This is a genomic window from Serratia sp. CC22-02, from assembly GCF_900182895.1.
GTDB lineage: Bacteria > Pseudomonadota > Gammaproteobacteria > Enterobacterales > Enterobacteriaceae > Serratia > Serratia nevei.
The window spans coordinates 1-114,619 of record NZ_FXUD01000008.1 but is presented as its reverse complement, the minus strand read 5'-3'; the positions used below and the strand labels follow the sequence as shown (position 1 = coordinate 114,619).

Below are 114,619 nucleotides of genomic sequence, written 5' to 3'. Positions count from 1 at the left end.
CGCCTGCTGATCCTCCGCCGGGGCGGTAAGATCGAAAGCGTCTGAAAAATTGCCGTACCCTTTGATCTCCCCCAGGATCGTCGCACCACGCGCTAAAGCCGCTTCCCGTTCCTCAAGGCATAACACGGCGGCCCCCTCCGCCAGGACGAAACCGTTGCGATCCCGGCTGAACGGGCAGCTGGCTTTGGTGATATCTTTCTGCTCCCGGCTCAACAAACGCAACGCATCCATATTCCAGATCGCACCGTTGCCGCTCAGCGATTCCGACGCGCCAGCCAGCATCATTGCGGCGCGGCCGCTGCGAATCACTTCAAACGCATCGCCAATCGCGATGCCGCCAGTCGCACAGGCCGCCGCCGGCGAGCCTTGATAACCCCGTAGCAGCCAATGCTGGCCGCATATGGCGGTCGCGATATTGGGCATCGCGTGAAAACAGCCAAACAACTGCCCCAATCCGGATTGCAGATAGTCCGCATTGTTTTGCATGATCTCATCCTGCCCTCCCCAGCCGCTGCCGATAATCGCCCCGCACTCCAACGACGAATAAAAGTGCGCAGGCCCCCTGTAAGAGGATGAAAACGCCATTTCGATCGCCTCTGCGGCGGCGGCAAGCGCCAACCTGGCGAATCTGGGTAGCCGGCGACTTACCCGCGCAGCAACGCCCTCCAGCGGCGGTTCAGACTCCAGCAAAGCAAAAAAGCGCGCGTGGATCCCTGCCGCCGATTTATCGTGATAGCGATAGGCCAGGCGGCTGGCCATGATAGCCTGCCAGTTTTGCTGCGCGTTGCCGCCCAGCGCGGTGACGGCACCGTAACCGGTGACCACCACTCGTCTTATTTTCTCCATGCTTATTCTCCTTGCCCCGATGCGAAAGCCTCGTTGCCGCCCAGCGCCAGCCAGAGCTGCATCGTGGCGTTCAGGTAGCGGTATTGCAGCGCCGACAGCGAATTTTCGCTGGTCAACACCGCCTCTTGCGCATCCAGCAGCGTTTGCAGCGCGACGGAACCGGCCTGATATTGATGCCGCGCCAACGCCACGGCTTGCCGGCTCATCGCCAGATGCCGCCGCTGGTTGCCGATTTGCCGCTGTGCTTCCAGGCGTTGTCGCATGGCGTTGTCCACATCGGCCAGCGCGCGGTAGACCGCATCGCGAAATTGAATCTCCGCCCGCTGCGCCTGCAACGCCGCTTTGTCACTGGACAAGCGCATCTTGCGCCATTCGATAAACGGCAGCGTCAACGTGGCCCCCAGCGAACGCGAAGGTTCACTGAACCACCGGCGGAAAAGCCCACTGCCGGCATCCAACCCGGCTTCCAGGCTCAGCGTCGGATAAAAACTCAACCTGGCCGCCTCGGCACCGGCCAGCGCCGCTCTCAGGCGGCGCTCTGCCGCCTGAACATCCGGCCTGCGTGCAATCACCGCCGCCGGCAGGCGCTGCGCGATAGCCACCTCTTCAAGCGGCAACGAACGCCGTTCGCTATAGCGCAGCAGCGGCGATCGCCCAAACAATAACGCCAGCGAGTTACGCGCGTCTTCCCGCTGCCGCTCCAGCTCATGCAGCTGATTCTCTCTCGCCAACAGGTTCTGTTCCGCCTGCAACAGCTCGAATCGGCCAACATCGCCCGCGGTGTGACGTGCCGCCACCAGCCGCAAAGTTTCACGCGCGATCGTCACCATCCGTTGCTGATGGATAACTTGCTGATTCAAATCGGCAATCTGCCAATACCCGCGCGCGGTAGCCCCTATCAAGGTCAACGCGGTATTGCGCCGGTCCAACGCCGAGGCGACGGCCTGCCATTCTGCCTGTTCGCGAATGCGCGCCAGCTTGCCCCATAAATCCAGTTCATAGCTCAGAGAAAGCCCTGCACGGTAGCTTTCCTGCGGCGTAGTCGTGCCCCGCAGCGCTCGGGTATTGCGGCCACTCAGGCTGGCGGCCAGATCCGGCGTCAAATTGCCCTGCGCTAATCCGGCCTCCAACATGGCCTCACGCCACTGCAATCCGGCCAGCGCCAGATCCTGATTCGCAATCAGCACGCCGTCGATCAGCGCCGACAGTTGCGGATCGTTGAAGTTTTCCCACCAGGCGATGCCCGCGCGCAGTGAACCGGAGCGCTCATCGACCACGCGCCACTGCGGCGGCAACGACGGTGGCGCCGTGGCGTCGATCGGCTGCCATCCGCAGGCGCTCAGCGACAGCATCACCAGCCCACAAACCCAAAGTCGGCTCATTCTCGCGCCAGCGCCTCCACCGGCTGCAGGCGCGCGGCGGTGCGGGCGGGAAAGAACCCGAACCCGACACCGATCAACGCCGAGAATCCGCAGGCCAGCAACAGCGGCGGCCAGGTAAAGATCATCGTCACCTGCGGCGCCAATCCGCTCAGAGCCCCTTTAACCAACGCGGCGCAGGCGATCCCCAACACGCCCCCCAGGCTGCAGATCACCACCGCCTCGATCAGAAACTGCCGCATAATGTCTCTCTCAGCAGCGCCCACCGCCAATCGAATGCCGATCTCATGGGTCCGTTCCGTCACCGAAACCAGCATGATGTTCATTACCCCCACACCGCCCACCAGCAGCGAGATGGCGGCAATCGCGGTAATCAGCAGCTGCATGGAGTCTGAGGCGCGCTGAATGGATTGCATCAGCTGATCGTCGGTCAGGGTGAAGAAATCCCGCCGCCCGTGTTCTACGATCAAACGCCGGGTCGCATCCCGCCCCGCCTCTTCCAGCGTCAGTTTTTCATTCACTCGCATCACAATGGATTCCAGCGGCATATCGCCGGCGATGCGGCCGGTGAGGGAGGTATAGGGCAGCCAGGCAAGCGGTTGAGAGCCGGCGTATTGAGCGCCGCGACGCTGCGCGACGCCAATCACCCGATAAGGCACGCCCGCTATCAGCAATACCGCGCCTACCGGGTCTAGCCGGGAAGAAAACAGCGCCTGCTTTAACAAGGGATCAATCACCGCTACCGGTGCACGCTCACTCAGATCCTGCGCGGTTAACAGGCCGCCGGAAAGCAGGCGAATGCCCTGCGTGCGGAAATACCCTTCGCCGACGCCCATCACGGCGAGTGGCACCTGTTTGCCTTCGCGAACGGCCAGCAGTTGGGTGCCGATCACCGGCGAGACGCTGTCGACGTAAGGCAGCGCCGCCAACAATGCAGCATCGCGCGCGCTCAGCGAACGCGCGAAATCAGGGCGCGATTTTTCCCACCCGAGGCCAGGGCGAATCTCCAACGTGCTGGTGCCAAGCTGGCTGATTTCCTTGAGAATATTACGCCGTGTGCCCTCCCCGATGGCGATGGCGGAGACCACCGCCGCAATGCCGATAATGATGCCGAGCATCGACAACACGGCCCGGACCCGATGCCCCAGCAATGCTCGCCAGGCCATACCGACAGCCTCTTTCAGCGCCACACCCGGTGCCATGCGCTTCAGGGGGGCTACCGGCGATAGCGGCCGTTCGAACGTAGCAGGCTGTCGGGAGGCCTCATGGCGACGATCCGCCACGATCTCGCCGTCGCCGATCTCAATGATCCGCCGTGCCTGCTCGGCGATCCGCCGATCGTGCGTCACGATAACGACGGTGTGCCCGACCGCGTTCAGCTCGTGCAAAATGGCCATCAACGCCTGACCGCTGGCGCTATCCAGCGCGCCGGTCGGTTCATCGGCCAAAATGATTTCCGCACCGTTCATCAGGGCACGGGCAATACTGACCCGCTGCTGTTGCCCACCGGAAAGCTGCGCCGGGCGATGACCGCCGCGCTGCGCCAACCCGAGCCGAGCCAACAAATACGCTGCCCGCTGGCGGCGCTCTGCGGCCGGCATGGCGGTATACAACGCCGGGATCGCCACATTCTCGCCGGCGGTCAGATAGGGCATCAGATGATAGCGCTGGAAGATAAAGCCGATATGCCGGCTGCGAAGCTGCGCCAGGCGATCGCCGTCGGCTTGCCCAATAGCCACCCCGTTGATGTACACATTGCCCTGAGAAGGCTTGTCCAGACAGCCGATGATGTTCATCAGCGTCGATTTTCCAGAACCGGAGGCGCCGACGATAGCGACCAATTCCCCCCGCTGAATGCTCAGGGATACGCGCTTGAGGACCGCAATTTTCTGCTCCCCGGCCTGAAACTCGCGCGAGACGTTTTCCAACGCAATAATGGGCTCGGCGTTAGCTGACATGGCCTTCCTCCGCATCAGGCTGCTGATCCAGCAGCACCCGTTCCCCTGCGCTCAGTCCTTCCAGCACTTCGGCATAGCGACGATCGCGGGTACCGATACGCACTCGGCGTACCACGGTCTGCTCGCCTTCCAACACCTTGACCTGGTAATCCCCTTCATCCAATGCCTCGCCCAGCGCAGCGATCGGCACCCGCACCACGCCCTGCGCGCGTTCGGTAATGATAAATACCTGCGCCGTCATCGAGGTGCGCAGTCGGCGTTCATCGTTGGCGACGGCAAACACGCCGTTGTAATACACCGCCGCCGTTTGCTGGCTTGAGTTCCTGCCCAGCGGGTCGGTTTCCAGCGCCTCCGCCGGCGCCTGCTGTATCGCACCCATGGCCCCCTCATATCGGCGGCTGGAATCGGCGGCGACGTAAAACCACAGCGGCTGCCCCGTCTTCACCTGCAAGATGTCATTTTCCGATATGCGGGTGTGCACCATCATGGTATCCACGTCTGCCATCACCAAAATGGTCGGCGCGCTTTGCGACGAGACGATGGTCTGCCCTTCCTGGGTGACAATGCCCAGCACCTCGCCGTCGATAGGGGCGGTAATACGGGTAAAAGCCAGATTGGCCCTGGCGGTTTCCTGCGCCACTTCGGCCTGGACGATCTGCGACTCGTTCACTTTCAACTGCGCCAGTTGCGCGTCGCGCTGCGCCTGCGCTTTTTCCAAATCGCTGGCCACGCCGGCGCGGTCGCGCGCCAGCGCCCTTTGCCGCGTCAGTTCCAGCTGGTACTGCTTCAGCTGCGCCTGGCTCGCCAGTTTCTGTGCCTGTGCGCTGCGTAATTCGGCCTGTGACTTGCGCAGCTCGTTAAGCTGCAGCGTCGGATCTATCTCGGCCAACAGCTGCCCCTGGGTCACCCTGTCCCCCTGTTTGACATACAGTTTTTTCAACTGCCCGTTGACCTGTGCGCCAACGTTCACCTGCCGGATCGGTTTTAGAATACCGGTCGCCAACACGCTTTTTTCGATGTCCCCGCGCTCGACGCGCGCCGTTTGCGGTGGTTGCATGTCAGGAGACCGATTCAGCAACGACAGCCCGCCAACCACCGCCACCAAAACGCCCAGCGCCAGCGCCACTCGCCGCCAGCGTCTCTTCCCGGACTCGTCACTCCACCGCAGCACAATCATTCATCCTGACGTCATGGGGGAATTCAGGCACCAACCGCCCCTGGGACATGCGCAAGACCCGATCGAACAACGGCAACAGCCGCGGATTATGGGTGACCGTCACCAGGGTTTTACGATTTTCACGGCAATGCGCTACCAGAGCCGACATCACCGTCGCCGCGGTCTTTTCATCCAGATTTGCCGTCGGCTCGTCCAGCACCAACACCGGGCAACGGCTGTACATGGCGCGCGCCAACAACAGACGCTGGCGTTGCCCCAGCGACAGCCCGGCATGGCTCTCCCGCACCAGGGCATTCACGCCCCCCGGCAGCTGCGCCACCGCGTCCGCCAACCCCAGGCTGCGCAGCGCCTGCTCCACCTGCCGTTGCTGGCCCGGCGCCGACGGCGCGAACAGCGTGATGTTCTGCAACACCGAGGCATTGAACAGAATGTCCTCCTGGCTTTGCAGGAAAAACAACCGCTGCGCGGCGGCGCTTGCCAGCACGCGCCCATCCAGCGCCAGCGCCCCCTGCTGCGGCGTCAGCAGACAGGCGAGCACCTTCAGCAACGTGCTTTTACCCGCGCCGGAACCGCCGCAAATGGCAATACACTCTCCCCGTTCCAGCGTCAGAGACAAATCGCGCAACACCGGTTGGCCGGCGTCGTAAGCGAAGGTCACCCCCCGATACGCCAGCTGCGCGTCAAAATGGCTCACGCTTTCGTCCTCAGACGGTGCCCGAACGGATACCGCAGGAAACAGGTCCCGCGCGCGTTCATCGATGACGTGCATCTGGTTTTTCTGCAAAACGGCGAAAAAGATCTTGCTGCTGTACGAGGTAAAGATTTCGCGCAGAAAGCTGTAGGCGAAGAATGCCCCCAGGCTGAGCTCGCCCTCCTTGAGCAGCGGCAACGCCAGCAGCATGAACAACACCATCTCCAGACTGCCGATCAGCTGGTAAATGCTGCCCTTTATCTGCTCATAGATCTTTTGCTGCTGCAGGCAGTTGAACAGCGAGCGGGCATGTTCGGCGAACCCTTCCTGCCGCTGGCCGGCCAGGCCGGCGGACTTGATGGTCGAAAACCCCTGGATGGTTTCCAGGATGAAGTCATTTTGCACCGCGCCTCGCACCTGCAGCTGCTGGGTGTAATGCCGATCGCGGTAGATGGCCCACACGCTGACCGCCCCCATCAGCAGCACGCCGACAACCGGCACCAGTGCCAGCATCGGGCTCAGATACCCCATCACCGCCAGCGCGATGGCCCCAATGATCCAGTCGGTGCGCAGGCCGTTATCCAGTTCGATTTTCTGGCCGGCGGCCATCTGCCAACTGGTGAAACGGCTGAAGATCTCGCCGGGGGCGCGTTTGCTGAAGAAATTGAGCGAGTTTTCCAGCAGGCGAGAAAAACCGGCGGCGCCGTGCAACAACACGAAATTTTTGATGAAGCGTTCGGTAAAGATGCGAGCAACCAGCGCCAACGCCGTGGACGCCACGAACGCCAATAGATAGTAGGCATAGGGGAACGCGACCTCGCCGGCCATGGCGAACACCTGATTGATCGCGCTGGCGACCATCATCGGCATGATGAACAGCGTCAGCGAGATAAAAAACGTCATCGCCGCCAGGCGATAAATGCCGGTGATGCCGGCGGTATCCTTCAGGCTTAAGCTGGCGAAAGCGCGCCGGCGGCCGCTGCGCGGGGCCGGTGCACCAGCCGGTATCTCATCGCGATCCAGCACCAACGCATAACCGCTGATTTCCGCTTTCAGGGCAGCGTACGGCAGCAGTTGCTGCCCCAATGCCGGATTCATTACGCATACGTACCCCCCCTGGCGATACGCCAGCAACACATAGTGGCCTGCGCCGTAATGCAAAATGGCCGGTAAAGGCAGCGCCGCCAGATCCTGATGCTCAAACGCCACCGGATAAGCCGGTAGCGCCAGCTCTCCCAAAATGGCGCACAGCGTCGCCAGCGAAGTGCCGTGCTGCGAAGCGGGATAACGCTCCCGCAGTTCCGTCAACGGTGCGCGAATGCCCTGAGTTTCCGCCAGCATGGCGATACAGGCCAGCCCGCACTCATTGATTTCGCTCTGCAAGACCGGCGTAGGAAGGATGTTTTCCATACGTAGTGATATTCCTGACTTATTCGTTGATGAAAAATAAAGAGTGCGAATGCCATAACAGCCAATCATCCGCATGCCGCCGGAGGGTTCGCTCGACGATCGCCGGCATGGCGCGGCCGACCCGGTCTGCAGCGACCGGCTCTTCGATGTGAATGCGGATGCCGCGATCGAAATAAAGCGAATAGAACACCACCTGAGCCCGTAGCGCCCGGGACAGCCGAACGAGGCCGCTGTGCAAATGCGCCGGCCGGCCGAACAGATGACAGGCCAGTTTGGCCGCAGCATCCTGATTGCTGTGCAGGGTGTAATCTGGCGTGATGTCCGGGAAGAGGATGATGTTGCGCCGATGTTCCGCCGCTTCCAGCATCGCCTGCGATAAGGTGCCGGCGATGTGCCGCGGATCGTCGTGAATCGAGCAATAGTCGAGCTGCTGCCGCCATTCGTCTTCCGATGCTCGCCGCGCAAACGCCTGCACATCGCCGGAAACGATCACCGTGGCTCGTCTGGGATAAACATTCGCACCGACCAGCGTCGCCAACACGTCGGAGACCGTATGCATCGGTGCCAGCAGCACCGGCACGCCCGCGCGATGCAGAGGTTCCACGACCCGATCGAGCTGCGCGGAACAGTGCGCCAAATGCTTCATCAGCGCCGCATTGCGAGCATAGACCGCCGCGAGATCCAGCCACTGCCGCCGCTGCATCAGCCAGGCGAAGTCCAGCTTGCCCTCCCCCAACAGGCTCTGGCGGTTCGCCAGCGCTACCGCATGCCGGTGGCGAAAGCGACGCTGCGGTCTGCTTCCCCTCAACCGCCGGCGCACTTCCAGCCACAGGCGATAATCCACGCGCCGCAGCACAGCACACGTCAGGCGGTTGCCCATCCCGGCCCCCGTTGCCGATAAGCGGGCCATCGCGTCCAGGCCGTTGCGCCAGGCCAAATACCCCCGAACCGCGAGCAGGCGCATCACGGGGCCAGCGGCTTATCGTGCTGCAGCAGCGACAGCAGCTGCCGGCTGAAAGCGGCAAACTCACGATCTTGCAGCGCCAGCCATTTGCGATTGACGATAAAACTGGGGGTCGCGTTGATCTGGTAATAACGGCTCACTGCCGTCATATACGCCAACAGCTCTTTGACCCGCTCTGACTCTCTGGCCTGCTGATAGGCGGCCTCATCGATACCGTTGGCCGTCAGCCAGGCGCTGAGCTGTTTGTCGTCCGCCAGGTTGAGGTTTTCTTTGATAATGGCGCGGTAAGCGGCGGGGCGATGCTGCGCTTCGATCCCCATGATCGTCAGCGTGGCGAACAGGGGCGCAAAGGCCGCCATGCCGGCTTGACTGTCGTCGCTGAGGTGCAAGCGCACCAATTTGGCCCCCGCCGGTAAACTTTTTTCCAGCTCGGCCACGCCGCTTTCGTTGACTTCACAATAGTGGCAGGCATAAGAGAAGACTTCGACAATAGTATTATCGTCTTGCAACGGGCTTTGCTCGATTTTTTCCGGGGCGATAAAGCTCAGGCTTTCTGCCTCCGGCGGTTGCATGACGTAATATTTAAAATAAAAGGCGGTCAGAAAAGAAGAGGAAAAAATAATGACAAGCGTGTAGCTAATGAAAAGCAAGGGACGTTTATACATAACGGACGCATCCTGCGCATATATTAATACTCACCCGGCAGGGTGAATACATGAAAAAGAGTTAATACCGTAAATAATGAGAACGTAAAGATGACTTTTCGCCCGGTATCAGGCGGGCCAGCGCGAACGCTGCCCGCCGACCCACCGCTAATCTAAATGCAGGGGATTAACCCGCCTCAGCTTGGCGTGGTTGGGTTAGACGGGCAGCTTGCTACCGGCGCCGGGTGATAAGTCTTTCTCACACCGCCAAACTTATCGGCACAGGTGGTGACCAGCTGGCAGGTGCGGTTATTGCCGCTGCCCACCCAGGCAAACTCCCTGGTACAAACAAAAGTACCGCCGACGATGTTTCCCGCTTCTGACAGATTGATTTTCTTCATTACAATATCCTTATATATATTAAAATATAAACACACTACCCATTACTCTGTCGGCAGACAGAGCAATTCTTCAATACATTTTAAAACCATCTAACTAATAACAATGAGAGCGCTTCGGGAAAAAGCATAGCCATCCCAAACGAGCAGATCAATACAATTATTTACACTGCAAGAGAAAGTTAATCGAATAAGTAAGCCGTGAACACAGGACTATTCCAATTTAAATTGGTCTAAAAACAAGAAAAGTAGATCAAAGCCTATTAAAGCAAGAAAAACATAAAAGGATATTTCTCAATAAAATGAAAAAACAAATAAGAAAAATTCAGATCTGACCAGTTGGCGACGACGTGCAACACGCTGAAAAGATTGCTTCCTGCCGCGCCGGATTTACACTGGGCAGCAGGACTCTCACTCTACAGGATGCCCATGCTCGCCACTCACGAATACGCCAACGACCTGATTCTGTTCGCCCTGATTGTCGACTGCGGCTCGTTCAGCAAGGCCGCAGAGAGCGCCGGCATCACCAGCTCGGTGATCAGTAAACGCATCGGGCGGCTGGAAAAATCGCTGGGTGCCCGGCTGTTATACCGCACCACCCGCAGCCTGACGCTGACCGAAAGCGGCCAGGCGCTCTACCAGCAGGCCAAAGAGATCGGCGCCAAAGTGCAGGAGGCGCTGTACGCCGTCAGCGAAAAGAGCGAAGAGTTGACCGGCACCATTCGCATGTCGGTGCCGACCATTTCCGGCGAGCTGCTGCTGAGCGAGAGCGTGGCGGAATTTTGCGCTCTGCACCCCAGCCTGAAGGTCGAGATGCGGCTGGAAAACCGCTTTGTCGATCTGGTGGAAGAAGGTATCGATCTGGCGATCCGCACCGGCACCATGCCGGATTCGAGCCTGATTGCCCGGCCGATCTTCGATTCCCGCTGGGTGATCGTCTGCTCGCCGGGGTACCTGGAAAGCCACCCGGAACCGCGTAGCGCCGAAGACCTGCTTGGCCACAACTGCCTGACCTACACCTACCAGGAGAGCGGCACCGCCAACTGGCTGATGAAACGACCGGGACGCAACGAAATCTACGAGCTGCAGGTTAACGGCAACCTGTCGGCCAACAATGCGCGAGCGATCCGCAAAGCGGTGATCGGCGGCCACGGTATCGCCATGGTGCCGCGCTGCATGGTGTATGAAGATTTGCAGGACGGCAAGCTGACCGAGATCTTGGCCGGCCACTGCGGCAAAGTATTGGGCATTTACGCCGTCTATCCTTACACCCGCAATCTGCCGTTAAAAACCCGTCTGCTGATCGAACATATCATCGGTTCCTACCAAAATATCAGCCATTATTTTTGAGTTCCCTGCTCTGATTATTTCCCCGCGGCCGCAAAAAGCCGCGGGGATTACCGCATTTTTGGACATAATCTATTGAACATTACCGCTTAATTAATGTGAACCCACGCATTTATCACACAAAATCGCTTCCTATCAAACTGATTTTAAAGCAGTTAATTTAACCCCTTCTGCCGGCCAGTTTCCCACCGCCGCCGCCGTTCGCCGATGTTAAAAAAATACCGCATGGCATCGTCACCAACGTTGTGATTAGAATGAAAATGTTGCGGTAATTAACCTTTCAGCTACATATCTCTGCCCATAAAAATAATAACCCTGAGGATCTTATGCCCCTGCTTTTCAGTATTGCGCCCATCGTCCTGCTGATTTGGATGATGACCAAAAGGAATGGCGTGCCCTCTTACCTCGCCCTGCCGCTGACGGCCGCCGTGGTGTATGCCGTACAGCTCCTGTGGTTCGATGCCTCGCTGCGGCTGCTGCATGCCAATATCATCACCGCGCTGGTGTCGACGCTGACGCCGATCACCATCATCGCCGGCGCCATCCTGCTCAACAAACTGATGCAGATAAGCGGCGCGGAAAACGTGGTGCGGCGCTGGCTGGAAACCATCAGCCCCAATCCCGTGGCCCAGCTGATGATTATCGGCTGGGCCTTCGCCTTTATGATTGAGGGCGCCAGCGGCTTTGGCACACCGGCCGCCATCGCCGCGCCGATTCTGGTCGGGCTGGGCTTCAACCCGCTGCGCGTCGCCCTGCTGACGCTGGTGATGAACTCGGTACCGGTCTCCTTCGGCGCCGTGGGCACCCCCACCTGGTTCGGCTTTGCCAACCTCGGTCTGTCGGACGCCAGCCTGCTGGAGATCGGCCGGCAGACCGCGCTGATCCACTTTGTCGCCGGCTTCGTCATTCCTCTGCTGGCGCTGCGCTTTATCGTTTCCTGGCAGGATATCCGCCGCAACCTGCCGTTTATCCTGCTCAGCGTGCTGAGTTGCACCGTGCCCTATCTGCTGCTGGCTCAGGTGAACTATGAATTCCCGGCGCTGGTCGGCGGCGCGATCGGCCTGGCGCTCTCGGTACTGTTGGCACGCTGCGGCATCGGCCTCACCCGCAGCGACAAATCGCAGAGCGCCGGGCAGGCGGTGCCGTTCTTACAGGTGGTCAAGGCCATGACCCCGACCCTGCTGCTGATTGCTATTCTGATAGTGACACGCGTCCACCAGCTGGGCCTTAAAGCGCTGCTCAACAACACCGCGCTGCTGTGGCAGGAAAACCTCGGCTGGCTCGGGGAACTGCGCATCAGCCGGGCGCTGATCGTCGAACTGCAGCAGGTGCTGGGTACCTCCGCCGCTGCCGGCTACAAAACGCTGTATGTCCCGGCGCTGATCCCGTTCCTGCTGGTGGTGCTGCTGTGTATTCCTCTGTTCCGCCTGAATGGCGACCAGGTGCGGCAAATGTTCAGCGAAACCGGCGGGCGCGTCGCACGGCCCTTTATCGCCCTGTTCGGCGCGCTGGTGATGGTCAACCTGATGATGCAGGGCGGCGACAACGCGCCGGTGATCCTGATCGGCAAAGCGTTGGCGGCGCTGACCGGCGAGAGCTGGCTGCTGTTCTCGTCGTTCCTCGGCGCGCTGGGCTCGTTCTTCTCCGGTTCCAATACCGTCTCGAACCTGACCTTCGGCGGCATTCAGCAGTCGATCGCCCGGAGCAGCGGCCTTGACGTCAATCTGACGCTGGCCTTGCAGTCCGTCGGCGGCGCCATGGGCAACATGGTGTGCCTGAACAACATTATCGCCGTCTGTTCGATCCTCGGGATCGGCAACGCCGAAGGCAAAATCATCAGAAAGACCGTGCTGCCGATGCTGGCGTACGGCGGGATTGCGGCCGGTATGGCAGCGATCCTCACGCTCTGACTGAACACTCGTTATCGCAAGCAAGACAAGAAGGTAAACACTATGATCATCTCCGCGTCAACCGACTACCGGGCCGCCGCCCAGGCCAAACTGCCACCGTTTCTCTTTCACTACATCGACGGCGGGGCCTACGCGGAGCATACGCTGAAGCGCAATACCGCAGATCTGGCCGATATTGCCTTGCGCCAGCGCGTGCTGCGCAATATGTCCGAACTCAGCCTGGAGACCACGCTGTTCGGCGAGCAGCTGGCGATGCCGGTGGCGCTGGGGCCGGTGGGGTTGACCGGCATGTACGCCCGTCGCGGCGAAGTGCAGGCCGCGCGCGCCGCGGCTAAAAAAGGCATTCCGTTCACGCTGTCCACCGTGTCGGTCTGCCCGATCGAAGAGGTGGCGCCGGCGATCGATCGGCCGATGTGGTTCCAGCTTTACGTGCTGAAAGATCGCGGCTTTATGCGCAATGCGCTGGAGCGCGCCAAGGCCGCCGGCGTGAAAACGCTGGTGTTTACCGTCGACATGCCGGTGCCGGGCGCCCGTTACCGCGACGCCCACTCAGGGATGAGCGGCCCTAACGCCGCGCTGCGCCGCGTGCTGCAGGCGTTTGCCCATCCGCAGTGGGCCTGGGATGTCGGCCTGCTCGGCAAGCCGCACGATCTGGGCAACGTCTCGGCCTACCGCGGCAAACCCACCAGCCTGGAAGACTACATCGGCTGGCTGGGCGCCAACTTCGATCCGTCGATTTCCTGGAAAGATCTGGAGTGGATCCGCGAATTCTGGGACGGCCCGATGATCATCAAAGGCATTCTGGATCCGGAGGACGCCAAAGACGCGGTGCGCTTCGGCGCCGACGGCATCATCGTCTCCAACCACGGCGGCCGCCAGCTGGACGGCGTGCTGTCGACCGCGCGCGCCATGCCGGCGATCGCCGACGCGGTGAAAGGCGACATCACCCTGCTGGCCGACTCCGGCATCCGCAGCGGTCTGGACGTGGTGCGCATGATCGCCCTGGGGGCCGACAGCGTGCTGCTGGGGCGCGCCTTCGTCTATGCGCTGGCGGCGGCCGGCGAAGCCGGGGTGGCTAACTTGCTGGATCTGATCGACAAGGAAATGCGCGTCGCCATGACGCTCACCGGCGCGAAAACCATCGCGGAGATCAACGCCGGATCGCTGGTCAGAAACGCCTGAATCAAAGCGGCTGCACGCCTTCTGGGTAGGCATTGTAGCTCATCTTGCTGATGAAGGCCCCGGCCGGTGACACCAACACCCGGCCGGCGGCGTCCAGCCCGAGGAAGGTACCGGTGCAGCGCCCGGAAATAAAGTCGAAGAAGAACACCGAGCACACCGGGATAATCTTTTCCCGGAAGGTGAACAGGAACATCTCGTCCTCAAACTTGTAGTAGGTGGCGTAGTCCATATCGCCGTGGCCGAATTGCTCGCCGCGCAGGTTTTGCCAGGCATAGCGCTCGGTATTGACGTAGAAGTGTTCGTAATAGTGGTTGGGGCTGTAGACATTCAGCGTACGATAGCCGATCAGCTCGCGGGTCAGATGCGGCGCGACGCCACTCGGCGTGACGCCGACAATCCGGCCGACGTGGAAGCTTTGCTTGAGGCGCGAGCCCTTTTCCACCGTCTGTTCCGGCAACAGCGTGCTGCGCACCAGCAGCGCCCGGCCGCTGTCACGATTGAGTACCAGCGTCAGGCACTCGTTGCCCGGTGACTGCAGCGGAATATTGAAGAAATAGCGTGCGGCGGAGGTTTGCACCTCTTCGTAAGCGTCCTCACCGCTCTCCCCTCCCCAGGCCCACAGCACCCGTTGCCGATCGGCACTGAAGCGCAGCGTGATTTCCCCGTCGTTGTCAAAGGCGATCTGCAGCGTTTTGCCCCGCCAGTCCTGGGTGCCCGGCAGGCGGTTAGTGTCGATACCGCGCGCGAAATCGTCGTAATTCTTCCAGTCCGGCTCGGCATTTTGATTCAGTACGGATTGTTCAGCTGACATCTTCGCTCTCCTTGATTTAATGGGATGAAAACCGCCTCAAACGTCGGCGACGCCCGCCGGTTTCACCGCTCTGCGGCTCACCACCGCGGGGGCGGTTTCATCGAGAAAACAACTCAGTACGCCGGCACACACGGCGCCGGCTGCCGCCAGCCACATCACGCTGACCAGCCCGTAGCGATCGGCGATCAGCCCGGCGATAAACGGCGCCAGACAGCCGCCAATCACCTCACCAATCCCCATCACCAGCCCCAACGCGGTCGCGATGCGGGCCGGCGACACCGTTTCCGACGGGATGGTGGCCATAAACAGCGTGAAGCAGCCAAGGCCGGTATAAGACAGGAACACCAGCACGCCCAGCAGCCACGGGTTATCGACGTAGCTCAGGAACAGCGGGCAGCACACCGCCAGCAGCGAAAAGAAGATCAGCGTCGGCTTGCGGCCGAGGCGATCGGAAATCGCCGGCACCGCCACGCCCCAGAACACCCAGGCGGCGCCGATGGCGCTCATGATGCCGCCCATCGTGCCTTCGCCGAAGCCGCGGTCGGTCACCAAAAAGTTGGGGGTGAAGGTAATGATGATCATGAACCAGGTGACGAACACGCAGGAGATCAGAATGCACAGCGCTACATTCTTGATTTTAAACAGCTCGCCGTAAGCGGCTTTGTTCGCCGCCTTGCCGGCCGCCGGCGCGGCGCTGAAAGCGGGATCCTTCTTGCCGTTCACATAGCGATAGATCAGCCACGCCAGAATGATGCCCGGCACGGCGGTCAGATGAAACGCCATGCTCCAGCCCCATTTCTGTGCCAGATAGATGATCAGCGGCGGCGCGATAATGCCGCCCAGCAGCCCCGGCGCCGCCCCCTGGATCAGCCCCATGTTGAAGCCACGGCGCTGCGGCTGCGATTTTTCCACCATCAGCGATTGCGCGATCGGCAGCACCGGCCCTTCGGCGATCCCCATCAGCGCGCGGAAGATCAATAACATGGCAAAGCCGCTGACCAGCCCCGACAGCGCGGAGAACAGCGAAAACACCAGGATCGACAGGATCAGCATCGGTTTACGGATATTGAAGCGATCGGCAATCGCCCCCAGCCCCGCCCCGGACAGCGCCCAGGTCAATGCCAGCACCGCCGACAGCGTGCCAAGATGCACGTTGCTCAGCTTCAAATCGGCGGCGATCATCGGAAACAGGAAAGAGATAGTCAGGCGATCGACGAACACGCAGCCGAACACGAAGAATAAAATAATCAGCAATCGGTTCTCTTCGCTCAATCGCGAGCGCTGCCCTGGCGAGTTATTCATAGCGTCATTGGTCCATAAGTTAACTTATGAATGGCGAGCGGCCATGGCATAAGTCGATTAAGCGCGCAGCCAAGAGAAACATTGGCCATCGGTCACGATAACAACTCATTAATATGTTAACGATATAAACTTATCTCAAGTAACGGGCATGTCAAACGGCCGTTGAAAACGACGACGGGGTGGCAAATCAGGTATTTTTCACAGAGCGCGAATGACATGAAAATAAACCAACATTATGTTTTTAATGATTTAAATAAAATTACCCGGCACTTTTTACTTTTATCGAAAAAGCCAAAACACCGTGATTTATAAACAGGTTAATAAATAAAACTTAACCTTACCTTATAAATTGACGCTATTTCCCTTTTCATCGGCCGCATTGCCCCACCCGCTTTATTATTTGAATCCGTTTGCTTTATCGCGGTTATGGCGCGAACGATTAACTCCATTGTGTTAATCAATAATCACGTCATGACATTATCAATGCTGAATAATAATAAAAGCGTAGGCCGTGACAGGAATCACAAACAGAACGCCCTTTAACGCCCTGTGAATGGGTTATTACCGGCGCGGCTAGCTTATGCCAACTCGATCCAACCCCGGATGAAAAAACGGCGGCATGATAAGCGGCAGGTAACCAGCAAGGAGATGAACATGACGACAGCACTGACAAAAGCCGGTTTCTGGCGCAAAACGGCCGACTCTTCATCGCTGCGTGAGCCACGCGTGCTGATTCGGGTCTACGTTGGCGAAGGCGAAATCGATCGCACCATCGCGTTTTACGAGCAGCTGCACGGCGTAACGGCGGACATGCGCTTCGATTTTCCCGAGCATCGGCTGGTACTGGCGGCGGTGGGGCCGTTTCTGATCCTGGAGGGGGCGGAAGAGCAGTTGCGCCCTTTCCGCAGCACCGTCGGCACGCTGCTGGTCGATGACATTTATCCCTATCACCAGCGGCTGCTGGCCGCCGGAGCAGAGATTTTCTTCGGCCCGGTGGAGGTGCCCACCGGCGCCTGTTTCAATGCGCGCCTGCCGGACGGCACGACTGTCGAGTACGTGCATCACCGGCCGCGCGCAGACGAATAAACCGCCTCAGGGCAGCACCGGCTTCATAGCGTAACGGCACAGATCCTTGCGCAGGCTGACCATGTACAGCACGATCACCGCCGAGAACGGCAGGCCGCACAGTACCACCGCGGTCTGCATCGCGCTGAAACTGCCGGCGTACAGCAACCCGGCGCACACCAGCGTGGTGACCGCCGCCCAGAACACCCGCAGCCAGGCCGGCGCGTCATCATGGGCGGAACCGCCCTGGCAGGAGAGGTTCGCTATCATCAGCGTGCCAGAATCGACCGGCGTCAGGAACAGCACGAAGCTTATCACCACCACAAAGCCGGCGGTCAGCTGGGTATAGGGCAAGTATTCGAACAGCTTGAACACCGCCATCGGCGGATCGCTTTGCGCCACCTGCCCCAGGATCGCCTGCCCGCCTTCCAGCACCAGGCTGATGGCGGTATTGCCGAAGATGGACAGCCACGCCAGCGTGAAGCCCAGCGGGATCAGCAGCACGCCGAAAATCAATTCGCGAATGGTGCGCCCTTTGGAAATGCGCGCGATGAACAGCCCGACGAACGGCGCCCACGCCACCCACCAGGCCCAGTAGAACAGCGTCCAGGCGCCCTGCCACTGGCGCGCCTTGCCGTACAGATACATATCGAAGCTGCGGCTGACCAGCGAGGTCAGATAATCGCCGAGGTTCTGCAACATGCCGTTCAGCAGATTCAGCGTCGGCCCGGCCAGAAACACGAACAGCAGCAGCAGGCACAGGAAGCCGACGTTGATGTTCGACAACATGGCGATGCCCTTCTCGACGCCGGTGACCGCCGCCAGCGTGGCCACCACCATCATCACCACGATCAGGGCCAGCAGCACGCCGGTGCTTTGCGGAATATCGAATAGATAAAACAGCCCCGAGTTCACCAGCAGCGCACCGATCCCCAGGTTGGTTACCATCGAGATCACCGTCACCAGAATGCCGAAACTGTCCACCAGATGACCGACGCCGCCGTGGATGCGTTCACCGAAGATCGGGTATAACGCAGAGCGCAGCGCCAGCGGCAGGCCGCGACAATAGGCGAAATAGGCCAGCGCGGTGGCGATCAGCGCATACAGCGCCCAGCCGTGCAGCCCCCAGTGCAAAAAGGTCAGCGCCATCGCCTGTCGCGCCGCCTGCACGGTGCCGCCGCTGCCTTCCGGTGGCGACAGGAAGTGATCCAGCGGTTCATAAGCTCCGTAGTACACCAGCGCAATGCCGATGCCCGACGAGAACAGCATCGCCACCCACGAGGGATAGCTGAACTGCGGCGGCTCGTCATCCTGGCTGAGGCGAATATGGCCGAAGCGCGACAGCGCCAGCCAGAAGACGAATGCCATACAGGCGACCATCAACAGCATGTAGTACCAACCGAACACGTCGGCGACCCAGCTTTGCGCGGCGTTCAGCCACAGTTTGCTGGCGGAGGGAAACAGCACGACCAGCGATCCCAGCAGCAGGATCACCGCCGCCGAGCCGAAAAATACCGGAGCATTCAATCTGACAGGTTCTTCGTCAAGCGATGGAGGAGTTTTTGTTGTCATTGGCAGGCTTCCATGTTGCGAAAGACAGACGATTTCAATGCAACCTTCAGTTAACATTTTATCGTCATTTATTTGACATTTTTGCAGCATATAGAGTATTGATTGACCGTTCAATCAATCAAATCCAAAGTGTGATTGGCCTATCAGTTGGGGAAAATATGTACCGCAGAGATATTCCGGAGCAGCGTAAGGAGCAGCTGATTAACGCCGCCTTCGAGACCATTAACGTCGTCGGGCTGGCCGGCGTCACCCTGTCTCAGGTGGCGAAAGAAGCCGGGCTGTCGACCGGCATCGTCAGCCACTATTTTGGCGATAAAGAGGGGTTGCTGAGCGCCACCATGCGCAAAATCCTGCGCGATCTGCGCGACGCAGTGGCCGAATGCCGCGCGCAGGCGGCGAGCGACAGCCAGTCACAGCTGTTCGCCATTATCCAGGGCAACTTCCATCCCAGCCAAACCAACGCCGTGTCCATGCGCGCCTGGCTCGACTTCTGGGCCGCCAGCATGCACCAGCCGGTGCTGCGCCGCCTGCAGCGCGCCAACGATCGGCGACTCTATTCCAACATTTGCTGCCAGTTCCGCCGCGAGCTGCCGCTGCGGCAGGCGCGTGATGCCGCGCGCGGGCTGGCGGCAATGATCGATGGGCTCTGGCTGCGCGGCAGCCTGGCCGGCGACGAGACAGACCTGAAGCAGGACTGCCGCATCGCCTGCGACTACGTGGCACAGCGGCTCAATGCCGCGCAGCCGCTGGGGTGAACGCCCTCGTCAGCGCGATTCCTGCTCTTCGCTGTACTGGGTTTGCCACATCGCGGCGTAGCGGCCGTTCGCGGCCAGCAGCGCCTCGTGCCCCCCGCGCTCGACGATCGCCCCCGCCTCCAGCACGATGATCTCATCGGCGTCCACCACGGTGGAGAGCCGGTGGGCGATCACCAGCGTGGTGTGGTTGCGGCTCACCTCGCGCAGGTGCCCCTGGATTTCGCGTTCGGTCTGGGTATCCAGCGCGCTGGTCGCCTCGTCGAACACCAGGATGGCCGGATTTTTCAGAATGGTGCGCGCGATCGCCACCCGCTGCTTTTCACCACCTGACAGCTTCAGCCCGCGCTCGCCCACCCGGGTGTCGTAACCGTCGGGCAGACCGACGATAAAATCATGGATATGCGCCAGCCGCGCCGCCCGCTCGATTTCTTCATCGCTGGAGCCGGTTTTGCCGTAGCCGATATTGTAGCGCAGCGTATCGTTGAACAGCACCGTATCCTGCGGCACGATGCCGATCGCCTGCCGCAGGCTGGCCTGGGTCAGTTGGCGAATGTCCTGGCCGTCGAGGGTAATGGCGCCGCTCTGCACGTCGTAGAAGCGAAACAGCAGGCGCGACAGCGTGGACTTGCCCGCGCCGGAGGCGCCGACCACCGCCACCGTGTGGCCCGCCGGAATGGTAAAACTCACCTGCTTGAGGATCGGCCGGCGCGTGTCGTAACCGAAGCTGACCGCATCGAACCGCACTTCGCCGCGATCGAGGCGCAGCGGCTGCGCATCCGGGCTATCGACGATTTCACGCTTTTCCTGCAGCAGATCGAACATGTTCTCCATGTCGATCAGCGCCTGGCGCACCTCGGAATAAATAAAGCCGAAGAAGTTCAGCGGCTGATACAGCTGCAGCAGGTAGGCGTTGACCAGCACGAAGTCGCCGACCGTCATCGTCCCCTGCGTAATGCCCTGCGCCGCCATGGCCATCATCACGATCAGTCCGATCGAAATAATGGAGGTTTGCCCCAGGTTGATCGCCGTAAAACTGAATTGGTTCTTGATGGCCGCGTATTCGTACAGCCGGCGCGACAGGTCGAAACGCTCGGCTTCGAATTCTTCATTGCCGAAGTACTTTACGGTCTCATAGTTCAGCAGGCTGTCGATGGATTTGCTGTTGGCGTCGGCGTTGGCCTTGTTGAGCTCGCGGCGAAAGCGGGTGCGCCAGCTGACCGCCAGTACGGTAAACAGGATGTAGCAGCCGACCGTCGTCAGGATCGCCAGCGCGAACCAGCCGTTCAGCATATGCCACATGATCGCCGTGACCAGCGAGAGCTCGAACAGGATCGGCACGATGGAGAACAACAAGCGCGACAGCACCGTGGACACCGCCTGGGTGCCGCGCTCGATGGACAACGACAGCCCGCCGGTCTGGCGCTCCAGATGGAAGCGCAGACTCAGCGCATGCAGCTGGCGAAACACCCGCACGCCCAGCAGGCGCGTGGCGTTCTGGCTGACGTGGATGAACATCACGTTGCGCAGTTCCTCAAACAGCGCGCCGCCCACCCGCGCCACGCCGTAGGCGACGATCAGCCCCAGCGGCACCGCCAGCATTTTCGCCGTCTCGCCGCTCAGCGCATCGACCATCGCTTTGTAGGCCAGCGGCACCAGCGTGGTGCTGACCTTGGCCGCCACCATGAACACGAAGGCCACCACCAGATACCCCCGCAGGCGCGGGTTGTCTTTCGGCCACAGGTAGGGCAGCAGGAATTTCAGCAAACGGGAACGATCCATCATGTAATATTCATCTTCTCGGTCGGGATCGCGGCACACGGCCGCGCGGGGGTTATGAGTTTGGCCTGGCCGGCGGCAAACGCCGCAGCCATCCCGTTGTCCTGCGGCGGCAACTCAGCATCATCCGTCAGGAGAAGCGGCGGCGGCTCGGGCAAAGTTCAGGCATGGAGGAGACAATCACATGACCCAGACGTATGCAAAGCGCTTTGCGCAGGTCTTTGACTATATCGATCGCCACCTGGACGAGGCGCTCACCGTCGAAAAACTGAGCGAAGTGGCCCACTTTTCGCGCTTTCACTTTCAACGCCAGTTTAGCGCGTATTGCGGCATCTCGGTGTGGCGTTATATCCAGTGGATGAGGCTCAAACGCGCCTCGTACCGCCTGGCGTATAACCCGCTGGAGCCGGTGATTGACATCGCGCTGGACGCCGGTTTTCAAAACCCGGAGTCCTTCAGCCGCGCCTTCAAACAGGCGTTCAGCCAAACGCCAAGCCAGTTTCGCAAACGGCCGGCCTGGATCGATTGGCAGCAGCGCTTTCCCGAGCCGAAACACAAAAGGAAACAACCCATGAAGGTAGACATTGTCGACTTCCCGGCCACGCCGGTGGCGATGATCGAACATCGCGGCCCGTCCGCGCTGGTCAACGAAACCGCCGCGCGCTTTATCGAATGGCGCAAAACCAGCGGCCTGTCGCCGGTCAGAAGCAGCCGTACTTTCGGCATCGCACCGCACGATCCGGCCACCACCGAAGCGCAGGACTTCCGCTTCTTCATTTGCGGCGAGGTTACTGCACCGATCCCCGAGGACAACGCCTTCGGCGTGGTGAACAGCACGCTGCCGGCCGGGCGCTGCGCGCTGCTGCGCCATCACGGCTCGCTGGATGGGCTCTCGGAAAGTGCCCATTATCTGTACCGCGAGTGGTTGCCGGCCAGCGGCGAGGAACTGCGCGATTTTCCGCTCTATTTCCACTACCACAACTTCGTGCACGAAGTGGCGGAATATGAACTGGTGACCGATCTTTACCTGCCGCTGAAGTAACTGACATCTGGCTCCGCAAGGAGCCAGATTGACGTTAACAGGACGGCGACGAACCTTGCGGCGGCAGATAGCGCTGCGGATCGAGCGCGGTCGCGCGGTAGCGGATCTGGAAGTGCAGGAACACCGAATCGGTGCCGGTGCTGCCCATGGTGCCGATCTTCTGCCCCGCCTTCACATCCTGGCCGTTGCGCACCAGCGTGGTGTCGTTGTGCGCATAGGCGGTAATAAAGTCTTCGCCGTGCTTAATCATGATCAGGTTGCCGTAGCCGCGCAGCTGGTTGCCGACGTACACCACTTTGCCCTTGGCGGAAGCGTAGATCGGCTGGCCGCGTTTGCCGGCGATGTCGATGCCCTTGTTGCCGCCATCTGAATTGGAGTAGGCCTGCACGATCCGGCCGCTGGTCGGCCAACGCCAACAGCGGGCAGCGCCCGGCGGCGGCGTTTGCTTGGCGATCGCGGCGGAAGAAGAAGAGGTTTTACGGCGCGTGGCGGCGGTTTTGGTCGGTGCGCTGCCGCTCAGCCGCAGTTTCTGCCCCACTTCCAGGCTATAGGGCGGGCGTATCTTGTTGATTCTGGCGAGATCGCTGACTTCGCTGTCGGTGATCCAGGCAATGTAGTACAGCGTATCGCCCCGTTTGACGGTGTAGGACTTGCCGGTGTAGCTGCCCTTCGGCAGTTTGTCGTAATCGCGGTTGTAGGTGTTTTTACCCGAACACCCGGCCAACAACAGCCCCAATGTCAGACACACCGCGATGCGGCGCCACCCAGCCCATTTGCTTCCTGTGCTCAAATCCAGTCCTCAGTCGTCGTTTCGGTTCTGATACGCGTCAGCCGCACAGTGTAACATTTGCGCCGGGTCAGTCAAAAACCCCCAGACGGTCTATGCTAAACAGGTAAGGATGACTGATTAATTACCCAACGACGAAATGGAGTACTGTCATGTTGAACCTCGACCGCAATAATCTGCCCCTCCTGAGCGAAGAACTGCTCAAAAAGCAACGCACCACCCTGCTGATCATCGCCTTCCTGCTGCTGGCGGGCGGGATACTGTGCCTGGTCAATCCTTTCGCCTCCGGCGCAGCGCTGAGCATCGTGGTCGGCATCCTGCTGCTGTTGAGCGGCGCCGGGCTGATTATCGCCATGATCGCTAACCGGGCACAGAATACCTGGCCGATGATCGGCGGCATTTTGCTGGGCGTGGCCTACCTGATTATCGGCTATGTGTTCATCACCAGTCCGCTGGCGGGCATTCTGGCACTGGCGGTGTACCTCGCCGTGCTGTTCGCGCTTGGCGGCATCGCTCGCCTGGCAGCGGGCTACATGCGCCGCGGGCTGCCGGGCAACTGGCTGCAGTTCGTTATCGGCGTGCTCGATTTGATCATCGCCTGGATGCTGATCGGCTCAGGCCCGGCGGCATCGGTCACGCTGGTGACGGCCATCGTCGGCATCGAGATGCTGGTCAGCTCCTTTGCGCTGTTCCAGGCGGCGAATCTGTTTAAACGCGCCTGACGCTACCGGCCCGCCGCCGCGGGCCTCATCGCTTTCGTTGTTTCCAGACAAAACAAGGCGATACCCCCTCTGCTTGTCCGTGGTTATCTTCATCGGTAAGTGCCAATATAGGCGCAGACAAGGGAGCTGAAACCGATGACAACCCATTCCAACCCGTTGAACTCGCGGGAAGTCTGCCTGCAATTACGCCACTTCAATCAGGTAATCGGGCAACAATGCCGCAATATGGCGCGCCAAAAAACCACCTGCCCATGCTGCCTGACGGACATTGCCACCGGCTGCGACGCCGGTATCAAACTATGCGGGCAACAGTTAGCCAAACCCAGCCCGCAAACCCCGTTATTCCAGCAGATTCGTAACTTGCTGCTCGATCTGCGCGCCGAAGCGAAAGGGGTTCGCCGAATCGAGACGCTTAATCGCACCAACAACGAAATATCCTGGCTGTTGCGCGAGCTGTATTTCGAGACGTTCTGACCCCGCCTTTGTCGGGGCAGCTAAAGCGCCAGACTGTAGTAATGTTCTTCCTTTTCAATCTTGCCGGTAAAGCGAAAGCCGAAGGTGAGATACAGGCTTTTGGCGACGAGATTATGTTCATCAATCATTAGCGTCACCTGCTCTATGCCGTGCAACCTAAAATCCGCGAGTATCGCGGCGAAGCTCTCACGCCCCAATCCCTGCCCCATAAACTTATGGTCAAGCATATAGCGACACAGCTCGGCCTCATGTGGGTTATGCGGCCAGCACTTGTACATGAAAAAACCGATGAGCTCGCCGTCGCGGTAAAGCGCGCGGGGCTGGCATTCCGGAAAAAACGCCGCCTCGGAAATAGAGATGGCGTTACAGCAAATAAACGCCTCGAACACGGTGCCAACGCCGTCTTGATTCGACGTCAGTTCGCACACGTCAAACAGGTTATCGCGGTTAATCTCGCGTATTTCAATCATAACGGTATCCCAGTAGAAGTAAGCGGCGAACTCCAGCATTCACCCTGGCGCTAACCATTGCTCTGCAGTCAGCTCGCTACTTTAACGCATCGCCGCCGGCATACAACGCTCCCACTGTTCACCCCACTTTACGACCGCCGTCACACCTCACCACCGCCAAATTGCGTTGGTTATAGAGTCGTCTACAATTCAATCGAATTACCCCCTACAACATCAGAAATTATTATTATTAGAGGTGATTATGTTACAGAAACACGAAAACGTAATAAGTATGACTGTACTAAGCCCGCAAGCCACCCAACAACTGATGCCTTCGTTTTCCTCCTTGCCCCACACGCAACACGCCGACGGCAAATATCGCCTGCGCCGTTATTCGGTCGTCAAATACCTCAACCCCAACGTCGCCGAAGTGGGGCCGCGTACCTTCATGCAGTCCGATCAGATCAACCACTTCCAGGGCAACGTGGTGCGCCGCTTCGAGCCTATCGACAGCGCCGTGCTGCAGAGCGCCGGCATGGCGGAGATGTGCAACCTGTTTGCCGAAAATAACGAACTGCCGGAGGGTGCCGAGATAGAGATCCACCAAATGCGCGTGGTCGCCATCCAGAAAGATACGCTGGTGGCGCCGGAAGGCATTCACCAGGACGGTTTCGACCATATCGCCATGATCGCCATTCACCGGCACAACATCGTCGGCGGTGAAATCATGCTGTACGACGACAGCCACCACGATCCCTTCTTTAAAAAAGCGCTGGCGGACGGTGAGGCCGTGCTGCTGGCAGACAGCAAACTGTGGCACAACGCCACGCCGATCAACGCCGTAAGCCCGAAAGAAGAAGGCTATCTGGATCTCTTCGTCCTCACCGCGCGGGGAGAGAAAGCATGACCTTTACGCCCGAGCTCGCCCGCGCCCAGTTCAGCGCCCTGTCCCAGCACATCGACGGCAAGCCGGCGATCTTTTTCGACGGCCCCGGCGGCGCACAGGTTTCACGGGGCGTGCTGGAAAAGATGACGGACTACCTGGGGAAATACAACGCCAACCTGGGCGGCCACTACTTCTCCAGCCGAGTCACCGGCGAAGTGATGGGCCAGGCGCGAGAATCGGTGCGCGCCTTGTTAAATGCGCCTTCGCCCGACAACATCGTTTTCGGCATGAATATGACCACGCTGACTTTCCATCTCAGTCGCATCATCAGCCGCGACTGGCAAGCCGGCGATGAGGTCATCGTCACCGCGCTCGATCACTACGCCAACGTCTCCAGCTGGCAGCAGGCCGCCGCAGACCAAGGGGCCGTGGTGCATCAGATACCGCTGGAGAGCGCCGACTGCGCATTGGACGCCGCAAAGGTGTGTGAGCGCATCAACGCCAATACCCGCCTGGTGGCGGTCAGCTACGCCTCCAACGTCACCGGCAGCATCGTCGATATCAAAACCATCGTCGAAGCTGCACATCGGGTCGGCGCGCAGGTGTATGTCGACGCCGTGCACTATGCGCCGCATAACCTGATTGACGTGCAGGCGCTGGGCTGTGATTTCCTGGTGTGCTCCGCCTACAAGTTCTTTGGCCCGCACGTCGGCATGGCCTATATCGCGCCGCAGTGGCTGCAACGCCTGCGGCCGTACAAAGTCGAGCCGGCCACCGATGTCGGCCCCGGCCGTTTCGAGACCGGCACGCAAAGCTTCGAGGCGCTGGCCGGCGTCGCAGCGGCGATCGACTATCTGGCGCAGTGGGGGACGCCGGGCGCGCCGTTAAGGCAGCGTTTGCAGGAGAGTTTCGCCGCCTACCACCGGCATGAAGAGGCGCTGTGCCGCCACTTTTTGCAACGGCTGCAGCAACTCGACGGCGTGCGGCTCTACGGCCATTCACAGACGGACAACACGCGCCGCACGCCAACCTTCGCCCTGACCTTCAGCGGCCAGACGCCTGACGCGATCGCCCGCCGCCTGGGGCAGCACAACATCTGCGCCGGCAGCGGGCATTTCTATGCGCTGGGCCTGATCCAGCAGTTGGGGTTGCAAGACGGCGGCGTGCTGCGCATCGGCATGATGCACTACAACACCCAAGGCGAAATAGACACGCTGTTTAAGGTGATCGCCGAAGATATCCTCAGTTAACTCGCCACATCGGCCCGCTTACCTTATTGAGCGGGCCATCGCGGCACGCTGGGGGTAGAATCAAGGGGATTTTATTTTAGAAATGGATTTTTATTTTGCGAAAATATGCAGTTATCGCCGCCGCATTGATGATGTCTTCCTGTGCCACGCCGGAGAAATGGGAAGCGCAAACGGCAACCCCAACGCCCCTTGACGCGGCCAGAACCCACTGCCGGCAAGAAGCCGAACAGCGCTATCCCGTGAACCTGTCTTTGCACGCCAGCTCGCCGACCTTCTCCTCCATGACGATCAACGGCACGGAGATCCCCAACGCCGGTGGCGGCGCTTTCCCCTCGGACAGCAATGAAATGCGCAGAACAGAATTCGTTAATGCCTGCATGAAATTGGAAGGATGGGAAAATAAAAATAAGGTGACGGGATTATTGGCATTTTTATTTAACTAGCGGCAACACGGAATAACTCGGAATTACCGCGTTCAGGCAGCGGTAATTCCGCCCTATTGACCGGCACCGACAGCCTGACTATTTTGCTACGATATAACAGGTTACACCTCTCCTCCATTCAGGGCGATAATCAAACAAATGGAATAAATCAATTTATGAGTGAGAAAGACACCCCCCTAAAAAAGCCGCAGAGCCATATCAACAAAGCGGTATTCTTCACCTCTGCAGTCCTCATTTTTCTTCTGGTCGCGTTCGCCGCCTTTTTCCCCGACGTCGCCGACAAGAACTTCAAGCTTCTGCAGCAACAAATTTTCACCAACGCCAGCTGGTTTTATATTTTGGCCGTGGCGCTGATTTTGCTCAGCGTGACGTTTCTGGGGCTTTCCCGCTACGGCGACATCAAACTTGGCCCCGATCATGCGCAACCCGATTTTCGCTACCACTCATGGTTTGCCATGCTGTTTTCAGCGGGGATGGGCATCGGCCTGATGTTCTTCGGCGTGGCAGAACCGGTTATGCACTATCTCTCGCCACCGGTCGGCACGCCCGAGAGCGTCGAGGCGGCCAAACAGGCCATGCGCCTGACCTTTTTCCACTGGGGGCTGCACGCCTGGGCGATCTACGCCATCGTGGCGTTGATTCTGGCCTTCTTCAGCTATCGGCATGGCCTGCCGTTGACTCTGCGCTCTGCGCTTTATCCGATCATCGGCGAACGTATTTATGGCCCTATCGGCCATGCCGTCGATATCTTCGCCGTCATCGGCACCGTATTCGGGGTCGCAACCTCGCTGGGCTATGGCGTGTTGCAGGTCAACGCCGGGCTTAACCACCTGTTTGGCGTGCCGATCAACGAAACCGTTCAGGTGATCTTGATCGTGGTGATTACCGGGCTGGCCACCATTTCCGTGGTTTCAGGGCTGGAGAAAGGCATACGCTTTCTGTCAGAGCTGAACCTTGGCCTGGCGCTGTTGCTCCTGGCCCTGGTCTTGCTGTTGGGGCCAACCGTCCTGCTGTTGAAATCCTTTGTGGAAAATACCGGCGGCTATCTGTCCGAGCTGGTCAGCAAGACGTTCAATCTGTATGCCTACGAGCCAAAATCCAGCAACTGGTTAGGCGGATGGACGCTGCTCTACTGGGGGTGGTGGCTCTCCTGGTCGCCTTTCGTCGGTATGTTCATCGCTCGGGTTTCCCGTGGCCGAACCATCCGCGAATTTGTCACGGGCGTGCTGTTCGTCCCGGCAGGCTTCACCCTCATGTGGATGACGGTGTTCGGCAACAGCGCCATTTACCTCATCATGGAACAGGGCGCGACAGACCTCGCCACTACGGTACAGCAAGATGTGGCGTTGGCGTTGTTTAACTTCCTGGAGCATTTCCCGTTCTCCAGCGTGCTTTCGTTTATCGCCATGGCGATGGTGATCGTCTTTTTTGTCACGTCCGCCGATTCCGGCGCCATGGTCGTAGATACGCTGGCTTCGGGCGGCTCCAGCAACACGCCGGTTTGGCAACGCATTTTCTGGGCGTCGCTGATGGGCATCGTCGCCATCGCCTTGCTGATCGCCGGGGGGCTCAGCGCGCTGCAAACCGTCACCATCGCCAGCGCATTGCCGTTCTCGGCCATCTTGCTGATATCCATTTACGGTTTGCTTAAAGCGCTGCGCCGCGACCTGACCAAGCGCGACAGCCAAAATATGGCCACCATCGCCCCCACCGCCGCCCGCAACCCCATTCCCTGGCAGCGCAGGCTGCGCAATATCGCCTATCTGCCAAAACGCTCGCTGGTTAAGCGCTTTATGGATGAGGTTATCCAACCGGCCATGACGCTGGTGCAGGAAGAGCTGAGTAAACAAAACACGCTCAGCAGCATCAACGCCACTGCGGAAGACCGCATTCGTTTCGAGGTCGATTTGGGCGATGAGCTTAACTTTATCTATGAAGTCAGACTGCGCGGCTACAGTTCGCCGACGTTCGCTCTGGCCGGGCTGGATAACGATGAACAGCAAGCCGAGCAGCACAAGTATTATCGCGCGGAGATCTACCTGAAAGAAGGCGGCCAAAACTACGATGTCATGGGCTGGAATCAGGAGCAGTTGATCAACGATATTCTCGACCAGTACGAGAAACACCTGCATTTCTTGCATCTGGTACGCTGAAGGCCAACATGCCGTCCCCCGGGGCGGCATTTTTTTGCCCTGCTTTCTTCACCACGGCGCTGATGATGCTGGTGGGATGGCGGACAACCAGTGATAACGCTTACAGGGGCAAAGGATTGGGTTGGGGTAATCTTTCGGAGAATCAGGATATTTTCAGGAGGGAGTGCTGGAGCGGGTGAAGGGAATCGAACCCTCGTATGCAGCTTGGGAAGCTGCCGTTCTACCATTGAACTACACCCGCATCGGTGTGCGACAGGCATTATAACCGGTTATCGGCGGCGGGCAAGCGGAGATGGCGCGTAACTGTCGATGTTTTAAGCGGTTAAGTCCGGTGGGCGAAAAAAAACCGGCGCAGTTGCCTGCACCGGTGGTTTCACGCTAAACGGAATTATTTCTGTGGGCGCATCGCCGGGAACAGAATCACGTCGCGGATGGTATGGCTGTTGGTGAACAGCATCACCATACGGTCGATACCGATGCCCAGACCGGCGGTCGGCGGCAGGCCGTGCTCCAGCGCGGTGACGTAATCTTCGTCGTAGAACATCGCTTCGTCGTCGCCGGCGTCTTTGGCGTTCACCTGATCGGCAAAGCGCTGAGCCTGGTCTTCGGCGTCGTTCAGCTCGGAGAAGCCGTTGCCGATTTCACGGCCGCCGATGAAGAACTCGAAGCGGTCGGTGATTTCCGGGTTAACGTCGTTGCGGCGCGCCAGCGGCGACACTTCAGCCGGGTATTCGGTGATGAAGGTCGGCTGAATCAGATGGCTTTCCGCCACTTCTTCGAAGATCTCGGTCACGACGCGGCCCAGGCCCCAGCTCTTCTCAACCTTGATGCCGATGGATTCGGCGATGGCCACCGCTTTGCCCATGTCGGCCAGGTCAGCCAGATCGGTTTCCGGGCGGTATTTCTTGATCGCCTCGGTCATGGTCAGCTTCTCGAACGGCTTGCCGAAGTCGAACACTTCGTCGCCGTACTGTACCTGAGAGGTACCCAGCACTTTCTCGGTCAGGGTGCGGAACAGCGTCTCGGTCAGCTCGATCAGGTCTTTGTAATCCGCGTAAGCCATGTAGAGTTCCATCATGGTGAACTCTGGGTTGTGACGCGGAGAAACGCCTTCGTTACGGAAGTTGCGGTTGATTTCGAACACGCGCTCAAAGCCGCCGACCACCAGACGCTTCAGATACAGTTCCGGCGCGATGCGCAGGTACATGTCGATATCCAGCGCATTGTGGTGCGTGATGAACGGACGCGCGGACGCGCCGCCCGGGATCACCTGCATCATCGGGGTTTCGACTTCCATGAAGCCGCGCTCCACCATGAAGTTGCGGATAGCAGACATCACCTGAGAACGCACCTTGAAGGTGTTGCGCGATTCTTCGTTGGCGATCAGGTCCAGGTAACGCTGGCGGTAACGGGTTTCCTGATCCGCCAGGCCGTGGAATTTGTCCGGCAGCGGGCGCAGCGCTTTGGTCAGCAGACGCAGCTCGGTGCAGTGGATCGACAGTTCGCCGGTCTTGGTTTTGAACAGCTTGCCGCGTGCGCCGAGGATATCGCCCAGGTCCCACTTCTTGAACTGGTCGTTGTATACGCCTTCAGCCAGATCGTCGCGCGCGACGTACAGCTGAATGCGGCCGCCCACGTCCTGCAGCGTGACGAAGGATGCCTTGCCCATAATACGGCGGGTCATCATGCGGCCGGCGACGGTCACTTCTACGCCCAGCGCTTCCAGCTCTTCGTTGTCTTTATCGCCGTACGCGGCGTGCAGTTTGTCGGAGGTGGAGTCACGACGGAAGTCGTTCGGGAACGCAATGCCGTTCTCGCGCAGGCCGGCCAGTTTCTCGCGGCGGGACTGCAGTTCGTTATTGAGATCCAGCGCCTGATCGGCGCCCTGTACTTGTTGTTCAGACATTTCTATTCCTCATAACCCGGCTTTCAAACTTGCCTCAATGAATTTATCCAGGTCGCCATCCAGTACGGCCTGCGTGTTACGCGTTTCAACGTTGGTGCGCAAATCCTTGATGCGGGAGTCATCCAGCACGTAAGAACGGATTTGGCTGCCCCAGCCGATGTCGGACTTGTTGTCTTCCATCGTCTGCTTATCAGCATTTTTCTTTTGCATCTCAAACTCGTACAGCTTGGCTCGCAGCTGTTTAAACGCTTGATCCTTGTTCTTATGCTGAGAACGATCGTTCTGGCACTGCACCACGATGTTGGTTGGCAGGTGAGTAATACGTACGGCGGATTCGGTTTTGTTGACGTGCTGACCGCCCGCACCGGAGGCGCGGTACACGTCGATACGCAGATCCGCCGGGTTGATTTCGATATCGATATCGTCGTCGACTTCCGGGTAGATGAACACCGAGCTGAACGAGGTGTGGCGACGGCCGCCGGAGTCGAACGGGCTCTTGCGCACCAGGCGGTGAACGCCGGTTTCAGTGCGCAACCAGCCGAACGCGTAGTCGCCGATGATCTTGATGGTGGCAGACTTCAGGCCCGCGACGTCGCCGTCGGACTCTTCGATCACTTCGGTCTTGAAGCCCTTGGCTTCAGCCCAGCGCAGGTACATGCGCAGCAGCATGCTGGCCCAGTCCTGCGCTTCGGTGCCGCCGGAGCCGGCCTGGATATCCAGGTAGCAGTCGGCGCTGTCGTATTCGCCGGAGAACATGCGGCGGAATTCCAACTGATCCAGCTTGCTCATCAGTTGATCCAGCTCGGCGACCGCTTCGTTGAAGGTCTCTTCATCGTCGGCTTCCACCGCCAGTTCCAGCAGCCCGCCGACGTCTTCGCCGCCCTGCTCCAGCTGATCGATGGTTTCAACGATGGCTTCCAGCGCGGCGCGCTCTTTGCCGAGCGCCTGTGCGCGCTCCGGCTCGTTCCAAACGTCCGGCTGCTCCAGCTCGGCGTTGACCTCTTCTAGGCGTTCCTTCTTGGCATCATAGTCAAAGATACCCCCTAAGAACCGCAGTCCGCTCGGACAGGTCCTGAATTCGGTTTTTTACCGGGTTAATTTCAAACATGGTTTCGTTCTTTTACGTTGATGTCGTCGATGGCGGAATGCCATTGGAACCGCTAATTCTAACGGATCCGGGCGGCAGTTTATAGCGAGTTGGTCAGTTTTTGTGGCGATCGGGAAGGATGCAGGGGATTGGAGAGCCCAATCCCCGAATTGTGTTCAATTTCGCCTCAGCGCGGCCAAAGATGCTGAATCAGCAGCTGCACGTTGCGGTTGCCGCGAAACTCGTTGACGTCGAGCTTGTAGGCCAGTTCGACCTCGCGCACGCTGCTGTCTGGCCACAGCGTGGTGTCCACGTTGAACGCGATGCCGTCGAGCAGCGGGCCGCCGCCGAGCGGTTCCACCATCAGCTTCAGGTGTTTCTCGCCCACCAGCCGCTGCTGCAGGATGCGGAATTTGCCGTCAAAGGTCGGTTCCGGGAACGCCTGGCCCCACGGGCCGCCCTCGCGCAGCAGCTCCGCCGTCGTCAGCGACAGCTCCTGCATCGCCAGTTCGCCGTCGGACCAGATCACCCCTTCCAGCATCGCCGGATCGAGCCATTCTCCCACCAGCTCGCCGAAGCGCTGGCGGAACTCGTCGAACCTGGCCTCTTCCAGCGACAGCCCGGCCGCCATCGCGTGGCCGCCAAACTTCATCATCAGGCCGGGGTTCAGCATATCCAGCCGCTCCAGCGCGTCGCGCATGTGCAGGCCGGGCACCGACCGGCCGGAGCCTTTCAGGATGCCGTCACCCGCCGGCGCGAACGCGATCACCGGGCGGTGGAAACGCTCTTTGATACGCGAGGCGAGGATACCCACCACGCCCTGGTGCCATTCCGGGTGATACATCGCCAGCCCGTAAGGCAGCTCGGTGCTGGTGCGCTCCAACTGGTCGCACAGCTGCAGGGCTTCCACCTGCATGCCCTGCTCTATCTCGCGTCGCGTCTGGTTCAACGCGTCGAGATCGTTGGCCAGCATACGCGCCTGCGCGATGTCGTCGCTCAGCAGCAGCGCCACGCCAATAGACATGTCGTCCAGCCTGCCGGCGGCATTGAGACGCGGGCCGAGGGCGAAACCGAGATCGTTGGCCGCCAGCTGGCGGGCGTCGCGGTTGGCCACCTCAAGCAGCGCGCGGATGCCCGGTCGGCATTTGCCGGCGCGGATGCGGTTTAACCCCTGATACACCAGAATGCGGTTGTTGGCGTCCAGCGGCACCACGTCGGCCACGGTGCCGAGCGCCACCAGATCCAGCAGTTCCGCCAGATTGGGCATCGCCAGCGCGCGCTGCTCGAACCAGCCGCTGTCCCGCAGCCGGGCGCGCAGCGCCAGCATCAGGTAGAACGCGACGCCCACTCCGGCCAGCGATTTGGACGGGAAGGCGCAGCCGCGTAGGTTGGGATTGACGATCGCGTCGGCCGCCGGCAGGGTCTCGCCCGGCAGGTGGTGATCGGTCACCAGCACCTGCATGCCCTTGGCGTGCGCCACGTCGACGCCGGCGTGCGAGGAGATGCCGTTATCGACGGTGACGATCAGCTCCGCGCCGCGCGCCGCCGCCTGCTCCACCACTTCGGGGCTCAGGCCGTAGCCGTCTTCAAAGCGGTTTGGCACCAGGTAGTCGACGGCTGCGCCGCCCATGCTGCGCAGCGCCAGCACCGTCAGCGCGGTGCTGGTGGCGCCGTCGGCGTCGAAATCGCCCACCACCATGATGCGGCGACCGTCGGCCAGCGCCTGTTGCAGCAGGCTGACGGCGTCGTCGATGCCGTCCAGCTGTTGCCAGGGCAGCATGCCCTTGACGCCGCGCTCCAGCTCCTGCTCACCCTGCACGCCGCGCAGGGCGTAAAGCCGGCGCAGCAGCGGCGGCAAACTGGCGGGCAGATGCGTGTCGTCCGCCGCCGGACGGCGGCGTAGTTGCGTTTTAATACTCACCGGCGATTAACCACCGGCTTTGGTGGCGGCCTGGTGCGCATCCAGCATGGCGGCCATTTCTTTTGGCCCCTGATAGCCCGGGATCATCATGCCGTTTTCCAGAATGATCGCCGGCGTGCCCTGAATGCCGAACTGCACGCCCAGCTCGTAATGCTTGCTGATGTCAGTTTTGCAGGTGGCCGGAGAGATGGCGTCGCCCTTCATGGCGGCGTCGAACGCCTTGGCCTTGTCGGCGGTACACCAGATAGACTGCATGTCTTTCTCAGCCTGGGAAGCCAGCCCCTGACGCGGGAACGCCAGATAACGCACGGTGATGCCCAGATCGTTGTACTCTTTCATCTGCTGGTGCAGCTTATGGCAGTAACCGCAGGTGATATCGGTGAACACGGTGATCACGTGTTTCTCTTTCGGCGCTTTGTAGACGATCATTTGATCTTTCAGCGCGTCCATCTTGCTGCTCAGCAGTTGGTTGGTCACGTTGACCGGCTCTTTGCCGCTGACGTCGAACAGCGGGCCCTGCAGGATGTGCTTGCCGTCTTCGGAGGCGTACAGCACGCCGCTGTCGGTCAGCACGGTTTTCAGGCCGTTGACCGGTGAAGGCTGCACGTCCGCCTGCTGGATGCCCAGGCTGGCGAGCGCTTTTTTGATCGCCGCGTCATCGGCATGGGCGGCACCGGTCACCGAAGCCACCAGCAGAGAGAGCAGCATTAAACCTTTTTTCATTGTTCCAATCCTTTCGAACCCGCCGCTCAGGCGCGCGGGTGATGCTGTTGATGTAGCTGTTTCAGTCGTTCGGTCGCTACATGAGTATAAATTTGCGTGGTCGAGAGATCGCTGTGCCCTAACAACATCTGTACGACACGGAGATCGGCCCCATGGTTCAGCAAATGGGTGGCGAACGCGTGCCGCAACACGTGCGGCGACAGACGTTCGCTGTCGATGCCCGCAAGGATGGCATAGTGTTTGATGCGATGCCAGAACGTCTGTCGGGTCATTTGCTGGCAACGGGTGCTGGGGAACAACACATCCAGCGTCTGACCGTTGACCAGCCACGGGCGGCCATGTTCCAGATAATTTTCGATCCAGTAGACCGCCTCTTCGCCCAGCGGCACCAGCCGCTCCTTGTTGCCCTTGCCGATCACCCGCACCACGCCCTGGCGCAGGCTGACGTCGCTGATGCTCAGCCCCACCAGTTCGGAAACCCGCAGCCCGGTGGCGTACAACACTTCGAGCATCGCCTTGTCGCGCAGCTCCAGCGGTTGATCGACGCAGGGCGCCTGCAGCAGCGCATCGACCTGCGCCTCGCTCAGATCCTTCGGCAAACGCTGCGGCAGTTTGGGAGACGCCAGCTGCGAGGTGGGATCGTCGGCGCGCAGTTTTTCGCGATACAGGTACTGAAACAGGCGGCGCATGGCGCTCAGCAAACGCGCGGAGCTGGTGGCCTTGTAGCCGCCGTCCACCCGCTCGGCGAGAAAGGCCTGCAGATCCAACGCCTGCGCCTGCAGCAAGGCGGTGTTTTGATGGCCAAGCCAGGTGCCCAGGGCCTGCAAATCCAGCCGGTAGGAGGCCAGCGTATTTTCCGCCAGATTGCGCTCAAGCCACAGCGCATCCAGGAATTGTTCAATCAGCGCATTGTCTTGCTGTTGCACGCGGTCCTCTCTTTGTTGCATTTCCACCCGCGCCATTATGCCTTAAGCCGACGCAAATCAGGTATACTCGCTGCAATTCTCTAAACAGCAACGTAACGGTTTACACATGAAGATTGGTCTGTTTTACGGCTCCAGCACCTGCTACACCGAGATGGCGGCAGAAAAAATCCGTGAGATTCTGGGTGAAGACCTGGTCGACCTGCACAACCTGAAAGACGTCTCTCCCAAGCTGATGGAGGACTATTCCATTCTGATCCTCGGTATCCCGACCTGGGATTTCGGCGAACTGCAGGAAGACTGGGAAGCGATCTGGCCGCAGCTGCCGGCGCTGGATCTGAAAGGCAAGATCGTCGCCATGTACGGCATGGGCGATCAGCTCGGTTACGGTGAGTGGTTCCTCGACGCGCTGGGCATGCTGCACGATCAGATCGCGCCGCTGGGCGTACAGTTCATCGGCTTCTGGCCGACCGACGGCTTCGAGTTCACCAGCCCCAAACCGCTGAGCGCCGACGGCAAACACTTCGTTGGCCTGGCGCTCGATGAGGTCAACCAATACGATCTGAGCGAAGAGCGCCTGCAGCAATGGTGCGAGCAGATCCTGTTGGAGATGGAACCGCTGCTGTAGCCGCTGTCGGGCGCTGAACGCGCCCGATTTCCCCGCTTATTTCCACAGGCGGAAGCGTGGCTCCTCTTCCCCGGCCGGCGTTTCCTTGGTCAACCGCGCCGGATCGGCTACCTGATACCAGTCCAGTTTGCGCGTCAACAGCATAATGCCCGCCAGAATGGCGAACAGCAGCCCTGCCCCCAGCACCAACGCATTGTCCTCCGACTGCAACAGCAAATAGAGCACGCCGTACAACAGCAATAGGCTCGCGGCGAACAGCGCACCGCGCAGCTTGCCGCGCAGTACGGCGCTCAGATAGAAGCCGATCAGACCGCTGCAGGCGATGCTGGCCGCCAGGTAAGCGAGAGCGAATCCCAGGTGTTCGGAGAAGGCCAGCAGAATCAGGTAGAACAACACCAGCGCCGCGCCCACCAACAGGTACTGAATTGGGTGCACCCGCAGACCGGTCAGGGTTTCGAACAGGAAAAACGCCATAAACGTCAGCCCGATAAACAGCAGCGCGTATTTGACCGCGCGCTCGGCCAGCTGATAGTGATCGACCGGTTCGACCAGGCTGGCGCTGAAGGCCGGCAGCTTGTCCTCATCGATAATGCTATCGTCGTAATGGAACGCACTGTTGATATTGTTGGCGAACCAGGTGCTGCGCCAGCGAGCGCTAAACCCTTGCTCCGTCACCTTGCGTTCATCCGGCAGGAAGTTGCCGAGGAAATTCGGGTGCGGCCAGTTGCTTTGCAGCTGCAATTCGCTGCTGCGCCCCAGCGGCACCAGCGACAGGCTGCTGGTGCCCGCCAGCGTCAGGGTGAAGTCGGCGTTCAGCCCCTCTTTTTGTTGCAGCGCCGCCAGCGTCAACGGTGCGTGGATCCCCTGACGCAACGATCCCACGCCGGTGCCCGGTTCAAACGCCACCGGCTGCGGTATTTCCAGAGGAGAAATGCTCTTGATGCCGCGAGAGTCGCTCAGCGCCACCAGCAGGAACGGCTGGCCGAGGGTCACGTTGGCACGTTGCAAATCCGCCAGTTCCGGCTGGCCGAAACGCACCTTGAAGTTCAGCGGCCCCTGGTAAACCTGCGTCTGATAAATGCCCAGTTTACGCACCTCTACTTTCGGCGCCCCCAGCACCTGAAGCGACTCCGGCAGCAAATAGCGGTAATGCTGCACCCGCTGCACTACCGTTTGTCCTTTCTCGTCTTTCTTCTCTTCTCGTTCGACGTAGGGAATGACAATCAACGGGCCGAGCACGCGCTGTGCCCCGCTGGTGCTTTCGCTTACCTGCCCGACCACGCTTTGCCGATAGCCGCTGCGTTCGTCGATCACGCTCATCAGTTGGGCGATGGGGATCAACATCACCACCATCAATCCCAGCAGCGTGGTTATTTTCCAGAAAAGTACCGATTTCATCATGCTCGCTCCTCATAGGTAATGAGGCCACGATAAAACCCGCAGGTGAAATCAGAATGTGGTTATGTGAAGGGAAGGTGAAGTCACAGCGATAACCTGAAAGTCGCTTCCACCCCGTGCGGCCGGCGGTTGCGCAGGTGAATGCCGCCATGATGCAGGCGGGCGACCTCCTGCACGAAGTTCAGCCCCAGCCCGCTGCTTTTTGGCCGTTCGGCGCGCGGCAGCGAATAAAAACGTTCGAACACCTTATCGAGCGCATAGTCCGGAATGCCGCTGCCGTCATCGCAAACGCTGATGCAGTAGTGCTGTTCCCGCCGTTCGCCTCGTACGCTGACGCAACCGCCCGGCGGGGTAAAGTCGATCGCGTTGTCCAGCAGGTTGGTCAGCGCCTGGCTGATCAGCAACGCATCGCCGTTCAGCGTCACCTCTGCCAGCGCCTCCCATTGTAACCTGACGCCGCGCTGCGTCGCCTGCGCCTCTTTGCCCGCCACCGTCTGGCTGACCAGCGTCGCGATCGCGATGGGCGCGGTCTCCATGTCTGGCCGACTCTCCAGCCGCGCCTGCACCAGCAGTTTGTCCACCAGCTGCTGGATGCGTGCGCTTTGCTGCTCGATATTGGTGAGAAAACGCCGGGCGGTCTCCGGCGGCGGCAACTCTTGCAACAGCTCTGCCGCGCCCCTGATCGCCGCCAGCGGGCTTTTCAGCTCATGCGTCAGGGTATGTGCATACTGTTCGATATATGCTTTGCCTTCCAGCTTCAGTCGCATGCTCTCCAGCGCCTGCGCCAGCTGCGTCAGTTCCCGGCCGCCCACTTTGGGCAGCGGCGCGTTTTCTCCCTGCGCCACCCCGTCGGCATAGCGCACCAGCCGGCCTATCGAACGGGTGATCCACCAGACGAATACCGCCCCGATCAGCAACGCGATCCCCAGCAGCAATGCGCCGGCCCACAGAATGCGCCGTTCGCTGCGTTTGATCACCGGCGCCATGGTGCTGTTGGGTTTGCCCACGGTGAGTACGCCGATAATACGCCCTTGTTCTATCACCGGCGCGGCCACATACATCACCGAACTGTTTTCATCCTGCGGGTCGCTGCGGGTACTGCGGGCGCCGTACTGGCCGCGCAGCGTCCGATAAACGTCATTCCAGCGCGAATAGTCCTGCCCCTGCGCGCGGCCGGCAGAATCGAAGATAACTCGCCCCTGGGCATCGGTAAGATAGACGTGGTATTCGCTGCGATCCTTGCGGATGCCGGAGATATTGGCGCCGATCGGGCGCTGGTTCAGCTGCGTAAACGCCTGCGCCAGTTGACCATGCGCCGCATCGCCGCGCTGCATGTCCTGACGGGCGATCTGCGCCAGCAGGTTAGCGGTGTCCACCAGCGTGCCTTCGGTAGCGCGCCGCACGCCGGGCTTCACTTCCTGGACGAAAATGCTCAACACGAAGTACCCGGCCACCGCCACGATCAGAAAATATCCCAGCAGCAGGCGCAGCCCAATTTTCATGGCTGGCGGCTCACGCTGTAGCCCAATCCGCGGTGGGTGTGGATGGGCGGCTCACCGGGTTCCACCGCACGCAGCTTGGCGCGCAGCGTTTTGATGTGGGTGTCGACGGTGCGATCCAGGCTTTCTTCCGCCTGCGCCCAAACGCTTTCCATCAGTTGCTGCCGCGAGAACACCCGTCCGGGCGCCAACAGCAGAGTCTTCAGCAGCAGGTATTCGTAACGGGTCAGCGGCAGCGGCCGCTGATGGTAGGAGATGGTGGCCGCGTCTTCGTCGAGCGTGAAAGCGCCGAAACGGTAGAGCGCGCTCTGTTGCAAGCGCTGCTGCTTATACAGGCGGCGCAAAATGGTGCGCACCCGTGCGCTAACCTCGCGAGGGGAGAACGGCTTGGCGACATAGTCGTCGGCGCCGATCTCCAGCCCGATCAGGCGATCTACTTCATCACTGCGGGCGGTAAGAAACAGAATCGGCAGATCGGCCGCCTGAGCCAGCAGGCGGCGACACAATTCAAAGCCGTTGATATCCGGCAAACCGACATCGAGGATAGCGAGCGCGGGCGCGCCTTGCGCCAGCGCCTGCAACGCCGGTTCCGCGCGTTCGAACCAGCGCACCTCGAAGCCTTCGCTCTCCAGCGTGTAAACCAGCGTATCGGCAATGCTGGGTTCATCCTCCACCAACCAGAGTACGGGTTTCATCAGGCCTCCTCGCCGTCACCCGCCGGCGGATACAGCAACAGCTGCCGCAGGTGGCGCCACTCCTCTTTGCTCATGCAGTCGGAAGCCAGCCACAGCCGGCGGCGCTTTTTGCCCTCCGTCGGCTGCAGCGTCAGCAGCATGCCGTAACCCGGCATCCACGGTTTTTTCGCCAGCCGCCACTCGCGGCCGTGCCAGCTGAAGCGCCGGTCCGCCAGCAGCCGCAGCTCGCCCTGCACCGCGGCGATGCGCTTCTGGCTGCGAATGCACTGAAACACCACCAGCGTCAGCAACACCAGCCAGAGCGGGCCCAAGCCTTCCGGCCAGGGCGAAATCAGGATCAGCAGGATCAGAACGCCGTGGGTCAACAGGGAAAACAGCTGAGTGCGCCAGGAAATGCGGATATCACATCGCCACTGGGCCACGGTCTTTATTTCGCGTTTGGATCAGGGTCACCATTCTCTGCAGCTCGCTGTCCTGCGGCGCGCCATGATTCATCAGCCAGTTGAACAAATCGGGATCGTCGCACTCCAGCAGGCGGATGAACAACGCCTTGTCCGCGTCATTCAGGCTGTCGTATTCGTATTCGAAGAACGGCATGATGGAGATGTCCAGCTCGCGCATGCCACGGCGGCAAGCCCAGTGAATACGTGCTTTGTTGTTAATATCCATGTTGTTATGACTCACCTCTTTTCAGCGCGGCAGCACCAGCGCAGGGTTCAAATGACACACTGTATGGCAACGCCGTCGCAATATAATTCCATCAGCCGGGGATCTGTCTGCAAGGGTGCCCAGGCCGCAAGCCTATAGAGTAACAATTTGACATACACGCCGGGAAGGCGCTTTGCTGCGGAAAACGTAATAAAGCGCAAAATGCCAAAAAAAGCGCACCCCGGCCCCACGGCGCGAATAACAGTTTGCAAAGCCCGCCGCCTCTTTTACCATGGGTTCAATACCCTTCAGGTAAGCTAAACGTTGAGCAGGAACTTACTATGGCGCATAACATTCCATTCCCACCCCGTCAGCCCTCCGCTTCCACCCATCTGCCCCTGACGCTGATCTCGCTGGAAGATTGGGCGCTGGTGACGCTGAACGGGCCGGACACGGTGAAGTATCTCCAGGGCCAGGTGACGGCGGACATCGACGCGCTGGCGGCCGATCGGCACGTGCTGTGCGCCCACTGCGACGCCAAAGGCAAAATGTGGAGCAACCTGCGTCTGTTCCACCGTGGCGAAGGCTTCGCCTATCTGGAACGCCGCAGCGTGCTGGACAGCCAGCTGGCTGAAATCAAAAAATACGCGGTGTTCTCCAAAGTCACCATCGCCGCCGATAACGATGCGGTGTTGCTGGGCGTCGCCGGTTTCCAGGCGCGCGCCGCGCTGGCGGGCCTGTTCGCCACGCTGCCGGACGCCGAACACCCGGTGGTGCAGGACGGCGAGACCACGATTCTGCACTTCAGTGCACCGGCGGAACGTTTTCTGCTGGTGACCCGCCCCGCCGTGGCCGAACAGCTGATTGGCAAACTGCATGATCAGGCGGAGCTGAATGACAGCGGCCAATGGCTGGCTCTGGAGATCGAAGCCGGCTATCCGGTTATCGACGCCGCCAACAGTGCGCAGCTGATCCCGCAGGCCACCAACCTGCAGGCGCTGGAAGGCATCAGCTTCAGCAAGGGCTGCTATACCGGTCAGGAGATGGTGGCGCGCGCCAAATTCCGCGGTGCCAACAAGCGTGCGCTCTACTGGCTGGAAGGTAAGGCGGCCCGCGCCCCGCAGGCGGCGGAAGATCTGGAGCTGCAGCTGGGTGAAAACTGGCGCCGCACCGGCACCGTACTGGCGTCGAGCCAACTGGCCGACGGCACGCTGTGGGTACAGGTGGTGATGAACAACGATTTGGACGCCGACAGCAAGCTGCGGGTGCGCGACGATGCCGCCAGCCAGCTGGCGATCAAACCCTTGCCGTACTCGCTGGCCGAAGAGAAATAATCCATCGGCCGCAGGCGCCCCGCCTGCGGCCGTCTTCGTTACTCGTCCAACTCCCCGTCGCGCTGCACCAGATAGATCAGCACCAGGATGATGGTGACGAAGAAGCGAAACGCATCGGGCACGCCGTTCCATTGTTTCGACATCCACATGCCAAACCACTCTCCCCCAATCGACATAAAGCCGACCTGCCAGGTGAGGAAGCCCAGCGTCAGCCCCACTACCGCCAGTTTTTTCCGGCCGTTGAAGGTTTTAGCGGGCAGTTTCAGGCCGCACAGCAGGCGCAGGCCGCCGATCCAGCACAGCAGCGCGGTCAGGCTCTCCAGCGCGATGATGAAGATATAGCCGGCGTGATGCAGCCACGGCGTCTGTATCGAACGGTAGCCAATGGTGGCGTCGGGAAAAATGGTGTCCATCATAAAGACGTGGCGCACAAAGGCGAAGTTGGAGCCGTAATCGGTGATATTGCCGAAGGCCACCAGCGAAGCGAACAAAGCGATAGCGCAGACCAGCAGCGCTTTGGATAAGCGAACGATCATCGTGATGAGTCCTGAACAAAGTTAAGAGAAAGAGTATGCGGGCTCAGAAATGAAAGAACGGGCTTGCTGGATACCCGAAAGAAGCAAGCGCCTCTTTTTTAAAACAAAAGAGGCGCCTGTTCAATACGCATTCAGACGTAGCGATAACGTTTAGACGTACAGGTAGATCGCCATGAAATGGCAGGCGCTGCCGCCGAGCACGAAGGCGTGCCAGATGGCGTGGCCAAAGCGGATGCGCTTGGAGGCGTAGAAAATCACGCCGAGGGTATAGACCACCCCGCCTATCGCCAGCAGCGTGACGCCGCCGGCCTCCAGCCGCGTAACCAGCTGATAAATCACGATCAGCGACAGCCAGCCCATCGTCAGGTAGGTCACCAGCGACAGGGCTTCAAAACGGTGGGCGAAGGCCAGCTTGAACAGCACGCCGAGCAGCGCCAACCCCCAGATTACCGCCATCAGGCCCTTCGCCAGCGGCGAATCCAGCCCCACCAGCAAAAACGGGGTGTAAGTCCCGGCAATCAGGAGATAAATGGCGCAGTGGTCAAATTTTTTCAGCCAATGCTTGGCCTTCTGATGCGGGATCGCATGGTACAGCGTGGAAGCGAGAAACAGCAGGATCATGCTGCCGCCGTACAGGCTGTAACTAGTGATGGCCGTCGCATCCGCGCCGGTATTCACCGCCTGCACCAACAGCAACACCAGGCCGACGATACCGAACACCAGCCCGATGCCGTGGCTGATGCTGTTGGCGATCTCTTCCGCCCACGGATAAGCCGCGGCGACAATCTTATTGTTCCCGGCTTTCACTACGTCCGTTTTCCCCATAACGCGCAACCCCTCAAAATGCCCTGCTTTGTGCGAAATTAACGCAAAGCAGCTTAACTGAGAATAATTCCAGTGTACACGTGTACGCTAAAATAAAAATGTGAACGCGTGTAACCATCGAAATCGCTCGCCCGGTGGTCTACAATCGTCAGGCTTCAACCCACCCACCTTGAGGTTTACACCATGTCATCCGCTGTACCCGCGTTAGATTTCGGCTCAATGACCCAGGTCATCCAGTTCCTGATGGAAATCGATAAGTTGAAAGGCGTGCAACGCCGCACCAAAGTGCTGGGCACCCAGCGCCAGGAAAACTCCGCCGAACACAGTTGGCATTTCGCCATCGCCGCCATGAGCCTGGCGCCCTACGCCGGTGATGACGTAAACATTCAGCGCGTGATCCAGATGGCGCTGCTGCATGACATCGTGGAAATCGACGCCGGCGACGTGCTGGTCTACGATCTGGCGGCCCGCGCGGCGATCCACGATCAGGAAGTGGCGGCGGCGCGCCGTCTGTTCGGCATGTTGCCGGAGGCTCAGCGCGAGTATTTCACCGCTTTATGGCAGGAATATGAAGATGGCGAAAGCGCCGATGCACGCTTCGCTTTGCTGCTGGATCGCACCATGCCGATGCTGATGAACCTGCACAATGAAGGCCAGAGCTGGGTAGAGAACGGCATCAGCCTGGAGCAGGTGCTGGCGCGCAATGCATCGATCGCCGACGTGCACCCCGAGCTGTGGCACCACATGGAACAGCACCTGCGCGATGCGCAGCGCAAAGGCTGGTTGAAGTAAGTGAACCGGGCTGCCGCGGCAGCCCTTCAACGTCAAGCGAACGCCCGCTGGCGTTCCAACGCCTCCTCATAGCTCGGCATCGACCCCGCCGCCCCGGCGCGCTCCACGCAGACCGCCGCGTAGGCGGCGGCAAAGCGCACCGCATCGGCTAACGGCACCTGATTCGCCAGCTGCGCCGCCAGGGCGCCGTTAAACGCATCGCCCGCGCCAGTGGTGTCTTTCGGCTGCGCTGGAAACGCCGGGATCAGCTCGCTGTTTTCCCCGTCCGAGAACAACGCCCCTTGCGTGCCCAAGGTCACGATCAGTAAGCGAATGCCTTTGGCATGCAGCACCTGCGCCGCCTGGCGCGCCGAAGCCACATCCCGCACCGGCACGCCGGTCAGCAACGTACACTCGGTGGCGTTGGGCGTCAGCATATCGACCTGTGCCAGCAGGCTGTCCGGCACCGGCTGAAACGGCGCCGGGTTGAGAATGATGAACGTCTGCGCCTCACGGGCGATAGCGATCACCTGCTCAATCGCCGGCAGATTGTTCTCCAGCTGGGTCAACAGAATGTCCGCCGCGGCGATCGCCGGCCGACACTGGCGCACCTCGTCTTCGCTGACCGTCAGGTTGGCGCCGGGATCGACGGCGATCATATTCTCCGCCTCCTCGCCGGCAACGTAGATAAGCGCATTGCCGGTCGGGCAATCGCCGGTCGAGAACAGCGTCACCGCATCGAAACCGGCGGCGGCGAGGTGGCGCCGGGCGAAGGTGCCGAAGTCGTCGCGCCCCACCTTGCCGATATAATGCACCCGCGCCCCAGCGCGCAGCGCAGCGGTGGCCTGGTTGGCCCCCTTACCGCCCGCGCCCATCATGCTGTTGCGGGCGATCAGCGATTCGCCGGGCTGCGGAAAGCGCGCCATGCCGGCGACGATATCCAGGTTGAACGAACCGAACACGCAGACTTTGCCTTTCATTGCGGGTACTCCCTGCTCAATTGGAGGTGGCGCCGGGCGGCCAGGCAGGCGCCTTTGCTGCCGGTTTCATCGGTCAGGCGGCTGATGGAGATCGCCAGCCCCTGCGCCGGCTGCGGCCCGCGCAAATGGCGGCGGATCTCTTGTTCCAGAAGTGCCAACGGGAAACCGCTCATGGCGATCACGCCGCCGCCCAGGATCAGCTGCTGGGGATCGAGCACGTTCATTTCGATGGCGATGGTCTGCGCCAATCGTTCGACGAAGCGCCGCAGATCCGGATGTTCGCCGTGGCGTTCGAACAGCCGTTCGAACGGCGTTTGCGCCGCGTTGGCGCGCGCCCAGCCGGTCAGCCAGTGGCCCGAGGTCAGGCTCTCGACGCAGCCCCGTTTACCGCACGGGCACTCACCCTGATGGCCCGGCCAGGGAATGTGCCCCAGCTCACCGGCGGCGCCGTGCGCCCCGTGATAAAAGTCGCCGTTCAGCCACAGGCTGTTGCCCATGCCGGTGCCCAGATACAGCCCCACCGCCACCTGCGGCAGCGCCGGCAGCTGCTGCAAGTCCCACCACAGCAGGTGATTGACGTCTTTATCCATCCGCACCGGCAGCGCCAGCGCATCGGCCAACAGCGCCGCCACCGGCTGGGCGTCCAGCGCCGGAATGAACGGCAGCGACAGCACCCGCGAGCGATCGCGGCTGAGGATCCCCGGCAGCCCAAGCATCACCTGCGCTACCTGACGATCCTTGCAATGCCCGGCGATCAGGCGGCCCAACGCCACCAGCGGATCGGCCTGCCGTGCCCAATCGGCGGTCGCTATCTTGCGGTACCCGCTGAACTCGCCGTCATCATCCATCAACAGCAGGCGGGTATTGGTGCCGCCGACGTCTACGCCAAGAAAATGCCGCATCATGTCCCCCGCCTCAGGCCGCCTGTCGCATCTGATCCAGCATTTTTTCCCATGCCGTCTCCAGATCCGGATCGAGGTTGAACAGCCCGGAGCTGCCGACGATCAAGACTTCCGCGCCGGCGCCCATCAGATCGCGGTAGGTGCGCTGATTACAAGATCCGTCGACCTCGATCAGATAGCTCAGGTTTTGTTGGCGTTTCAGATCGCGCAACTGGCGGATCTTTTCCAGCATTTCGGGAATGAACGGCTGCCCGGCATAGCCCGGATCGACGGTCATCACGGTGATCTTGTCCAGCAGATGAAGGTAGTGGCGGATAAACTCCACCGGCGTAGCTGGGTTCAGCACTACCCCCACTTTTTTACCCAGCGCGCGGATCTGGTTGATCACCCGGAACGCATCGCGGTTGATGGTTTCGGCGTGCGGGCAGATAAAGTCCGCGCCGGCACGGGCGATCGGGTCGATAAAATCGGTCGGGTTCTCCACCATCAGATGCACGTCCAGCAGCAACGAGGTGTGCGGGCGGATCTGTTCGATAAAGAACGGCGACAGCGTGATGTTTTTAACGTAGTGCCCGTCCATGATGTCGATATGTAGCATATCGGCGCGGCGGTTCAGCACCGCCAATTGCTGCCGGATATCCATCAGGTTCATGCACATCAGTGAAGGTGAAATCTGGTATTTCATTAGCGTTATCCTGCGCAAAAGGGAAAAGGATCAGTGGCCCGCTGCGGCTCTGGCCTGGGCCGCGCTGCGGCGCATCGCCCGCCGCTGCCGATAGCGATGGCGGAAAAACTTCAGCGCCAGCACTGCGATCAGCACCGCGCCCCACATCGCCAGGCTGAAATGCGGGCTGACGTTCATCAGGTTCAAACCGGTGGCGATCACTTGCAGCACCACCAGCGCCAGGACCACGCCGCTGACCCGACCAAAACCGCCGAACGGATCGGTGCCGCCCAAAATGATCGCCAGTACCGTCAGCAGCAGATAAGAGTCGCCGTAGCCCATGCGCGCCGAGTTGAAGCGCGCCATCATCACCAGCCCGGCGATCACGCACAGCAGGCTGGAGAGGGTGTAAATGGCGATCAACACCCGATGGGTATTCACGCCGCTGAAGTGGGTGGCGTTGATGTTGCTGCCACTCATGTAGATGCATTTGCCGAGCCGGGTTTTCTGCAAGAACAGCGCCAGCAGCACGGCAACCGCCAGGAAGATCCACAGCGGTACCGGTACGCCCAGCACGCGCTCGGCGCCGATAAACCGCACGATCTCCGGCATGCCGCTCAGGGCCGCACCGCGCGTCAGATAGATACCGATGCCGTTAACCGTGGTCATGGTGGCCAGCGTCACCAGAATCGGATGCGCGCCGACGTAGGCCACCAACGCGCCGGTCGCCGCGCCGATCATCACGGCCAGCAGCATCGCCGCCGCCAGCGCCAACACCAGCCACAGCGCCTGCAGCCCCAGCCCGGCGTCCGGCGGCAGATAGCTGATGAACAGCCAGGCCATCAGCAGGCTGGTCAGGTTGGCGCTGGCGATAATGCACAGGTTCAGGCCGCCGCTGAGGATCGGGATGAACATCGCCAGGGTCAGCAGGCCCAGCTCCGGCAGCTGAAACGCCACGCTGGTGAAGGTGGCGCCGCTGAAGAAGCGCCCCGGCATCAGCAGGCTGAAGGCCAGCACCACCGCCACCAGCAGCGCCAACAGGCCGACGGCAGTGCCGTCCGGACGAAATTTCAGGTAGTTGCCCATCAGGCGCTCCTCAGGCGAAACCGACGTCGGTTTCTTTGCGTTTCTTGTAGTGGGTGACGGTAGTCGCCGCGACGATCACCAGGCCGATCACCACGTTCATGAAGTAGCTGGACACGCCGATCAGGTTGAGACCGTTTTTCAGCACACCGATCAGGAATACGCCCATCAGCGTGCCGATCACGCTGCCCTTGCCGCCGTTCAGGCTGGCGCCGCCCAGCACCGCCGCCGCCAGTACATCGAGCTCACCGCCCACCAGCGCATTGGGCACCACCTCCCCCATGCGGTACACCTGCACCAGGCCGCCGATCGCCGCCATCACGCCCAGATAGCCATAGGCGAACAGGTGCAGCAGGCCGACGCGGATGCCGATGCGCCGCGCCGACTCCGCATCGCCGCCGACGGCAAACAGCTGGCGCCCGAGGTGCGTCTTGTTCAGCAGCAGCCAGGTCAGCAGCGCCACCGCCAGCATCACCAGCGTCGGCAAACCGAGCTGATAGCTCTGTTCACCCAGCTGAAACGGCAGCACGCTGCGCGGCAGCGTCCACCAGTCCGGCAGCGCGTACAGACTGCGGCCGTTGGTCAGCCACATCAGCATGCCGAACAACAACGCCTGCATACTGATGGTGACGATGATCGAGACGATGCGCAGGCAGTAGATCAACAGCGCGTTGACCATGCCCAGCGCGGCGCCGATCGCCAACGCCAGCAGAATGCTGCCCACCGGGCTGGCCAGCCCGTAGTGGGTCGCCAGCGTGGCGATCAGGTACTGCACCACCGAGGCCACCGCCGCGAAGGAGATATCGATACCGCCGGTCACCAGCACCACGAACAGGCCGAGGGCGAAAATGCCGCTCACCGCATAGCTTTCGCTGAGATCGAGCAGGTTTTGCACCGTCAAAAACCGATCGCTGAGCAGCGAAAAAACGATGACCGTCAGCAGCAGTACCCAGGCCAGGTAGCCTTCGTTGCCTCGCGGTTTCAGGCTGAATCTACGCATTGACCGCCTCCGCCAGCTGTTGCTGGCTCACCTGCCCCGGCAGGTATTCGCCGATCACGCTGCCGCCGCTGAAGTGCAGCACCCGATCGCAGTTGTAATACACCTCCGGCACCTCGTCGGAGATCAGTAAAATGGCGATCCCCTCCTGCGCCAGCAGATGGATCAGTTGATAGATGCTGGCCTTGGCGCCAACGTCGACGCCGACGGTCGGCGAGTCGAGGATCAAGATCCGCGGCTGGGTCAGCACCCACTTGGCCAACACGATCTTTTGCTGATTGCCGCCGGACAGCGTCGAAACCGCCTGCTCCGGATCCGCCACCCGCACGCCAAGCTTGGCGATCCACTCCGCGACGATGCGATTCTTGCGGTAGTCGTCAATCAGGCGAAAACGCCCGCGCAGCTTATCGAGAATGGTCAGCACCGCGTTGTCCGCCACCGACTGTTGCTGCACCAGGCCGAGCGTCAGGCGATCCTCCGAGACGTAGCCGATACCGGCCTTGATCGCGTCCTCATGGCCGCGAAAGCGCACCGGTTTGCTGTCGAGGTAGAGCTTGCCGCTGTCCGGCCGGGTCATGCCGAACAGGCTCAGCGCCAGCTCGGTGCGCCCGGAGCCGAGCAGGCCGCATAGACCGAGCACCTCGCCCTGATGCAGCCGGAAGCTCACGTCCTGATACTGCCCGGTGCGGCTGAGGCGATCCGCCTCCAACATCACCCGATCCTTATTCATGCTCGGTGACTTCAGGCGATAGTCCAGCTTCAGACCGGTCATCAACTCGGTCAGACGATCGCCGGTGATCTCCGCCGCCGGCCAGGTGCCGATCTTGTTGCCGTCGCGGATCACCGTGACGCGATCCGAAATTTCCAGCACCTCGTCCAGCCGGTGGCTGACGAACACCACGCAGATGCCTTTCGCTTTCAGGTAATCCACCGTGCGCAGCAGCTGATTGACCTCGGTGCGGGTCAGCGAGGCGGTTGGTTCATCCATGATCACCAGCCGCGCCTCCGCCACCAGCGCGCGGCAGATCGCCACCTGCTGGCGCTGGGCGATCGGCAGCTCCGCCACCCGTTTGTCGAGATCCAGATGGAAACTCAGCTCCTGCAACAGCCGCTCGGCGGTGCGCCGCAGCCGTGCCGGGCGGTACCATCCCAGCAGCCCATGCAGGTTGTGCTCGAAGGCGATGTTTTCCGCCACCGTCAGGTTGGGAAACAGCGACAGATCCTGGTAGATCACCTGAATGCCGAAGGCGCGCGCCTGATCCGGCGACAGCCGACCGAAGGTTTGCCCGTCGATGGTGATGCGGCTGCCGTCGTCCGGTTGATACACGCCGGCGATCGCCTTGATCAACGTACTCTTGCCGCAGCCGTTGGTACCCGCCAGGCAGTGCACTTCCCCCGGCATCAGCGCCAGCGAGATAGCGTTCAGCGCACGCTGGCCGCCAAAGGTCATCGACAGCTGCTGCAGCGCGATCAGCGGCGCGCCCTGCGTTGCCGTATTACCGGAAATCGCCATGATTACAGCCCCATCTTCACCAGCTTCGGCAGGTTTTGCTTATCCAGGCTTTCGGTGGCGTTGCCGAGAATGGTGTGCTGCTGCGCATCCACCTGCACCTTGCCCATGCCTTCGATGGTCATGCCGTCGGTGATTTTTTCTCCCTTATGCATCATGTCGGCGATGCGCACGAACACTTCGCCCGCCACCAGCGGATTCCAGATATAGCCACCCTTGATGGCGCCACGGTTGACCAGCGAAGCGCCCTGGCCCGGGCTGAACGGCCCGATGACGCAGATATCGTTGCTTTTGCCGCGGTTGAGCACCGCGCGCCCGGCGCCGATCGGCCCCTGTGAACCAAAGGCCAGCACGCCTTTCAGATCGGGATATTTGGCCATCAGATCGTTGGTGGTGCGCACGCTGTCATCCAGCGATTCGCCCACGCCGAACTTGTCGCCCACCAGCTGCATGTTCGGGTAGTGCTGCTTCTGGTAGTTGATCGCCGAGTCTGACCAGGTGATGTGCAGCGGCACCGTCAGGCTGCCGACATACACCGCGTACTTGCCCTGCTCTTTCATGCAGGCGGCCAGCGCTTTCATGTGGTTGACGCCGTGCTGCGAGGCGTCCACCAGCTCAAAGTCCCAGTCGGCGTACTTTTGGCCGGGGGATTCGTGCACGATCACCTTGATGCCCGCTTCCTGCGCGCGCTTGAGCACCGGCTCCAGCACCCGGGCGTCGTTCGGCACCACGCCGATGATGTCCACCTTCTGCGCGATCAGATCTTCGATGGCGCGCACCTGCAGCGCCGGGTCCGCCGCCGTCGGCCCGACCATCCAGGCGTCGATGCCGCGTTTGGCGCCCTCGCTTTTGATGCCGGCCTCCATGGCGTTGAACCAGGGAATGCCGCCGATCTTCACTACCACGCCCATTTTCAGCTTGTCCGCCGCCTGCGCGGAGACCGAAAGCAGCAGCGAGGCAAACAGACCGACCAGTACGGATTTTTTCATTGTTCTCTCTCCACAAGTGTTGGCTGTAATAAGGGTTTTCGTTGTTGTTATCGCGCCGCCTTTTTCGCGGCGGGTGAAACTTCAATCACGTCTACGTTGTTCCAGGCCAGTTCCTGACGAAATTCGTCGTCGCTGAGCCGATCGGTGATTAAGGTATCTATCTCCCGGTAGTGGCAGATGCGCGCGAACGAGCGGCGGCCGAACTTGTTGCTATCCACCAGCAGGAACTTGCGCTCCGACGCCAGCAGCATCTGCTGCTTCAACCGCGCATGGTGCTCGTTGCTCTCGCGGATGCCGCCGTCCTGACAGATGCCGTGGCAGGAGAAGAACAGCTTGTTGATCACAAACTCCTTCAACATCTGTTCCGCCAGCACGCCGATAAAATCCTCGTACTTGGCGGAATACTCGCCCCCCAGTCCGATGGTGCGCACGTTGGCCTTGCAGGCCAGCGTCTGGATGATGTGCAGCGAGTTGGTCAATACCACCAGAGAGATATCCGGCAGTTGGCGCGCCAAAAACCAGCTGGTGGAGCTGCTGTCCAGCAGCAGACAATCCCCCGGCGCGATAAATTCCAGCGCGCGTTTGGCGATGCGCGTTTTCTGCTCCGGCGCCTCGTTGCTGCGCTGGCGGAAAGATTCCCCCTGGTCTATCTCGGCGGGCACATAGGTTTTCTCCACCGCCGGCGGCTCGACGAACACCGCACCGCCGTGGCTGCGCAGCAGCAGGCCGCGCCGTTCCAGCAAGGCCAAATCACGCCGCGCCGTCTCGATAGAGATATGGCACAGCTGCGCCACCTCCTGCACCATCACGCGGCCGCGCTGGCTCAAGACTTCGGTGATAAAGCGATGACGTTCTACAGGCAGCATGTTTCTTTTCTCCTCCAGGACGATGATTACGATATCGATTTGCCGCGCCGCGTTTTGCGCGCAGACGCAAAGCGCATCGCCCCGCGATCGGTCAACGATGGCGGTGTGATAGTTGTCAAAAAAATCGGGAAGGAAATGAAATGAATAATTACGAAAGTGTGGAGTAACAGGCAGTTATGATGCGTGTGCGTCTTAGACAGACAGGAGAGAAACGGTAAACGGTCACAATTCCACGTTCCGCAACATGACCGTTAATGACCGTTTTTGTGGTTTTGACCGAACGCTGCCGAGCGGCAGCTAATGCTGGTAGGCAATACACTCCGCACGACGGGATGTCAAAACCCCCTCATGCGTTCAACGCCCGCCTGCGGCCTCGATAAAAGTGCCGGTCACGTAAGACGCAGCGTCAGACAGCAGCCAGCCGATCGCCTCCGCCACTTCCTGCGGCTGCCCGCCGCGCTGCATCGGTAAACTGTCCTTCACGCGATCCACCCGGCCGGGCTCGCCGCCGCTGGCGTGCATCTCGGTATAGATGAATCCGGGCCGCACGCCGTTGACGCGGATGCCCTGCGCCGCCACCTCGCGTGATAACCCGATGGTCAGGGTATCGACGGCGCCTTTCGAGGCGGCGTAATCGACGTATTCTCCGGCAGCCCCCAACCGGGACGCCGCGGAGGAAACGTTGACGATAGCGCCTCCCTGCCCGCCATGGCGCAGCGCCATGCGCTTCACCGCCTCGCGGCAACACAGGAAGTAACCGGTCACGTTGGTGCCGAGCACCTGATTGATGCGCTCGGCGGTTAATTGTTCAATGTTCGCCTGCTGGAACAGAATCCCGGCATTGTTGACCAGCGCGCTGAGCGTGCCCAGCCCGGCGTCCAGCGCAGCGAACATCGCCATCACCTGTGCTTCATCGGCCACGTCGGCCTGCAGCGCCAGCGCCTTGCCGCCCTGCGCCTCAATCTCCGCCACCACCTGCCGCGCCGCGCTTTCGTCGCGCAGGTAATTCACCCCCACCGCATAGCCCTGCCGGGCCAGCAGCAAAGCGGTCGCACGACCAATTCCCCGGCTCGCGCCTGTGACCAATGCCACTTTCGTCATATTGTTTTTCTCTGCTTGGCGATATCAACACAGCGGCCTGTGCACAGGCGCCCCGTTTGCCCGTCAGAGTATAGAGCCGCGCGCTAAAAAACGCTTTAAAGCTGAGCCAGGCGGCGCAGCTGCTTTTTAATGCGCGCTTTGACGCAGCCGTAGGCGTCCGGCGTCGTCACCTGATGCCCCCGTTGTAAGCCGGCAGCATGCAGGCCGCTATGGCCATGGCTCTGGGCGTCGCCGCGAAAAGACAGCATCAACAGAACGAGCACGGCCGCCACGCCTGCATATATCAGCCGCCGCGAGGTGCCCGCGAGCGGGGAACCGTCAGTCTGCATGTTTCGCTCCTTCTGTTGTGGTATCGAATGGCAGCAAAATAACTGAAATTCCACCGCGTTCCCTTAACGCGAGATTAAAGCCAGATTAAGGTTTGCTTAAGAACGCGCAGGCAAAGCGAGTTTCCCCGTTGTCTTCCCGGCAGGGTTATAGTTAGATAATCGCGACTTGAAGATCTCAGCGGAACAAACGTGAACATACTGTTGGTGGAAGACGACCTGCAATTAGGCAAGGCGCTGTGCCGCGCATTGGAGCTCACCGGCTTTAATTTGTGCTGGGTGCGCCTGCTCGCGGACGCGGAAAATAAACTTTCACCCGGCGGGTTCGATCTGATGCTGTTGGATCTTACGCTGCCGGACGGCGACGGTTTGCAAAAGCTAATCGCCTGGCGCGCCGCCGGGCAAAATATCCCCATCATCATCCTGACCGCCCGCGACCGCATCGAAAGCCTGGTGAACAGCCTGGATTCCGGCGCGGACGACTTTCTGGCCAAACCCTTTGCGCTGCCCGAGCTCATCTCACGCGTCAAGGCGGTCAACCGACGCATGGCGGGCTTCGCTTCGCAAACCTGGAGCCTCGGCACGCTGTATCTCGACCCGGTAAACCATCAGGTGACGCTGGATAACGAACTGCTGATGCTGTCGAAAAAAGAGTATCACCTGCTGCACGAGCTGATGCGCTGTGCCGGCACCGTGGTGCGCAAAGCGGTGTTGGAACAGCGGCTGTTCGGCCACGGCGACAGCGTGGAAAGCAACTCGCTGGAAGTGCACATGCATAATTTACGGCGCAAGATCGGTAAAGAAAGAATTATTACCGTACGCGGCATTGGTTATTTGCTGAAGAAAGAGTAGCAGGATGATCGGTTTCAAATCCTTCTTTATGCGCACCATTATTTTCCAGGTCCTGGCCATTTTATTATTGTGGGGGATCCTCGTCGCCTGGGTGAAATATTGGTATTACCCCGACATGGAAAAATATTTCGATAACCAGCAACGCATTGTCGCCGTGGGTATCGCCAATATTCTCGATGAAACCGGCACCGACAATATCGATTACCGCGGCATCATCAAGACCATTGAAGGCATGTACATTGATTCCATCAATAACGGCATGCAGGATCAAATCGATTACCACCCGCTGTTCGTGGTTTACGATCGGGACAACCGGGTGCTTTACAGTTCGCAAACGCAGGGAGAACCGCTGCGCCTGCCGCCTTCGGTGCTGTCCGGCTCCGTTAAGTACGCCGGCGCCAACTGGCATCTTGCCGGCAGCTGGAGCGAAAAGCGCCAATATCGGGTGATCGTCGGCGAGTCGTTCAACGATCGCACCACGCTGTTCGGTAACCCGGCGGAAAGCACCGCCATGCCGCTGCTGGGCATTCTGGCGGCGATCATCATCACTCTGCTGTTTACCGCCTACTTCAGCCTGCGACCGCTGCGCCAGATCGCCCGCACCATCTCCGATCGCCAGCCGGGTAACCTGTCGCCGATCAACGTCAGCGAGCAGTATCAGGAAATCCGGCCGGTGGTGGTGGAGGTCAACAAGCTGATGGCGCGCATCGACGCCGCCAACCAGCGCGAAAAACGCTTTATGGCCGATGCGGCGCACGAACTGCGCACGCCGATCGCCGCCGTGCTGGCGCAGCTGCATCTGCTGACCCAGGTCTCGGAGCAACAGGAGCGCCGGGAGATCATCGGCGACATGCAGCAGGGGCTGGATCGCGCGGCGTCGCTGTCGCGCCAGCTGATCAACCTGGCCAAGCTGGAGGCGGAGGATTTTCCGCTGAAAATCGAGGCGGTGGACATCTACGCCGACATTGGCAAATGCATCGCGCAGCACGTCCCCTATGCGCTGGAAAAGGATGTGGAACTTTCACTCGACGGCAGCGAGGACGTGGTGATAAACACCGATCGCCATGCGCTGATCGCCATCTTCACCAATCTGCTGGACAACGCGCTCAAGTACGCGCCGCCCGGTAGCCGCATCGAAGCCAATATCCGTTCGCTGGCACCGCTCGGCTGCTATATTACGTTGCGCGACAACGGCCCCGGAGTGAGCGAAGAGCACCTTCCGCGCCTGTTTGAACGCTTTTACCGCGTGCCCGGCACGCAGCAAACCGGCAGCGGGCTGGGATTGGCCATCGCCCGGAACCTGGCCGACAAAATCGGCGCGCAGCTGCGCGTCACCGAAGGCCTCGACGATCGCGGCATCGGTTTTATTATCGATTTGCCGGAAAGTTACCGGCCACAGACTGAGAGTGAATAACGATCATGAGCGCCCCTGTTCTGCTGCAACGGCAGCAACTCGACCGCCTATGGGATATCGACCGCAGTGAAGTCATCGACACCCTGTATCGCCTGCAGGACGGCAAGCTGCAAGCCTACCCGGACTACTACGACGTGCGCGGTTGGGATCCGCACGACCAGGAAACCTATACGCCAATCCACGAAGCCTGCTTCGATCGCGGCGGCGCGTTCTTCGCGCGGTTCGAAGGCGAGGAGATCGTCGCGGCGGCGGCGCTGGACACCGAGCCGCGCGGCCCGCAGCGGGATCTGCGCCAGCTGCTGTTCTTTTACGTCAGCGCGCACCAACGCGGCCTGGGGCTGGGCAAGCAGCTGTTTCAACTCTGCCTGCGTCAGGCGGCGCAGGAAGGCGCCGCCGGGCTATACGTCTCCTCCATCCCTAACAAAAGCACCGTAGACTTCTATCTGGCGCAAGGCTGCCGGCTCATCGAGCGCCCGGATGCCGAGCTGTTCGCCCGCGAGCCGGAGGATATTCACCTGGTCTGCCCTTGCCGTTAACGGCAAGGGCCTAACGGGCGATGCGTATCACCGAACGCACGTCGCTTTTCTTGTTCAGATCCCACACCTCGGCGATCTCCGCCAACGCGTGCTCCTGCGTCTCGATAGTGAGCGCGCCCGTCGCCGCCAGCGCCAGAATTTCGGTCGCGTAGCGCTGCATCTCCGGGATCGGCGGGAAGTTGCCGGTGCCGCTGCCAAGGATCTGCAGCTGATTGCTGCGCAATACCGCCGCCGGCAGCCGGATGTCCGGCGCGGCCATCGAGCCGACGTTGACCAGGCGAATGCCGCGCCCGCCGGCGTAAGACGAGAGATCGTGATTATTGAGCGTCGCGAGCAGCGCTTCGGTCGCCGGGCCCCAGATATAATCGACGATCACCTGATAACCGCCCGGCCCCGCCGCCGCCGCGAAGGCCTGCGTCAGCGCCTCGCCCTGCAGGCTCAGATCCACCGTGGCATCCACGCCCAACGCCTCCAACACGCTCAGCCGACGGCCGGCGGCAACGATGCGCCCGGCTCCCGCCTGACGCGCCGCCGCAACCGCCAGTTTGCCCGAGGTGCCGGTAGCGCCGATGATCAGCACCGTTTCACCGGGCTGCAGATCCGCTCGCCAGCGCAGCGGTAGCCAGGCGGCGAAGGCCGGATTGATCAGCGCCGCCGCCGTGGCGTCGTCTACCGCCTCCGGCACCGGCACCGTCCATGACGCGACGCTGCGCTCAGCCATCGCGCCGTAAGGGCGGCGGAAGGAGGCGAAATAGACCCGTTGCCCGTCGGCCGTCCGGCCCACGCCGTCGGTGCCGGGCACGATCGGCAACTGCTTGGGGCTGGAGTAATGGGTGCCGGCGACGGTAGCGCGATCCAGCTGTTTGATGCCGGCCGCCAGAACCTCGATCGGCACTTCATTCGCCTGCGCCAGGGGCTCCTCAAAGGTGCCGAAAACCGGGGCTTGCCCCAGCGCTGTTACGATTGCCGCTTGCATGGTGACTCCTCAAATCGTGGGAACGTACAGGAAAGAATAGGCCGCAATAAAATAAAAAGGGACACCGCATGATGCGGTGTCCCCCGAACACAAACTTTGCCGAACGTGTTATTCGTAATCGCTCATCGGCACGCAAGAACAGAACAGGTTACGGTCGCCGTACACGTCGTCCAGGCGCTTAACGCTCGGCCAGTACTTGTTCTCGCGCACGCCGGCCACCGGGAACACCGCCAGCTCGCGGCTGTACGGGTGCTGCCAGTCGCTGACCAGCTCCGCCTGCACGTGCGGCGCATTCACCAGCGGGTTATCTTCCAGCGGCCATTCGCCTTTGGCGACGCGATCGATCTCGCTGCGGATCGCCAGCATCGCATCGATAAAGCGATCCAGTTCCACCTTGCTTTCCGACTCGGTCGGCTCAACCATCAGCGTGCCCGCGACCGGGAACGACATGGTCGGTGCGTGGAAGCCGAAGTCGATCAGGCGCTTGGCGATGTCCATTTCGCTGATGCCGGTCTCTTCCTTCAGCGGACGAATATCGAGGATACATTCGTGCGCCACGCGGTGATCGCGGCCGGTATACAGAATCGGGTATGCGCCTTTCAGGCGGGTAGCGATGTAGTTGGCGTTCAGGATCGCCATCTGGCTGGCCTGCTTCAGGCCTTCCGCGCCCATCATGCGGATGTACATCCAGCTGATAGGCAGGATGGAGGCGCTGCCGAACGGCGCTGCGGAAACTGCGCCCTGCTGGGTGGTTACGCCGTCGATCTGCACGACGCTGTGGCCCGGCACGAACGGCGCCAGGTGCGCTTTCACGCCGATCGGGCCCATGCCCGGGCCGCCGCCGCCGTGCGGGATGCAGAAGGTTTTATGCAGGTTGAGGTGCGAAACGTCCGCGCCGATGTAGCCTGGCGTGGTGATGCCCACCTGGGCGTTCATGTTAGCGCCGTCCAGATACACCTGACCGCCGAACTGATGCACGATCTGGCACACTTCGCGGATGGTTTCTTCATACACGCCGTGGGTCGACGGGTAGGTCACCATGATGCAAGAGAGTTCTTCGCCCGCCTGCTCTGCCTTGACGCGCAGATCGTGCAGATCGATGTTACCGTTCTTGTCGCAGGCGACCACCACCACGCTCATGCCCGCCATTTGGGCAGAGGCCGGGTTGGTGCCGTGTGCCGAGCTCGGGATCAGGCAGACGTGGCGGCCCGCTTCGTTACGGCTTTCGTGGTAGCGACGGATCGCCAGCAGGCCGGCGTATTCGCCCTGCGCGCCGGAGTTCGGCTGCATGCACACCGCGTCATAACCGGTCAGCTGTACCAGCCACTGAGACAGTTGGCCGATCATCTGCTGGTAGCCGGCAGCCTGCTCCGGCGGGCAGAACGGATGCAGCTCGGAGAATTCAGGCCAGGTGATCGGGATCATCTCCGCCGCGGCGTTCAATTTCATGGTGCAAGAACCCAGCGGGATCATCGCCTGGTTCAGCGCCAGATCCTTACGTTCCAAACGGTGCATGTAACGCATCATCTCGGTTTCGCTGTGATAGCGATTGAATACCGGATGGGTCAGGATCGGATCCTGACGCAGCATGGCGGCCGGGATCGATTGGCTGCTCTTGCTCACCGCCGCGTCCAGCGCGTCGATGTCCAGGCCGTGGTTGTCGCCGGCCAGCAGTGCGAACAGCGTCTGCACGTCTTCACGCGAGGTGGCTTCGTCCAGCGTGATGCCTACGGCGCCGTGGATATCGGTACGCAGGTTGATGCCGAAGCTCAGCGCGCGTTCCAGCACCGCCGCTTTGTCTTTCACTTCAACGGTCAGGGTGTCGAACCAGGTGTTGTGACGCAGCGTCAGGCCGGCCTTCTGCAGCCCGGCGGCCAGAATGTCGGTCAGGCGATGGATACGCCCGGCGATGCGCTGCAACCCCTGTGGGCCGTGGTACACCGCGTACAGGCTGGCGATGTTGGCCAGCAGCACCTGCGAGGTACAGATATTCGAGTTGGCCTTCTCGCGGCGGATATGCTGCTCGCGGGTCTGCATCGCCATGCGCAGCGCGGTGTTGCCGGCGGCATCACGGGAAACGCCGATGATGCGGCCCGGCATCGAGCGCTTGAACTCGTCGCGGCAGGCGAAGAAGGCGGCGTGCGGGCCGCCGTAGCCCATCGGCACGCCGAAGCGCTGCGCGGAGCCGAACACCACGTCGGCGCCCTGCTTGCCCGGCGCGGTCAGCAGCACCAGGGCCATGATGTCGGCGGCCACGCTGGTGATGATTTTGCGCGATTTCAATTCAGCCAGCAGCGCGCTGTAGTCGTGCAGCTCGCCGGTGGTGCCCACCTGTTGCAGCAGCACGCCGAACACGCCGTCCAGCTCCAGCACTTTTTCCGCTTTATCGACGATGACGTCGAAGCCGAAGGTTTCCGCGCGGGTGCGCACCACGTCCAGCGTCTGTGGATGCACGTCGTCAGCCACGAAGAAGCGGTTGGCGTCTTTCAGCTTGCTGGCGCGTTTGGCCAAGGCCATCGCTTCGGCGGCGGCGGTGGCTTCATCCAGCAGCGAAGCGGAAGCCAGATCCAGGCCGGTCAGATCGAGGGTCACGGTCTGGAAGTTCAGCAGCGCTTCCAGGCGGCCCTGCGACACTTCCGGCTGATAAGGGGTATAAGCGGTGTACCAACCCGGATTTTCCAGCATGTTGCGCAGGATCACCGGCGGCGTCAGCACGGCGCTGTAGCCCATGCCGATATAGGATTTGTAGCGCTGATTTTGCGAGGCGATCGCCTTCAGCTCAGCCAGCGCCTGGTGTTCGGTCGCCGCGTCGCCGACCGGCGGCGGCCCCGGCAGCTGAATGTCCGCCGGCACGATCTGTTGGATCAGCGCGCTGAGCGAGCGAGCGCCCACCGCTGCCAGCAACTCCTGGCGTTGTTCCGCAGAAGAGCCGATGTGGCGTTCAATGAACGCTTCGCTGTGTTCGAGTTGGCTGAGTGTCTGAGTCATTGCTACAAATTCCTGAATGCTTGCGTGATACGGGATATAGCTTGAACGGTAACTAAAACGCCCCGGCCAAAAGGCCTGGGGCGTGGTCACGATTACTCGTCGATCGAGGCCTGATAAGCCGCGGCGTCCAGCAGGTTCGCCAGCTCGCCTTCGTCGGCGGCTTTAATCTGGAACAGGAAGCCGTCACCGTAAGGCTCGCTGTTCACCAGCTCCGGGGAGCTTTCCAGCTCGCCGTTCACCGCCACGATTTCGCCGCTGATCGGCGCGTAAATGTCCGACGCCGCCTTGACGGACTCCGCCACGGCGCAATCTTCACCGGCGGCGACGTTGCGGCCCACTTCCGGCAGATCGACAAACACCATATCGCCCAGCAGTTCCTGCGCGTGTTCGGTGATGCCTACGGTGTAAACGCCGTTACCTTCTGAACGAACCCACTCGTGGGAGGATGCGTATTTCAATTCTGTTGGCACATTGCTCATCGCCGGTTACTCCTTCGAAGAAATAAAAGAATCAATCAATAAAAAATCAATTTGTCAGCGGCTTGCCGGCGCGAACGAAACCGGGCTTGGTCACTTTGACCGGCATTTCACGGTTGCGGATCTGCACGATGGCCTGCTCGCCGATACCTGCCGGCACGCGCGCCAGCGCGATGCTGAAGCCCAGCGTCGGAGAGAACGAACCGCTGGTGATCACGCCTTCGTGGGTTTGCCCCGCCGCGTCGGTGAAACGCACCGGCAGCTCATTACGTAATACGCCTTTTTCCGTCATGATCAAGCCGACCAGTTGCTCGGTGCCCTGCTCGCGCTGTTGTTCCAGCGCTTCGCGGCCGATGAAACGACGATCTTCCGGCTGCCAGGCGATGGTCCAGCCCATGTTGGCGGCCAGCGGTGAAACGCCTTCGTCCATCTCTTGCCCGTAGAGGTTCATGCCCGCTTCCAGACGCAGCGTGTCGCGCGCGCCCAGACCGGCCGGCTTGACGCCCGCGGCCAGCAATTTTTGCCAGAAATCCGCCGCCTGCTCTTTCGGCAGCGCGATCTCATAGCCGGCCTCGCCGGTGTAACCGGTGGTGGCGATGAACAGCTCGCCGGCCTGCACGCCGAAGAACGGCTTCATGCCTTCGACCGCACTTTTTTGTTCCGGGGTGAACAGCGTGCCGGCACGCTCTTTGGCCTGCGGGCCCTGTACCGCGATCAGCGCCAGATCGTCGCGCACCGTCAGCGCAACGCCATACGGCGCGGCGTGCTCTTCAATCCAGGCCAGGTCTTTGTCGCGCGTGGCGGAGTTCACCACCAGGCGGAAATAGTCTTCAGTGAGGAAATAAACGATCAGGTCGTCGATCACGCCGCCGGAGGCATTCAGCATGCCGGTGTACAGCGCCTTGCCGGGTTGGGTCAGTTTGGCGACGTCGTTCGCCAGCAGGTAGCGCAGGAACTCTCGGGTGCGGGCGCCGTGTAGATCCACGATGGTCATGTGAGACACGTCGAACATGCCGGCATCCTGACGCACCGCGTGGTGCTCATCGAGCTGCGAGCCGTAGTGCAGCGGCATCATCCAGCCGTGAAAGTCTACCATGCGCGCACCGCACGCCACGTGCTGGTCGTACAGTGGGGTTTGCTTTGCCATCTTTTCCCTCTTTCCACTCGTCGCTAGAAGTTAGGGTGCTACCACGCAATGCGGCGGAGCCTGGCTCGCGGCCCGATCGCCATGGCGCACTGACTGCTCAACACAAATGCTGCGCCGGGACGGGCGGAAACTGCGTGCAACCGCCGTGACGCAAACGATACCTTTCCCTCGAACTTATCACCGAACGACCACATTAACCATAAGTTAAAATAGGCTCATCGCCGTTCCAGGGCGGTAAAATGCCGGGCTAGTGTGCAGAGTTTTTCACTGGAAAAATGCGCTTTAAGGCACAAAATTAACAATTAAAGCGGCAAAACTCCGAAGTTATATAACAAACCGACGGCCGCGCATGAGATTCCGACTTTTGATAACCGAACATGGAATTAGAAAAAGTAATGATAAAAAGCAGCTGAAATTAGATTATTTCAAATGAAGGGTTATATAAGGAAAGACGATGGCATAAGGCGAGAAGCGCGAGCCCGCTGGGGGCTCGCAGAAGGCAGGTATCAGGCAAGCCACTCGGGCAGATCGTTCAGGCCCATTGCCTGACGCACCAGCTTTGGCTTGACGCCCGGCAGGCTGTCCGCCAGCCGCAGTCCCACGTCGCGCAGCAGCTTTTTGGCCGGGTGGTTGCCGTCGAACAGTTCGCGGAAACCCTGCATGCTGGCCAGCATCACCGCCGCGCCATGTTTGCGGCGGCGCTCATAGCGGCGCAGATAGAGGTGCTGGCCGATATCCTTGCCCTGCCGCTGCAGGCGGCGCAGTTCGGCAATCAGCTCGGCGGCGTCCATAAAGCCCAGGTTCACGCCCTGTCCGGCCAGCGGATGCACGGTATGCGCCGCATCGCCCACCAGCGCCAGGCGGTGCGCGGCGAAGCTGCGCGCATAGCGGCCGGTCAGCGGGAACGCCAACCGCTCGCTTTCCAGGCTGCAGGCGCCCAGACGCATATCGAAGGCCATCGCCAGTTCGCGGTTGAACTGCTCCGGCTCAAGCTGTTTGAGCCGCTCGGCGTCTTCCGGCGTCACCGACCAGACGATGGAACTCAAATGCGGATCGCTGAACGGCAGGAACGCCAGAATGCCGTCGCCGTGGAAAATTTGCCGCGCCGTCGCCTGATGCGGCTCTTCGGTGCGAATGGTGGCCACCAGCGCATGGTGGCGGTAATCCCAGAAGGTGAGCGGGATGTCGGCGTGCTGGCGCAGCCACGACTGGGCGCCGTCGGCGCCGATCACCAGACGGGCGGTCAGCATGCGCCCGTCCTCCAGCGTAACGAAGGCATCGTTCTCGCCCCACGCCACCTGCTTGAGCGCGGCCGGGGTAATCAGCGTGATGTCCGACAGGCTTTCGGCGCGTTTCCACAGCGCCTGCTGGATCACCGAGTTTTCGATAATGTGGCCGAGATGGCTGAAGCCGCACTCGTCGCCGCGGAAGGCGATTTTGCCGAAGCTGTCGCGCTCCCACACTTCCATCGCGTTGTAAGCGCTGGCGCGCTGCTGGAGAATGTCGTCCCACACGCCGATGTGCTGCAGCAAACGCTCGCTGGCGGCATTGATGGCGGAGACGCGCAGCGCAGGCTGCTCCGACGGCGGCGCCATGTCCGGCTGGCGTTGTTCCAGCACCGCCACGCGCAGCCCGCTGCCCTGCAGGCCGCAGGCCAACGCCAGCCCCACCATACCGCCACCGGCGATAATCACGTCAAATGATTGCATGCTGCTCGATTTCCTTAAATAACGCGCGCCACAGGGCGCCCGATTCTGTGTCTAACGTTCCACCCAGCCCAGCGTGCGCTTGGCGAAGGCGTCGCGCACCGCCGGCAAACGCGCCATCGCCATCAGCCCCAGATTACGGCCGACCACCAGCGGGGCATAACGGTTGGCGAACAGGCGGATCAATCCGTCGGTCACGCCGATCGTCGCCTGCTGATCGTTTTGCCGCCGCTGCTGATAGCGGCTCAGCAGCGCATAACCGCCGGCGTCTTCGCCGCTGTCTACTGCTTCCGCCAGCGTTTCCGCCAGCGACATCACGTCGCGCAGGCCGAGGTTGAACCCCTGCCCGGCGATCGGGTGCAGCGTCTGCGCCGCGTTGCCCACCAGCGCCAGACGATGGCTGACATGACGATCGGCGGTCAGCAGGCTGAGCGGATAACTGTGCCGTTTACCGGCCTTGAGGATACGCCCCAGCCGCCAGCCGAAGGCCTGTTGCAGCTCGGCGATAAAACGCTCGTCGTCCCAGGCATCCACCCGGGCGCGATCTTCGCGCGCGTGGCACCACACCAGCGAACTGCGCCCCTGCGACATCGGCAGCAGCGCCAGCGGCCCGTAGCGGGTAAAACGCTCGAAGGCGCGCCCCTGCGGATCTTCCGCCGTGGTGACGTTGGCGATGGTGGCGAACTGCGGATACTCCTCCTGCCGCCACTGCACGTTGCAGGCCTGCGCCAGCGCCGAACGTGAACCGTCGGCCGCCACCAGCAGCTGCCCGCACAGGCGCAGACCGGTATCCAGTTGCACTTCCGCCCGCTCTGCGGTGCGAATCACGTCCACCACCCGCGCGGGGCAATGCAGCGTAACGCCCGGCGCCTTCGCCAGCAGCGCGAACAGCCGCTGCCCGGCGTCGTGCAGTTCGATCACCTGGCCAAGCGCATCGACCTGATAATCCTGCGCCTGCAGATTCACGAAACCGGCATGGCCGCGATCGCTGACGTGCACCTGAGTGATCGGCGTGGCGCAGTCGCGCAGCGCCGGCCAAACGCCGATGCGTGCCAGCTGTTGGCAGGTGCCCTGCGCCAATGCGATGGCGCGGGCGTCAAAGCCCGGATGGCTGCGGTCATCCGGCCGAGTCGCCTCGACCAGATCCACGGCCATTCTTCCCTGAGTAAGCGACGAGATAGCCAGCGCCAGCGTCGCGCCCGCCATACCGCCACCAACGATAATTACGCTCATTCCGTTACCTTGCCGCCGCCATCAAAGCCTCGATGGCATCGGCGTCTTTCACCACGGTGGCGGTCAGGTTTTCGTTGCCGTCGGCGGTGATCACGATGTCGTCCTCGATGCGGATGCCGATGCCGCGGTATTCCGCCGGCACGTCCGCATCCGGCGCAATGTACAGCCCCGGTTCCACGGTCAGCACCATGCCTGGCTCCAGCAGCCGATCGCGGCTCGGCGTGCCGTAGTGGCCGACGTCGTGCACGTCGAGGCCCAGCCAGTGGCTCAGCCCGTGCATGAAGAACTGCCGGTGCGCTTGTTCGGCGAGCAGCTGGTCGACTTCACCTTTCAAGACGCCCAGTTCCACCAGCCCGACCACCATGATGCGCACCACTTCGTCGTTGACTTCGCGGATGCTGGTGCCGGGTTTGAACAATGCCAAAGCGCGCAGCAGCGACGCCAGCACAATGTCGTACACCGCGCGCTGCGGCTTGCTGAACTTGCCGTTGACCGGGAAGGTGCGGGTAATGTCGCCGGCGTACCCCTGATACTCGCAGCCGGCGTCGATCAGCACCAAATCGCCGTCGCGCATCTGGCTCTCGTTCTCGGTGTAGTGCAAGATGCAGCCGTTTTCGCCGCTGCCGACGATGGTGTTGTAAGACGGGTAGCGGGCGCCGAGGCGGGTGAATTCATGATGAATCTCCGCTTCCAGCTGGTATTCGAACATGCCAGGACGGCATTTTTCCATCGCGCGGGTATGCGCCAGCGCGCTGATCTCACCGGCGCGGCGCATCACCGCCAGCTCTTCCGGCGATTTGAACAGGCGCATGTCGTGCAGCCACGGCCGCCAGTCGGTCACAGTGGCCGGCGCCTGCAGATTCTGGCGGAACCCCTTGCGCAGCTTGTCCAGCGCATCGAACAGGATCTGATCGGCGTAGGCGTATTCGCCCTGCGCGTGGTAGACCACGTCCAGGCCGTTGAGCAGCAGGTGCAGCTGATCATTGATTTCATCGAACGGCAGCGCGCGATCCACGCCCAGCTTCGCCGGCGCAGCGTCTTGCCCCAGGCGGCGGCCAAACCAGATTTCCGCCGTCAGATCGCGCACCCGATTGAACAGCACGCTGTGGTTGTGCGTTTCGTCGCTTTTGATCAGCACCAGCACCGCTTCCGGCTCATTGAAGCCGGTCAGGTACCAAAAGTCGCTGTTCTGCCGATAGGGATAGTCTGAATCTGCACTGCGCGTCGTTTCCGGCGCAGAGAAAATAACCGCCGCGCTGGCCGGCGCCATTTTCGCCAACAGCGCCTGACGGCGGTTGTTGAATTCCCGCTGAGTCATTACCTTCTCCTGAAATCATGCCATCCGCACCGCCGGCGGAGGGGCGATAAGACGCTTAGTGCAACGTCGGTTTGATGTTTTCCGGCGCCGTTGGTTTGTGACGGGTGAATTCTCCGTGGCACATGATGGCGGCAACCCGCACATACTCCGCCACTTCTTCCAGCGACTGTTCCAATTCTTCCTGATCTTCGTCTTCGTCGTAGCCCAGCTGCGCGATGTTGCGCAGATCGTCGATCGCTTCCCCAACTTCGTCTTTCACCTGGGCCAGCTTCGGCTGCATCATCCCCAGGCCGAGCAGGAAGTGGTTGACCCAACCGGCCAGCGCGTCGGCGCGATCGAACACGCTGACGATCTCCCCTTCCGGCAGCATCAGTTGGAACAGGAATTCGTCGTCTTCGAGCGTTTCGCGCGTCACTTCATACAGCTGTTGCAGCGGTTGGCTGAGCGCCTGCGGGAAGGCGACGCCTTCGTTGGTCAGATCGTGCACCAGCGCCTGCCAGCCGGCATCACGGCTGCCGCCGCACAACAGGCCGCTGATCAGGCCATGCATTTCTGCCGCGGTCAGCGCCACCGACTGCTGGTTGAGGGCCACGGTCAAAGATTGGTAACTTGGAAATGTATTCTGTATAGACATGCGCATTCGTCATCGTTGGCAGGATAAGTTCGTGTTATGCTACCACCAAGGTCCGTCGCTATACCAGATAAGCGCGACACCTCAGTGGCTAGTTATAATCGCGATGTGGCAGGTTTCACACTGCGCCGTCGGGTGGCGAAAGTGCGGTAAATACGCATTTTGAAACCCTTTTTTGACTGGCAATGTGCGCCACAGTAGATTACAACCAGGTACTGAAAAAGGGGTTGTATCTTGGTACCGAGGTATATATAGTGGCGCCCGCTTTGACGGCCCGGCCAGGGCGGACAAGGCTGGCGCGAAATTTAGGCAGGAAGGTGGCATGTCTGCACAACCGGTAGATATTCAAATTTTTGGCCGCTCGTTAAGAGTCAATTGCCCGCCAGAACAACAAGATGCGTTGAATATGGCGGCGGACGATCTTAACCAACGGTTGCAAGATCTTAAAGTTCGCACTAGAGTCTCCAATACTGAGCAACTGGTTTTCATCGCGGCATTGAACGTCTGTCACGAACTTGCTCAAGAACGGTTGAAAACCCGTGACTATGCGTCCAATATGGAACAACGCATACGGATGCTGCAGCAGACCATTGAACAAGCGCTGCTTGAACAAGGTCGCATCTCTGAACGTCAGGATGCACAATTCGAATAACTTAAGTTGTTGAAATCACAGTTTCGGCAACGAGTACAAAATTTCTCTGAGATGTTCGCCAGCGGGCCAGTCCCCTGAGCCGATATTTAGTACAAACAGAATGTGTTGCTCCGCGATCGGTGAGCACGCTCGGTGCGCCGAGAAGCCTTAAGATTGCGACGGCACGTTCACCTTGAACCATGGGTTCAAGGGTTACAGCCTGCGACGGCATCTCGGAGATTCCCCTTTTCAGCGGTTTATGTGTGCCGAACGCCACACTGAGCAAGCCTGATACGATGCCTTTTCAACCCCAATTCGCGCAGCAGCGCCAAGCCATTCGTCAACTGATTCGCCAACGTCGGCGCGAGCTTACGCCGGGCCAGCAACGCTTTGCCGCAGAGAGAATAGCCGAGCGCCTCGTCGCGCATGCGCACATTAAGGCGGCGCACAGCATCGCGGTATTCCTGTCGTTTGACGGTGAACTCGATACCGGGCCGCTGATCGAGCAGCTGTGGACGCTCGGCAAACGGGTTTACCTGCCGGTGCTGCACCCGTTCAGCCCGGGCCACCTGCTGTTCCTGCGCTATGCGCCGGAAACGCCGCTGGTGCGCAATCGCTTCAATATTCTCGAACCGCGCCTCGATGTGCGCCAGGTGTTGCCGCTGGGCGAGCTGGACGTCGTGCTGACGCCGCTGGTGGCATTCGATCATACCGGGCAGCGTCTGGGTATGGGGGGCGGCTTTTACGATCGCACCCTGCAAAACTGGCAGAGCGACGGCCCCTATCCCATCGGGCTGGCCCATGATTGCCAGCAGGTGGAACACCTGCCGACCGAGCACTGGGATATACCGCTGCCGGAAATCCTCACCCCGCTCTGCAGCTGGGCGTGGCACGAACCTAAATAGCAAAAGGCCGGATCGCTCCGGCCTTTTTCGTTGCGGCATGCCGCCTAATCAGAACAGCAGACGGGCGCGAATAGTGCCGTCGATGGCCTTCATGCGCTGCAGCGCGGCGTCGGCGCGCGCGGTTTCCGCTTCGATGTCGATCACCACGTAGCCGATTTCCGGGCCGGTTTGCAGATACTGCGCGGCGATGTTAACCCCCTCTTCGGCGAAGATCTGGTTAATCTGCGTCAGCACGCCCGGACGGTTTTCGTGGATGTGCAGCAGGCGGCTGGCGTTCGGGCCATGCGCCGGGAGCGACACTTCCGGGAAGTTGACGGCGGACAGGGTCGATCCGTTGTCGGAGTATTTCGCCAGCTTGCCGGCCACTTCGTCGCCGATGTTCTCCTGCGCTTCCTGAGTGGAGCCGCCGATGTGCGGCGTCAACAACACGTTGTCGAACTCACACAGCGGCGAGTTGAACGGATCGCTGTTGGTTGCCGGCTCTTCCGGGAAGACGTCGATCGCCGCGCCCGCCAGGTGATTGCTGGCCAGCGCATCGCACAGCGCGGGAATATCCACCACGGTGCCGCGCGAGGCGTTGATCAGAATGGCGCCTGGTTTCATCAGCGCCAGCTCTTCCGCTCCCATCATGTTCTTGGTGGCCAGCGTTTCCGGCACGTGCAGCGTCACCACGTCGCTCATATTGAGCAGATCGGACAGATGGCGCACCTGCTGCGCATTACCTAACGGCAGCTTGTTCTCGATATCGTAGAAGAACACCTTCATGCCCAGCCCTTCGGCCAGAATGCCAAGCTGGGTGCCGATATGGCCGTAGCCGATGATACCCAGCTTTTTACCGCGCGCCTCATAGGAGCCCACGGCCAGTTTGTGCCACACGCCGCGGTGCGCCTTGGCGTTGGCGGCCGGAATGCCGCGCAGCATCAACAGCAGCTCGCCCAGCACCATTTCGGCCACGGATCGGGTATTGGAGAAGGGGGCGTTGAAGACCGGAATACCGCGCTTGGTCGCCGCTTTCAGATCAACCTGGTTGGTGCCGATGCAGAAGCAGCCCACCGCCACCAGTTTTTCTGCGGCGGCAAACACCTCTTCGGTCAGATGCGTACGCGATCGGATGCCGACGAAGTGTGCATCGCGGATGGATGCCTTCAGCGATTCGGTGTCTAACGCACCCTTGTGGTATTCGATGTTGGTATAACCGGCGGCACGTAAATTATCGACCGTGCTCTGATGAACCCCTTCCACCAACAGGAATTTAATCCTGTCTTTCTCCAATGATACTTTTGCCATTTACCCGACCCTATGTTCAGACTTCAGAAGCGGCTGTGACGACACAGCTCCCATCCAACATAACAAAAATAACGCGGGCGGCAATACAAACGATTGCCTGCCCGGCAGGACAAGGCGCAGCGTTGATGGCGGTTTACGGCAGAAAATGCCATAGGGAAAGTTTTCGGCAGAAGCTTTGGGGAGTCAGGTTTCACAATGTGACATAAGTCACCAAATTTGCCGTTTTTCAGAAAAGATATTTTAACCGAAGAATTATGCGGCCCGGCGCTACCGGGCCACAGGCGGCGGAGGCTTATTTGACCACTTTCACGCCTTCCGGGGTGCCGACCAGCGCCACGTCCGCGCCGCGGTTGGCGAACAGCCCCACGGTCACCACGCCGGCGATGCCGTTGATCTTGTTCTCCAGCGCGATGGCGTCGGTGATGCTCAGGTTATGCACATCGAGGATCACGTTGCCGTTGTCGGTCACCACGTTCTGGCGATACTCCGGCAGGCCGCCGAGTTTCACCAGCTCGCGCGCCACGTAAGAGCGGGCCATCGGGATCACTTCCACCGGCAGCGGAAACTTGCCCAGCACGTCCACCTGCTTGCTGGCGTCGACGATGCAGATGAATTTCTTGGCGATGGCGGCGATGATCTTCTCGCGCGTCAGCGCAGCGCCGCCGCCCTTGATCATCTGCATATGGCCGTTGATTTCGTCCGCGCCGTCCACGTAGATATCGAGCGAGTCCACTTCGTTGCTGTCAAACACGTGGATGCCGAGGCTTTTCAGCTTGGCGGTGGAGGCGTCGGAGCTGGACACCGCGCCTTCGATCTGGTGCTTGATGGAGCCCAGCGCGTCAATAAAGTGGGCGGCGGTAGAGCCGGTGCCGACCCCGACGATGGTGCCCGGTGTCACGTATTCCAGCGCCGCCCAGCCCACCGCTTTTTTCAGTTCATCCTGCGTCATAATATGTCCCTTGCCTCTGTACGAAAACGTGTGCGTATTATAGGGTAAAACGCTGTTTTTCACGCCGGCAGGATCACACTTATTTACCGCAGCCCGCATTTTTACCCGCTTGGCGGCGAGGTGGGGGCGTGATTTTCCACCTGCGCCGTGCGCAAAATGTGGCATAGTGCCGGTATCATTCTAATTTAAGGGATATCTTTCCGATGAAACGCCCAGACTATCGTACGCTGCAAGCGCTGGACGCGGTGATCCGTGAGCGCGGCTTCGAGCGCGCCGCTCAAAAACTCTGTATCACGCAATCGGCGGTATCCCAACGCATCAAACAGCTGGAAAACCTGTTCGGCCAACCGCTGCTGGTTCGTACCGTGCCGCCGCGCCCGACCGAACAAGGGCAAAAGCTGCTGGCGCTGCTGCATCAGGTGGAGTTGCTGGAAGAAGAGTGGCTGGGCAACGACACCGGCGTCGACACGCCGCTGCTGCTGTCGCTGGCGGTCAACGCCGACAGTCTGGCAACCTGGCTGCTGCCGGCGCTGAAGCCGGTGCTGGCGGACTCCCCCATTCGCCTGAATCTGCAGGTGGAAGATGAAACCCGCACCCAGGAGCGGCTGCGCCGCGGTGAGGTGGTGGGCGCAGTGAGTATTCAGCCGCAGCCGCTGCCGAGCTGCCTGGTGGATCGGCTGGGGGCGCTGGATTACCTGTTCGTCGCCTCCAGCGGCTTCGCCGAGCGCTACTTCCCGAACGGCGTCACCCGCTCCGCGCTGCTGAAAGCGCCGGCGGTGGCCTTCGATCATCTCGACGACATGCACCAGGCGTTCCTGCAGCAGAACTTCGATCTGTCGCCGGGCAGCGTGCCCTGCCACATCGTGAACTCGTCGGAAGCCTTCGTGCAGCTGGCACGCCAGGGCACCACCTGCTGTATGATCCCTCACCTGCAGATCGAAAAGGAGCTGGCATCCGGTGAACTGATCGATCTGACGCCGGGGCTGTACCAGCGCCGCATGCTGTACTGGCACCGCTTCGCGCCGGAAAGCCGCATGATGCGCAAAGTGACCGACGCGCTGCTGGAACACGGCCACCAGGTGCTGCGTCAGGATTAAAACGAAAAAAGGTTCGCCGCAGCGAACCTTTTCTTCAATACGAACACCTTACTGCGCGGCGTTGCGCTGCAGCTCAAACACCACATCCACCTGATCGTCGAAGTGAATGCTTTGCTGCTCATAGGTTTGCGCCGCGTCGCTTTCCGCCGCCGCACCGGCCGCCTTATACATCCGCGCCACCGGCATCGGCTGGTAGTTGGCAACCCGGTAGCGAATGCTGTACACCGGCCCCAGCTTGGCGTGGAAGCCTTTGGCCAGGGATTCGGCCTGCTGAGTCGCGTTCTCGATCGCTTTTTGCCGCGCCTGCTCGCGATACACGTCCGGTTTGGCGACGCCCAGCTCCACCGCGCGGATCTCGTTCAGGCCGGATTTCAGCGCGCCGTCCAGCAGCTCGTTCAGCTTGTCCAACTGACGCAGGGTCACCTGCACCTGGCGCACCGCCCGGTAGCCTTTCAGCACCGACTCGCCGGTTTTCAGGTAGTCATATTCCGGCTGGGTGCGCAGATTGGCGGCGCTGATGTCTTTCTTCTCGATGTTATTTTTCTGCAGGAAATCAAAGTACTGCGCCACGCGCTCGTCCACCTGCTTCTTCGCCTGGGCGGCGTCTTTGGAGGAAACGCTCACTTCGATCGCCAGGGTGGCGATATCCGGCGTGGCGTCCACGCTGGCGGTGCCGGAGGTGACGACATGCGGCCCTTCAGGCACTTCAGCCGCCTGCAGCGCCATCGGTAACGTCCCTAATCCGACCATTGCGGCCATAGCCAATGCTTTTAGCTTCACAGTGTCTCCTTAATGACAGGCTGTCTCTGATCGCCGGCTTTTCCCTGTGAGAACCGCCGGATTCCTGGCATCAAACGTAGCATATCGCGTGGCGTTTTGAATTCGGATTAGTGACAAATTCTTATAAATTTGCCCCCTGCCAGGCCAGCTGCAGCGCGATGCCCCACATCACCAGCCCGACCAGCGCGTTGATGATGCGCTGCGCCCGCTGCGTGTTCAGCCACGGCGCCAGCCAGGAGGCCAGCAGCGCCAGCCCGAAGAACCACACCGCCGACGCGCTGACCGCCCCGAGCGCGAACCAGGAGCGCACGTCCGCCGTCAGCTGTCCGCCCAAACTGCCGAGCACCACAAAGGTATCCAGATAAACGTGCGGGTTCAGCCAGGTGACCGCCAGCATGGTGACCACGATGCGCCAGCGGCTCTGCGCCAGCTCCTGCGCCGCGGCCTGCGCCGGTTGCGGGCTGAAGGCGGAACGGAACGCGCCCCACCCGTACCACAGCAGAAACGCCACCCCGCCCCAGGTGACCAGCGCCAGCAGCAGCGGCGAGCGGGTCAGCAAGGCGCTGCCGCCGAAAATACCGGCGCAGATCAGCACGATATCGCTCAATGCGCACAGCGAAGCAATCATCAAATGATACTGGCGGCGAATGCCCTGATTCATCACGAATACGTTCTGCGGGCCCAGCGGCAGGATCATGGCGGCGCTCAGGGCAAAGCCCTGCAGGAAGACGGCTAGCATGGGGATTCCTCGAATGATAAAAGGCGCCGGACGAGGGCGCGTGTCGGTCAACACGCGCATCATACGAGGAAGCGATCATTAGGTGAAATTGATATTTCTAATCCAGTATCAGCGACGCTAATACTCAAATCGGCGTGACGAAACCCAGCTCCTGCGAGATGCGTTGCGCGGTGGCCAGCACCGGTTTAATCAGGCTTTTGACGCCGATTTGCTGCAGCTTGGCGGTCGGCAGAGAAACCGACACCGCATAAGGCACGCGCTGTTGAATATCGAACACCGGCGCCGCCACGCAGGAGACCCCCAGCTCGTTTTCCTCGCGATCCATCGCCATGCCGCGCTGGCGAATATCGGCCAACTCCTCATGCATCTTCGGCAGCTCGGTAATGGTATTGCGCGTCAGCGTCTGAATCTCTTGCTGGTGAGTCTGCCAGTAGTGGGCCGGGTAATCGTCGTTGCCGTAGGCCATGAAGATTTTCCCCATCGCCGAACAGTACAGCGGCATATGCTGGCCGATATAGGCGCGGGTGCGCATCATGCCGGTGGTCGGCTCCAGCTTGTAGATCAGGATGACGTGGTCGTCTTCGCGGCTGGAGAAGTTGACCGTCTCCCCCACTTCCAGGTTCAGCTGTTCCAAATGCGGCGCGGCCACGTGAATGATATTGAGTGACGACAGCGCCTTCTGGCCGATGGAAATGAACTTGGTGGTCAGGCGGTAGCTGCCTGGCGACGGCGCCTGGGTCACATAGCCGCTGGTGTGTAACCCCTGAAGCAAGCGGTGCACCGTGCTCTTGTTCATACCGGCCAGCTCGGACAGATGCGCCAGCGGACATCCGTTGGGGAAATTGCTCAGGATCTCAATCAACTGCAAACCGCGGAACAGGCTTTGGCTGCCCAGCGGTTTGTCTTTCTTGTCATCTTTCTCGTCGACGGCTTTCAGGCTCATAGCGAAAATCTCTCCAGTGTCGAACCGCCAACCGGCGCTGCGGCGAAGTCAGCAGGCTCTTTGCCGGGCATGTTACCCCAAGGCCTGCATCAGGTGAAGACGGAACGCCGTTTCATTGTCCGCAGCGGGCCAAAAATCCGCAATATTTCCCCCTCATTGAAGTGAGCCATCGGTCACACTTCCGTAAAGTAAAAAATAACTCATTGTTTAATATAAAAAATTAAAACCTCATCGCCTTTGATTTAGCGCAACGAACGTCATATTATTTTTGAAATTGTATTTCGCATGTTGAAATTTAAAGGCCAGATACTCACCAGCGGTTTAGCTGATTTGCCCGGCATCTTCGCACGGGCGCAACACCAGGGGCGCATCACATGACTATCGATAATGCGGCACAACCCATCCTTACCCTCAGCCACATCGTCAAACGATTTGGCGGCAACGTGGCGGTCAACGACGTCAGCCTGCAGGTGATGCCGGGCGAGGTTCTGGCGCTGCTGGGCGAAAACGGCGCCGGCAAATCGACGCTGATCAAAGTGCTGGCGGGCGTCTACCCGCGCGACGGCGGCGATATTCGTTTTCAGGGCGCAAGCATCGCCTCCGCCGCCGCGATAAAAAGCGCCAGCCGCCAGCCGATCGCCTTTATTCATCAGGATCTCGGCCTGATTGAATGGATGACGGTGGCGGAGAACATGGCGCTGGTGATGGGGTTTCCCCGCCGCTTTGGGTTGATCGACTGGCGCGCCATTCGCCGCCGGGCGGCGCAGGCGCTGCACGACGTCGGCATCGCGCTCGATCCCGATGCGCGCGTCTTCGAACTGTCGCGCACCGAAAAATCGCTGCTGGCGATCGCCCGCGCGGTGGCGGTCAACGCCGAGCTGCTGGTGCTGGATGAACCGACCGCCTCCCTGCCCGCCAACGACGTGCGCCATCTGTTCGCCGTGATCAACCGGCTGCGCGCCAAAAAGGTCGGCATGATTTACGTCACCCACCGTCTGGACGAAGTGATCGAAATCGCCGATCGGGTCTGCGTAATGCGCGACGGGCGCTATGTCGCCGGCGGCCGCACCGCCGACTACTCGCTGCGCGATCTGGTGCAAACCATCGTCGGCGAAGCGATGGCGGACGATCAGCGCGAACCGCTGCCGGAACATCGTCCGCCGGTGCTGCAGCTCGATAGCGTCACGGTAGGCGACATCGGCCCGGTGAGCTTCGATTTGCAGCCGGGCGAGATGCTGGCGCTGGCCGGCCTGCGCGGGGCCGGGCAAGAAGAGATTGGCAGGCTGCTGTTCGGGTTGCGCCAGGCCGACGGCGGCGCGATTCGGTTTCGCGATCGGCCCTATCAGGCGAGCTCCCCGCAGCAGGCGATGGCGTGCGGCGTTTCGCTGGTGGCGGGCGATCGCACCGGCGAAAGCCTGGTGATGTCGATGAGCGTGCGTGAAAACCTGTTTATCAACCCCTGCGCCAGCGGCCACCGGCTGCTCTCCCGCTACGGGCGGCGAGCGGAGATCGGCGCCAGTTGGTGGAAGGTGCAGCTGTTCGACGTACGCCCCAAGGACGTCAATATCGATATCAGCGCGCTGTCCGGCGGCAACCAGCAAAAGGTGGTGATGGCGCGCTGGATGCATCTGGGGGCGCCGCTGCTGATCCTCGAAGATCCCACCGCCGGCGTGGACGTCGGCGCGCGAGCGGAAATCTACCACCTGCTGAATAAATCCCTGGCGGAAGGCGTGGCGGTGCTGGTGATCTCCAACGATTTCGAGGAGATCGCCCATATTTGCAACCGCGCACTGGTATTCAACCGCGGGAAAGTGGTCGGCGAGCTGAAAAATCAGCAGGTGTCATTCGCCAATTTATTGGAGCTGGCCTCTGCCAGCACCGGGGAAAGCGTCGCAATCACGTCAGAATCCGAGGTAGGCCATGTCTAAAACATCCGTTAAATCAACCGCGTTGGAGCAGCGCGTCAGTCTGGCGCAGGACGGCGCCGGTCCGTGGCTGATGCAGGTCCTCACCCGCTATGGCCTGCTGCTGCTGTGCATCGCGCTGGTCGTGCTGTTCTCACTGCTCACCCCCTCCTTCGCATCGATGCTGACGCTGCAGGCTATCTTGTCGAGCAAGGCCAAAATCGCCCTGTTGGCGCTGGCGGCGACCATCCCGATGATCGTAGGCAAGATCGATCTTAACGTCGGTTTCGGCATTGTGCTGTGGCACATTCTGGCGATCACGCTGCAGGTGGAATACGGCTTCTCCTGGCAGATGGCGGTGCTGACGGTGCTGGCGATCTCGGCGCTGTACGGGCTGCTGAACGGCATTCTGGTGGCGCTGGCCGATATCGACAGCTTCGTCGCCACTCTCGGCTCCGGCACCGTACTGTACGCCATTGCCCTGTGGCACTCCGGTGGGCGGCAGATCGTCGGCGACTTGCCGGATGCCTTTATCGCACTGCACCACACCGAGATCGCCGGCATTCCAATCGTGGCGTTTTACGTGCTGATCGTCGCGGTGGTGCTGTGGCTCATCACCGAACACACCCCGCTCGGCCGCTGCATGTATGCGGTGGGCGGCAACCCGGCGGCGGCGCGCCTGAACGGCATCTCGGTCAACCGCTTTACCATCGGCGCCTTCATCACCTCCAGCGTGCTCACCGGTTTCAGCGGCGTGTTGATCGCCGCCGAACAGGGCGTCGGCCAGGCCAGCGTCGGCATGGACTATCTGCTGCCGGCGCTGGTCGGCGCCTTCCTCGGCAGCACCACCATTCGCCCAGGGCGCGTCAACGTCTGGGGTACCGTGGTCGGCATCGCCATTCTGGCTATCGGCATCGCCGGCATTCAGCAGTTCGGCGGCGAATTCTGGGTCGAGCCGCTGTTCAACGGCGCGACGCTGTTGCTGTCGATCACCCTGGCCGGCTATGCCCAACGCCGTCGGCTGCTCAATCAGAAAGCGGTACAACGCAGCCAGGCGACGCCGGCTGACAACAACAATCAGACAGCGACCCACCCTTAAACCAGGAGCACACCATGAAACGCATTTGGCTGTTACCGGGGTTCACCACATTCTTGCTCGCCGCATCGCCGGCCTGGGCCGACGCCTATCTCGATCAGGCCACCGCCGCCGTCGCGAAGGCTACCGCCAGCGCCACCCAGTGGGACGGCCCCACCAGCGGCCCGCAGCTGCAGGCCAACAAGAAGATCATTTTTATCGCCTCCGACATGAAGAACGGCGGCGTGCAAGGGGTGCAACAGGGGTTGAGCGAAGCGGCGAAAGCCGCCGGCTGGAAGCTGGAAACGCTCGACGGCGGCGGCTCGGTGAAAGATCAGCTGGCATCGCTCAATCAGGCCATCGCCCAAAAACCGGACGGCATCGTGATCGGCGGCTGGAACCCTAACGTCGCCAAGATCCCGCTGAAAAAGGCCGTGCAGCAGGGCATCGTGCTGACCGCCTGGCACGCGGTGCCGGAACCGGGCCCCATCGCCAAATACAACGTGTTCTATAACGTCACGTCGGATTCCAACGAAGTAGCGCGCATCGCCGCGCAATACGCGGTGGTGCAGTCCGGCGGCAAAGCGAGCGTGTTGATCTTCACCGACTCGCTGTACCAAATCGCCTTGGACAAGGCCAACGTCATGAAAGAAGAGATCGCCAAATGCAGCGGCTGTACGCTGCTGGAATTCATCGACACGCCGCTGGCCGATACCGCCAACCGCATGCCGGCGATGACCTTCAGCCTGCTGCAGAAGTACGGCGACAAATTCCAATATGCGCTGGCGATCAACGATCTGTACTTCGACTTTATGGCGCCGGCGCTGAAGACCGCCGGCAAAGGCGGCAAGAACGCACCTTACAACGTCTCGGCCGGCGACGGTTCGATCTCCGCTTATCAGCGTATCCGTTCGGGCGACAGCCAGTCGGCGACGGTGCCGGAACCCTTGAAGCTGCACGGTTGGCAACTGCTGGACGAATTCAACCGCGCCTTCGCCAAGCAGCCGCCTTCCGGCTACGTCACCCCAGCGCATCTGGTGACCCGCGACAATATCGCCGCCGACGGCGGCGCCAATAACCTGTATGACCCGCAAAACGATTACCAGGGCCACTACAAAGCGATCTGGGGCGTGAAGTGAACGGCGATTCATTGCACGCACACGCCCGGCTCGAGCGCCTGTGTTCGCCGGCGATCTGGGCCGAGGGGCCGGTCTGGCTGCCGCAGGAGGATGCGGTGGTGTTCAGCGACGTGAAAGGCAATCGCATGTTCCGCTGGTCGCGCCGGGGTGAGCTGACCCTATACCGCTCGCCGTCGCACTACGCCAACGGCAATGCGTGCGACGGCGAAGGGCGCGTGGTCAGCTGCGAACACGGGCGGCGCGGCATCAGCCGCACCGAAAGCGATGGCGAGGTGCGCCTGTTGATCGATCGCGTCGACGGCAAGCGCTTTAACTCGCCGAACGACGTGGCGGTGCGTTCCGACGGCACCCTGTGGTTCACCGATCCGCCTTACGGCATCATCGGCGACGAAGAGGGCTACAAATCAGAAAGCCAGGTAATCGGCTGCTATCTCTACAGCTTCGATCCACGCGACGGTTCGCTGACTATCGCCGCCTGCGACCTGCAGCGCCCAAACGGCCTGGCGTTTTCACCGGATGAAAAATGGCTGTACGTCGCGGACATGTCGATCGTGGATTTTCCGACGCTGGGCCGCCGCGAGCTGCGCGTCTATGCGGTCAACGGCCGCGAGCTGGAAGCCGGCCGCCGTTTTGCAACGGTGGGGCCCGGTTTTCCGGACGGCTTCTGCGTCGATCGAGCCGGCAATCTGTTTTGCAGCTGTGCCGACGGCGTGCTGGTCTTTGATCCACAGGGGCGACAGATCGACAAAATCAGCGTGCCGGAACGCGTCTCCAATTGTACCTTCGGCGGCCCGAACGGCGATGAACTCTATATCACCGCCACCACCTCGCTCTACCGCATGGTGCTGAACACCCGCGGTTAGCCGGGATCTCGCAAGACGCAGGGTGGGTTTCGATCCGCCCTGCTTTGTCACGTCTGAAGCACGCCATCTCCACCAAAATGTGGCGACGATCACAAAATCACCACTCAATTTTAACGTCATGTTTTTCATGAATAATTTTACTCCCCCTTGCTTTGACTTCCCTGAATCGCCGGGATAGCATTTATTTGAAATGCAATTTCGTATATTGAAATTTAGCGAACCGAAAACAGGCGATTCGCACAGGTGGAGATCCGGCATGAGAGTGAGTTACAGCGAGTTAAAACACCAATTCAAACGCGTGCTGCTGGCGCGCGGCGTGGCGGAGCACACCGCCGATGACTGCGCCGGCATGTTCGCCGACACCACCGCCAGCGGCGTTTATTCCCACGGCGTTAACCGCTTTCCGCGCTTTATTCAGCAGCTGGACGCCGGTGATATCGTGCCGGACGCCGAACCCAGCAAACTGTTGTCTCTGGGGGCGATCGAGCAATGGGATGCGCACCAGGGCATCGGCAACCTTACCGCCCGCCGCATGATGGATCGCGCCATGCAATTAGCCGACGATCATGGCATCGGCCTGGTGGCGCTGCGCAACGCCAACCACTGGATGCGCGGCGGCGGCTACGGCTGGCAGGCGGCGGAGAAAGGCTATATCGGCATTTGCTGGACTAACTCGATCGCCGTGATGCCGCCGTGGGGCGCCAAAACGTGCCGTATCGGCACCAACCCGCTGATCGTCGCCGTACCCGGCAACCCGATCACCATGGTGGACATGTCGATGTCGATGTTTTCCTACGGCGCGCTGGAGCTGAACCGGCTGGCGGGCAAAACCCTGCCGGTGGACGGCGGCTTCGACAACGACGGCCGCCTGACCCGCGATCCGGCGACCATCGAGGAGAACCGGCGCATTCTACCGATGGGGTACTGGAAAGGATCGGCGCTGTCGATCGTGCTGGACATGATCGCCACCCTGCTGTCCGGCGGTGCCTCGGTGGCGGAAGTGACGGAAGATCACCGCGATGAATACGGCGTCTCGCAGGTGTTCATCGCGATTGAGATAGACCGGTTGATCGACGGCGACAGCCGCGATCAAAAACTGCAGCGCATCATGGATTACGTCACCAGCGCCGAACGGGACAATCCCGACGTCGCCATTCGCCTGCCGGGCCACAAGTTCCCGCGCATTCTGGAAGAAAACCTGCGCGACGGCATTCCGGTCGACGAACGGGTTTGGGCGCGCATTCAGGCGCTGTAACGGGAGGATCATCATGATATTCGGCCACATCGCCAACACCGCGCCCGAGCAGTACCCGGCGCCGGTCGCCAACGCCGTCGCCTATTTGCAGCGCACCGATTTCAGCGTCTTGCCCGCAGGGCGCTATGAAGATCCCGCCACCGGCTACGTGGTGCAAGTGCTGGATCTGCATACCCAACCGCCGGATGCGCTGCGCCCGGAAGTACACCGGCAAAACGTCGACGTGCAGTTTCTGGTCAGCGGTACCGAGCTTATCGGCGTAGCGGCGGACAACGGCGACAACGTCATTCATCAGGAGCTGCTGGCACAGCGCGACATCCTGTTTTATCAGGACGTGACCGACGAATCCTGGCTCACGATGCGGCCCGGCAACTTCGCGGTATTTTTTCCGCAGGACGTGCATCGCCCGGCCTGCATTAACCAACGCCCCTGCGCGATACGCAAGGTGGTGGTGAAGATACCGCTGGCGTCGTTTAGCGCCTGATAGACGCAACACCCGTAACGATAACAACACCGGTCCATGAGGCCTGTGCGGGCGCCCTTGCGCCCAAATCAAGCAAAACAATAACGCCCGACCCTACAAAAAGCGAACATCGAAAGAGGTCCTTATGAATACAGCCTCCGTTTCCGTCAGCCAAAGCCAGGCGATACCCAAGCTCCGCTGGCTGAGGATCGTGCCGCCGATCCTCATTACCTGCATCATTTCTTACATGGACCGGGTCAACATCGCCTTCGCCATGCCCGGTGGCATGGATGACGAACTCGGCATCACCGCCTCGATGGCCGGGCTGGCCGGCGGCATCTTCTTCATCGGTTACCTGTTTCTGCAGGTGCCCGGCGGCAAGCTGGCGGTATACGGCAACGGCAAGAAATTCATCGGCTGGTCACTGTTGGCCTGGGCGGTGATCTCGGTACTGACCGGCCTGGTCACCAACCAGTACCAGCTGCTGTTCCTGCGCTTCGCCCTCGGCGTTTCCGAAGGCGGCATGCTGCCGGTGGTGCTGACCATGATCAGCAACTGGTTCCCGGATAAGGAGCGCGGCCGCGCCAACGCCATCGTCATCATGTTCGTACCGATCGCCGGCATTCTCACCGCCCCGCTGTCGGGTTGGATCATCACCGCCTGGGACTGGCGCATGCTGTTCCTGGTGGAGGGCGCTCTCTCGCTGGTGGTGATGGCGCTGTGGTATTTCACCATCAGCAACCGGCCCCAAGAGGCCAAATGGATCTCGCAGGCGGAAAAAGAGTATCTGGTGAAGACCCTGCACGACGAACAGCTGCTGATCAAAGGAAAAACGGTGCGCAACGCCTCGCTGCGCCGGGTGCTGGGCGACCGGATCATGTGGCAGCTGATCCTGGTGAATTTCTTCTACCAGACCGGTATCTACGGCTACACCCTGTGGCTGCCGACCATTTTGAAAGGGCTGACCCACGGCGATATGGAGCAAGTGGGCCTGCTGGCTATCTTGCCCTATATCGGCGCCATCTTCGGCATGCTGATCATCTCCACCCTCTCCGATCGCACCGGCAAGCGCAAAGTCTTCGTCGCCCTGCCGTTAGCCTGCTTTGCCGCCTGCATGGCGCTGTCGGTGCTGCTGAAGGATCACGTCTGGTGGTCTTACGCTGCGCTGGTCGGCTGCGGCGTGTTTATTCAGGCGGCGGCCGGGGTGTTCTGGACCATCCCGCCCAAATTATTCAACGCTGAAGTGGCCGGCGGCGCGCGCGGCGTGATCAATGCGCTGGGCAACCTCGGCGGCTTTTGCGGCCCGTATATGGTCGGCGTCCTGATCAGCCTGTTCAGCAAGGATGTCGGCGTCTACAGCCTGGCAGCCTCGTTGGCGATCGCCTCCGTGCTGGCGTTGATGTTGCCCAATAAATGCGACCACAGCGCGAGGAGCGAATGATGGAATATTGGCTGGGGCTCGACTGCGGCGGCACCTTCATCAAGGCGGGTTTATACGACCGCAGGGGCCATGAACACGGCGTTGCGCGGCGCAATCTGGCGATCGTCGCGCCGCAGCCCGGCTGGGCCGAGCGCGATATGGCGTCGCTGTGGCGCACCGCCGCCGACGTGATCCGTGAAGTGCTGTCCGCCAGCGGCGTCGCCGCCGGCGCCATCCAGGCCATCGGCATCTCGGCGCAGGGTAAGGGGGCGTTTTTGCTGGATAAGCAGGGGCAGCCGCTGGGCAACGCCATGCTCTCTTCCGATCAGCGCGCGCTGGCGCTGGTGCAGGAATGGCAACGGCAGGGCGTGCCGCAGGCGCTGTATCCGCAAACGCGCCAAACGCTGTGGACCGGGCACCCGGTCTCGCTGCTGCGCTGGCTGAAGCGGCATCAGCCGGAACGTTACGCCCGCATCGGCAGCGTGCTGATGGCGCACGACTACCTGCGCTATTGCCTGACCGGCGAGCTGGCCTGCGAAGAAACCAATATCTCCGAATCCAACCTGTATCAGATGCGCAGCGGACGCTATGACCCGGCGCTGGCGCAGCTGCTGGGTATCGGCGACATCATGCCCGCCCTGCCGACGATTGTCGGTTCGGCCGAGATCGCCGGGCGCATCGAGGCAAACGCCGCGGCCATCACCGGCCTGCAAACCGGCACCCCGGTGGTCGGCGGGTTGTTCGACGTGGTGTCCACCGCGCTGTGCGCCGGCCTGCAGGACGAAACCCGACTCAATGCGGTGATGGGGACCTGGTCGGTCACCAGCGGCATCACCGACGCCATCGTCGAGGGTTTCGATCATCCCTTTGTCTATGGCCGCCACGCCGAAAACGGCCAATACATCGTGCACGAAGCCAGCCCCACTTCCGCCGCCAACCTGGAATGGTTCTGTCACCAATGGGGGCTGCAGGACTACGACCAGCTTAACCGCTGGGTCGCCGCCCTGCCGAAAGCCGCCGGCGATCTGCTGTTCGCCCCTTTCCTGTATGGCTCCAACGCCGGCCTGGGGCTGAGCGCCAGCTTCTACGGTCTGCAGGCCTTCCACCAGCGCGAGCACCTGGTGCAGGCGATCTACGAAGGCGTGGTGTTCTGCCACATGACGCACCTTAACCGCATGCGCCGGCGTTTCCCTGAGGCGCAGGCGCTGCGCGTGACCGGCGGCCCCGCCAAATCCCTCCCCTGGATGCAAATGTTCGCCGACGTCAGCGGCCTGCCGGTTGAGCTGCCGCAGGTGGAAGAAACCGGCTGTCTGGGCGCGGCGATGGCGGCCATGGTCGGCAGCGGCGTCTTCAACGATTTCACCGCCGCCCAGCACCGGCTGGCGCCGCGTATCGAGCGGCTGCTGCCGGATGCGGCCGCTGCCGAAGCTTACGACAACAAACACCAACGTTATCAGGCGCTGATTGCTGCATTGCAACATCTGCAGCCCGCCAACAAGGAGGCCCCATGAGCACGAAACCGCGCCTGCAGCTGGCGCTCGATCAAACCCGTTTGGATACGGCGCTGCGCACCGCCGAGACCCTCAGCCCCCATGTGGACATCATCGAGGCCGGTACCATTTTGTGCATCAGCGCCGGCATTCAGGCGGTTAGCGCGCTGCGCGAGCGCTGTCCGCAGCACACGCTGGTGGCCGATCTCAAGGTAGCCGACGCCGGTGCGACGCTGGCCGAGCAGGCCTTCGGCCAGGGCGCGAACTGGATGACGGTGATCTGCGCCGCGCCGTTGGCCACCATGGCCAGCGCGCGGGAGGTCGCCGAGCGTCACGGCGGTGAAATCCAGATCGAACTGTTCGGCCGCTGGACATTGGAGGATGCGCGGCAATGGCGCGGACTCGGCATTCGCCAGGCGATCTATCACCGCGGCCGCGACGCGCAGGCCAGCGGGCAAACCTGGGGCCGGCAGGATTTGGATCGGATGAAGGCGCTGTCCGATCTGGGCATCGCGCTGTCGGTGACCGGCGGCATCACGCCCACCGACCTGCCGCTGTTTAAAGAGATCGCCGTCACCGCCTTTATCGCCGGCCGCGCGCTGGCCGAGGCCGGCGATCCGCCGGCGGCCGCCAGGCAGTTCCGCACCGCCATCGATGACATCTGGAGATCATGATATGCGTCAGCACCCGTTGGGAATTTACGAGAAAGCGCTGCCGAAACACCTGAGCTGGCCCGAACGCCTGGCGCTGGCCAAGGCCTGCGGCTTCGACTTCGTCGAAATGTCGGTGGACGAAAGCGATGAACGCCTGGCGCGCCTGAGCTGGAGCAAAGCGCAGCGCCTGGCGCTGGTGGATGCCATGCTGGAAACCGGCATCCGCATCCCGTCGATGTGCCTCTCCGGCCACCGGCGCTTTCCGTTTGGCAGCCACGATCCGGCGCTGCGACAGCGCGCCTTCGACGTGATGGAACAGGCCATTCAGCTGGCCCAAGAAGTCGGTATCCGCACCATCCAACTGGCCGGCTACGACGTGTATTACGAAGAGCAGGACGAGGGGACGCTGGCGCGCTTTAGCGAAGGCATGCAGTGGGCGGTAGACCGTGCCGCCGCCGCCCAGGTGATGCTGGCGGTGGAAATTATGGATACCGCCTTTATGAACTCGATCGGGAAATGGAAAGCCTGGGACACCCTGTTGGCCTCGCCGTGGTTCACGGTGTATCCGGACGTCGGCAACCTCAGCGCCTGGGGCAACGACGTGCCGCGTGAATTGGAGTTGGGCATCGATCGCATCGCCGCCATTCACCTGAAAGACACCTACCCGGTCACCGCCACTTCGCCGGGGCAATTCCGTGACGTGCCGTTTGGCGAAGGCTGCGTCGACTTCGTCGAGGTGTTTCGCACGCTGCAGCGCCTCAATTACCGCGGCGCATTCCTGATTGAGATGTGGACAGAAAAAGCCGAGGAGCCGGTGGCCGAGATCGTTCAGGCCCGCCGCTGGATCGAACAGAAAATGCAACAAGGGGGCATGACATGCTGACTCAGTTAAAACAACAGGTGCTGGAGGCCAATCTCGATCTGCCGCGCCATAATCTGGTGACCTTTACCTGGGGCAACGTCAGCGCGGTGGATCGCGAACGCGGTCTGGTGGTGATCAAGCCTTCCGGCGTTGAATACGAGCATATGACGGCGGAGGATATGGTGGTGGTCGATCTGGCCAGCGGCCGCACCGTCGAGGGGGCAAAAAAACCGTCGTCGGACACCGCCACCCATCTGGCGCTGTACCGCGAATTTGCCGATATCGGCGGCATCGTCCACACCCATTCGCGCCACGCCACCATCTGGGCGCAGGCCGGGCTGGACATCCCCGCCTGGGGAACCACCCACGCCGACTATTTTTATGGCGCGATCCCCTGCACTCGCCTGATGACCCAGGATGAAATTGAGCACGATTACGAACTGGAAACCGGCAACGTGATTATCGAAACCTTCCGCCGGCGCGATATCAATCCCAACGCTATCCCAGCGGTACTGGTCAATGCCCACGGCCCCTTCGCCTGGGGCAAAGACGCCCACAACGCGGTGCATAATGCGGTGGTGCTGGAAGAAATTGCCTACATGGGCATTTTCTCGCGCCAGCTGACGCCGGGCATTCACAGCATGCAGCGCGAGCTGTTGGACAAACACTATCTGCGCAAACACGGCCAAAACGCCTACTACGGGCAGTAGGTCCGCCGGGGCCCCAGCCGTTGCACCCGATGCTTTGCCGCATCGGGTGCAACGGGCATGAGGCGCAGTGTAGCGAAAACCGCATTCGCTCATCGACGCGAAATTCGCTATCATCCGCACCCACCCTCCAGCCGGCCGCCCGATGTCTACGATCACCGATACCTTTATCGCCCCGCCATGCCATGACCAAATAGAGATCCTCTATCAGGACGATCATCTGGCGCTGATCAATAAGCCGGCCGGGCTGCTCAGCCTGTCGGGCAAGAATCCGCAGAATCTCGATTCGGTACACCATCGGCTGGTACAGATCTTCCCCGGCTGCGCCCTGGTGCACCGCCTGGATTTCGGCACGTCCGGGTTGATGGTGGTGGCCCGCAACAAGGCCGCCAACGCCGCGCTCTGCCGGCAGTTCAGCGAGCGCACCGTCAGCAAAGTGTACAACGCGCTGCTCTGCGGCCATCTGGCGGATAACGAAGGGGTCATAGACGCGGCAATCGCCAAAGATCCGGCGCTGTTCCCGCTGATGTCAATTTGCGCCCTCCACGGCAAACCCGCCCGCTCCCGCTATCGGGTCGTCGAGCGTTTTTATCGTGAAGCGGAGGGCGGGATCTCGCTGCCGCTGACGCGGGTGCAGCTCACCCCAGAGACTGGGCGCACCCACCAGCTGCGTATTCACAGTCGGCAGTTGGGCCACCCTATTTTAGGTTGCGATCTGTATGGCGGGCGTCTGCTGCCGGGTACCGAACAGACGCCGCGGCTGATGCTGCACGCCAGCGAGCTGGACTTTGTGCACCCCGTCAGTGGAGAGCGGATCGCCGCTCGTCACGCCGCGCCGTTCTGAACGCGGTTTACCACATCAAATCGTCAGGCACTTTGAAGTCGGCGTACGGATCGTCTTCATCCTGCTCTTCCTGACTCAGCGCGCTGTGCAGCACAATGCTGGCCGCATCGCGCTGCGCGATTTTATCGGCGACGCTCGCAGGGATAATCGCATATTCACACTCTTCGCGGTTCTCGACCACCAAGCGGGCAATGGCGAGACGGCCATTGATCAGCTGGGTCTGCGTCGCCTTATCCACCAGGATTTTCTTGATCAGGTTACCGTCGGTGAAGTTGAAACCGATATCGCCTTTCGCCAGGACGATGCGGTTCATCTCGATCAGCTGCTTCACCTGCGCCTTGTATTCTTTGGACAGCGCGGCCTGCTTTTGCTGCTCGCTCAGCTGCTTATCGCGCTCAAGCTGCGCCTTTTTATTCTCTTCCACCGCCTCTCTGGCCTCACGGGCCTGAACGCGTGATTTTTTAGCCGTTCTTTGGACTTTGGCCATTTTCTTGCTGGTAACCAAGCCCGCTTTGAGCATCTGCTCTTGTAAGGTGAGTTTTGTCATGTTCGTGTCTGAAGCCGTGGGGTCATGGGGGGATTATACCTGTAATTTTTCAGGCTGCACCAGGTTGCCGACCCGGTACGTTGGCGGTTTGCGCCGCAGGGCAACGGCGGCAAACCGGCCCGAACGCCAGATCATGAATACCGCTCATGTAGTAATGAAATTAAGTCTCTTTCACTCCCATCGGGACTCTGGCAAAAATAGACCTCATTAACGACAGACAATATGAAATCGGCTGAATAAAAAAAGAGAAAAACAACCCATTGAAAGAAATGGATAAATCCAGCCTTCATATCATATAACAGGATGCTATAAGACGATGAATAGAGACTTTGCCTTTACGATTAAGAGCAGTTCTTTCGATGAAGATTATAACCCTTCTGAAAGTACGCGTATCACCACCAACTTCGCCAATTTGGCCAGAGGGGAAAACCGCCGGGAGAACCTGCGCAACACGCTGGTGATGATTAACAATCGCTTCAATTCGTTGGCGCATTGGGATAACCCCAAGGCCGACCGCTATTCGGTTGAGCTTGAAATCATTTCGGTTGAGATGCGCGTTGAAGTTAAGGGTGCCAGCTTCCCGGTGATTGAAATCCTGAAAACCAACATCATTGATAAAAAAACGCAAAAGCGTCTTGAGGGCATCGTCGGGAATAACTTCTCGTCTTACGTGCGCGATTACGACTTTAGCGTCTTGCTGCCGGCGCACAATAAAAACACGGCGGAATTCAACATTCCGGATGATTTCGGCGATTTGCACGGCAATATCTTTAAGCACTTCGTCAATTCAAACGCATACCATGAGAATTTCAGCAAACCGCCGGTGATCTGCCTCAGCGTGTCCAGCAAAGACACCTATCATCGGACGGGCAATCAACATCCGGTGTTGGGCGACGAATATCGGCAAGACGGCGCTTCGCTGACCGACCGGTATTTTAAAAAAATGGGCCTGCAGGTGCGCTACTTCATGCCGAAAAATAGCGTTGCGCCCCTGGCGTTTTATTTCCCCGGGGATTTGCTGAGCGATTACACCGATCTGGAACTGATCGGCACCATCAGCACGATGGAGACCTTCCAGAAAATCTATCGACCTGAAATTTACAATGCCAACTCGGCGGCGGGGCAATGCTATCAGCCAAGCCTGAATAACCAGGATCATTCATTAACCAAGATTGTTTACGATCGCGAAGAGCGTAGCCAGTTAGCGATTGAGCAGGGGAAATTTACGGAAGAGCAATTTATCAAGCCCTACAAGCCCATTCTTGAGCAATGGTCTGCTCACTACGCGCTTTGATTCACTCAAATACAGGTCATCTATTATGAAAATATTGCTCCCTACGTCGACCGCCGGCAGCTTGCCTAAACCTTCCTGGCTGGCCCAACCGGAAACCCTGTGGTCACCCTGGAAATTGCAGAATGAAGAATTAATCGAAGGGAAACAGGATGCTCTGCGTTTGTCGCTGGCTGAACAACAACAGGCCGGCATCGATATCGTCAGCGATGGCGAGCAAACGCGCCAGCACTTCGTCACGACGTTTATCGAGCACCTCAGCGGCGTCGATTTCGAGAAACGCGAAGTGGTTAAAATCCGCAATCGCTATGAGGCGAGCGTGCCGAGCGTCGTGGGGGCGGTCGCGCGCCAAAAGCCCGTGTTCGTTGAAGACGCCAAATTTTTACGCCAGCTGACCAAGCAGCCGATTAAATGGGCCCTGCCGGGGCCGATGACCATGATCGACACGCTCTATGACAACCACTATAAAAGCCGCGAAAAATTGGCCTGGGAATTCGCCAAGATCCTCAATCAGGAAGCCAAAGAGCTCGAGGCCGCCGGCGTCGACATTATTCAGTTTGATGAGCCCGCATTTAACGTGTTCTTTGACGAAGTGAATGACTGGGGCATCGCCGCCCTGGAAAGGGCCGTTGAGGGGCTTAAATGTGAAACGGCGGTGCATATCTGCTATGGATACGGCATTAAGGCCAACACCGACTGGAAAAAGACGCTGGGCTCTGAGTGGCGGCAATATGAAGAGGCGTTCCCCAAGCTGCAAACGTCTACTATCGATATTATCTCGCTGGAGTGCCATAACTCGCACGTCCCGATGGATCTGCTTGAACTGATTCGCGGTAAGAAAGTGATGGTTGGCGCCATTGATGTGGCGAATCATACCGTTGAGACGCCGGAAGAAGTGGCCGCTACGCTGCGCAAAGCGCTACAGTTTGTCGATGCCGACAAACTCTACCCGTCGACCAACTGCGGCATGGCTCCCCTGCCTCGTCAGGTCGCCAGCGGCAAGCTGAATGCCTTGAGTGCGGGCGCTGAGATCGTGCGCCGGGAACTGCTGGCCAAATAACCTCGCCAGCGCCTGCCGCAGGAGCCTCCTGCGGTGGGCGATGATCATCGACTCCCTCTCCCCGCAACGTCCCCCCTCTGGTGTATACTCGGGTTTCTACGCGATGCCAGCCACAGCGGCCTGAACGGCCCCTCAGCCAGCCCACAACAGCTTAATAACAGTGGAACCCTCATGAGCCCAGATACCGCTCGCATCAGCGAAATTATCGATCGCGCCAGGATCTCGCCCTATCAAATCCTCATCCTTACCCTGTGTTTCCTGATCGCCCTGCTGGACGGCTTCGATACCGCCATCATCGGCTATATCGCTCCGGCGCTGCGTGAAGAGTGGGGCCTGCAACCCTCGCAGCTTTCTCCCGCCTTCGGCGCGGGGCTGTTCGGCCTGCTGATCGGCAGCCTGCTGTTCGGGCCGATCGCCGACGCCATCGGCCGCAAACGCGTGCTGCTCGTCGCGGTGCTGGTGTTTGGCGGCTGCACCCTGGCTTCGGCCTATACGCAATCGATAGAATCCCTGACCTTGCTGCGCTTCATCACCGGCATTGGCCTCGGGGGGGCGATACCGACCTGCATTACCCTCAGCTCGGAGTACTCACCGGCGCGCCGCCGCATGCTGATGGTCACCCTGAGCTGGAGCGGCTTTACCGCCGGGCTGGCCCTGGGCGGCCTGCTGGCCGGGCAGATCATTCCGGCGTTCGGCTGGCGCGGCGTGCTGCTGGTCGGCGGCATTGCGCCATTGGCGCTGCTGCCGCTGCTGGCCTGGCAGATGCCCGAGTCGGTACGCTTTATGGCTGCCAACGCCAAACATGCCGATCGGCTGCGCCGGGTGGTCGAGCGTATCACCGGCCGGCGTTGGACGGGGGTCACCATCGTCGATGACGAACGCCCGGCACAGGCCAAGTCGCCGATCTCGCACCTGTTTATCGAAGGGCGCGCCGTGCGCACCCTGCTGCTGTGGGCGGCGTTCTTCTGCTCGCTGTTCGTGTTCTACCTGCTCACCAGCTGGCTGCCGACGATCCTCAAAGACGCCGGTTACGATATCGCCCACGCCTCGCGCATCGGGGCGATGGTGCCGCTCGGCGGCACCATGGGCGCCATCCTGATGGCGCTGCTGATGGATCGGATCGGGCCCTACCGCGTGCTGGCCGTCTCCTACCTGGGCGCTGCGCTGGTGATCGGCGCGACCGGGTATCTGATGGGCGACGTCTATACGCTGGCCGCCGTCGTGTTCCTGATTGGCTTCGGCGTGGCCGGTGCGCAAAACGGCCTGAACCTGGTCTCCGCCACCCTTTACCCGACCGCTGCCCGCGTGACCGGCGTCAGCTGGGCCATGGCCAATGGCCGCTTCGGTTCGATCGTCGGCTCGATGCTCGGCGCCTGGATGATGACCGCCGCCGGATCGGCGGAAGTGTTCTTCCTCTGGCTAGCGCTGCCGGCGCTGCTGGGCGCGGTCGCTATCTTCCTGCTCTATCGCCTCAGCCTGCATCGCCGCGCACCGCTCGCCAAGCCGGTCGCCGGCGCCTGAACTCGTGGAAAAGAAAAGGCCGAGACGCCTTCGATGGCGTCTCGGCCTCTCATGAAAAATCCTTAACCTATCGGTTATTTTTCAAAAGCGCTTGCCGCTATAGTGCACTGTTTTCCTTGTCATTGGCTTCCTTTATGCACTCATCGACATTTTTAAAATCATATTGCAGATAAACGCTCCCAATCCCACTATTGACGGCGGTCGCTTCAAGCATAATCCCCTGCAAATCGTTCTTGAACGGTTTATCTTTTTTCTCTTCCCAGTCAAAACCGAAATAGCGTTCTTTTTTAAGCAGCCCTATCATCCAATCACCAGGCTCTTTCCATAACGACCCCGGCAGCAGCACATCAGTGGCTTTTCCTTTGCCATAATTAGCGGTCAATGATTCAGCAATGTCCTTCACCTTGGACTTTAACGCCAACCCATAACTGTCCGTATTGATATCACCGCTAAGCGCGCGAATTCGGCATAAACCAACCTTGGGAGAGATGAGCAAAATGTAAGTTTCAAAGGCGTTATACGTTTTGGGGACGACCTCCGTAGTATAAATATTAAGACTATTCGGTATTGCCGTTAAGGTAACGCCTGTCATGTCCTCGACGTTCTGTTTCGTTAACCCCATTTGCAGGCCAAACGGCCCAATGCCAGGCGGAAGCAACGCGTCTTTCGCCACCGGATCTTCCTGCTGATTGGATTTTGAAGCGGTTGATGTTGCATGATGGGCTATCGTCGGGACGGCCAGGCCATATTTCGCCGACAGCAATTTTTGCTGCAACATCGCCAGACTTTGCTCTTGAGTGGCTATCGTTGCCTTTTTTATCGACCCCACCAGACCACCATCGTATTGTGCGGCCTCTTGTTTAGCGGTCGATATTTCCCGAGTCAGCGTTGCCAATTCAGCGGTGAGTTTTTCCGCCAGCTTCAGATCTGGCGACGTCTGGTTCGTGACAACCTCAACCTTTGCTCCAGACTCGATCGCATTGATTCGTTGCTGAATAAGCGCCTTGTTCGTTTTCAGAATTTCCAGTCGCGCCATCACCAGAGATTTAATCAAGCCGCCGCTTAACATGTCCTGCTGTTTAGCTGCGTTTTCAATCTCGGCATCCGTACTCACCAGCTCTGACTTTAAATCGGCTACCTGCTGTATTTGTTCAGGCGACAATGCTTTTGGCCCGCATCCAGAGATCAAGACGCTCAATAATGCGGCAATAACAGCCCTTTTCATTTCATCCTTTTCCTATCGACAATCCACAAGGAAACTATGGTATCAGAGGAGGAAACAGTAACAACGAAAAGTCGTTTTTACCGCGACTTATTGAGCTTCTCGCTATTACGCCCGCATCTGTTTGTCACAGGCTGCAATTTCCGAAAGCGCATATCGGCTTGGCGCTAATATCGATACAGCGGAGACAGAGTGAATGGCTGCCTGGCTAATACGGGGAAAATGACAATAAAAAAAGGGGCCAAGGCCCCCTTCTCTGTTATTCCGCCTTGGCGGAAGCGTCTTCGGTGCGATACAGGTGCACGTCCATCTGCGGGAACGGAATGCCGATGTTGTGGGCATCCAGCGCGCGCTTGAAGTTTTCCATCAAATCGAAGTACACGTTCCAGTATTCCGCGTTGGTGGTCCAGGAGCGGGTGACGAAGTTCAGGGAAGACGGTGCCATCTCGTTCAGACGCACAGTCACGCCTTTGGCATGCATGATTCGCTTGTCGGCGGCGATCACGTCGCCCAGCACCTTCTTCACCACGTCGATATCGGCATTGTAGGCCACGCCTACCACGATATCCACGCGGCGGTTCGGTTCACGGGAGTAGTTGATGATGTTGCCGGCGATGATTTTACCGTTCGGCACCACGATGGTTTTGTTGTCTGCGGTACGCAGGGTGGTGGAGAAAATCTGCACCTGATCGACGGTACCGGCCACGCCGCCCAGATCGACATATTCACCCACGCGCAGCGGGCGGAAGATCACCAGCAGCACGCCGGCGGCGAAGTTGGACAGCGACCCTTGCAGCGCCAGACCGACGGCCAAACCGGCGGCACCCAGCACGGCGATCACCGAGGTGGTCTGCACGCCAACGCGCCCCAGCACCGCGATGAAGGTGAACGCCAGCACGCCGTAGCGCACGATCGCCGACAGAAAGTCTGCCACCGTGGCGTCGATGCCGCGCAGCTTCATCACGCGGTTCAGCGCATTACCGACCACGCGGGCCACGATCGAACCGATGATCAGGATAACGATGGCGGCGACGATATTCACCGCGTACTGGATCAACAGATCCTGGTTCTTCACCAACCAGTCGCCGGCACCGTTGATGCCGTCTACTACATTCAAATCTTTCATTCGTGTCGTCCTAACTCAGTCCCTAATGGGAGAAACTCGCAAAAATACACTGGCCTCGGCGGCCAGTAGGAAACCACCGCCTAAGGGTAACCAACATTAAAGGCTCATGCCAACCGTCAGCGTTAAAAATAGCCGAAACCACCCGCCGCTTCTTCTATGCTGAGAACAGCGCGTTGGCCATTTCACGACAAGGGATCCGTTAATCATGCACATTCGCTCTTCGCTCAAACACTATTGGCAAGTGCGGCCCAGGCTGCTGTTTTCCGTCGGCGCCGGGCTGCTGTGCTTTCTGCTGCTGCCCGCCCAACTTTCGCTGCTGCAGCGCCTGATGATCGGCTGGAATACGCTGGCCTGGCTCTACCTGCTGTTTCTCTGGCGGTTAATGCTGATCAGCACGCCGCAGCACATTCGCCAGATCGCCCGGCGGCAGGATGAAAGCGCCAGTATGGTGCTGACGCTGGTCAGCCTCGGTTGCCTGGTCAGTTTACTCGCGATCCTGTTTGAACTGAGCAGCGCCAAACAGGTGGCCGGCTCTCTGAAGACGCTGCATTTGCTGCTGACCGGTGCCACGCTGGTGGTCTCCTGGCTGCTGCTGCCGACCGCCTTCACCATGCACTATGCCCACCAGTTTTATCGCCAGGGTGCACAGCAGGATCCTTTGCCGCTGCTGTTCCCCGGTAACCTCACCGAGCCGACCTATCTGGATTTCGCCTACTTCTCCTTCACCATTGCGGTGGCGTCACAAACCGCCGATGTGGCGGTCGGAGCAGCGGAGGTGCGTAAGGTCACCCTGCTGCAGTCGGTGATCTCCTTCGCGTTCAACATGCTGATCCTGGGCCTGTCTATCAACGTCGGCGCCGGCCTGCTGGGCTGAAAACGAAAAAGGCTCCCCGCAGGGAGCCTTTTGCATCGTGCAACAGGTGCCGAAGATTACAGAACGTCTACCGCGTTCAGATCTTTGAAGGCCTGCTCCAGACGCGTCACCATGCTGGTCTGCGCTGCGCGCAGCCATACGCGTGGATCGTAGTATTTCTTGTTCGGCTGATCGGCGCCTTTCGGGTTGCCCAGCTGGCCCTGCAGGTAAGCTTCGTTCGCTTTGTAGTACTGCAGGATGCCGTCCCAGGTCGCCCATTGGGTGTCGGTGTCGATGTTCATCTTGATCACGCCGTAACCCACAGACTCTTTGATCTCTGCGTCGGTAGAACCGGAACCGCCGTGGAACACGAAGTTCAGGCTGTTGTGCGGCAGGTTGAATTTCTTGGACACGTAGTCCTGAGAATCACGCAGGATGGTCGGGGTCAGCTTGACGTTGCCTGGCTTGTACACGCCGTGTACGTTACCGAAGGAGGCAGCGATGGTGAAGCGCGGGCTGATGGCGTTCAGTTTTTCGTACGCGTAAGCCACGTCTTCCGGCTGGGTGTACAGAGCGGATGCGTCCATATGACTGTTGTCCACGCCATCTTCTTCACCGCCGGTGCAGCCCAGTTCGATTTCCAGCGTCATGCCGATTTTGGCCATGCGCTTCAGGTAGGCGCTGCAGATCTCGATGTTTTCTTCCAGAGATTCTTCAGACAGATCGATCATGTGGGAAGAGAACAGCGGTTTGCCGGTAGCGGCGAAGTGCTTCTCGCCGGCGTCCAGCAGGCCGTCCAGCCATGGCAGCAGTTTCTTCGCGCAGTGGTCGGTGTGCAGGATCACCGGCACGCCGTAGTGTTCAGCCATCTGGTGAACGTGGTGTGCGCCAGAGATGGCGCCCAGAATCGCTGCGCCCTGAGGCACATCGGTCTTCACGCCTTTGCCGGCGATGAACGCGGCGCCGCCGTTGGAGAACTGAACGATGACCGGCGCGCGCACTTTAGCCGCGGCTTCCAGCACTGCGTTGATGGAGTCGGTACCCACGCAGTTTACCGCTGGCAGCGCAAAGTTGTTCTCTTTAGCAACTGCGAAGACTTTCTGAACGTCATCACCCGTGATGACACCCGGTTTTACGAAATCAAAAATTTTAGACATGTTACTTTGTCCTGTTTCGTCGGCCGTAGATGGATGTAAATCGATGTTTTCACGCCGCGCAGCATTAGCCGCGCGGTATAAAACAAACGGGCGGCTTTCGCCTCCCGTTGTCTGAATTACTGCTTAGCGCGCTCTTCCAGCATCACGACTGCAGGCAGCGGTTTCCCTTCAACGAATTCCAGGAATGCGCCACCGCCGGTGGAGATGTAGGAAATTTTGTCAGCGATACCGAACAGATCGATGGCTGCCAGAGTGTCGCCGCCGCCAGCGATAGAGAAAGCGTCGCTATCGGCGATCGCGCGGGCGACAATTTCGGTGCCCTTACGGAAGTTAGGGAACTCGAATACGCCAACCGGGCCATTCCACAGAATGGTCTTGGCGTTCTTCAGGATAACGGCCAGACGCTCGGCAGAGACGTCGCCCATATCCAGAATTTGCTCGTTGTCCTGGATCTCGTTGGCCTGCTTCACGGTTGCGGTCGCGGTTTCGGAGAACTCGGTCGCGACGCGCACGTCGGTCGGAACCGGGATGTCGCAGGTTTCCAGCAGTTTCTGCGCGTTCGGGATCAGGTCAGGTTCGTACAGGGACTGGCCCACGTTGTTGCCCTGCGCCGCCACGAAGGTGTTGGCGATGCCGCCGCCGACGATCAGCTGATCGGCGATTTTGGACAGGGAATCCAGCACGGTCAGTTTGGTGGACACTTTAGAACCGCCCACGATGGCGACCATCGGACGGGCCGGGTTGCCCAGGGCCTTGCCCAGCGCTTCCAGCTCGGCGGACAGCAGCGGGCCGGCACAGGCGACAGGCGCGAACTTGCCCACGCCGTGGGTGGAAGCCTGCGCGCGGTGCGCGGTGCCGAACGCGTCCATCACGTACACGTCGCACAGCGCCGCGTATTTCTTGGACAGGGTTTCGTCGTCTTTCTTCTCGCCCTTGTTGAAACGGACGTTTTCCAGCACCACCAGTTCGCCTTCAGCGACGTCGACGCCATCCAGATAATCCTTCGCCAGACGCACTGGGGATTTCAGGTGATCTTTCAGGTAGTTGACCACAGGCAGCAGGGAGAATTCTTCGTTGTACTCGCCTTCGGTAGGACGACCCAGGTGGGAGGTCACCATCACGCGGGCGCCTTGCTTCAGCGCAGCTTCGATAGTCGGCAGGGAAGCGCGGATACGCGCGTCGGAAGTCACTTTACCGTCTTTTACCGGCACGTTCAGATCGGAGCGGATCAGTACGCGTTTACCCGCCAGATCCAGATCGGTCATCTTAATTACAGACATGGTGAACCCTCTTTATTGAATCTCTATAAAATTGCCTGAGCAGCGCGCCTGTCACGCCGGCGCCGCCGTACTAGAAACCGCTGGCGGCCATTGCCCGTGTGGTATCCAACATCCGATTGGCAAAGCCCCATTCATTGTCGCACCAGACCAAGGTCTTTATCAGGTGCTGCCCGCTGACCCGGGTCTGCGTACCGTCGACGATAGCGCTGTGCGGGTCATGGTTAAAATCGATCGAGACCAATGGTAATTCCGTGTAGTCAACTATACCACGAAATGATTCCCGTGCGGCCTTTTGCAACAGCTGGTTGACCTCTGCCACCTTCACCGCGGCGCTCACGCTGACGCTAAGATCGATAGCCGTCACGTTGATGGTCGGCACGCGCACCGAGATAGCCTCGAAGCGATCGCAAAACTGCGGGAAGATACGGGTGATGCCCGCGGCCAGCTTGGTGTCGACCGGAATGATCGACTGGCTCGCCGCGCGGGTGCGCCGCAAATCCGCGTGATACGCGTCGATCACCGGCTGATCGTTCATCGCCGAGTGAATGGTGGTCACGGTGCCGGATTCGATGCTGTAGGCGTCGTCCAGCAGCTTGATCACCGGAATAATGCAGTTGGTGGTGCACGAGGCGTTGGACACGATGCGATGTTCCGCCAGCAGCGTCTGATGGTTGACGCCGAACACGATGGTGGCGTCCAGATCGTTGCCGCCCGGATGGGCGAACAGCACTTTCTTCGCCCCCGCCGCCAGATGGGCTTCGCCATCCGCCCGGCTGCCGTACACGCCGCTGCAGTCCAGCACCACATCGACGCCCAGCTCGCCCCAGGGCAACTGCTCCACCGCCGGCTGATGCAACAGGCGAATCGCGTCGTCCCCGACGCTCAGCGTGTCGCACTCTTGCCGCACATCCCAGGCGAAGCGACCGTGGCTGGAATCGTACTTCAGCAGATGGGCCATGCCCTCGGCATTCGCCAGCTCGTTGATCGCCACCACGGAGATTTCCGCCCGTCGTCCCGATTCGTACAGTGCGCGCAATACGCTGCGGCCGATGCGGCCAAAGCCGTTTATCGCTATGCGGATGGTCATGCTGCTCCTGAAAAAGGGCCGTCCCCGCCGGGCTGACTCACCGGCGCCGGGCCGGCGCTGACTGGTTGTCTCACTAACCCGCATAGAGTAGTGGATCGCACCGCCCGCTGTGAATCGCCGCGTTTGCATTATTCCCGCGCTTCAGCGGCTTTTCGCCGCCGTCACATCGGCATTTCTGTCGAAGAGTGCTTCAACTGAAACGCTTCAGCTGAGCATAAACCAAAGTTTTGGCAAAAGGAACAGGTGCAACAGTTCCACAAGTAACGGAGGGGAGTTTTACGAGCATAAGATGATCTGGCGCACATTTTTGGCCTCAAGGCCGCGGCGGATTTTCACTCGCCGCCCCCGTTTCGCCATAGTGCTCACGGAAATAGTCGCGCAAAAATTCGACCGTCACCCGCACTTTCGCCGACGTTGCCAGCCGGGAAACGTACACCGCCCAGATGTTGGCCGGCTGAAAATACTCCGGCAGAATGTGCACCAACCTGCCGCTGTCGATGTTCTCTTTCACGTCCCAGGCGGAACGCAGCGCAACGCCCTGCCCGTCCAGGCACCACTGGTGCACGATTTCGCCGTGGTTCGACGCCAGCGCCCCCGTCACCTTCACCGTCTCTTCGCCGCCCGGCCCCTGCAGCCGCCACAGCCCGAACGGGTGATCGCGCTCCTTGATCACCAGGCAAGCGCGGCCCGCCAGCTCCGCCACGCTTTTCGGCACGCCGTGGCGCTGCAGATACGCCGGCGAAGCGCACAGGATGCGCTGGTTGTCCGCCAGCTTGCGCGCGATCAGATTAGGGGCGATATCGTCGCCGATGCGGATATCCAGATCGAACCCTTCGCTGACCAGATCCACCAACCGATCGGACACGTCAAGCCGCAGCTCCAGCTGCGGATACTCCCGCGCCAGCGCCGACAGCGCCGGGGCCACGAAGCGCCGGCCGAAGCCGAAGCTGCTGACCACGCGCAGCATGCCCTGCGGCGCCTGACGCACCTCGGACAGCTCGTCCATCATCTGATCCACATCGTTGAGAATGCGCTGCGCCCATTCGTAGATGCGCTCGCCGTCCTCGGTGATCGCCACCCGCCGCGTGGTGCGGTGCAGCAGCGACACGTCCAGCGCCTTTTCCAGCAACGCGATGCGTTTGCTGATAAAGGCCGGCGACACGCCCAGCTCTTCGGCGGCGGCGGCAAACCCGGCGCGGCGCGCCACCAGCACGAACACCCGCAGGTCACTCAGGATCGGCATATTGTTCATGATTCGTGTTTTATGTTTCACCGTTTTCGAGATTGATTAACAGTTAGTCAATTATAGGATAACAGTGTTGTCAATCTCCCCTACCTACAAATGAGACCTCTGTATGAGCAAAAATTACAAGATTGCCGCTATCCCCGGGGACGGTATCGGGCGGGAAGTGTTGCCGGAAGGCATACGGGTATTGCAGGCGGCGGCGGCGCGCTGGGATCTGTCGCTGGAATTCAACACCTTCGAGTGGGCCAGCTGCGACTACTACCAGCACCACGGCCAGATGATGCCTGACGATTGGTTTGAGCAGCTCAAGGGCTTCGACGCCATCTATTTCGGCGCCGTCGGCTGGCCGGATACGGTGCCCGATCACATTTCGCTGTGGGGTTCGCTGCTGAAATTCCGCCGCGACTTCGAGCAGTACGTCAACCTGCGCCCGGTGCGGCTGTTTCCCGGCGTGCCCTGCCCGCTGGCGAACAAACAGCCGGGCGACATCGATTTCTACGTGGTGCGCGAAAATACCGAAGGGGAATACTCCTCGCTCGGCGGGCGGATGTTCGAAGGCACCGAACGCGAGATGGTGATCCAGGAATCGGTCTTCACCCGTCAGGGCGTGGACCGCATTCTGAAATACGCCTTCGAGCTGGCGCAGCAGCGCCCGCGCAAACGCCTGACCGCCGCCACCAAGTCCAACGGCATGGCCATCAGCATGCCGTACTGGGATGAGCGCGTGGCGGAGATGGCGCGCCAGTACCCCGATATCGCCTGGGACAAACAGCACATCGATATTCTGTGCGCGCGCTTCGTGCTGAACCCCGAACGCTTCGACGTGGTGGTGGCCTCCAACCTGTTCGGCGATATTTTGTCGGATCTCGGCCCGGCCTGCACCGGCACCATCGGCATTGCGCCGTCGGCCAACCTGAACCCGGAGCGCAACTTCCCGTCGCTGTTCGAACCGGTACACGGCTCGGCGCCGGACATTTTCGGCAAGAACATCGCCAACCCGATCGCCATGATCTGGAGCGGCGCGATGATGCTGGATTTCCTCGGCGACGGCGATGCCCGTTACCGCCAGGCGCACGACGGCATCCTGCAGGCGATCGAGCACATCATCGCCGACGGGCCGCGCACGCCGGACATGCGCGGCGATGCCTCCACCCAGCAAGTTGGCCAGGCGATCGCCGCCCTGCTGCAACGCTAAGCATCACCGGTTTTCCTGCGCAGGGCGCCCTTTCGCGCCCTGCTTTGCCACGTCCGTTTTTCCGCTTCGATCGCCGCCGCAAATCCGCTGAAAACCACCGCAGAAAGCACGCCAATACCCCGGCCAAGATCACAACAAATTGTTTACATACTGTGTTTTATCCTTTTACAGATGCCCCAATTGTGGCCCTCCTGTAATTTGTGCACACTCGAAAATGTTAATGAAGAGTAAATATTCTCGGCGGCGTTTTGCCGGGGCGTTTGCTCCTCGCGGTGTAACAAAACAAAGGGTTCAAACCAATAAGGCCCGGGCGCACCCTACGCTTCGCGCACCGGCCCACCACCGATAACAGGAGTTCACTCCCATGCAGAGCACCCCTAAAAAGGATGTCACGCTCATCGCCATCAGCCTGTGCAGTATTGCGCTGATCGCCATTTGCCTGATGCTCTTTCCGGCTCAATCCGCGCTTATCGCCAACACCATTTTCAACGGCGTCACCCGGCTGTTCGGTTCAACCATTCAAATCCTGGTGCTGATCGCCCTGCTGGTGGTGCTGTATCTGGCGTTGAGCAAATACGGCAACATCCGCCTCGGCGAAGGCAAACCGCAATACTCCACGCTGGCCTGGCTGTTCATGTTCATCTGCGCCGGCCTCGGCTCGTCCACCCTGTATTGGGGGGTAATGGAGTGGGCGTATTACTACCAGACGCCGGGGCTGAACATCGCGCCGCGCACCCCGAAGGCGCTGGAATACAGCATCAGCTACTCCTTCTTCCACTGGGGCCTGAGCGCCTGGGCAACCTATGCCCTCGCCTCGCTGATCATGGCCTACCACTTCCACGTGCGTAAGAACAAAGGGCTCAGCCTGTCGGGGATCATTTCCGCCATCACCGGCGTGCGCGCCAACGGCCCGATCGGGCGGATGGTGGATCTGATTTTCCTGGTCGCCACCGTCGGCGCCCTCACCATTTCGCTGGTGCTGACGGCTTCCACCTTTACTCGCGGGCTGACGGCGCTGACCGGCATCCCCGACAATTTCGTGGTGCAGGCGACGGTGATCCTGCTGGCGGCGGTGATTTTCTGCCTCAGCTCCTACATCGGCATCGACGGTGGCATGCAGCGCCTGAGCAAAATGGTCGGCTGGGGCGCTTTCGTCTTCGCCGGGTTGGTGCTGCTGGTCGGCCCCACCGAGTTCACCATCAACAACACCATCAACGCCATCGGCCTGACGGCGCAAAACTTCCTGCAGATGAGTCTGTTCACCGATCCGATGGGCGACGGCAGCTTCAGCCGCAGCTGGACGGTGTTCTACTGGCTGTGGTGGATCTCTTACACCCCGGGCGTGGCGATGTTCGTCACCCGCGTCTCGCGCGGCCGCAAGATTAAAGAGGTGATCTGGGCACTGTTGCTCGGCAGCACCCTCGGCTGCTGGTTCTTCTTCGGCTCGCTGGAAAGCTACGCCATGCACCAGTTCATCAGCGGGCAGCTCAACGTGCCGGAGATCCTCAGCACCCAGGGCGGCGAAACCGCCGTGCAGATGCTGCTGACGGCGCTGCCGCTCGGCAAGCTGTTCCTGGCTGCCTATCTGTTCATCATGATCATTTTCCTGGCCTCGCACATGGACGCGGTGGCCTACACCATGGCCGCCACCAGCACCCGCAACCTGCAGGAGGGGCAAGATCCCAGCCCGATGCTGCGCCTGTTCTGGTGCGTGGTGATCACCCTGATCCCGCTGTCGATCCTGTTCACCGGCGCCTCGCTGGACACCATGAAAACCACGGTGATCCTGACCGCGCTGCCGTTCCTGCTGGTGCTGCTGGTGAAAACCTACGGCTTTGCCCGCTGGCTGAAGCAGGACTACGCGGCCATTCCGGCTCACCTGATCGAAAGCAGCGCGCCGGCGCTGCCCGAGGTACTGCCCGAGGCGCCGCCGGCCGCCGAACTCTCCGCTCCATCGTCGTATCAACCGCGCCCTATGGCGAAATGACAATAAGAAAAGAGGAAGGTTAACTTATGAGCACTCTGATCCCTGAATTTACCTTACCGAAAGATTTCTGCGCCGACGCCCGCGAGGCTTACACCATTCCGGCCCGGTTCTATACCCACCAGGCGGCCTTCGAGCACGAAAAAGAGCAGGTGTTCGCCACCAGCTGGATTTGCGTGGCGCACCGCAGCGAGCTCGCCGAACCGAACGACTACATCACCCGCGAGATCATCGGTGAAAACATTCTGGTGGTGCGTGGCCGCGACAAAGTGCTGCGCGCCTTTTACAACGTCTGCCCACACCGCGGCCACCAGCTGCTGGCGGGCGACGGCCGGGCGAAAAACGTCATCACCTGCCCTTATCACGCCTGGGCGTTCAAGCTGGACGGCGAACTGGCACACGCGCGCAACTGCGAAAACGTGCAGAACTTCGATAAGGAAAACTCGCATCTGATGCCGGTGCGGGTCGAAGAGTATGCCGGGTTTATTTACGTCAATCTGGACTCGCAGGCCGGCACGGTGGAAGACCAGCTGCCGGGCCTCGGCGCCAAAGTGCGCGAAGCCTGCCCACAGGTCGACGATCTCAAGCTGGCGGCGCGCTTCGTCACCCGTACCCCGGCCAACTGGAAGAACATCGTCGACAACTATCTCGAGTGCTACCACTGCGGCCCGGCGCACCCCGGCTTCGCCGACTCGGTGCAGGTCGACCGCTACTGGCACACCCTGCACGGCAACTGGACGCTGCAGTTCGGCTACGCCCGCCCTTCCGAGCAGTCGTTCAAGTTTGAAGAGGGAAAAGAAGCCAGCTTCCACGGCATTTGGCTGTGGCCGTGCACCATGTTCAACATGCCGCCGCTGGAAGGCATGATGACGGTGATCTATGAATTCCCGGTCGATGCAGAAACCACCCTGCAGCACTACGACATCTACTTCACCAACGCCGATTTGAGCGACGAGCAGCTCAAACTGATCGACTGGTACCGCGACGTGTTCCGCCCGGAAGATTTGCGGCTGGTGGAGAGCGTGCAAAAAGGCCTCAAATCGCGCGGCTATCGCGGCCAGGGGCGCATCATGGCCGACGGCGCCGGCAGCGGCGTCAGCGAACACGGCATCGCCCACTTCCACAACCTGCTGGCGCAGGTTTATCAACCCTGATGCGACGGGGCCCACGGGCCCCCTCCCCCTGACTTGTGAGGTTCTTTGTGAATATTTCCGATCGGGCGCTATTCCGCCAACAGACCTACATCAACGGGCAATGGCGCGATGCCGACAACCAGGAAACCCTGCCGGTGAGCGATCCCGCCACCGGCCAACTCATCGGCAGCGTGCCCAACATGGCGACGGCCGAAACCCAGCGGGCGATCGACGCCGCCCAGCAGGCGCTGGAAGGCTGGCGCGCGCTGCCGGCACAGCAACGCGCCCAGCTGCTGCGCCGCTGGTTCGAACTGATGCTGGAACACCAGCAGGATCTGGCCAGCCTGATGACGCTGGAGCAAGGCAAGCCGCTGGCGGAGTCGTTGGGCGAGATCCGCTACGCCGCCTCCTTTATCGAATGGTTCGCCGAACAGGCCAAGCGCACCAATGGCGACATCATTCCCTCGCCGAGCGGTGATAAACGCCTGATGGTGCTGAAGCAGGGCATCGGCGTGTGCGCTGCGATCACGCCCTGGAACTTCCCGACGGCGATGATCACCCGCAAGGCCGCGCCGGCGCTGGCGGCCGGCTGCACGCTGGTGGTCAAACCCGCCAACGAAACCCCTTACTCGGCGCTGGCGATGGCCGAGCTGGCCGAGCGCGCCGGCATTCCCGCCGGGGTGTTCAACGTGGTGACCGGCAACTCGCAGGCGATCGGCGCCGAGCTGACCCGCCACCCGCAGGTGCGCAAGCTGAGCTTTACCGGCTCCACGCCGGTGGGCAGGCTGCTGATGCGCCAGAGCTCGGACACCATCAAGAAAGTGTCGCTGGAGCTGGGCGGCAACGCGCCGTTCATCGTGTTTGACGATGCGGACATCGATGCCGCAGTGGAAGGCGCGCTGATCGCCAAATACCGCAACGCCGGGCAGACCTGCGTTTGCGTCAATCGGTTCTATGTGCAGCGCGGCGTTTACCCACAGTTCGCCGAGAAGTTTGTCGCCCGCGTGGCGGCGCTACAGGTCGGCAACGGCTTCGAACCCGGCGTGCAGATCGGCCCGCTGATCAACCGCAAGGCGCGCGACAAGGTGCTGGAGCTGCTCGATGACGCGCTGAGCAAAGGCGCTCAGGTGCTGACCGGCGCCACGCCGCACGCGCTGGGCGGCAATTTCTTCACGCCGACGGTGCTGGGCGACGTGCAGCCCGGCTCGCTGCTGCTGGAAGAAGAGATCTTCGGCCCGGTCGCGCCGCTGGTGGTGTTCGATGACGAAGCCGAGGCGATCCGCCAGGCCAACGACACCATTTACGGCTTGGCCGCCTACTTCTACACCCGCGATGCGGCGCGCATCTGGCGCGTTTCGGAGCGGCTGGAGTACGGCATGGTCGGCATCAATACCGGCCTTATCTCCAACGAGGTAGCCCCGTTCGGCGGGGTGAAGCAGTCGGGTCTGGGGCGTGAAGGTTCCGAATACGGCATCGAAGACTATCTGGAGCTCAAATACCTGTGCCAGGCGGTATAACTTTTTCATGCGCGGGGACGCCCGCGCTTTGGAGCCAATGAATGACCAGCTATCAGATGCTTGATGTTCGCGTCGTCGACATCGAACCCGTCACCGCACAGGTCAAGCGCTTTACCCTGGCGGATCCGCAAGGCCGGCCGCTGCCCGCCTTCAGCGGCGGCAGCCACATCATCGTGCAAATGCAGGACGGCGAGCAGCGTTACAGCAATGCCTATTCGCTGCTGAGCTCACCGTTCGAGCTCGACCGTTACCAGATCGCCGTGCGCCGTGAGTCCCCTTCCAAAGGCGGTTCCGACTTCATGCACGATCGGCTGGCGATCGGCGATACGCTGACCATCAGCACCCCCAATAACCTGTTCGCGCTGGCGCCAGAGGCGCAGCATCACGTGCTGATCGCCGGCGGCATCGGCATCACGCCGTTTATGGCCCATCTGCACGAGCTGCAGCGCAGCGGGCAACGCTATCATCTGCACTACTGCTTCCACAGCGAGGAACACAACGCCTTCCAGCAGCAGCTGACGCAAGCGCCGTTCACCGACAACGTCAGTTGCCATGTCTCCAGCCTTAACGGCCGGTTGGATCTGGCGCGCACGCTGGCCGACGTGGAACCCGGTGCCCATATCTACGTCTGCGGCCCGGCGGCGCTGAACGAAGCGGTTTACCGGATCGCCGCCGAACTGGGCATCGCCCCCGGTCGCTTGCACAGCGAAGCCTTCGCCGCCGAAGACACGGCGGGCGGTGCCTTTACGCTGGTGCTGGCCCGCTCAGGTATTGAGCTTGAAGTGGCGGAAGACATGACCATCCTGCAGGCGCTGGAAAACAGCAAGGCGGCCAAGGTCGAGTGCCTGTGCCGCGAAGGCATTTGCGGCACCTGCGAAACCCGCATCGTCGAAGGGGAAGCCGATCACCGCGATCAGTATCTCAGTGACGAAGAGCGCGCGGCGCAGCAAACCCTGTTGATCTGCTGCTCGCGCGCCAAGGGCAACCGGCTGGTGCTGGATCTGTAAACGGAGCGCCCGCGCCTGCGGGCGTCCTGATTAGGCTTTCGGGAATATCCACAGATGCTCAGCCGGCAGGGAGAGCCGGCACAGCGCCTGATCGCGCGCCTCGTGGCCATAGGCGCGCACCACGAAATCCTCGGCCACGGTGCGGAACAGGTATTCCCAGCGATCGCCGAGGTACATGCTGGTCAACAGCGGCAGCTCAAGCTGGTTGCCCTGCGGATCTTCGCCCAACCGCACGCGCTCCACGCGGATCACCGCCGAGCCCTCCTGGCCAACCTGCACGCCTTCGCCCGCTTTGCCCCACAGCGCCCAGTCCTTGCCTTCGATGCGCGCCCGGTCGCCTTCCAGCGCCGCGATCTTGCCCGGCAAGCGGTTGTTGCTGCCCATGAACTCGGCGGTGAACAGCGTGGTGGGTGAACCGTACATCTCCTGCGGCGTACCCTGCTGTTCGATTTTGCCGTTATTGAGCAGCAGGATGCGATCGGAGATGGCCATCGCCTCGTTCTGATCGTGGGTCACCATCAGCGCCGACAGGCCGAGCTTGATGATCAACTCGCGCAGGAATACCCGCGCCTCTTCGCGCAGCTTGGCGTCAAGGTTGGACAGCGGCTCGTCCAGCAGGATCACCGGCGGGTTGTAGACCAGCGCACGCCCAATCGCCACGCGCTGCTGCTGGCCGCCGGAAAGCTGGTGCGGATGGCGCTTGGCCAGATGCCCCAACCCGAGCTGATCCAGCACCGCCTGCACCCGCTGGGTGATTTCCGCCGAGGCGATCTTACGCAGCTTCAGCGGGTAAGCGACGTTCTCAAACACCGTTTTATGCGGCCACAGCGCATAGGACTGAAACACCAGCCCCAGATTGCGCTCTTCGGCGGGAATTTCGCTGCGCGCGCTGCCGTTGTACACCGCATTATTGCCGATGACGATTCGGCCCTGGCTCGGTTTCTCCAGCCCGGCCACCGCCCGCAGCAGCGTGGTTTTGCCGCTGCCCGACGGGCCCAGCAGCGAGACCACTTCGCCCCGTTTCAGCTCCATCGACACCCCTTTCAGCACCGGGTTGTCGCCATAGGTCAAATGCAGATTCTCTACCGAAAGTTCAATCATGTAGTTTCACTCCAAAGCGCAAGGCGATCCCCAACCCCAGCACCACCAGCAGGATATTGATGAACGACAGCGCGGCGACGATATCGATAGCGCCCGCGGCCCACAGGGAAACCAGCATCGAGCCGATGGTTTCCGTGCCCGGAGACAGCAGATACACCCCGGTAGAATATTCGCGCTCAAAGATCAGGAACATCAGCAGCCAAGAGCCGATCAGGCCGTAGCGCGACAGCGGAATGGTGACGTGACGGGTGACCTGGCCGCGGCTGGCGCCGGCGCTGCGCGCCGCCTCCTCCAGCTCCGGCCCCACCTGCAGCAGCGTGGAAGAGATCAGCCGCAGGCCGTAAGCCATCCACACCACGGTGTACGCCAGCCAGACGCTGAAGATGGTGCTGCGCAGCGAACGCAGCCAGACAATCCAGTTAGCACGCAGCCACTCGGCCATCGGCAGCGCCGACAGCCAGCCCTCCTTGAGCGATTTGTCCAGCCACATCGGCAGGAACAGAAACACCCACAGGAATGCCAGGCCGGCCAGCAGCCCCGGCACCGCACGCGGCACCAGCACGCTGTAGTCGAGGAAGCGCGTGGCACCATCCGGCTTGCGGTGCATGGCGATGCCGATAAACAGGTAGCACGCCACCGCCAACGCCCCGCCGATCACCCCAATCGCCATTGAGTTGACGATGGCGCGCAGCAGGTTGGGCTGCGCCCAGATGGTGCGGAAGGTGTTGATCGACAGCTCGTCCCAAACAGACACGCCCACGCCCCAGTTGGAGATAAAGGCGCGCAGCACCACGCCGATCAGCGGCACGCCGATGGTGACGGTCAGCCAAAACACCACCACCGCGCCGGCCACCCAGCGCCATTTGCCCAGCGGCAGCGCACGGGCCTGCGAGGCTTTGCCCTTGACGGTGACGAAACGGTTGGCGGTGCGCATCAGCCGGCGCTGCAGCATCACCAGCGGAATGGTAATGCAGATCAGCACCACCGCCACCGCCGCCATCAGGTGGTAAGACGGCGTGCCCAGCTTGTTGGTCAACTGGTACAGGTAGGTCGCCAGCACCAGGTTGCCCTCTGGGTCCCCCAACACCAGCATCAGGCCGAACACTTCCAGCCCGAGGAAGAACAGCAGCACTCCGGCATACAGGATAGACGGCCGCACCATCGGCAGACTGACGGCGGTCATGACCTGCAGCGGCGTGGCGCCGGCGGTGCGCGCCGCTTCTTCAACGTCGGAGCCCACGCTGCGCAGCGCCGAGGAGATATACAGATACGCGTGGGGCACGTGCGTCAATCCGGCAATCACCACGATGCTGGCCATCGAATAGATATTCCACGGCACGAAGCCCAGCAGCGCCTCCGCCCACAGCGAGAAGAAGCCCACCGGCCCCGCCGCCACCACGTAGCCGAAGCCCAGCACCATCGGCGACACGAAGATCGGCACCAGAATCAGCGGCTCGATGATCCGCCGCCCCGGCAGATCGGTGCGCACCATCAGGAAGGCCAAAATCCCGCCGAGCGGGATGGCGATGATCACCAGCCCGAATGCCAGAATAAAGCCGCTCTTCAGCGCTTTGTAGAAATCCGGATCGGTAAAGATGAACTCGAAGGCCTCCAGGCTGAAGACCTTGGAGGGAGAGAAGAACGGTGCCGAGAGGAAGCTTTGAATGATGATAAACGACAGGGGGACATAGATAACCAGTGCGGTTATCAACACCACCAGGCCGCGCGGCAGGCTCTGCCACTTTCTGCGCCATGCTTGCATAAATGCTCCCTATGGTTGTAAACGCCGACCAAAGGGCGCGCGCCTCTAAGGCAGGCGCGCGTCCGAATGCAGTCCCTGTTATTTCGCCGCAGCGGCGCGCCATTGTTTGATGTAGTCGAGGCGTTTGGCCGGCTGCAGGTATTCCAGCAGGCTATCGTCGACCGGGATCGGCTTGAGCGCGTTGCCCAGCAGCTTGGTCATGCCGTCAATGTCGTTCTTGCCTTCGATGTCGTTGCGGATCGAGGGGATATCCGCCTGATTGGCGAGAATATTTTGCCCTTTTTCCGACAGCACGTAGTCGAACCACAGCTTGGCGGCGTTAGGGTTGCCGGCCTCTTTGCTGATGAAGCTCACGCGCGACAGCACCAGGGTATAGTCTTTCGGATAGACGATGCCGAGCGACGGATCGCTCTTGGCGCGGGCCTCGGCGTACGAACCGAGGATATTGAAGCCGATCAGGTTTTCACCGGAGGAGACGCGTTCCATCATGGTGCCGGTGGAGGATTGTACCGCCAGCCCGCCCTTGGCCACGTCGGCCAGCGTTTTGAAGTAGTTAGGATCGGCCTTGAAGTCCTGCACCGACAGCATGAAGCCGACGCCGGATTTTTCGATGTCGTACGTGGTGACTTTCTTCTTGAATTTGTCCGTCTGGCCGGCGATCAGTTTAGCCAGCGCCGCGTGCGAATCCGGCACATCGCCTTGCGGGATCAGGCGTTTGTTATAGATAAACACCACCGGCTCATAGGTGGTGCCATACACCTTATCTTGCCATACCGCCCATTTCGGCAGCTGAGCCTGCTCGGGGGAGGCGTATTCCTGTGCGTAATCGCCCGCCAGTTTCAAAATGGTGTCCATCGACGAGCTCCACACCACGTCGCCGCTGGTGCCGCCGGCCGCCTGCTCGCTGATGAAGCGGTTATACAGTTCGGTACTGTTCATGTCGTTGTATTCCACCTTAATGCCCGGATACAACGCCTCGAACCCCTGGATCAGCGGCGCCGCCGCCTTGGTGTCGGTGGTCGAGTAAATCACCACCTTGCCTTCTTTCTTCGCGCCGTCGACCCGTTTCTGATAGTCGGCGGGGTAGCCCGCCGGGAAGGCCGCATAGGCGGAAACGGAGCCCAGTAAGGTGATTGCAGCTACGGTAGCGCTGATTTTTTTCATCATCATCCATCCCCTGATCACATTTAATAAACCAAAAATTAACATATAGTTAATAAGTGTGACGAGGCAACGCCGTTGCTTTGTTATCTTTCCGTTTTGTGAGGTTGGCCATTTTTCAGCCAATAAAAAAGCCCGGCAGCGCGGGCTTTACGGCACTTCTTATTGCAGACTATTCGGCCAAGCGAGAGCGCCGCAGCAGGCGAATTCGCTGTACGATGGCGACTCCCAGCAGCGTCAGCACAAATCCTGCCAGCTGCAGCAGCGACAGCGCCTCGTCAAACAGCACGTACGCCTGCAGTGCCGCCGCCGGCGGCACCAGCAGCATCAGCGCGGTAATGCGAGTCAAATCGCCGTGGCGCACCATCCAGATAAACAGCGCGGTGCCGCCCAGCGACAACACGCCGGCCGACCACAGCAGCGAGAACCACAGCGTCGGCGAATTGTCCCAGGCGCCAGAGCCCATCACGGCCGCCAGCACGCCGGTTACGATCGCGGCGCCGAGGTGCTGAATGGCGCCTGCCGCCCGCAGATCGGCCGCCGCCAGCGAAGACTTCTGCACCATGATGCCGATCGTCAGCGCGACGATGCTGCCAAACCCCATCAGAATCGGCAACAGCGCCATATTGCCGACGTCGATACCGGTCAGCCGAGGGGAGAGCACCAGCGCAACACCGATAAAACCAACCGCCAGCCCAGCCCAGGAACGCAATCCTATCGATTTGCGCAGCACCAGCGCGAAAATCAGCGCGGTGAACAGCGGCTGCAATCCGCCAATGAGCGACATCACCCCGGCCGCCAGGCCGTTCGCCACCGCCCACCAGCTTGCGGCGAGATAAACGCCGTTCATCAGCATGCCGGTCAGAAGGTGCATCACGAACTGTCGCCCCTTGGGCCAGGCGCAATGCAGCGCCAGCAGGGCGAATACCGCAGCGGCGATCAAAAAGCGCAAAGTCAGGAAAAGGTTGGGATCGGCATGATCCGCCACCGCCCGCGCGGCAATAAAACCGGTCGACCAAATTAATATCAGGAAAAACGGCGCGATAAATGCCTTTCGCCGATCGCGTTTTTCGCGCTGGGTTATTTCCATATCACTACCTGAAAAATGCGGCTGATGAGTTAATGCGGAACATACTAACCAATTTAACACCGGCTTAACAGCACCGACACCGCCCCCCCAAGCCTGCGTAATGAACACACTTGCGGGAAATCATGACGTTTCAATTTTATATAATTCACCAAGCTTATAATTAATCCCACCCCGTTACGACAATGTAAATTAATTGCTACATCCGGTATAACTATTCCCCTCCTGGCGGCGTTGTCGGAATAATTCCCCTTTGCTAGCCTTCCTGAAGCCACTTAATTAACTGGACTGACTTATGGCCGAAATCACTGATTTTATGAAACTGGATATGCGTATTGGCGAAATTATTTCCGTGGAATATAACGACAAGGCGTTAAAGCCCGCCTATAAGCTGCGCATTGATTTCGGAGAAGAAATTGGCATTAAAAACAGCTCGGCGCAATTATGCGAAAACTATCAGGAAGATGATCTGCTCGGCAAAAAAGTCATCTCCGTCGTTAATTTCCCCGCCAGGCGGGTTGCTGGATTTAAATCCGAAGTGCTGGTACTTGCCGCGGTCACCCGGGATCAAGGCACCGTCTTGCTGAAAACCGACTTCGCCGTGGAGATCGGCAGCAAGATTTTATAATCGCCACATCATTCGTGAGGCCCCCGAGAAATGCGACAGTTATCCCTGCTTGATGAAGTTAAGAAGGCGTATCAGGAACACCGTTCAGCCTTTATCCCCGGCGCCACCATGCAAGCGATCCTGCTGGCGCTGGGCGCGCGGCCGGAAGATTTCGCCAAGCTGCAGCAGGTCAGCGGCAATCTGGCGGACGATCCCACGCTGCCTTTCCGCAAGTCCAGAAACGGCCGCTTCTGTTTCGACTTCGATCGCGCCCAGATTGAGCGGCTGGAATTCCAGCCTTTCGTGCTCTCGGTCGAGGAAGACTTCATCCGTTACGATTCGGGCAAGGTGCGCCACTTCCGCGGCATCAACGACGATCTGCAGTTGAATACGGCATTCCAGGCGCTGATGAAATTCAAAGCCTACGTGATCGATGGCGTGAGCGTGACGCCGCGCGCCCGGCTTAATCAGGAGATCAACAAATTCGTCTGCACGGTGTTCAACCTGCGCACCGTCACCACGCCGCAGATGCTGGGCGAACCGGCGCTGGAAGGCGTGCACAGCGACGGCGTCGACCACACCATGACGACCTTCCTCGGCTGCGACAACATGACCGACGACAGCGCCAAGACCTTTATTCACGATATGCGCGAAACCAGCGGGATCAAATTTGATCGGGCCCGGCCGGAATGGATTTTGGGCGAAATACAGCATCGGCATTTCCTCGATACCCTGCTGATTGTCGATCATGAACGCAAACACAGCCTCTCACCGGTGGAAGCGCAGGACAAACGCCGGCATTCGACCCGCGATATGCTGATCTTTTTCACCCGCAAACCGGTCGAAGACGGCCACGTCTCTTTCGCGTATGACTCTTTCAAACCGCATATCGAAATCCCGCTGTCGATAGACATGGTGGCGCGCGCGAGCTAACGCGCAGCCGGGCCGGCCGCCATGATCCCTCTGTGCGGCCGGTTCACGCCAGGATAAACAGCGCTGGATTAATCAGGTTTTTCTCGCCGAATTATTATATCCTGCCGGACGAAAATTTTGCGGGCGCTCGCTGCCCTCTGCGCCTGCCCTCTGCAGTTATCCATTCCGCAGCAGGCCGTTTATTTCATGAATACAGGCAGTGCCATACCGTTATGACCAAGAATTTATCCCCGAAAGACATTATCGCCCTGGGCTTTATGACCTTCGCCCTGTTTGTCGGCGCCGGCAACATCATTTTCCCCCCGCTGGTGGGGCTGCAGTCCGGCGAACATCTGTGGCCGGCCGCCCTCGGGTTTATGGTGACCGCCGTCGCCTTGCCGGTGATCGCCGTGATCGCACTGGCGCGCGTCGGCGGCAGCATCAGCCTGCTGACCGGCCCCATCGGCCGCACCGCCGGCCTGCTGTTGGCGACCGTCTGCTATCTGGCGCTCGGCCCGCTGTTCGCCACGCCGCGAACCGCCAATGTCTCTTTCGCCCTCGGCATCGCGCCCTTCACCGGCGACGGCACCCTGCCGCAGTTCATCTACAGCCTGCTGTTCTTTACCCTGGCGATGATCGTCTCGCTGTATCCCGGCCGGTTGCTCGATAACGTCGGCCATATTCTGGCGCCGCTGAAAATCCTGGCGCTGGCCGCGCTCGGCATCGCCGCCCTGGTTTGGCCCGCCGGTGAACCGGTCTCCGCCGTCGGCAGCTATCAGGCATCGGCGTTTTCCACCGGCTTCGTGCAGGGTTATCAAACCATGGACACGCTGTCGGCGCTGATGTTTGGCTCGATTATCGTCACCGCCGCCCGCTCGCGCGGCGTCAGCGACAGCGGCCTGCTGCTGCGCTACACCCTGTGGGCCAGCCTGATCGCCGGCGTCGGCCTGACGCTGGTCTATATCTGCATGTTCAAACTCGGCGCCGGCAGCGGCAGCCTGGTCGAGAGTGGCGCTCAGGATGGCGCGGCAATCCTGCACGCTTATGTGCAACACACCTTCGGCGATCTGGGCAGCGTCTTTATGGCAGTGCTGATGTTCATCGCCTGCCTGGTGACGGCGGTCGGCATGACCTGCGCCTGCGCGGACTTCTTCTCTCGCTACCTGCCGCTCTCTTACCGCACGCTGGTGGTTATCCTCGCCCTCTTCGCCATGCTGGTCTCCAACATGGGGCTGGCCAACCTGATCCGCGTCTCGCTACCGGTGCTGACGGCGATCTATCCGCCCTGCATCGCGCTGGTGTTGCTCAGCTTCAGCCAGAACCGCTGGCGCAGCGCCAAGCGCGTCTTCGCGCCGGTGATCGCCACCAGCCTGGTGTTTGGCCTCGCCGACGGCCTGAAAGCCTCCAGCTTCAGCGGCCTGCTGCCCGCCTGGTTCGATAAGCTGCCGCTGGCCGAACAGGGGCTGGTCTGGCTGCAGCCTACGCTGCTGGTGCTGTTGCTGGCGGCGGCTTATGACCGGTTGCGCAGCGTCGAAAGCGCCAACGTCGCGTCGTAAGCACGGGTCACGCCCATAAAAAAAGCCGGTCACGATGACCGGCTTTTTTATCGGCTTGCGCCAGGCCGCTTACTTCAGCAGCGCCTGCGCCTTGGCCACCACGTTGTCCACGGTGAAGCCGAACTCGGCGAACAGCTGCTCCGCCGGCGCCGACTCACCGAAGGTGGTCATGCCCACGATGGCGCCGTTCAGGCCCACGTACTTGTACCAGTAGTCCGC

106 protein-coding genes, 1 tRNA gene and 1 other RNA gene (1 of these 108 cut by a window edge) are annotated in these 114,619 nt (G+C 60.6%); 46 read left to right on the top strand and 62 right to left on the bottom strand.

What is annotated here, in order from left to right; all coding sequences use genetic code 11:
• From QOL81_RS21810 to QOL81_RS21775, 8 genes are all read right to left on the bottom strand, one after another.
• On the bottom strand, window positions 1-846 hold the 5' portion of the coding sequence (locus tag QOL81_RS21810; RefSeq protein ID WP_060422947.1) for a beta-ketoacyl-[acyl-carrier-protein] synthase family protein. Its footprint begins 408 nt before the window's first position; 846 of the gene's 1,254 nt are visible here — the first part of the coding sequence; the start codon lies at window positions 844-846; the stop codon falls past the left edge of the window.
• A gap of 2 nt (window positions 847-848) precedes the next feature.
• On the bottom strand, window positions 849-2,228 hold the full coding sequence (locus QOL81_RS21805) for an efflux transporter outer membrane subunit (protein WP_060422943.1): 1,380 nt from the start codon (window positions 2,226-2,228) through the stop codon (window positions 849-851).
• A complete protein-coding gene (locus tag QOL81_RS21800) occupies window positions 2,225-4,183 on the bottom strand; it encodes an ABC transporter permease (RefSeq protein WP_080432963.1) in 1,959 nt (652 codons plus the stop codon). Before QOL81_RS21800 ends, QOL81_RS21805 begins: the two co-directional genes overlap by 4 nt.
• Window positions 4,173-5,354: an efflux RND transporter periplasmic adaptor subunit gene (locus QOL81_RS21795; RefSeq protein WP_458575498.1), complete on the bottom strand. Its 1,182-nt coding sequence runs from the start codon at window positions 5,352-5,354 to the stop codon at window positions 4,173-4,175. The genes QOL81_RS21800 and QOL81_RS21795 overlap by 11 nt, the downstream gene beginning before the upstream one ends.
• Complete coding sequence (locus QOL81_RS21790) at window positions 5,338-7,461, bottom strand: peptidase domain-containing ABC transporter (RefSeq protein WP_060422938.1); 2,124 nt, start codon at window positions 7,459-7,461, stop codon at window positions 5,338-5,340. The genes QOL81_RS21795 and QOL81_RS21790 overlap by 17 nt, the downstream gene beginning before the upstream one ends.
• 19 nt (window positions 7,462-7,480) lie before the next feature.
• Window positions 7,481-8,425 (bottom strand): lysophospholipid acyltransferase family protein, encoded by a 945-nt coding sequence (locus tag QOL81_RS21785; RefSeq protein ID WP_060422935.1) that lies wholly within the window; start codon window positions 8,423-8,425, stop codon window positions 7,481-7,483.
• Window positions 8,425-9,090, bottom strand: coding sequence for a DsbA family protein (locus QOL81_RS21780; protein WP_060422932.1), 666 nt, complete (start codon window positions 9,088-9,090; stop codon window positions 8,425-8,427). Before QOL81_RS21780 ends, QOL81_RS21785 begins: the two co-directional genes overlap by 1 nt.
• 176 nt (window positions 9,091-9,266) lie before the next feature.
• Window positions 9,267-9,470, bottom strand: a complete 204-nt coding sequence (locus tag QOL81_RS21775) for a DUF4762 family protein (RefSeq protein ID WP_072265485.1) — start codon at window positions 9,468-9,470, stop codon at window positions 9,267-9,269.
• A gap of 426 nt (window positions 9,471-9,896) precedes the next feature.
• On the opposite strand from QOL81_RS21775, the gene QOL81_RS21770 reads away from it, so the two are divergent.
• The 3 genes from QOL81_RS21770 to lldD all read left to right on the top strand — a co-directional run bounded on the left by QOL81_RS21770 (window position 9,897) and on the right by lldD (window position 13,906).
• Entirely contained in the window at window positions 9,897-10,817 is a 921-nt protein-coding gene (locus QOL81_RS21770; protein ID WP_033649471.1) for a LysR family transcriptional regulator, read from the top strand.
• Between the two features lie 323 nt (window positions 10,818-11,140).
• Window positions 11,141-12,724 carry an L-lactate permease gene (locus QOL81_RS21765; RefSeq protein ID WP_060422929.1) on the top strand — a complete coding sequence of 528 codons (1,584 nt, stop codon included), beginning with the start codon at window positions 11,141-11,143 and terminating at the stop codon, window positions 12,722-12,724.
• 42 nt (window positions 12,725-12,766) lie between these two features.
• The gene (gene lldD / locus QOL81_RS21760; RefSeq protein WP_047570674.1) at window positions 12,767-13,906 is read left to right on the top strand and encodes an FMN-dependent L-lactate dehydrogenase LldD; all 1,140 of its coding nucleotides are present in this window, start codon (window positions 12,767-12,769) and stop codon (window positions 13,904-13,906) included.
• Between the two features lies 1 nt (window position 13,907).
• Here lldD and QOL81_RS21755 read toward each other — a convergent pair whose 3' ends face one another.
• Together QOL81_RS21755 and QOL81_RS21750 are read right to left on the bottom strand one after the other, a co-directional pair.
• Complete coding sequence (locus tag QOL81_RS21755; protein WP_049273488.1) at window positions 13,908-14,717, bottom strand: MoaF C-terminal domain-containing protein; 810 nt, start codon at window positions 14,715-14,717, stop codon at window positions 13,908-13,910.
• A gap of 36 nt (window positions 14,718-14,753) precedes the next feature.
• On the bottom strand, window positions 14,754-16,019 hold the full coding sequence (locus QOL81_RS21750; RefSeq protein WP_283440024.1) for an MFS transporter: 1,266 nt from the start codon (window positions 16,017-16,019) through the stop codon (window positions 14,754-14,756).
• Between the two features lie 654 nt (window positions 16,020-16,673).
• On the opposite strand from QOL81_RS21750, the gene QOL81_RS21745 reads away from it, so the two are divergent.
• Window positions 16,674-17,105, top strand: coding sequence for a VOC family protein (locus QOL81_RS21745; RefSeq protein ID WP_048234779.1), 432 nt, complete (start codon window positions 16,674-16,676; stop codon window positions 17,103-17,105).
• A 6-nt stretch (window positions 17,106-17,111) separates the two neighbouring features.
• Here the strand turns inward: QOL81_RS21745 and QOL81_RS21740 are convergent, their stop codons facing one another.
• On the bottom strand, window positions 17,112-18,656 hold the full coding sequence (locus QOL81_RS21740) for a BCCT family transporter (protein ID WP_060422926.1): 1,545 nt from the start codon (window positions 18,654-18,656) through the stop codon (window positions 17,112-17,114).
• 158 nt (window positions 18,657-18,814) lie between these two features.
• Here QOL81_RS21740 and betI point away from each other — a divergent pair, with 158 nt between their 5' ends.
• Window positions 18,815-19,411 (top strand): transcriptional regulator BetI, encoded by a 597-nt coding sequence (gene betI / locus QOL81_RS21735; protein ID WP_060441322.1) that lies wholly within the window; start codon window positions 18,815-18,817, stop codon window positions 19,409-19,411.
• 9 nt (window positions 19,412-19,420) lie between these two features.
• Here betI and QOL81_RS21730 read toward each other — a convergent pair whose 3' ends face one another.
• Window positions 19,421-21,190 (bottom strand): ABCB family ABC transporter ATP-binding protein/permease, encoded by a 1,770-nt coding sequence (locus QOL81_RS21730; RefSeq protein ID WP_060423122.1) that lies wholly within the window; start codon window positions 21,188-21,190, stop codon window positions 19,421-19,423.
• A 181-nt stretch (window positions 21,191-21,371) separates the two neighbouring features.
• On the opposite strand from QOL81_RS21730, the gene QOL81_RS21725 reads away from it, so the two are divergent.
• Window positions 21,372-22,229 carry an AraC family transcriptional regulator gene (locus QOL81_RS21725; protein WP_047729951.1) on the top strand — a complete coding sequence of 286 codons (858 nt, stop codon included), beginning with the start codon at window positions 21,372-21,374 and terminating at the stop codon, window positions 22,227-22,229.
• 34 nt (window positions 22,230-22,263) lie between these two features.
• Here the strand turns inward: QOL81_RS21725 and actS are convergent, their stop codons facing one another.
• Window positions 22,264-23,019 carry an amidase activator ActS gene (gene actS, locus QOL81_RS21720; protein WP_048234629.1) on the bottom strand — a complete coding sequence of 252 codons (756 nt, stop codon included), beginning with the start codon at window positions 23,017-23,019 and terminating at the stop codon, window positions 22,264-22,266.
• 149 nt (window positions 23,020-23,168) lie between these two features.
• On the opposite strand from actS, the gene QOL81_RS21715 reads away from it, so the two are divergent.
• Together QOL81_RS21715 and QOL81_RS21710 are read left to right on the top strand one after the other, a co-directional pair.
• A complete protein-coding gene (locus QOL81_RS21715; protein ID WP_033644791.1) occupies window positions 23,169-23,738 on the top strand; it encodes an HdeD family acid-resistance protein in 570 nt (189 codons plus the stop codon).
• 135 nt (window positions 23,739-23,873) lie between these two features.
• The gene (locus QOL81_RS21710) at window positions 23,874-24,212 is read left to right on the top strand and encodes a hypothetical protein (protein ID WP_049194795.1); all 339 of its coding nucleotides are present in this window, start codon (window positions 23,874-23,876) and stop codon (window positions 24,210-24,212) included.
• A 20-nt stretch (window positions 24,213-24,232) separates the two neighbouring features.
• On the opposite strand, the gene QOL81_RS21705 is transcribed toward QOL81_RS21710, so the two are convergent.
• Window positions 24,233-24,682: a GNAT family N-acetyltransferase gene (locus QOL81_RS21705; RefSeq protein ID WP_185741753.1), complete on the bottom strand. Its 450-nt coding sequence runs from the start codon at window positions 24,680-24,682 to the stop codon at window positions 24,233-24,235.
• A 271-nt stretch (window positions 24,683-24,953) separates the two neighbouring features.
• Here QOL81_RS21705 and QOL81_RS21700 point away from each other — a divergent pair, with 271 nt between their 5' ends.
• The 4 genes from QOL81_RS21700 (at window position 24,954) to QOL81_RS21685 (ending at window position 29,393) form a co-directional block, all read left to right on the top strand.
• On the top strand, window positions 24,954-25,568 hold the full coding sequence (locus tag QOL81_RS21700) for a 2OG-Fe dioxygenase family protein (RefSeq protein WP_224217742.1): 615 nt from the start codon (window positions 24,954-24,956) through the stop codon (window positions 25,566-25,568).
• Window positions 25,565-26,797 carry a cysteine desulfurase-like protein gene (locus QOL81_RS21695; RefSeq protein ID WP_070913819.1) on the top strand — a complete coding sequence of 411 codons (1,233 nt, stop codon included), beginning with the start codon at window positions 25,565-25,567 and terminating at the stop codon, window positions 26,795-26,797. The genes QOL81_RS21700 and QOL81_RS21695 overlap by 4 nt, the downstream gene beginning before the upstream one ends.
• Window positions 26,798-26,892: 95 nt before the next feature.
• Complete coding sequence (locus QOL81_RS21690) at window positions 26,893-27,240, top strand: hypothetical protein (RefSeq protein ID WP_227818442.1); 348 nt, start codon at window positions 26,893-26,895, stop codon at window positions 27,238-27,240.
• 155 nt (window positions 27,241-27,395) lie between these two features.
• Window positions 27,396-29,393, top strand: a complete 1,998-nt coding sequence (locus QOL81_RS21685) for a BCCT family transporter (protein ID WP_047729946.1) — start codon at window positions 27,396-27,398, stop codon at window positions 29,391-29,393.
• Window positions 29,394-29,560: 167 nt separating this feature from the next.
• On the opposite strand, the gene QOL81_RS21680 is transcribed toward QOL81_RS21685, so the two are convergent.
• From QOL81_RS21680 to xerD, 6 genes are all read right to left on the bottom strand, one after another.
• Window positions 29,561-29,634 (bottom strand) — tRNA-Gly (locus QOL81_RS21680).
• Window positions 29,635-29,781: 147 nt separating this feature from the next.
• Window positions 29,782-31,299 carry a lysine--tRNA ligase gene (lysS, locus tag QOL81_RS21675; protein WP_033649459.1) on the bottom strand — a complete coding sequence of 506 codons (1,518 nt, stop codon included), beginning with the start codon at window positions 31,297-31,299 and terminating at the stop codon, window positions 29,782-29,784.
• Window positions 31,300-31,308: 9 nt separating this feature from the next.
• A protein-coding gene (gene prfB / locus QOL81_RS21670) for a peptide chain release factor 2 (protein ID WP_096242572.1) occupies window positions 31,309-32,407 on the bottom strand; the annotation gives its coding sequence in 2 pieces (ribosomal slippage) (window positions 31,309-32,331 and window positions 32,333-32,407; 1,098 coding nt in all).
• A 166-nt stretch (window positions 32,408-32,573) separates the two neighbouring features.
• Window positions 32,574-34,307, bottom strand: a complete 1,734-nt coding sequence (gene recJ / locus QOL81_RS21665; RefSeq protein ID WP_084827194.1) for a single-stranded-DNA-specific exonuclease RecJ — start codon at window positions 34,305-34,307, stop codon at window positions 32,574-32,576.
• Between the two features lie 6 nt (window positions 34,308-34,313).
• Window positions 34,314-35,030, bottom strand: coding sequence for a bifunctional protein-disulfide isomerase/oxidoreductase DsbC (dsbC, locus tag QOL81_RS21660; RefSeq protein ID WP_060441317.1), 717 nt, complete (start codon window positions 35,028-35,030; stop codon window positions 34,314-34,316).
• A gap of 26 nt (window positions 35,031-35,056) precedes the next feature.
• Entirely contained in the window at window positions 35,057-35,956 is a 900-nt protein-coding gene (xerD, locus tag QOL81_RS21655) for a site-specific tyrosine recombinase XerD (RefSeq protein WP_283440034.1), read from the bottom strand.
• A 106-nt stretch (window positions 35,957-36,062) separates the two neighbouring features.
• Here xerD and fldB point away from each other — a divergent pair, with 106 nt between their 5' ends.
• Window positions 36,063-36,581, top strand: a complete 519-nt coding sequence (gene fldB / locus QOL81_RS21650; RefSeq protein ID WP_048324740.1) for a flavodoxin FldB — start codon at window positions 36,063-36,065, stop codon at window positions 36,579-36,581.
• A 36-nt stretch (window positions 36,582-36,617) separates the two neighbouring features.
• On the opposite strand, the gene creD is transcribed toward fldB, so the two are convergent.
• The 5 genes from creD to sdhE form a co-directional block, all read right to left on the bottom strand.
• Window positions 36,618-37,982 (bottom strand): cell envelope integrity protein CreD, encoded by a 1,365-nt coding sequence (gene creD, locus QOL81_RS21645; RefSeq protein ID WP_070913821.1) that lies wholly within the window; start codon window positions 37,980-37,982, stop codon window positions 36,618-36,620.
• An 80-nt stretch (window positions 37,983-38,062) separates the two neighbouring features.
• On the bottom strand, window positions 38,063-39,481 hold the full coding sequence (gene creC / locus QOL81_RS21640) for a two-component system sensor histidine kinase CreC (protein ID WP_070913822.1): 1,419 nt from the start codon (window positions 39,479-39,481) through the stop codon (window positions 38,063-38,065).
• Window positions 39,478-40,173 carry a two-component system response regulator CreB gene (gene creB, locus QOL81_RS21635; RefSeq protein WP_049277068.1) on the bottom strand — a complete coding sequence of 232 codons (696 nt, stop codon included), beginning with the start codon at window positions 40,171-40,173 and terminating at the stop codon, window positions 39,478-39,480. The genes creC and creB overlap by 4 nt, the downstream gene beginning before the upstream one ends.
• The gene (locus QOL81_RS21630) at window positions 40,173-40,595 is read right to left on the bottom strand and encodes a protein YgfX (RefSeq protein ID WP_060422869.1); all 423 of its coding nucleotides are present in this window, start codon (window positions 40,593-40,595) and stop codon (window positions 40,173-40,175) included. The genes creB and QOL81_RS21630 overlap by 1 nt, the downstream gene beginning before the upstream one ends.
• A complete protein-coding gene (gene sdhE, locus QOL81_RS21625; RefSeq protein WP_019455657.1) occupies window positions 40,576-40,842 on the bottom strand; it encodes an FAD assembly factor SdhE in 267 nt (88 codons plus the stop codon). Before sdhE ends, QOL81_RS21630 begins: the two co-directional genes overlap by 20 nt.
• A gap of 320 nt (window positions 40,843-41,162) precedes the next feature.
• On the opposite strand from sdhE, the gene ygfZ reads away from it, so the two are divergent.
• Window positions 41,163-42,155: a tRNA-modifying protein YgfZ gene (gene ygfZ, locus QOL81_RS21620; RefSeq protein WP_049199219.1), complete on the top strand. Its 993-nt coding sequence runs from the start codon at window positions 41,163-41,165 to the stop codon at window positions 42,153-42,155.
• A 38-nt stretch (window positions 42,156-42,193) separates the two neighbouring features.
• On the opposite strand, the gene QOL81_RS21615 is transcribed toward ygfZ, so the two are convergent.
• Entirely contained in the window at window positions 42,194-42,691 is a 498-nt protein-coding gene (locus tag QOL81_RS21615) for a DUF2165 family protein (RefSeq protein WP_060422863.1), read from the bottom strand.
• A gap of 150 nt (window positions 42,692-42,841) precedes the next feature.
• Window positions 42,842-43,516, bottom strand: a complete 675-nt coding sequence (trhA, locus tag QOL81_RS21610) for a PAQR family membrane homeostasis protein TrhA (protein ID WP_038871224.1) — start codon at window positions 43,514-43,516, stop codon at window positions 42,842-42,844.
• A gap of 183 nt (window positions 43,517-43,699) precedes the next feature.
• Between trhA and QOL81_RS21605 the strand changes: the two genes are divergently transcribed.
• On the top strand, window positions 43,700-44,308 hold the full coding sequence (locus tag QOL81_RS21605; protein WP_060422860.1) for an HD domain-containing protein: 609 nt from the start codon (window positions 43,700-43,702) through the stop codon (window positions 44,306-44,308).
• A 32-nt stretch (window positions 44,309-44,340) separates the two neighbouring features.
• Here QOL81_RS21605 and rbsK read toward each other — a convergent pair whose 3' ends face one another.
• From rbsK to QOL81_RS21555, 10 genes are all read right to left on the bottom strand, one after another.
• Window positions 44,341-45,267, bottom strand: a complete 927-nt coding sequence (rbsK, locus tag QOL81_RS21600) for a ribokinase (protein ID WP_038871218.1) — start codon at window positions 45,265-45,267, stop codon at window positions 44,341-44,343.
• Window positions 45,264-46,172 (bottom strand): allose kinase, encoded by a 909-nt coding sequence (alsK, locus tag QOL81_RS21595; protein ID WP_060422856.1) that lies wholly within the window; start codon window positions 46,170-46,172, stop codon window positions 45,264-45,266. Before alsK ends, rbsK begins: the two co-directional genes overlap by 4 nt.
• Window positions 46,173-46,182: 10 nt before the next feature.
• The gene (gene alsE / locus QOL81_RS21590; RefSeq protein WP_060441313.1) at window positions 46,183-46,854 is read right to left on the bottom strand and encodes a D-allulose 6-phosphate 3-epimerase; all 672 of its coding nucleotides are present in this window, start codon (window positions 46,852-46,854) and stop codon (window positions 46,183-46,185) included.
• A 30-nt stretch (window positions 46,855-46,884) separates the two neighbouring features.
• The gene (locus tag QOL81_RS21585) at window positions 46,885-47,919 is read right to left on the bottom strand and encodes an ABC transporter permease (protein WP_038871213.1); all 1,035 of its coding nucleotides are present in this window, start codon (window positions 47,917-47,919) and stop codon (window positions 46,885-46,887) included.
• 10 nt (window positions 47,920-47,929) lie between these two features.
• Window positions 47,930-48,916: an ABC transporter permease gene (locus tag QOL81_RS21580; protein ID WP_283440023.1), complete on the bottom strand. Its 987-nt coding sequence runs from the start codon at window positions 48,914-48,916 to the stop codon at window positions 47,930-47,932.
• Window positions 48,909-50,426 carry a sugar ABC transporter ATP-binding protein gene (locus QOL81_RS21575; RefSeq protein WP_060441311.1) on the bottom strand — a complete coding sequence of 506 codons (1,518 nt, stop codon included), beginning with the start codon at window positions 50,424-50,426 and terminating at the stop codon, window positions 48,909-48,911. Before QOL81_RS21575 ends, QOL81_RS21580 begins: the two co-directional genes overlap by 8 nt.
• Window positions 50,427-50,428: 2 nt before the next feature.
• Window positions 50,429-51,412 (bottom strand): substrate-binding domain-containing protein, encoded by a 984-nt coding sequence (locus QOL81_RS21570; protein ID WP_060422843.1) that lies wholly within the window; start codon window positions 51,410-51,412, stop codon window positions 50,429-50,431.
• 47 nt (window positions 51,413-51,459) lie between these two features.
• Window positions 51,460-52,278 (bottom strand): DeoR/GlpR family DNA-binding transcription regulator, encoded by an 819-nt coding sequence (locus QOL81_RS21565; RefSeq protein ID WP_060422840.1) that lies wholly within the window; start codon window positions 52,276-52,278, stop codon window positions 51,460-51,462.
• Window positions 52,279-52,632: 354 nt separating this feature from the next.
• A complete protein-coding gene (locus QOL81_RS21560) occupies window positions 52,633-53,379 on the bottom strand; it encodes an SDR family oxidoreductase (RefSeq protein ID WP_283440022.1) in 747 nt (248 codons plus the stop codon).
• Window positions 53,380-53,474: 95 nt separating this feature from the next.
• Window positions 53,475-53,708, bottom strand: a complete 234-nt coding sequence (locus tag QOL81_RS21555; protein WP_060422831.1) for a hypothetical protein — start codon at window positions 53,706-53,708, stop codon at window positions 53,475-53,477.
• Between the two features lie 189 nt (window positions 53,709-53,897).
• Here QOL81_RS21555 and QOL81_RS21550 point away from each other — a divergent pair, with 189 nt between their 5' ends.
• Genes QOL81_RS21550 through QOL81_RS21540 form a run of 3 tightly spaced genes read left to right on the top strand, consistent with a single transcriptional unit; the run spans window position 53,898 to window position 56,507 of the window.
• Window positions 53,898-54,557 (top strand): response regulator, encoded by a 660-nt coding sequence (locus QOL81_RS21550; RefSeq protein ID WP_019455640.1) that lies wholly within the window; start codon window positions 53,898-53,900, stop codon window positions 54,555-54,557.
• A gap of 4 nt (window positions 54,558-54,561) precedes the next feature.
• On the top strand, window positions 54,562-55,971 hold the full coding sequence (locus tag QOL81_RS21545) for an ATP-binding protein (protein ID WP_049199249.1): 1,410 nt from the start codon (window positions 54,562-54,564) through the stop codon (window positions 55,969-55,971).
• A 5-nt stretch (window positions 55,972-55,976) separates the two neighbouring features.
• Entirely contained in the window at window positions 55,977-56,507 is a 531-nt protein-coding gene (locus QOL81_RS21540; protein WP_060422828.1) for a GNAT family N-acetyltransferase, read from the top strand.
• A gap of 10 nt (window positions 56,508-56,517) precedes the next feature.
• On the opposite strand, the gene QOL81_RS21535 is transcribed toward QOL81_RS21540, so the two are convergent.
• The 8 genes from QOL81_RS21535 to QOL81_RS21500 form a co-directional block, all read right to left on the bottom strand.
• The gene (locus QOL81_RS21535) at window positions 56,518-57,483 is read right to left on the bottom strand and encodes a quinone oxidoreductase family protein (RefSeq protein WP_049199252.1); all 966 of its coding nucleotides are present in this window, start codon (window positions 57,481-57,483) and stop codon (window positions 56,518-56,520) included.
• 108 nt (window positions 57,484-57,591) lie between these two features.
• A complete protein-coding gene (gene gcvP, locus QOL81_RS21530; RefSeq protein WP_060432203.1) occupies window positions 57,592-60,471 on the bottom strand; it encodes an aminomethyl-transferring glycine dehydrogenase in 2,880 nt (959 codons plus the stop codon).
• A 92-nt stretch (window positions 60,472-60,563) separates the two neighbouring features.
• Window positions 60,564-60,950: a glycine cleavage system protein GcvH gene (gene gcvH / locus QOL81_RS21525; RefSeq protein WP_063990680.1), complete on the bottom strand. Its 387-nt coding sequence runs from the start codon at window positions 60,948-60,950 to the stop codon at window positions 60,564-60,566.
• Between the two features lie 46 nt (window positions 60,951-60,996).
• Window positions 60,997-62,094 (bottom strand): glycine cleavage system aminomethyltransferase GcvT, encoded by a 1,098-nt coding sequence (gene gcvT, locus QOL81_RS21520; RefSeq protein ID WP_004931631.1) that lies wholly within the window; start codon window positions 62,092-62,094, stop codon window positions 60,997-60,999.
• Window positions 62,095-62,600: 506 nt separating this feature from the next.
• Window positions 62,601-63,803: an FAD-dependent 2-octaprenylphenol hydroxylase gene (gene ubiI, locus QOL81_RS21515; RefSeq protein ID WP_049273437.1), complete on the bottom strand. Its 1,203-nt coding sequence runs from the start codon at window positions 63,801-63,803 to the stop codon at window positions 62,601-62,603.
• 51 nt (window positions 63,804-63,854) lie between these two features.
• The gene (ubiH, locus tag QOL81_RS21510; RefSeq protein ID WP_197757672.1) at window positions 63,855-65,033 is read right to left on the bottom strand and encodes a 2-octaprenyl-6-methoxyphenyl hydroxylase; all 1,179 of its coding nucleotides are present in this window, start codon (window positions 65,031-65,033) and stop codon (window positions 63,855-63,857) included.
• A 4-nt stretch (window positions 65,034-65,037) separates the two neighbouring features.
• Window positions 65,038-66,351, bottom strand: coding sequence for a Xaa-Pro aminopeptidase (pepP, locus tag QOL81_RS21505; RefSeq protein WP_197757669.1), 1,314 nt, complete (start codon window positions 66,349-66,351; stop codon window positions 65,038-65,040).
• Window positions 66,352-66,406: 55 nt separating this feature from the next.
• Window positions 66,407-66,985 carry a YecA/YgfB family protein gene (locus tag QOL81_RS21500; protein WP_038871164.1) on the bottom strand — a complete coding sequence of 193 codons (579 nt, stop codon included), beginning with the start codon at window positions 66,983-66,985 and terminating at the stop codon, window positions 66,407-66,409.
• 319 nt (window positions 66,986-67,304) lie between these two features.
• On the opposite strand from QOL81_RS21500, the gene zapA reads away from it, so the two are divergent.
• The 3 genes from zapA (at window position 67,305) to QOL81_RS21485 (ending at window position 68,518) form a co-directional block, all read left to right on the top strand.
• Window positions 67,305-67,634, top strand: a complete 330-nt coding sequence (gene zapA, locus QOL81_RS21495) for a cell division protein ZapA (RefSeq protein WP_004931621.1) — start codon at window positions 67,305-67,307, stop codon at window positions 67,632-67,634.
• Window positions 67,635-67,674: 40 nt separating this feature from the next.
• Window positions 67,675-67,857, top strand: a non-coding RNA gene (gene ssrS, locus QOL81_RS21490) — 6S RNA.
• 52 nt (window positions 67,858-67,909) lie between these two features.
• A complete protein-coding gene (locus QOL81_RS21485) occupies window positions 67,910-68,518 on the top strand; it encodes a 5-formyltetrahydrofolate cyclo-ligase (protein ID WP_197757667.1) in 609 nt (202 codons plus the stop codon).
• 48 nt (window positions 68,519-68,566) lie between these two features.
• On the opposite strand, the gene serA is transcribed toward QOL81_RS21485, so the two are convergent.
• Complete coding sequence (gene serA / locus QOL81_RS21480) at window positions 68,567-69,805, bottom strand: phosphoglycerate dehydrogenase (protein WP_025304156.1); 1,239 nt, start codon at window positions 69,803-69,805, stop codon at window positions 68,567-68,569.
• 292 nt (window positions 69,806-70,097) lie between these two features.
• Window positions 70,098-70,754, bottom strand: coding sequence for a ribose-5-phosphate isomerase RpiA (rpiA, locus tag QOL81_RS21475; RefSeq protein WP_025304157.1), 657 nt, complete (start codon window positions 70,752-70,754; stop codon window positions 70,098-70,100).
• Window positions 70,755-70,957: 203 nt separating this feature from the next.
• Here rpiA and QOL81_RS21470 point away from each other — a divergent pair, with 203 nt between their 5' ends.
• Entirely contained in the window at window positions 70,958-71,851 is an 894-nt protein-coding gene (locus tag QOL81_RS21470; RefSeq protein ID WP_004931613.1) for a LysR family transcriptional regulator ArgP, read from the top strand.
• 48 nt (window positions 71,852-71,899) lie between these two features.
• Here the strand turns inward: QOL81_RS21470 and QOL81_RS21465 are convergent, their stop codons facing one another.
• The 3 genes from QOL81_RS21465 to QOL81_RS21455 form a co-directional block, all read right to left on the bottom strand.
• Window positions 71,900-72,631, bottom strand: a complete 732-nt coding sequence (locus QOL81_RS21465; RefSeq protein WP_025160209.1) for an oxidative stress defense protein — start codon at window positions 72,629-72,631, stop codon at window positions 71,900-71,902.
• A gap of 121 nt (window positions 72,632-72,752) precedes the next feature.
• Complete coding sequence (argO, locus tag QOL81_RS21460) at window positions 72,753-73,370, bottom strand: arginine exporter ArgO (RefSeq protein WP_004931603.1); 618 nt, start codon at window positions 73,368-73,370, stop codon at window positions 72,753-72,755.
• Window positions 73,371-73,494: 124 nt separating this feature from the next.
• Window positions 73,495-74,313, bottom strand: coding sequence for an IclR family transcriptional regulator (locus QOL81_RS21455; protein ID WP_049199270.1), 819 nt, complete (start codon window positions 74,311-74,313; stop codon window positions 73,495-73,497).
• Window positions 74,314-74,687: 374 nt separating this feature from the next.
• Here QOL81_RS21455 and QOL81_RS21450 point away from each other — a divergent pair, with 374 nt between their 5' ends.
• The 12 genes from QOL81_RS21450 to QOL81_RS21395 all read left to right on the top strand — a co-directional run bounded on the left by QOL81_RS21450 (window position 74,688) and on the right by QOL81_RS21395 (window position 86,988).
• Window positions 74,688-76,241 carry a sugar ABC transporter ATP-binding protein gene (locus QOL81_RS21450; RefSeq protein WP_049232328.1) on the top strand — a complete coding sequence of 518 codons (1,554 nt, stop codon included), beginning with the start codon at window positions 74,688-74,690 and terminating at the stop codon, window positions 76,239-76,241.
• A complete protein-coding gene (locus QOL81_RS21445) occupies window positions 76,234-77,316 on the top strand; it encodes an ABC transporter permease (RefSeq protein WP_060441299.1) in 1,083 nt (360 codons plus the stop codon). Before QOL81_RS21450 ends, QOL81_RS21445 begins: the two co-directional genes overlap by 8 nt.
• Before the next feature lie 14 nt (window positions 77,317-77,330).
• The gene (locus QOL81_RS21440) at window positions 77,331-78,431 is read left to right on the top strand and encodes an ABC transporter substrate-binding protein (protein ID WP_025304163.1); all 1,101 of its coding nucleotides are present in this window, start codon (window positions 77,331-77,333) and stop codon (window positions 78,429-78,431) included.
• The gene (locus QOL81_RS21435) at window positions 78,428-79,294 is read left to right on the top strand and encodes an SMP-30/gluconolactonase/LRE family protein (RefSeq protein WP_060441298.1); all 867 of its coding nucleotides are present in this window, start codon (window positions 78,428-78,430) and stop codon (window positions 79,292-79,294) included. Before QOL81_RS21440 ends, QOL81_RS21435 begins: the two co-directional genes overlap by 4 nt.
• Before the next feature lie 256 nt (window positions 79,295-79,550).
• The gene (gene yiaK, locus QOL81_RS21430; protein ID WP_060422789.1) at window positions 79,551-80,549 is read left to right on the top strand and encodes a 3-dehydro-L-gulonate 2-dehydrogenase; all 999 of its coding nucleotides are present in this window, start codon (window positions 79,551-79,553) and stop codon (window positions 80,547-80,549) included.
• A gap of 13 nt (window positions 80,550-80,562) precedes the next feature.
• The gene (locus QOL81_RS21425; protein WP_060422785.1) at window positions 80,563-81,033 is read left to right on the top strand and encodes a NanQ anomerase/TabA/YiaL family protein; all 471 of its coding nucleotides are present in this window, start codon (window positions 80,563-80,565) and stop codon (window positions 81,031-81,033) included.
• A gap of 124 nt (window positions 81,034-81,157) precedes the next feature.
• Window positions 81,158-82,453 carry an MFS transporter gene (locus QOL81_RS21420; RefSeq protein WP_060422782.1) on the top strand — a complete coding sequence of 432 codons (1,296 nt, stop codon included), beginning with the start codon at window positions 81,158-81,160 and terminating at the stop codon, window positions 82,451-82,453.
• The gene (locus tag QOL81_RS21415; RefSeq protein WP_060422779.1) at window positions 82,453-83,943 is read left to right on the top strand and encodes an FGGY-family carbohydrate kinase; all 1,491 of its coding nucleotides are present in this window, start codon (window positions 82,453-82,455) and stop codon (window positions 83,941-83,943) included. The genes QOL81_RS21420 and QOL81_RS21415 overlap by 1 nt, the downstream gene beginning before the upstream one ends.
• On the top strand, window positions 83,940-84,596 hold the full coding sequence (gene ulaD / locus QOL81_RS21410) for a 3-keto-L-gulonate-6-phosphate decarboxylase UlaD (protein WP_070913828.1): 657 nt from the start codon (window positions 83,940-83,942) through the stop codon (window positions 84,594-84,596). The genes QOL81_RS21415 and ulaD overlap by 4 nt, the downstream gene beginning before the upstream one ends.
• 1 nt (window position 84,597) lies before the next feature.
• Window positions 84,598-85,458: an L-ribulose-5-phosphate 3-epimerase gene (locus QOL81_RS21405; protein ID WP_060441293.1), complete on the top strand. Its 861-nt coding sequence runs from the start codon at window positions 84,598-84,600 to the stop codon at window positions 85,456-85,458.
• A complete protein-coding gene (gene araD / locus QOL81_RS21400) occupies window positions 85,452-86,147 on the top strand; it encodes an L-ribulose-5-phosphate 4-epimerase (protein ID WP_060422769.1) in 696 nt (231 codons plus the stop codon). Before QOL81_RS21405 ends, araD begins: the two co-directional genes overlap by 7 nt.
• A gap of 142 nt (window positions 86,148-86,289) precedes the next feature.
• Window positions 86,290-86,988: an RluA family pseudouridine synthase gene (locus tag QOL81_RS21395; RefSeq protein WP_102985211.1), complete on the top strand. Its 699-nt coding sequence runs from the start codon at window positions 86,290-86,292 to the stop codon at window positions 86,986-86,988.
• Between the two features lie 7 nt (window positions 86,989-86,995).
• Here the strand turns inward: QOL81_RS21395 and QOL81_RS21390 are convergent, their stop codons facing one another.
• The gene (locus QOL81_RS21390) at window positions 86,996-87,535 is read right to left on the bottom strand and encodes a DUF2058 domain-containing protein (RefSeq protein WP_025160208.1); all 540 of its coding nucleotides are present in this window, start codon (window positions 87,533-87,535) and stop codon (window positions 86,996-86,998) included.
• Window positions 87,536-87,851: 316 nt separating this feature from the next.
• On the opposite strand from QOL81_RS21390, the gene QOL81_RS21385 reads away from it, so the two are divergent.
• The 3 genes from QOL81_RS21385 (at window position 87,852) to QOL81_RS21375 (ending at window position 91,407) form a co-directional block, all read left to right on the top strand.
• Window positions 87,852-88,829: a DUF1852 domain-containing protein gene (locus QOL81_RS21385; protein WP_187321694.1), complete on the top strand. Its 978-nt coding sequence runs from the start codon at window positions 87,852-87,854 to the stop codon at window positions 88,827-88,829.
• Between the two features lie 25 nt (window positions 88,830-88,854).
• Window positions 88,855-89,886 (top strand): methionine synthase, encoded by a 1,032-nt coding sequence (locus tag QOL81_RS21380; protein WP_033649411.1) that lies wholly within the window; start codon window positions 88,855-88,857, stop codon window positions 89,884-89,886.
• Between the two features lie 171 nt (window positions 89,887-90,057).
• Window positions 90,058-91,407, top strand: coding sequence for an MFS transporter (locus tag QOL81_RS21375; RefSeq protein WP_283440021.1), 1,350 nt, complete (start codon window positions 90,058-90,060; stop codon window positions 91,405-91,407).
• 97 nt (window positions 91,408-91,504) lie between these two features.
• Here QOL81_RS21375 and QOL81_RS21370 read toward each other — a convergent pair whose 3' ends face one another.
• Window positions 91,505-92,632, bottom strand: a complete 1,128-nt coding sequence (locus QOL81_RS21370) for a hypothetical protein (protein WP_102985214.1) — start codon at window positions 92,630-92,632, stop codon at window positions 91,505-91,507.
• A 256-nt stretch (window positions 92,633-92,888) separates the two neighbouring features.
• Complete coding sequence (gene mscS, locus QOL81_RS21365) at window positions 92,889-93,755, bottom strand: small-conductance mechanosensitive channel MscS (protein ID WP_015378992.1); 867 nt, start codon at window positions 93,753-93,755, stop codon at window positions 92,889-92,891.
• A 205-nt stretch (window positions 93,756-93,960) separates the two neighbouring features.
• On the opposite strand from mscS, the gene QOL81_RS21360 reads away from it, so the two are divergent.
• Window positions 93,961-94,629, top strand: coding sequence for a DUF1345 domain-containing protein (locus QOL81_RS21360; RefSeq protein ID WP_048234646.1), 669 nt, complete (start codon window positions 93,961-93,963; stop codon window positions 94,627-94,629).
• Window positions 94,630-94,685: 56 nt separating this feature from the next.
• Here the strand turns inward: QOL81_RS21360 and fbaA are convergent, their stop codons facing one another.
• From fbaA to QOL81_RS21340, 4 genes are all read right to left on the bottom strand, one after another.
• Entirely contained in the window at window positions 94,686-95,765 is a 1,080-nt protein-coding gene (gene fbaA, locus QOL81_RS21355) for a class II fructose-bisphosphate aldolase (protein WP_025304179.1), read from the bottom strand.
• A gap of 116 nt (window positions 95,766-95,881) precedes the next feature.
• A complete protein-coding gene (gene pgk / locus QOL81_RS21350) occupies window positions 95,882-97,045 on the bottom strand; it encodes a phosphoglycerate kinase (protein WP_025160206.1) in 1,164 nt (387 codons plus the stop codon).
• Between the two features lie 70 nt (window positions 97,046-97,115).
• A complete protein-coding gene (epd, locus tag QOL81_RS21345) occupies window positions 97,116-98,132 on the bottom strand; it encodes an erythrose-4-phosphate dehydrogenase (protein ID WP_004931582.1) in 1,017 nt (338 codons plus the stop codon).
• A 313-nt stretch (window positions 98,133-98,445) separates the two neighbouring features.
• Window positions 98,446-99,405, bottom strand: coding sequence for a LysR family transcriptional regulator (locus tag QOL81_RS21340; protein WP_274534220.1), 960 nt, complete (start codon window positions 99,403-99,405; stop codon window positions 98,446-98,448).
• Between the two features lie 82 nt (window positions 99,406-99,487).
• Here QOL81_RS21340 and QOL81_RS21335 point away from each other — a divergent pair, with 82 nt between their 5' ends.
• The 5 genes from QOL81_RS21335 to QOL81_RS21315 all read left to right on the top strand — a co-directional run bounded on the left by QOL81_RS21335 (window position 99,488) and on the right by QOL81_RS21315 (window position 106,214).
• Window positions 99,488-100,573, top strand: coding sequence for a tartrate dehydrogenase (locus tag QOL81_RS21335; protein WP_060422746.1), 1,086 nt, complete (start codon window positions 99,488-99,490; stop codon window positions 100,571-100,573).
• Window positions 100,574-100,937: 364 nt separating this feature from the next.
• Window positions 100,938-102,560, top strand: coding sequence for a BCCT family transporter (locus tag QOL81_RS21330; RefSeq protein WP_060422742.1), 1,623 nt, complete (start codon window positions 100,938-100,940; stop codon window positions 102,558-102,560).
• Between the two features lie 26 nt (window positions 102,561-102,586).
• Window positions 102,587-103,711, top strand: a complete 1,125-nt coding sequence (locus QOL81_RS21325; protein WP_019455611.1) for an aromatic ring-hydroxylating oxygenase subunit alpha — start codon at window positions 102,587-102,589, stop codon at window positions 103,709-103,711.
• Between the two features lie 47 nt (window positions 103,712-103,758).
• Window positions 103,759-105,207, top strand: coding sequence for an NAD-dependent succinate-semialdehyde dehydrogenase (locus QOL81_RS21320; RefSeq protein ID WP_283440020.1), 1,449 nt, complete (start codon window positions 103,759-103,761; stop codon window positions 105,205-105,207).
• Window positions 105,208-105,248: 41 nt separating this feature from the next.
• Window positions 105,249-106,214 carry a PDR/VanB family oxidoreductase gene (locus QOL81_RS21315; RefSeq protein ID WP_049235030.1) on the top strand — a complete coding sequence of 322 codons (966 nt, stop codon included), beginning with the start codon at window positions 105,249-105,251 and terminating at the stop codon, window positions 106,212-106,214.
• A gap of 30 nt (window positions 106,215-106,244) precedes the next feature.
• Here the strand turns inward: QOL81_RS21315 and QOL81_RS21310 are convergent, their stop codons facing one another.
• The 4 genes from QOL81_RS21310 to QOL81_RS21295 form a co-directional block, all read right to left on the bottom strand.
• A complete protein-coding gene (locus QOL81_RS21310) occupies window positions 106,245-107,315 on the bottom strand; it encodes an ABC transporter ATP-binding protein (protein WP_070913833.1) in 1,071 nt (356 codons plus the stop codon).
• Window positions 107,308-109,077 carry an ABC transporter permease gene (locus tag QOL81_RS21305; RefSeq protein WP_060422728.1) on the bottom strand — a complete coding sequence of 590 codons (1,770 nt, stop codon included), beginning with the start codon at window positions 109,075-109,077 and terminating at the stop codon, window positions 107,308-107,310. Before QOL81_RS21305 ends, QOL81_RS21310 begins: the two co-directional genes overlap by 8 nt.
• A gap of 78 nt (window positions 109,078-109,155) precedes the next feature.
• The gene (locus QOL81_RS21300; RefSeq protein ID WP_060441366.1) at window positions 109,156-110,244 is read right to left on the bottom strand and encodes an ABC transporter substrate-binding protein; all 1,089 of its coding nucleotides are present in this window, start codon (window positions 110,242-110,244) and stop codon (window positions 109,156-109,158) included.
• Between the two features lie 166 nt (window positions 110,245-110,410).
• The gene (locus QOL81_RS21295) at window positions 110,411-111,328 is read right to left on the bottom strand and encodes a DMT family transporter (RefSeq protein ID WP_283440019.1); all 918 of its coding nucleotides are present in this window, start codon (window positions 111,326-111,328) and stop codon (window positions 110,411-110,413) included.
• 292 nt (window positions 111,329-111,620) lie between these two features.
• Here QOL81_RS21295 and QOL81_RS21290 point away from each other — a divergent pair, with 292 nt between their 5' ends.
• From QOL81_RS21290 to brnQ, 3 genes are all read left to right on the top strand, one after another.
• The gene (locus QOL81_RS21290) at window positions 111,621-111,953 is read left to right on the top strand and encodes a tRNA-binding protein (RefSeq protein WP_283440018.1); all 333 of its coding nucleotides are present in this window, start codon (window positions 111,621-111,623) and stop codon (window positions 111,951-111,953) included.
• A 30-nt stretch (window positions 111,954-111,983) separates the two neighbouring features.
• Window positions 111,984-112,865 (top strand): 2OG-Fe dioxygenase family protein, encoded by an 882-nt coding sequence (locus QOL81_RS21285; RefSeq protein WP_038871106.1) that lies wholly within the window; start codon window positions 111,984-111,986, stop codon window positions 112,863-112,865.
• 212 nt (window positions 112,866-113,077) lie between these two features.
• On the top strand, window positions 113,078-114,400 hold the full coding sequence (brnQ, locus tag QOL81_RS21280) for a branched-chain amino acid transport system II carrier protein (protein WP_203088649.1): 1,323 nt from the start codon (window positions 113,078-113,080) through the stop codon (window positions 114,398-114,400).
• Window positions 114,401-114,469: 69 nt separating this feature from the next.
• Here brnQ and QOL81_RS21275 read toward each other — a convergent pair.
• Window positions 114,470-114,619, bottom strand: a 150-nt coding sequence (locus QOL81_RS21275) for a transketolase-like TK C-terminal-containing protein (protein WP_419426544.1), incomplete at its 5' end; no start/stop codon positions are given.

Bases quoted from the DNA above. Each gene is read 5' to 3' on its own strand.
- QOL81_RS21805 (WP_060422943.1), bottom strand. From the start codon at position 2,228: ATGAGCCGACTTTGGGTTTGTGGGCTGGTGATGCTGTCGCTGAGCGCC.
- QOL81_RS21800 (WP_080432963.1), bottom strand. From the start codon at position 4,183: ATGTCAGCTAACGCCGAGCCCATTATTGCGTTGGAAAACGTCTCGCGC.
- QOL81_RS21790 (WP_060422938.1), bottom strand. From the start codon at position 7,461: ATGGAAAACATCCTTCCTACGCCGGTCTTGCAGAGCGAAATCAATGAG.
- QOL81_RS21785 (WP_060422935.1), bottom strand. From the start codon at position 8,425: ATGCGCCTGCTCGCGGTTCGGGGGTATTTGGCCTGGCGCAACGGCCTG.
- QOL81_RS21780 (WP_060422932.1), bottom strand. From the start codon at position 9,090: ATGTATAAACGTCCCTTGCTTTTCATTAGCTACACGCTTGTCATTATT.
- QOL81_RS21775 (WP_072265485.1), bottom strand. From the start codon at position 9,470: ATGAAGAAAATCAATCTGTCAGAAGCGGGAAACATCGTCGGCGGTACT.
- QOL81_RS21770 (WP_033649471.1), top strand. From the start codon at position 9,897: ATGCTCGCCACTCACGAATACGCCAACGACCTGATTCTGTTCGCCCTG.
- QOL81_RS21765 (WP_060422929.1), top strand. From the start codon at position 11,141: ATGCCCCTGCTTTTCAGTATTGCGCCCATCGTCCTGCTGATTTGGATG.
- lldD (WP_047570674.1), top strand. From the start codon at position 12,767: ATGATCATCTCCGCGTCAACCGACTACCGGGCCGCCGCCCAGGCCAAA.
- QOL81_RS21755 (WP_049273488.1), bottom strand. From the start codon at position 14,717: ATGTCAGCTGAACAATCCGTACTGAATCAAAATGCCGAGCCGGACTGG.
- QOL81_RS21750 (WP_283440024.1), bottom strand. From the start codon at position 16,019: ATGAATAACTCGCCAGGGCAGCGCTCGCGATTGAGCGAAGAGAACCGA.
- QOL81_RS21745 (WP_048234779.1), top strand. From the start codon at position 16,674: ATGACGACAGCACTGACAAAAGCCGGTTTCTGGCGCAAAACGGCCGAC.
- QOL81_RS21740 (WP_060422926.1), bottom strand. From the start codon at position 18,656: ATGACAACAAAAACTCCTCCATCGCTTGACGAAGAACCTGTCAGATTG.
- betI (WP_060441322.1), top strand. From the start codon at position 18,815: ATGTACCGCAGAGATATTCCGGAGCAGCGTAAGGAGCAGCTGATTAAC.
- QOL81_RS21730 (WP_060423122.1), bottom strand. From the start codon at position 21,190: ATGGATCGTTCCCGTTTGCTGAAATTCCTGCTGCCCTACCTGTGGCCG.
- QOL81_RS21725 (WP_047729951.1), top strand. From the start codon at position 21,372: ATGACCCAGACGTATGCAAAGCGCTTTGCGCAGGTCTTTGACTATATC.
- QOL81_RS21715 (WP_033644791.1), top strand. From the start codon at position 23,169: ATGTTGAACCTCGACCGCAATAATCTGCCCCTCCTGAGCGAAGAACTG.
- QOL81_RS21710 (WP_049194795.1), top strand. From the start codon at position 23,874: ATGACAACCCATTCCAACCCGTTGAACTCGCGGGAAGTCTGCCTGCAA.
- QOL81_RS21705 (WP_185741753.1), bottom strand. From the start codon at position 24,682: ATGATTGAAATACGCGAGATTAACCGCGATAACCTGTTTGACGTGTGC.
- QOL81_RS21700 (WP_224217742.1), top strand. From the start codon at position 24,954: ATGACTGTACTAAGCCCGCAAGCCACCCAACAACTGATGCCTTCGTTT.
- QOL81_RS21695 (WP_070913819.1), top strand. From the start codon at position 25,565: ATGACCTTTACGCCCGAGCTCGCCCGCGCCCAGTTCAGCGCCCTGTCC.
- QOL81_RS21685 (WP_047729946.1), top strand. From the start codon at position 27,396: ATGAGTGAGAAAGACACCCCCCTAAAAAAGCCGCAGAGCCATATCAAC.
- lysS (WP_033649459.1), bottom strand. From the start codon at position 31,299: ATGTCTGAACAACAAGTACAGGGCGCCGATCAGGCGCTGGATCTCAAT.
- dsbC (WP_060441317.1), bottom strand. From the start codon at position 35,030: ATGAAAAAAGGTTTAATGCTGCTCTCTCTGCTGGTGGCTTCGGTGACC.
- fldB (WP_048324740.1), top strand. From the start codon at position 36,063: ATGAAGATTGGTCTGTTTTACGGCTCCAGCACCTGCTACACCGAGATG.
- creD (WP_070913821.1), bottom strand. From the start codon at position 37,982: ATGATGAAATCGGTACTTTTCTGGAAAATAACCACGCTGCTGGGATTG.
- creC (WP_070913822.1), bottom strand. From the start codon at position 39,481: ATGAAAATTGGGCTGCGCCTGCTGCTGGGATATTTTCTGATCGTGGCG.
- creB (WP_049277068.1), bottom strand. From the start codon at position 40,173: ATGAAACCCGTACTCTGGTTGGTGGAGGATGAACCCAGCATTGCCGAT.
- sdhE (WP_019455657.1), bottom strand. From the start codon at position 40,842: ATGGATATTAACAACAAAGCACGTATTCACTGGGCTTGCCGCCGTGGC.
- ygfZ (WP_049199219.1), top strand. From the start codon at position 41,163: ATGGCGCATAACATTCCATTCCCACCCCGTCAGCCCTCCGCTTCCACC.
- QOL81_RS21615 (WP_060422863.1), bottom strand. From the start codon at position 42,691: ATGATCGTTCGCTTATCCAAAGCGCTGCTGGTCTGCGCTATCGCTTTG.
- trhA (WP_038871224.1), bottom strand. From the start codon at position 43,516: ATGGGGAAAACGGACGTAGTGAAAGCCGGGAACAATAAGATTGTCGCC.
- QOL81_RS21605 (WP_060422860.1), top strand. From the start codon at position 43,700: ATGTCATCCGCTGTACCCGCGTTAGATTTCGGCTCAATGACCCAGGTC.
- rbsK (WP_038871218.1), bottom strand. From the start codon at position 45,267: ATGAAAGGCAAAGTCTGCGTGTTCGGTTCGTTCAACCTGGATATCGTC.
- alsK (WP_060422856.1), bottom strand. From the start codon at position 46,172: ATGATGCGGCATTTTCTTGGCGTAGACGTCGGCGGCACCAATACCCGC.
- alsE (WP_060441313.1), bottom strand. From the start codon at position 46,854: ATGAAATACCAGATTTCACCTTCACTGATGTGCATGAACCTGATGGAT.
- QOL81_RS21585 (WP_038871213.1), bottom strand. From the start codon at position 47,919: ATGGGCAACTACCTGAAATTTCGTCCGGACGGCACTGCCGTCGGCCTG.
- QOL81_RS21580 (WP_283440023.1), bottom strand. From the start codon at position 48,916: ATGCGTAGATTCAGCCTGAAACCGCGAGGCAACGAAGGCTACCTGGCC.
- QOL81_RS21575 (WP_060441311.1), bottom strand. From the start codon at position 50,426: ATGGCGATTTCCGGTAATACGGCAACGCAGGGCGCGCCGCTGATCGCG.
- QOL81_RS21570 (WP_060422843.1), bottom strand. From the start codon at position 51,412: ATGAAAAAATCCGTACTGGTCGGTCTGTTTGCCTCGCTGCTGCTTTCG.
- QOL81_RS21565 (WP_060422840.1), bottom strand. From the start codon at position 52,278: ATGCTGCCTGTAGAACGTCATCGCTTTATCACCGAAGTCTTGAGCCAG.
- QOL81_RS21560 (WP_283440022.1), bottom strand. From the start codon at position 53,379: ATGACGAAAGTGGCATTGGTCACAGGCGCGAGCCGGGGAATTGGTCGT.
- QOL81_RS21555 (WP_060422831.1), bottom strand. From the start codon at position 53,708: ATGCAGACTGACGGTTCCCCGCTCGCGGGCACCTCGCGGCGGCTGATA.
- QOL81_RS21545 (WP_049199249.1), top strand. From the start codon at position 54,562: ATGATCGGTTTCAAATCCTTCTTTATGCGCACCATTATTTTCCAGGTC.
- QOL81_RS21540 (WP_060422828.1), top strand. From the start codon at position 55,977: ATGAGCGCCCCTGTTCTGCTGCAACGGCAGCAACTCGACCGCCTATGG.
- QOL81_RS21535 (WP_049199252.1), bottom strand. From the start codon at position 57,483: ATGCAAGCGGCAATCGTAACAGCGCTGGGGCAAGCCCCGGTTTTCGGC.
- gcvP (WP_060432203.1), bottom strand. From the start codon at position 60,471: ATGACTCAGACACTCAGCCAACTCGAACACAGCGAAGCGTTCATTGAA.
- gcvH (WP_063990680.1), bottom strand. From the start codon at position 60,950: ATGAGCAATGTGCCAACAGAATTGAAATACGCATCCTCCCACGAGTGG.
- gcvT (WP_004931631.1), bottom strand. From the start codon at position 62,094: ATGGCAAAGCAAACCCCACTGTACGACCAGCACGTGGCGTGCGGTGCG.
- ubiI (WP_049273437.1), bottom strand. From the start codon at position 63,803: ATGCAATCATTTGACGTGATTATCGCCGGTGGCGGTATGGTGGGGCTG.
- ubiH (WP_197757672.1), bottom strand. From the start codon at position 65,033: ATGAGCGTAATTATCGTTGGTGGCGGTATGGCGGGCGCGACGCTGGCG.
- pepP (WP_197757669.1), bottom strand. From the start codon at position 66,351: ATGACTCAGCGGGAATTCAACAACCGCCGTCAGGCGCTGTTGGCGAAA.
- QOL81_RS21500 (WP_038871164.1), bottom strand. From the start codon at position 66,985: ATGTCTATACAGAATACATTTCCAAGTTACCAATCTTTGACCGTGGCC.
- zapA (WP_004931621.1), top strand. From the start codon at position 67,305: ATGTCTGCACAACCGGTAGATATTCAAATTTTTGGCCGCTCGTTAAGA.
- QOL81_RS21485 (WP_197757667.1), top strand. From the start codon at position 67,910: ATGCCTTTTCAACCCCAATTCGCGCAGCAGCGCCAAGCCATTCGTCAA.
- serA (WP_025304156.1), bottom strand. From the start codon at position 69,805: ATGGCAAAAGTATCATTGGAGAAAGACAGGATTAAATTCCTGTTGGTG.
- rpiA (WP_025304157.1), bottom strand. From the start codon at position 70,754: ATGACGCAGGATGAACTGAAAAAAGCGGTGGGCTGGGCGGCGCTGGAA.
- QOL81_RS21470 (WP_004931613.1), top strand. From the start codon at position 70,958: ATGAAACGCCCAGACTATCGTACGCTGCAAGCGCTGGACGCGGTGATC.
- argO (WP_004931603.1), bottom strand. From the start codon at position 73,370: ATGCTAGCCGTCTTCCTGCAGGGCTTTGCCCTGAGCGCCGCCATGATC.
- QOL81_RS21455 (WP_049199270.1), bottom strand. From the start codon at position 74,313: ATGAGCCTGAAAGCCGTCGACGAGAAAGATGACAAGAAAGACAAACCG.
- QOL81_RS21450 (WP_049232328.1), top strand. From the start codon at position 74,688: ATGACTATCGATAATGCGGCACAACCCATCCTTACCCTCAGCCACATC.
- QOL81_RS21445 (WP_060441299.1), top strand. From the start codon at position 76,234: ATGTCTAAAACATCCGTTAAATCAACCGCGTTGGAGCAGCGCGTCAGT.
- QOL81_RS21440 (WP_025304163.1), top strand. From the start codon at position 77,331: ATGAAACGCATTTGGCTGTTACCGGGGTTCACCACATTCTTGCTCGCC.
- yiaK (WP_060422789.1), top strand. From the start codon at position 79,551: ATGAGAGTGAGTTACAGCGAGTTAAAACACCAATTCAAACGCGTGCTG.
- QOL81_RS21425 (WP_060422785.1), top strand. From the start codon at position 80,563: ATGATATTCGGCCACATCGCCAACACCGCGCCCGAGCAGTACCCGGCG.
- QOL81_RS21420 (WP_060422782.1), top strand. From the start codon at position 81,158: ATGAATACAGCCTCCGTTTCCGTCAGCCAAAGCCAGGCGATACCCAAG.
- QOL81_RS21415 (WP_060422779.1), top strand. From the start codon at position 82,453: ATGGAATATTGGCTGGGGCTCGACTGCGGCGGCACCTTCATCAAGGCG.
- ulaD (WP_070913828.1), top strand. From the start codon at position 83,940: ATGAGCACGAAACCGCGCCTGCAGCTGGCGCTCGATCAAACCCGTTTG.
- QOL81_RS21405 (WP_060441293.1), top strand. From the start codon at position 84,598: ATGCGTCAGCACCCGTTGGGAATTTACGAGAAAGCGCTGCCGAAACAC.
- araD (WP_060422769.1), top strand. From the start codon at position 85,452: ATGCTGACTCAGTTAAAACAACAGGTGCTGGAGGCCAATCTCGATCTG.
- QOL81_RS21395 (WP_102985211.1), top strand. From the start codon at position 86,290: ATGTCTACGATCACCGATACCTTTATCGCCCCGCCATGCCATGACCAA.
- QOL81_RS21390 (WP_025160208.1), bottom strand. From the start codon at position 87,535: ATGACAAAACTCACCTTACAAGAGCAGATGCTCAAAGCGGGCTTGGTT.
- QOL81_RS21385 (WP_187321694.1), top strand. From the start codon at position 87,852: ATGAATAGAGACTTTGCCTTTACGATTAAGAGCAGTTCTTTCGATGAA.
- QOL81_RS21380 (WP_033649411.1), top strand. From the start codon at position 88,855: ATGAAAATATTGCTCCCTACGTCGACCGCCGGCAGCTTGCCTAAACCT.
- QOL81_RS21375 (WP_283440021.1), top strand. From the start codon at position 90,058: ATGAGCCCAGATACCGCTCGCATCAGCGAAATTATCGATCGCGCCAGG.
- QOL81_RS21370 (WP_102985214.1), bottom strand. From the start codon at position 92,632: ATGAAAAGGGCTGTTATTGCCGCATTATTGAGCGTCTTGATCTCTGGA.
- mscS (WP_015378992.1), bottom strand. From the start codon at position 93,755: ATGAAAGATTTGAATGTAGTAGACGGCATCAACGGTGCCGGCGACTGG.
- QOL81_RS21360 (WP_048234646.1), top strand. From the start codon at position 93,961: ATGCACATTCGCTCTTCGCTCAAACACTATTGGCAAGTGCGGCCCAGG.
- fbaA (WP_025304179.1), bottom strand. From the start codon at position 95,765: ATGTCTAAAATTTTTGATTTCGTAAAACCGGGTGTCATCACGGGTGAT.
- pgk (WP_025160206.1), bottom strand. From the start codon at position 97,045: ATGTCTGTAATTAAGATGACCGATCTGGATCTGGCGGGTAAACGCGTA.
- epd (WP_004931582.1), bottom strand. From the start codon at position 98,132: ATGACCATCCGCATAGCGATAAACGGCTTTGGCCGCATCGGCCGCAGC.
- QOL81_RS21335 (WP_060422746.1), top strand. From the start codon at position 99,488: ATGAGCAAAAATTACAAGATTGCCGCTATCCCCGGGGACGGTATCGGG.
- QOL81_RS21330 (WP_060422742.1), top strand. From the start codon at position 100,938: ATGCAGAGCACCCCTAAAAAGGATGTCACGCTCATCGCCATCAGCCTG.
- QOL81_RS21325 (WP_019455611.1), top strand. From the start codon at position 102,587: ATGAGCACTCTGATCCCTGAATTTACCTTACCGAAAGATTTCTGCGCC.
- QOL81_RS21315 (WP_049235030.1), top strand. From the start codon at position 105,249: ATGACCAGCTATCAGATGCTTGATGTTCGCGTCGTCGACATCGAACCC.
- QOL81_RS21310 (WP_070913833.1), bottom strand. From the start codon at position 107,315: ATGATTGAACTTTCGGTAGAGAATCTGCATTTGACCTATGGCGACAAC.
- QOL81_RS21305 (WP_060422728.1), bottom strand. From the start codon at position 109,077: ATGCAAGCATGGCGCAGAAAGTGGCAGAGCCTGCCGCGCGGCCTGGTG.
- QOL81_RS21300 (WP_060441366.1), bottom strand. From the start codon at position 110,244: ATGATGAAAAAAATCAGCGCTACCGTAGCTGCAATCACCTTACTGGGC.
- QOL81_RS21295 (WP_283440019.1), bottom strand. From the start codon at position 111,328: ATGGAAATAACCCAGCGCGAAAAACGCGATCGGCGAAAGGCATTTATC.
- QOL81_RS21290 (WP_283440018.1), top strand. From the start codon at position 111,621: ATGGCCGAAATCACTGATTTTATGAAACTGGATATGCGTATTGGCGAA.
- QOL81_RS21285 (WP_038871106.1), top strand. From the start codon at position 111,984: ATGCGACAGTTATCCCTGCTTGATGAAGTTAAGAAGGCGTATCAGGAA.
- brnQ (WP_203088649.1), top strand. From the start codon at position 113,078: ATGACCAAGAATTTATCCCCGAAAGACATTATCGCCCTGGGCTTTATG.